Below are 114370 nucleotides of genomic sequence, written 5' to 3' on the forward strand. Positions count from 1 at the left end.
CGGTCCTTGGCCTTTTCCAGGCGCCCACCGGTGAAGGTCAGGTGGCTGATTTCTTTGGAGGTGAGCAAGCCACCTTCGAAGGTTTGCGGCAGGATGCGCCCGTCGTTGGGCTGCAGGGTCGGCAGCTCGGGGATCAGCGTGCCGATCTTCAATTCGGTCTTGGAGACTTTGACCTTGCCGGTCAGGCCGAGCTTGGAGTATTCGTCGGCGGCCTTGCCGTCGTCATGGGTCGGCAGCAGGCCGGTGTCGGTGCGGTCGGGGCTGGAGTCGAGCTTGATGCCCAGCATGCCCAGCGCATCCAGGCCAAAGCCCACGGTGCCGTCGGTGTAGCCAGACTCGAAGTTGAGCATGAAACCCTGGGCCCATTCGTCGCGCTTGGATTGCTGCGCGCTGGTGCCGTCGCGAAAGTCGCGGTTGAAGTACATGTTGCGGGTTTCGAAGGTCGCCGTGCTGTCTTCGAAGAAGGCGGCCTGGCTCATGGGCGCGACACCGGCGAGCGCAAGGGCGCTGGCGATGGCAGAAGGGCGTGCGGCAAAGGAACGGGTAGGCACGAATGCCTGCGGCTGCGATGACAGCATCGTCGATGACTCCGTTTATTGTTCTTATTCGTTGCACCTTGCTGGTGCTTTTTTCGGCGCGTGGGGCGACCGTGGTGCGATGCTAGGTAACGAACCTTTCGCTAACCTTTCAGCGTGAAAGGTTTGTCAGAAGGGGCTTCACAGGCCGGTCGACAGCGGTACACTCCGCGCCACCGCCCCACCCGAGCAGGGAGAATCCGATGCGTGTGCTGCTGGTCGAAGACCACCTGCAACTGGCCGAAAGCGTGGCCCAGGCCTTGAAAAGTCACGGCCTGACCGTGGATGTACTGCATGACGGCGTGGCTGCCGACCTGGCCCTGGCCAGTGAGGAATATGCCGTTGCCGTGCTCGATGTCGGCTTGCCGCGCATGGATGGCTTCGAAGTGCTGGCGCGTTTGCGTGGCCGCGGCAAAACCCTGCCGGTGCTGATGCTGACCGCGCGCAGTGACGTCAAGGACCGGGTCCACGGGCTGAACCTGGGGGCTGACGATTACCTGGCCAAGCCGTTCGAACTGACTGAGCTGGAAGCCCGGGTCAAGGCCTTGCTGCGCCGCAGCGTGCTAGGTGGCGAACGCCAGCAGCGTTGCGGGCCGTTGGTGTACGACCTGGATACCCGGCGCTTCAGCCTGGGCGAGGACAACCTGACCCTGACCTCGCGTGAACAGAGCGTGCTTGAAGCGCTGATCGCCCGCCCGGGCCGGGTGATGAGCAAGGAGCAACTGGCCGCCCAGGTGTTTGGCCTGGACGAAGAAGCCAGCCCCGACGCCATCGAAATCTACATCCACCGCCTGCGCAAAAAGCTCGACGGCCACCCGGTGGCGATTGTCACCTTCCGTGGCCTGGGGTATCTGCTCGAGCATCGCGATGCGTGACAACGGCAGCTTGCGCGGGCGGCTGTTGGGCAACCTGGCACTGTTGCTGGTGGTGCTGATGCTGGCCAGCGGCCTGAGCGCCTATTGGAACGGCCGCGAAGCCGCCGACACGGCCTACGACCGGACCTTGCTGGCCTCGGCACGGACCATCGCCGCGGGCTTGTCGCAACGCGACGGCTCGTTGAGTGCGGACGTGCCCTATGTGGCCCTGGATACCTTCGCCTACGACAGTGCCGGGCGTATCTACTACCAGGTGCTGGACATCAAGCAGCGCTTGATCTCGGGCTACGAGAACCTGCCAGCGCCGCCGCCTGGCACGCCGCGCACCGACGACTACCCGGCGCTGGCGCGGTTCTACAACGCGACGTACCTCGGCCAGGACGTGCGCGTGGTCAGCCTGCTCAAGCCGGTCAGCGAGCCGAACATGAACGGCATGGCGGAAATTCGCGTGGCCGAGACCGAAGAAGCGCGGGTGCGCATGGCGCGCGGGCTGATGGCCGATACCCTGCTGCGCCTTGGGATGCTGGCACTGGGCGCCTTGGTGATGGTGTGGTTTGCGGTCAGTGCCGCGCTACGCCCGCTGGAGCGCCTGCGCACCGCCGTGGAAGAGCGCCAACCCGATGACCTGCGGGCTTTGCCGGTGGTGCAGGTGCAGCGCGAACTGGGCCCACTGGTGCGGGCCTTGAACCACTTTACCGAGCGCTTGCGCGGGCAGTTCGAGCGCCAAGCCCAGTTCATCGCCGACGCCGCCCACGAGTTGCGCACGCCCTTGGCGGCGCTCAAGGCGCGGGTCGAGTTGGGCTTGCGTTCATCCGAGCCGCAGGAGTGGCGGCAGACGTTGGAATCAGCTGCCCAAGGCACGGACCGCTTGACCCACCTGGCCAACCAGCTGTTGTCATTGGCACGGGTCGAGAATGGCGCCCGGGCAATCGCCGAAGGTGGCGCGCAGCGCCTGGACCTCAGCCAGTTGGCCCGCGAACTGGGCATGGCCATGGCGCCCTTGGCGCATAACCGTGGCGTGGCATTGGCCCTGGAGGCCGAGGCGCCCGTGTGGCTCAAGGGTGAGCCGACCTTGCTCAACGAGCTGCTGAGCAACCTGGTGGATAACGCTTTGGCGCATACCCCGGCCGGTGGCAACGTGATCCTGCGGGTGCTGGCGCCGGCGGTGCTGGAGGTCGAGGATGACGGCCCGGGTATTCCCGAGGATGAGCGCGAACGGGTGTTCGAGCGCTTCTACCGCCGCAGTGCCCAAGGCAGTGGGCTGGGGTTGGCGATTGTCGGCGAGATCTGCCGCGCGCACCTGGCGCAGATCAGCCTGCACGATGGCGAGAAGGGCGGCTTGCGGGTGCGGGTGAGCTTCATCGCTGACTAGGGTTTTACTGTCCATTGGCCCGTCGGCACTGTAGGAGCAGCCTTGTGCTGCGAAAGGGCCAGTGACTGCAGCGAAGATTTGCTGTGCTGTTACCGGCCTCTTCGCAGCACAAGGCTGCTCCTACCTGAATCGCGCAGGAGGGGAGGTGCAGCGGACTTTTGGCGGCCTAGCGCAACAGGCTCCGCGCCTCGAGCAGCTCTTCGACTTCCAGTTCGGTGCCGAACGGCAGCCCCAGGTGTCGGTACGCCGGCAACGCGGCCAGTGGCCGGCTACGCCCACGTTGGCTGATGCAGCGGGCGATCTGCACGACGTCGATATAGTCGACCTTGTCGGTCTGCCGGTCGAGGTCCTGAACCTGGCTCGGCAGGTTGACCAATTGCTCGGGAAACTCCCACGCCTTGAGGATCTTGTCACCCAGCACGGGCTGTATCTGCTCGATCACGTAGTGCAGGCAGACCGGGTCGGACAGCAGCTCGTTGTGTTCTTCGGCGTAAATCAGCACCGGCAGGGCACCGATCTGGTTGACCAGCCCACCGAGGGTCGCCTGGTCGGGTTTGAGGTGGGTGAAACGGCGGCAGATTTCGTAGCTGATGCCTGCCACTTCCAGGCTGTTGACCCAGATATCGCGCAGCTTTTGCTCAACAGCCGGCGAGCGAGCATGAAAGATCTGTTCGATCACCAGGCCGATGGCCAGGTTGCAGCTGTAGTTGATGCCCAGGCGAGTGATTGCGGTATGCAGGTCGGTGACCTCGACCGCAGCGCGCAACAGTGGGCTGTTGACGACTTTGATCAGGCGCGCCGAGAGGGCCGCGTCGCGACCGATCACCTTGCTCAGGGCCGACACGCTGATCTCGCTATCCTCGGCGGCCTCGCGGATGCTCAAGGCAACCTCGGGCAGGGTCGGCAGGACCAGGTCATCCTTTTCGATGGCATCGAGCAACTGTGCTTGAACCATCTCGGCCAGCTTGTTCATGGACTTCTCTACCGCAGTGGTGGTGCGGCCCCGTCACGCGGACGGGGCAGGCTGGTCAGCGCTGGATTTCCCGGTCGCGGTCCAGTTCGTAGGGCAGGCTCAGCACGTGCAGGCGTGGCCCTTCCAGGCTGCCCAGGTGCAGATTGTCATCGGCCACCGCATCGGCGCTGAGCACCGCGAGCAACTCGCAACCGGTACCCGCACTGGCCGCGATCACCACTTCACCGACCGAGGAACCATGGGTGGGCGAGAAGATCTCGGCACCTGGCGCGGGGATGTCCTGCTGATCGAGCGAGAGCCGGTACTGACGGCGCTTGAGCTTGCCCAGGTACTGCATGCGGGCAACGATTTCCTGGCCGGTGTAGCAGCCCTTCTTGAAGCTGACCCCGTCCACGGCCTGCAGGTTGATCATCTGCGGGATGAACAGCTCGCGGGTAGGGCCCATGACTTGGCCAATACCTGCGCGGATCTGGCCCAGCAACCAGTCGTTGAGGCTGCCTTCAGGCAGGCTGGCGGCGAGTGCCGCGCCTACGTGGGCGGCCTGCTCGGCAGGTACCCACAGCTCGACACGGCCTGCGGATACGGCGATGGCGATCAGGCCCTCGTGGCGCACGGTGGCGCCCGCTTCGACCAGCGGCGTCAAGCCCAAGGCTTGCAGTGCCGCCTCGCCACCCTGCAGGCCAAAGCGCGCCCAGGCGGCGCTCTCGTCGCTGAGGGTGGCCTTGGAGAACACGGCGTACTTCTTGAGGTCGGCCAATTGGGCATCGAGCAGCTCACTGGCCATGGCCAGCAGGTAACCGTTGCCTTCGGGCACGATACGGAAACTCGACTGCATGCGCCCTTTGACCATGCAGCGGGCACCGAGGCTGGCATGTTCCTGGCTGAGGTAGTTGATGTTGCAGGTCAGCTGGCCCTGCAGGAACTTGCCTGCGTCGGAGCCGCGGACGGCGAGGATGCCCTCGTGGGACAGGGGGCTGAAGAAAGCGGAATCGGCCATGGGTCATCGCGGTGGCTAAAGACTGGCGGCCATCATAGAACGCCAGTAACAAAATAGGTAGGTGACTAGACCAACGCCCTGTGCCGCTTCGCTCGCCTGGCTGTATACTGGCGGGCCATTCGAGGAGGGCCCCATGGTCGAACAAACTGAACTCAACCGGCTTTTCTGGCACAGCCGCCGCGGCATGCTGGAACTGGACGTACTGTTGGTGCCTTTTACCCAGGAAGTCTACGCCACCCTCAACGAAGCCGACCGCGAACTCTATGTACGCCTGTTGAGCTGCGAAGATCAGGACATGTTCGGCTGGTTCATGGAGCGCACCGAGTCTGAAGACCCGGAGCTGCAGCGCATGGTCCGCATCATCCTGGACCGTGTCCAGCCCAAGTGAGTTTTTCGAAAGCCGTTGGCAAGGCTCGCGCCTGCTGCTGACGGCTTACCTGAGTTGCCAGGTGCTGGCGCTGTTCACTGTATGGGTGAGCGCGTTGCCCTGGTGGCTGTCCCTGGCGGCCACTGCCGCGTCTGTCGCCCACGCCTGCTGGGCCATCCCCCGACGCATTTTGCTCACGCATCCGCATGCGGTTACCGGGCTGCGCCGAGACCTGCTTGGTTGGCGGGTATTCAGCCGCGCCCAGGGTTGGCAGCCGGTGCGTTTGTGCCGGGACAGCGTTGCGTTGCCGGGGATGGTGGTCGTGCGGTTTGTACGGGAGGGGCGTTGGCTGGGGGAGGGGCAGTGCGTTCCCAGGGATGCCCTCGGGGCTGATGAGCATCGGCGGTTGCGGGTAAGGCTGAAGTTCAGCCGGCGCAGGTGGGCTGAGGTATCTCGGGTATAGGTCAGAACCGGGTGGGCTTCTTCGCGGGTAAACCCGCTCCCACAGGTACCGCGCCCGGCTCGAGGCCTACGCCGTCCCTGTGGGAGCGGGTTTACCCGCGAAGAAGACAGCGCCGATTCAGACCGGGCTGAGGATGGTGTCTCCCACAGGTACCGCGCCCGGCTCGAGGCCTACGCCGTCCCTGTGGGAGCGGGTTTACCCGCGAAGAAGACAGCGCCGATTCAGACCGGGCTGAGGATGGTGTCTTTAGCCTCGTCCAGCATCCCCGGATAATCCAGCGTGTAATGCAACCCGCGGCTTTCCTTGCGCTGCATCGCCGAACGAATCATCAGCTCCGCCACTTGCGCCAGGTTGCGCAGCTCGATCAGGTCGCGGCTGACCTTGTAGTTGCTGTAGAACTCGTCGATTTCGTCGAGCAGCAGGCGGATGCGGTGTTCGGCGCGCTGTAGGCGCTTGCTGGTGCGCACGATGCCGACATAGTCCCACATAAAGCGCCGCAGTTCGTCCCAGTTGTGCGCGATGATCACATCCTCGTCCGAGTCGGTGACCTGGCTGGCATCCCAGCCGGGCAGGGCTTTGGGCATGTCGACCTGTTCCAGGTGCGCCTGGATGTCGGCGGCAGCGGCGCGGCCATAGACAAAGCATTCGAGCAGCGAGTTGCTGGCCATGCGGTTGGCGCCATGCAGGCCGGTAAAGCTGGTCTCACCGATGGCATACAGCCCCGGCACGTCGGTATGCCCGCGGTCGTCCACCACTACACCGCCGCAGGTGTAGTGGGCTGCGGGTACTACCGGGATCGGCTGGCGGGTAATGTCGATGCCGAAGGCCAGGCAGCGTTCGTAAACGGTGGGGAAGTGGCCTTTGATGAAATCGGCCGGCTTGTGGGTGATGTCCAGGTACACGCAGTCCACACCCAGGCGCTTCATCTCGTGGTCGATGGCGCGGGCCACGATGTCACGCGGGGCCAGTTCTTCGCGGGGGTCGAAGCGTGGCATGAAGCGCTCGCCGTTGGGCAGGCGCAACAGGGCGCCTTCACCGCGCAGGGCCTCGGTGATCAGGAAGCTCTTGGCTTGGGGGTGGTACAGGCAGGTGGGGTGGAACTGGTTGAACTCAAGGTTGGCCACCCGGCAGCCCGCGCGCCAGGCCATGGCGATGCCGTCGCCGCAGGCACCGTCGGGGTTACTGGTATACAGGTAGACTTTGGCCGCGCCTCCGGTGGCGAGCACGGTGAAACGTGCACCGAAGGTGTCCACTTCGCCGCTATTGCGGTTCAGCACGTAGGCACCCAGGCAGCGCTCGCCGGGCAGGCCCAGGCGGCGCTCGGTGATCAGGTCGACCGCCACGCGCTGCTCCAGCAGCTGGATGTTCGGGCGCAGGCGGGCCTGGGCCAGCAGGGTGGTGAAGATCGCGGCGCCTGTGGCATCGGCGGCGTGGATGATGCGCCGGTGGCTGTGGCCACCTTCGCGGGTCAGGTGGAACTCGAAGCCCCCATCGTCGACGCCGTGCTGCTCATCCCGGGTAAAGGGCACGCCTTGCTCGATCAACCACTGGATGGCTTCGCGGCTGTGCTCGACGGTGAAGCGCACGGCATCTTCATGGCACAGGCCGCCGCCGGCATTGAGGGTGTCCTCGACATGCGACTGTACGGTGTCGGTGTCGTCCAGCACGGCGGCAACACCGCCCTGGGCCCAATAGGTCGAGCCATTGGCCAGGTCGCCTTTGCTGAGCACGGCGATACGCAGGTGGCTGGGGAGGTTCAGTGCCAGGCTGAGACCGGCGGCGCCGCTGCCGATCACCAGGACATCATGTTGGAATTGTTGGCTCATGTCGGGACACTAGTAATCTACGGAAGGGGCACGGCACAATAGTCACGCGCCGATGGCATTGTGAAACTATCGTTAAACCAGGCCGGGTTGCCTTTATAGCAGCCCCGGGTGGCCAATTTCCATGCCACTTGCCAGGAAGCAGCGACCTTGTGGGAACTTTCCGACAGCTACGGAAATCCTATGAAGGCTGCCCGCACGCCACAAATGTCGCGGCGACGCACGGCGGCAGCTCTATTCGGGCTGACACCTGCGTATTCGAAACCTGATTATTGACGTTGCCGGCCGTGACCGCGCCGCGTCTTCCGTGCGAGCCGACCAAGGGCTGCAGGAAACTTGCTTGGAGGGGAGAACTTTTGCGCAAAGCCCGAGTCTATGTTTGCAAGCCTGAACGATGGCTGTTGCAACGCTCCTTCGAGTCTACCGAGGAGTGTTCATGCTAACCCAGGAAGAGGATCAGCAGCTTGTCGAGCGCGTGCAGCGCGGTGACAGGCGAGCTTTCGATCTGTTGGTGCTGAAGTATCAGCACAAGATTCTCGGGTTGATCGTGCGGTTCGTTCACGATACCCACGAGGCCCAGGATGTAGCACAGGAAGCCTTTATCAAGGCCTACCGTGCGCTTGGCAATTTTCGCGGAGACAGTGCGTTTTATACCTGGCTGTACCGCATCGCCATCAACACGGCGAAGAACTACCTGGTGTCCCGTGGAAGACGGCCACCAGACAGTGATGTGAGCTCCGAGGATGCGGAGTTTTACGACGGCGATCATGGTCTCAAGGATCTCGAGTCCCCAGAGCGCTCGTTGTTGCGGGATGAAATCGAAGGCACGGTCCATCGCACCATCCAGCAACTGCCCGAAGACCTGCGCACGGCATTGACCCTGCGCGAGTTCGACGGATTGAGTTACGAAGACATTGCCAGTGTCATGCAATGTCCGGTGGGTACCGTGCGCTCTCGAATCTTCCGCGCTCGGGAGGCCATAGATAAAGCCCTGCAGCCGTTGTTGCAGGAAACCTGAGACAGCGGCTACAGCCAAGAGAGGAACCGCCATGAGTCGTGAAGCGTTGCAGGAATCGCTGTCCGCGGTAATGGATAACGAAGCGGACGAACTGGAATTACGTCGGGTACTGAGTGCCGTCGACGATGCCGAAACCCGTGCCACCTGGTCGCGTTACCAGGTCGCTCGCGCAGCGATGCACAAGGAACTGCTGCTGCCCAACCTCGATATCGCCTCGGCGGTGTCGGCAGCGTTGGCCGACGAAGCGGTACCGGCCAAGGTCAATAAAGGCCCATGGCGCAGCGTCGCTCGCCTGGCAGTCGCTGCCTCGGTGACGGTTGCCGTGCTGGCGGGTGTGCGCATGTACAACCAAGATGAAATCACCGGTGCAGAGCTTGCCTCCCAGCAACCGCAGCAGGGGCTGAGCGTGCCACAAACTCAAGGCCCGGCGGTATTGGCAGGCTATAGTGAAAGCAGTGAGCAACCGACCGGGCCGATGGCCAACGGTGTGCTGCAGAACCAAGCCGGCTGGGATCAGCGTCTGCCAGGCTACCTGCGCCAGCACGCCCAGGAATCTGCGCTCAAGGGCAGCGAAACCGCGTTGCCGTATGCCCGCGCCGCCAGCCTGGATAACCCCGCTAAGTAAGGAGGATCATGCGCGCGCTACCTCTCCTGTCGCTGCTGATAGGCAGCTGCATGACGGTGCCAGCGTTGGCGGCCAATTCTTCGCCCGAGGCGAATGAGTGGCTGAACAAGCTGGCACAGGCCGAGCAAAAGCAAAGCTACCAAGGCTCTTTCGTCTACGAGCGTAACGGCAGCTTTTCTTCCCACGATATCTGGCACAGGGTTGAGGACGGCAAGGTCAGCGAGCGGCTGCTGCAGCTCGATGGCACTGCCCAGGAAATCGTGCGCGTGGATGGCAAGGTTGCATGCGTCAGTGGTGCCTTGGTCAACGGCGTTACGACGCCGCCCGATGCGGCGCCGCGTGCGCTGGATCCCCTCAAATTGATGGGCTGGTACGATCTGGGTGTGGCGGGCAAGTCACGTGTCGCCGGGCGCGACGCGGTGATCGTCACCCTCACACCGCGCGACCAGCACCGTTATGCGTTCGAATTGCACCTTGACCGCCGCACCGGCTTGCCGCTGCGCTCGTTGATGCTCAACGACAAGGGGCAATTGCTTGAGCGCTTCCAGATGACCCGCCTCGATACCGATGACCTGCCTACCGCGGATGACTTGCGCCCCAGTGCCGCTTGCAAACCGGTGGAACGTGGCACCAGCACCGGCCAGGAAACCGTCGCCGGCTGGCGCTCAGACTGGCTGCCGCCGGGTTTTGAGCTGGTCAACAGCTCGGTGCGCCGCGACCCGGCCCGCAACAGCACGGTCAGCAGCCTGATGTATGACGATGGCCTGGCGCGCGTTTCGGTATTCCTCGAGCCGGTCAACGACAACTCAGGCACCGACACACGCGTGCAACTCGGGCCAACCGTGGCGGTATCGCGCCGTCTGAACACGCCGAAGGGCAAGGTCCTGGTCACTGTGGTAGGTGAAATACCCCTGGGTACTGCAGAGCGCATTGCGCTATCGATGCGGCCTCAGGATGCCCAGGCGCGGCAATGATGGCGTGCGCTTTTCAGGTGGTTTCCGGCGTGAGAGACATGCTCCTGAAATGAAATTAAAGCATTGTCATTTGCAATCTTTCCGTAAATTTTCTATAGGTCAGGCTTCTTGGAGCCTGGCCTTTCCTGCTTGTGCAGGGGCCTTACGCTAACCACGCTCGTTGTGACGGGAGCCGTATGTCTATACCACGCTTGAAATCCTACCTATCGATGTTCGCCGCCGTGCTCATGCTCGGCCAGGTGCTCACCGCCCAGGCCGAGGAAGCCCTGCCGGACTTCACCACGCTGGTCGAGCAAGCCTCGCCGGCCGTGGTCAACATCAGTACCAAGCAGAAGCTGCCGGACCGCCGCATCGCCGCTGGGCAGATGCCGGACCTCGAAGGCCTGCCGCCGATGTTCCGCGAATTCTTCGAGCGCAACATGCCGCAACAGCCCCGCTCGCCGCGCGGTGATCGTCAGCGTGAAGCCCAGTCGCTGGGTTCGGGTTTCATCATTTCCAGCGATGGCTACGTACTGACCAACAACCATGTGGTGGCCGACGCCGACGAGATCATCGTCCGCCTGTCGGACCGCAGCGAGCTGCAAGCCAAGCTGGTCGGCACCGACCCACGCACCGACGTCGCGCTGCTCAAGGTCGAAGGCAAGAACCTGCCGACCGTCAAGCTGGGCGACTCCGAGAAGCTCAAAGTGGGTGAGTGGGTGCTGGCCATCGGTTCGCCGTTCGGCTTCGACCACTCGGTGACCAAAGGTATCGTCAGTGCCAAAGGCCGTACCCTGCCTAACGACACCTACGTGCCGTTCATCCAGACTGACGTTGCCATCAACCCGGGCAACTCCGGCGGCCCGCTGTTCAACATGCAGGGCGAGGTCGTGGGTATCAACTCGCAGATCTTCACCCGCTCGGGCGGCTTCATGGGCCTGTCGTTCGCGATCCCGATCGATGTGGCGATCGACGTATCCAACCAGCTGAAAAAAGACGGCAAGGTCAGCCGTGGCTGGCTGGGCGTGGTGATTCAGGAGGTCAACAAGGACCTGGCTGAGTCCTTTGGCCTGGACAAACCGGCCGGTGCCCTGGTGGCCCAGGTGCTGGAAGATGGCCCAGCCGCCAAAGGTGGCCTGCAGGTGGGTGACGTGATCCTGAGCATGAACGGCCAGCCGATCGTCATGTCGGCCGACTTGCCGCACCTGGTCGGCAGCCTCAAGGACGGCGACAAGGCCAAGCTCGAGATCATCCGCAACGGCAAGCGCCAGAACCTGGACGTGAGCGTCGGTGCGCTGCCGGACGATGACGCTGACATTGGCACCGGGACCGGTGCAGATGGCAGTGCCGAGCGCAGCAGCAACCGTCTGGGCGTTTCGGTCGCTGACCTCAGCGCCGAGCAGAAGAAAGCCCTCGAACTCAAGGGTGGCGTGGTCATCAAGGAAGTCCAGGATGGCCCGGCCGCATTGATCGGCCTGCGCCCAGGTGATGTCATCAGCCACCTGAATAACCAGGCCATTGGCTCGGCGAAGGAATTCACCGAGATCGCCAAGGACCTGCCGAAAAACCGCTCGGTGTCCATGCGCGTACTGCGCCAGGGGCGTGCGAGCTTTATCACCTTCAAACTGGCTGAATAAGCGGGTCTTCAGGTAGGAAAAGGGGCAGCGTTGGCTGCCCTTTTTCGTGGAATCTACGGAGAAATGGGCTGGTCCGATCGCCGGCAAGCCGGCTCCCACAGGTGGGGTGGAGCTTTCAGGTACGGCGCTGCGGCGTTACGAAGCGGCTTGCCAGCGACACTGTCGGCACAGACAGCCGATCAGGAATCTCCCATATCCCTGCTGCTTGAGGTACAATTCCCGGCTATTTTTCGGCGGGCGTCCCGGCTCGCAGCCTTTTCGAGTGTTGACCCGTGAGTGATTTGAGTCATATCCGCAATTTCTCCATCATCGCCCACATCGACCATGGCAAGTCGACGCTGGCCGACCGTTTCATCCAGATGTGCGGTGGCCTGTCTGCGCGCGAAATGGAAGCCCAGGTCCTCGACTCCATGGACCTGGAGCGCGAACGCGGGATCACCATCAAGGCCCACAGCGTCACGCTTCATTACAAGGCGCAAGACGGCAAGACCTACCAGCTGAACTTCATCGACACCCCCGGCCACGTCGACTTCACCTATGAAGTCTCGCGCTCGCTGGCCGCGTGTGAAGGCGCACTGTTGGTGGTGGACGCCGGTCAAGGCGTCGAAGCCCAGTCCGTGGCCAACTGCTACACCGCCATCGAGCAAGGCCTCGAGGTCATGCCGGTGTTGAACAAGATGGACCTGCCCCAGGCTGACCCGGACCGCGTCAAGGACGAGATCGAGAAGATCATCGGCATCGACGCTACCGACGCCGTGGCGTGCAGTGCCAAGAGCGGCATGGGTGTCGACGAGGTGCTCGAGCGCCTGGTGCACACCATCCCCGCGCCGGAAGGCGAGATCGACGCGCCGCTGCAGGCGCTGATCATCGACTCCTGGTTCGACAACTACCTGGGCGTTGTCTCGCTGGTGCGCGTGCGCCAGGGTCGCGTCAAGAAAGGCGACAAGATCCTGGTCAAGTCCACCGGCAAGGTGCACCTGGTCGACAGCGTCGGCGTCTTCACCCCGAAACACACCCAGACCGTCGACCTCAAGGCCGGTGAAGTGGGCTTCATCATTGCCAGCATCAAAGACATTCACGGTGCACCGGTCGGTGACACCCTGACCCTGTCCTCGACCCCGGAAGTCGAAGTGCTGGCGGGCTTCAAGAAGATCCAGCCACAGGTCTACGCCGGCCTGTTCCCGGTCAGCTCGGACGATTTCGAGGACTTCCGCGACGCGCTGCAGAAGCTGACGCTCAACGACTCCTCGCTCCAGTACATGCCGGAAAGCTCCGACGCTCTGGGCTTCGGTTTCCGTTGCGGCTTCTTGGGCATGCTGCACATGGAGATCATCCAGGAGCGCCTGGAGCGTGAGTACGACCTGGACTTGATCACCACTGCGCCTAGCGTGATCTACGAGCTCGAACTGAAAACCGGCGAAACCATCATCGTCGACAACCCGTCGAAGCTGCCGGATGTTTCGGCCGTCACCGACTTCCGCGAGCCGATCGTCACCGCGACCATCCTGGTGCCGCAGGAGCACCTGGGTAACGTCATCACCCTGTGCATCGAGAAACGTGGCGTTCAGCGCGACATGCAGTTCCTCGGCAGCCAGGTTCAGGTGCGTTACGACATGCCGATGAACGAGGTGGTACTGGACTTCTTCGACCGCCTTAAGTCGACCAGTCGCGGTTACGCTTCGCTGGACTATCATTTCGATCGCTACCAGTCGGCCAACCTGGTCAAACTGGATGTACTGATCAACGGCGACAAGGTCGATGCCCTGGCGTTGATCGTGCACCGCGACAACGCGGCCTACAAAGGCCGTGCGTTGACCGAGAAGATGAAGGAACTGATCCCTCGGCAGATGTTCGATGTGGCGATCCAGGCAGCTATCGGCGGCCAGATCATCGCGCGGACAACCGTCAAGGCGCTCAGAAAGAACGTACTGGCCAAGTGCTACGGTGGTGACGTCAGCCGTAAGAAGAAACTGCTGGAGAAGCAGAAGGCCGGTAAGAAACGCATGAAGCAAGTGGGCAACGTGGAGATTCCACAAGAGGCCTTCCTTGCTGTGCTCAGGTTGGATAGCTAGGTCCTATGTCGCTAAATTTCCCGCTGTTGCTAGTCATCGCCGTAGCTGTCTGCGGCCTGTTGGGCTTGATCGACCTGCTGTTCCTGGCCCCGCGCCGGCGAGCGGCAATCGCCAACTATCAGGGGCGCGTCAATCCGCCCGAGATGGCGGTGGTCGAGCGCCTGAACAAGGAGCCGCTGCTGGTCGAATACGGCAAGTCGTTCTTCCCGGTGCTGTTCATCGTGCTGGTACTGCGCTCGTTTTTGGTCGAGCCGTTCCAGATCCCTTCGGGGTCGATGAAACCGACCCTGGAAGTGGGCGACTTCATCCTGGTGAACAAGTTCTCCTATGGCATTCGCCTGCCGGTGATCGACAAGAAGGTCATCGAGGTGGGTGACCCGCAACGCGGCGATGTGATGGTGTTCCGCTATCCGAGCGACCCGAACGTCAACTACATCAAGCGTGTCGTTGGCCTGCCGGGCGACCAGATCCGCTACACCAACGACAAGCGGCTGTACGTCAATGGCCAACCCATTGCCGAACAACTGGTGGGCACCGAACCGGGCACCTTGGGCAGCGCCGAGCTGTACAAAGAGAAGCTGGGCGAGGCCGAACACCTGATCCGCAAGGAGATGAGCCGTTACCGCATGCCGCCGGACCAGCAATGGACCGTACCGGCTGGCCATTACTTCATGATGGGCGACAACCGCGACAACTCCAACGATAGCCGTTACTGGGATGACCCGAACATTCCCAAGGAACTGCACGGCATGGTTCCGGACCGGAACATTGTCGGCAAGGCCTTCGCGGTCTGGATGAGCTGGCCAGAGCCCAAGCTCAGCCATATGCCCAACCTGTCGCGGGTCGGCCTGATCCATTGATACCCTTCGGCGCTGTCCAGCAGACAGCGCCGAATGCATTTCTGACATAGGCTGTGTTCTCAGGGATCGAGAGTTTCGCCGCGTACAGCGGCGGGCCACAGCCAAACAGTCTTTCAGGATGTTGATTTGAACAACGCGTTGAACAACGAACGGGTGGCCGCATGAGTGCTTCCCTCGCCGCACTGGAGCGAAAGCTCGGTTACACCTTCAAGAACCAGGACCAGATGCTTCTGGCCCTGACCCATCGCAGCTACGCCGGGCGCAATAACGAGCGCCTGGAGTTTCTGGGCGACGCCATTCTCAACTTCGTGGCCGGTGAGGCGCTGTTCGAGCGCTTCCCGCAGGCCCGTGAAGGCCAGTTGTCGCGCTTGCGTGCGCGTCTGGTCAAGGGTGAGACCCTGGCCCGCCTGGCGCGAGGCTTTGATCTGGGCGAGTACCTGCGCCTGGGTTCGGGTGAGCTGAAAAGCGGCGGTTTCCGCCGCGAATCGATCCTGGCCGATGCCCTGGAGGCGCTGATTGGCGCCATCTACCTGGACGCGGACATGCAGACCGCCCGGGAGCGTATCCTGGCCTGGCTGGCCGATGAATTCGAAAGCCTGACCCTGGTCGATACCAACAAGGACCCCAAGACCCGCCTGCAAGAGTTCTTGCAGTCGCGCAGCTGTGAGCTGCCGCGCTACGAGGTGGTGGATATCCAGGGCGAACCGCACTGCCGTACCTTCTTCGTCGAATGCGAAGTGGTGCTGCTGAACAACAAGAGCCGTGGTCAGGGTGTGAGCCGGCGTATCGCTGAGCAAGTCGCCGCTGCGGCTGCATTGATCGCCCTGGGCGTGGAGAATGGCAATGACTGATAACAACCCGACTCGCTGCGGCTACGTGGCCATTGTCGGCCGCCCCAACGTGGGCAAGTCGACCTTGCTCAACCACATCCTCGGGCAGAAGCTGGCGATCACCTCGCGCAAGCCGCAGACCACCCGCCACAACATGCTCGGCATCAAGACCGAGGGTGATGTGCAGGCGATCTACGTCGACACGCCGGGTATGCACAAGGCCAACGACAAGGCCCTGAACCGTTACATGAACCGTAACGCTTCGGCCGCCCTGAAAGACGTCGACGTGGTGATCTTCGTGGTTGACCGTACCCGCTGGACCGACGAGGACCAGTTGGTGCTCGAGCGCGTCCAGTACGTCAGCGGCCCGGTCATCCTGGCGGTCAACAAGACCGACCGCCTGGAAGAAAAAGCCGACCTGATTCCGCACCTGCAATGGCTGCAGGAGCAACTGCCGAACGCGGAAGTGGTACCGATCTCCGCGCAACAGGGGCATAACCTCGAAGCGCTGGAAGGCCTGATCGCCAAGCACTTGCCGGAGAACGAGCACTTCTTCCCGGAAGACCAGATCACCGACCGCAGCAGCCGTTTCCTGGCCGCTGAACTGGTGCGCGAGAAGATCATGCGCCAGTTGGGTGCGGAGCTGCCGTACCAGATCACCGTAGAGATCGAAGAGTTCAAGCAGCAAGGGCACGTGTTGCACATCCATGCGCTGATCCTGGTCGAACGCGATGGCCAGAAGAAGATCATCATCGGTGACAAGGGCGAGCGTATCAAACGCATTGGCTCCGACGCGCGCAAGGACATGGAAGTGCTGTTCGACGCCAAGGTCATGCTCAACCTCTGGGTCAAGGTCAAAGGCGGTTGGTCCGACGATGAGCGCGCCCTGCGCTCGCTGGGCTACGGCGACCTGTAACCCCTGCTGTATGGGCTTGGGGCTGCCTTGCAGCCCATCGCCGGCAAGCCGGCTCCCACACAACCGCAGCGCTACCGAGCCCTGTAGGAGCCGGCTTGCCGGCGATGGGCCGCATAGCGGCCCGATTGGCCTTGGGACAAGTGATTGCCATGGAACAACCTGTCGGCCAGCCGGCCTATGTGCTGCACAGTCGTGCCTACAAGGAAACCAGCGCACTGGTGGACTTCCTCACGCCGCAAGGCCGTGTGCGGGCCGTGTTGCGCCGTGCGCGGGGCAAAGGTGGCAGCCTGGTGCGGCCGTTCGTGCCGCTGGAAGTGGAGCTGCGCGGGCGCGGCGAGCTGAAGAATGTCGGCCGCCTGGAGACACTTGGCATCGCCGCCTGGTTGCACGGCGATGCGCTGTTCAGCGGGTTGTACCTCAACGAGCTGCTCATGCGTTTGCTGCCCGCCGAAGCCCCTCACCCTGCGCTGTTCGAGCACTACACCCTGACATTGCAGGCGCTTGCCGCCGGGCGCCCCCTGGAGCCGTTGTTGCGTTCTTTCGAATGGCGCCTGCTGGACGAGCTCGGTTATGCGTTTTCGTTGCAGCATGACGTGAACGACTTGCCGATCGCCGCCGATGGCCGCTACCGCTTGCGCGTGGATGCCGGGCTTGAGCGGGTCGAGTTGCTGCAGCCCGGGTTGTTCCTGGGGGGCGAGCTGTTGGCCCTGGCGCAAGCCGACTGGGAAGCCCCGGGGGCGCTGCTCGCAGCCAAGCGGTTGATGCGTCAGGCACTGGCCGTTCACCTGGGTGCCAAACCCCTGGTCAGCCGGGAACTGTTTCGCAAGCGCTGATCACGTCGTATGCTGTGGGGCTCAATCTTCAGGAGAGCCTTTCGTGACTCACAGCAACCGCATGCTTCTCGGCGTAAATATCGACCACGTGGCGACACTGCGCCAGGCCCGGGGCACGCGTTACCCTGATCCGGTCAAGGCTGCCCTGGATGCCGAAGAGGCGGGTGCCGACGGCATCACCGTGCACCTGCGCGAAGACCGCCGGCACATTCAGGAGCGTGATGTGGTGGTGCTCAAGGATGTACTGCAGACCCGCATGAACTTCGAAATGGGCGTCACCGAAGAGATGATGGCCTTCGCCGAGAAGATCCGCCCGGCGCACATCTGCCTGGTGCCCGAGACCCGTCAGGAGCTGACCACCGAAGGCGGCCTGGACGTGGCGGGGCAAGAGGCACGGATCAAGGCAGCAGTCGAGCGCCTGGCCCGCACCGGTGCCGAAGTGTCGCTGTTCATCGACGCCGACGAGCGGCAGATCGAAGCGTCGCATCGCGTAGGCGCGCCGGCCATCGAGCTGCACACCGGCCGTTACGCCGATGCACAGACGCCGACTGAAGTCGCTGAAGAGCTCAAGCGCATTGCGGACGGTGTTGCGTTCGGGGTGGGCCAAGGGCTGATCGTCAATGCCGGGCATGGCCTGCATTACCACAACGTCGAGTCAGTCGCGGCGATCAAGGGTATCAATGAGCTGAACATCGGCCACGCGTTGGTGGCCCATGCGCTGTTCGTCGGCTTCAAGGCTGCGGTGGCGGAGATGAAGGCGTTGATCGTGGCGGCTTCGCGCTGATCGCAGGTTGACGGAACTGGCCTCATCGCCGGCAAGCCAGCTCCCACAGGTACAGCGCTAGCCTTGAAGCCTACGCAGTTCATGTGGGAGCCGGCTTGCCGGCGATAAGGCCGTTACCAGCAGCCGGTCACTCGGCTCTGAACACCAGGGTAAACCGGGTCGGCCCTGCCGGGCTGCTCATCACCTCGACCCGCCCACCATGCAACTGCATGATCGACTTCACGATCGCCAGCCCCAACCCGGTGCCCCCCTCAAGCCGAGAGCGCCCGGCGCCCACGCGATAGAAACGCTCGAACAACTGCGGCTGATGCTCTGCGCCAATCCCTACGCCCTCATTTTCCACCCAGACCCTGACATCGCTTGCGTGGCGCTCGATACCGAGGTCGATGCGCGTGCCTACCGGCGCATGCCGAATGGCATTGCTCAACAGGTTCGACAACGCACGCTGGAACATCAGCCGATCACCCAAGGCCGTGCCCCAGCCCTGAAGGTGAAGCTCGATGTCCTTGAGCTCCGCGCTGATGGCAAACAGCTCCACCACCTGTGCAGCCTCATCGGCAAGCGCCAGGGGCTTGAGCGCCACCTGCGCCTGAGGCTGGCTAACCTGGGCGAGAAACAGCATGTCGTTGATGATGCGGTTGAGCCGGGTGAGCTCTTCGATGCTGTCCTCCAGCACTTCCCGGTAGTTGGCGTTGTCGCGCTCGCGGCTGAGGGTGACCTGGGCCTTGCCCATCAGGTTGCTTAGCGGCGTGCGTAACTCATGGGCAAGGTCGTCGGAAAACTGCGACAACTGTTGCACGCCTTGGTCGAGCCGGTCGAGCATCACGTTGATGGCCCTGGCCAGCTCGCCCAGCTCTTGTGGCAGGCCAGTGTCGGGCAGGCGGTGGCTGAGGTCCTGGGCCGAAACCTGGCCGGCCACCCGGCGAAAATGGCGCAAGGGTTTCAGGCTGCGTTGCACCAGCTTCCAGGCGCCGATGCCGATCAGTATCAACAGCAAGGGCAGGGCGATCAGGGTCGAGTGCAGGTAGGCCTGGAGCAGGGCGTTGTCGTCGGCGCGGTCGAGCGTCATCATCACCCGTACTGGTGTTTCGTCGCGCAAGCGCATCTGGCGTGTCGCGGTCAGCATTTGGTTACCGCGGCTGTCGTGCCATTCGTGAAACGTCAGCCGGGCGCCGGTCGCCAGCGCGCCCACGCTCGACTCCAGGGCTGGGCCTAGGCTGAGCAGGTGCGGGTGGCGGCCCTCGAGCGCGAGCACGCTGAGGCTGAGGTTGTCGTGCCCCATGACCAGGTCGAGCAGGGGGTGGGCGCGGCTGCCCAGGTCCTCGCTGCGCAGGTCGACACGCAGGTTATGTTCCACCTGCAACATCTTGCGCGCGAGGTCCTTGCGCGCGCGGCTGTCGAGCTCGTGATCGAGCGCCAACACCGCCAGGCAGGCCAGCAGCAGCACCAGCAGGGCGCCCAGCAGGGTCACGCTCAGGCCTAGGCGCAACGACAGGCTGGCAGTCTTCAATGGCGCGCCTCGAGCACATAGCCGACGCCGCGCAGGGTATGGATCAGCTTGTCTTCGAAGGGGTCGTCGATCTTCGCCCGCAGGCGCCGGATGGAAACCTCGACCACATTGGTGTCACAGTCGAAATTCATGTCCCAGACCAGCGAGATGATTTGCGTGCGCGACAGCACTTCGCCGCTCTGGCGCATTAGCAGGTGCAGCAGGGAAAACTCCTTGGCGGTCAGGTCGATGCGCTTGGCGCCGCGCCAGGCCCGATGCCGGCCTGGGTCGAGTTCGAGGTCGGCGACCCGCAGGGTGGTGGGTTGCAGCGGCTGCTCATTGCGCCGCAGCAGGCTGCGGATGCGCGCCAGCAGCTCGGGGAATTCGAACGGCTTGAGCAGGTAGTCATCGGCGCCCAAGTCGAGGCCCTTGACCCGGTCTGCCAGGCGACCGTGGGCGGTGAGCATCATGATCCGCGTGGCGGATTCGGCGCGCAGCCGCTGGAGCACGCTCCAGCCGTCCAGCTCGGGCAAATTGACGTCGAGGATCACCAGGTCGTAGGCCTGTTGACGGGCCAGGTGCAGGCCGTCGATGCCGGTGTGGGCGCAGTCGACCACGTAGCCGTTCTCACGCAGCCCCTGCTGCAGGTAATCGGCGGTGCGCAGTTCGTCCTCGATGATCAGTAGACGCATGGTAGGGCTCGGTTGAATGAAAGACGGCGATTCTCGGCCCTGTAGTGGGAACAGGGTCAAGCGCCGGAATGTTACGCCATGCGGGCCCGCGCATCGCTGGATAACAGATTTGTAATCATGTCGCCATGTGCCGGACAGCTGCCGCCCAGCTTGCAGGACTGTAATGTCCGCCTCACCTTGGTGTTAGCTGGCGTGCCCCAGGATGGCCTCATCTGAACCACTCGATGAGGTAACCCTGATGAACCTGACTCGGTATGTATTGTGGGTGCTACTGGCGCTGGGCAGCACCAGCGCGCTGGCGGAGGGCGGCGCAGAACGCTCGCGGCAGTTCTGGGAGGCGTTCCGCGAAGACCAGCAACGCCTGCATGGCCAGCCGGACCAGGCGCTGGCGGAACGCCAGCGCAAAACCCAGCAAGCCACCGAAAAACTGGTCAAAGACTAATACCAGTCAGTTAAGCGTCATCGGCTGTAATTGGGGCTGCTGTGCAGCCCATCGCAGCGGTTCGGCGCCCCGACAAGCCAGCTCCTACAGGTGAGCGAGATTCACAATAACTACGCTATTCCTGTAGGAGCTGGCTTGCCTGCGATGGACCGCGCAGCGGTCCCCTAAGCCCTAACTGACTGGCATTAGGCCAGGGACTGACTTCGACCTCCGCCTTTGCGTGCTCCCGCAACGACGGTTCGTTTGGCGCCCCAGGTGGGCGCCTGTTTTACGTGTGCCAGGCGCAACGCCCGGTGCACCGCTGCAAATGGCGGAAAAACTGCCCGCTGCTGTGCCTCCTGTCGCTGCCTTAGCGTGGTCGGACCAAGCCTTCCCAGGGCTTGACTCGAGGAGACACGACCATGAGTACACAAACGGCTGAGTACGATCAGCTACAGGCGGATGCGGCAAAGACACCGGCCAAGCTGATCCAGGCCATGGCCGAGCGCGATGGTGAGGATGAAGGCGGGCTGACCCTCAGCCGCGAGCACATCATCACCCTCAATCGGTATGTCAATTTTGTCTTCGGCCTGCCGTCGACCCCCGACAACCTGCAGCGCTGGCTGGGCTACACGCAGATCGACGAACCCGAACTGGCCCCCGCCGGCATGACCACGCTGTTCGATGCGTTGCGTGGCCATGCGCGCAGTTGGGGGCCGCTTTCCGACAGCAACAAGAAGCTCGCCAGCGAACTGGCCTCCACGGCCGCGTCGATCAACGCTGCCGGGGAAACAATCGTCGATGAGTGCCGGCAGATTCGCGCGTTGGGCTCCGACATCAAGGCGTGGGACAAGGTCGTGCTGGGTACACCGGTGAAACTGGACCGTGCCGACCAGCGGGCGGTTTCGTCGCTGGTCGATTACCTGCAGATCCTTCAGGAGGATGTGCAGCGCTACGCGGTGCGGGTCGCCACCGTGCGCGGCGAAACCGAGACGTTCCGCGATGCCGCGCGCTTCAAGCTGATCCCGGCGGTGAAACAGAAGGGGCAAGCGGTCGAGCGCACCAAGGGTGATGGTGAGGTGGAGCGCCTGCGCGTGAAGCTCAAGGAGCTGGACGACGAGATCGGTGCCTTGAGCAAAGAGTATGACCAGTACGTCAAGCAGGCGCTCAGCGGCCTGGCCGCAGGGCCGATCGGCGCGGTGATCACCGGCGGCATCTACGGGAGCAAGGCCGAGAAGGTTCGCAAGGAGCGCAAGCGTCGCCAGGCAGAGCGGCGTGCTACCAGTGAGCAACTGCGCGTACGGGTGAATTTGGAAGGCCGCATGGAAGAGATGGCGACCTTCGTCGACGAGCTCGATACCCGCTTGCAGGACGTGGTGACTGCGGCGTCCCACCTGCAGACCGCCTGGGAAATCGTCGGTGCGTACATCGACGCGTCGATCGGCAAGCTCGAACAGATCTCCGACAACCGCGCCTTGGCCAGGTTTGTCATTTATTTCCGGCAGTTCCTGGCGCAGTGGAACCAGATCGAAAAGACCTCCCTGCAACTGACCCGCATTTTCGACGACGCCGCTTCGGCCCACTAACAGGTGAATGACCATGAACGACAATATCAGTGTGCTGCATACCCGCGCCAATCCGCCTGAATTGGGCAATGTATTTGCTGCAACGCAAAGCTTCACCGAAGCCTGGCAGCGCGGCGAGTTGAAATTTCAGCCGGTGATCCACGAGTCGCTGGAGCGCCACATGAAGCTGTTCATCAACTGCGCCGAGGTGATGGCGCGCAACGCCCAGCGCGTTGTCGCGGAGATCTCCAACGATCCACTGCGCGATATCCTCGACGCCCTGGAGGATGGCGACGATGAGGAGGTGCTGGCAATTGCTGGAGAAGTCGCCAACACGGTGAAGTCTCTGCTGGACACCCAGGTGGCCCACCTGGGCAAGGAACAGCAGGCGCTGGCCACCCTGGCAGCGCTGGCGTGGGCCCGCGACGAACAGCGGCTGCTCAAGCAACAGCAGGATCAGGCCAACCTGCACACCCAGGTAAGCGCCGAGCATGATCGCGAGAAGCACAACCAGTCGGCGATCGAGCAGGCCATTGCCACCCTGGAGGCCCAGGGCTTGCAGACCCGCTTCGGCGGTGTCGTACCTTCGGCGCAAGACCTGGCCAAACTGGCCGTGCCTGGCGCTGAAGCCGCAGCGATAGCCGACGCCATGAACACGGCGGTGGAGCAGCTGCAAACCCTGCTCGGCGATGTCGTCGAAGGCATGCGCTACGCCCAGTTGCAGCAAGAACGGCGGGCTGCCCGCGAGCGGGTGGCGAACCTGGCGCGGCAAGTGCGCGAACTCGATCAGCGTCAGCAGGTGGTGAGCGCGCAACTGGCGGCACTGCTAACGATGCCGCGTTTGCACGAGCAACGCTCCGAGTGGGACGCCGGCATCAATGTCGTGCGCCAGGCCCTGGCCAACTTCGCGCCGCGAATAGGCACTGCGGCCCCCAGCAACGTTGCGCAGGTGCAAGCCCTGGACGACACCTTCAAGCAACTGCTGGCCTATCAGCGACAACTGCTCGAGCAGCACCGTCGCGGGCTGTAACGGCTTAGGCCGACCGTGCTCATCGGGCGCGGTCGGCTGCGCCATATCCAAGTGGATAAGAGTCGAAACAATGAATCCCCGGACATTGAGTTTCCAAGAGCAGCAACAAAAGGCGATTGTCCTGCCTGGCGCCTTGATTGGCGCCATGGACGACCGTGACGGACAGGGCCGGGCGGGCCTGATCCTGACCCGTGAATCACGCCAGACCCTCAGCGACTACAGCCAGCGCATGCTGGCGCTGCCGGGCGATCGCACGCAGACCTTGCGCTGGCTTGGCTACACCAGCATTGCCGAGCCAGAGTTGACGCCTGAGCGTATGCTCGCCATGTTCAAGCGGTTGCGCACGCACGGGCAAAGCTGGAGCCATCTGGAGCGCAGCACTCAGGCGGTCACCCTTCAGCTCGATGCGCACGCCAGCCAGGTCGAGGCTTGCGGTGCCGAGGTCGTGCAACTGGTCGCGCGCACACGTGCGCTGGGGCCCAATCGACCTTCGTGGGACAGCCTGCGCGAGGCGCCCGATGTAACGCTCGATGAGCATGACCGCACGTTGATCAGTTCGATGGCTGACCGGCTGATGAGCTTGCATGCGCTGATCGACGATTTCGACCTGCAGCTCGATCAAGTGCGGATAGGCTTCGAGCGCTTTCGCGACGAGGCGCGTTTCAAGCTACGCCCGGAAGTGGTGGAGAAGTGCCGAGCGGCAGCGCGCTTTTCACAGGCGCCGGATGGCGAAAACCTGGCCTGGGAGCTGGCCAGCCTGGATGAGGACATCAAGGCGGTGCGCAGTGAGTACGAGCGTTACTCCAGGCAATCCTCGCTCGGCTGGATCGGTGGCCCCTTCGGCGCGTTGATCGGCAATTCGATCTATGGCTCCAAAGCCAAGTCAGCGCGCGCCGAACTCCGCCGCCTGGAGCATCGGCGCAGCGCCGTCAGCCAGCAGTTGAGCGAGTTTCGTCGGGTGGAGGGGCGCGTACAGAAGCTGTACTCCAACATGGGCCAGCTGGAGCTCGACCTGTGGGATGTGGTGCTTGCGGCGGGTCACCTGCACACGGCCTGGCAAACCATCGAGGCGTACCTGGAAAGCGCGGCAGGCCACTTGGGCAAGATGAACACCCGCCAGCAACTGGCGGTGTTCATTTACTACTTCAGGCAGTTTCTCGCCCAGTGGGCAGGGATACGCGAACATTCCCGGGAGATGGCGAAGGTCTTCAACTAGGCGCTACTTGCGCGCCACGATCGTTGCGCGCCGTGGCGCGGGCAGGCCTTCGACGGTCAGGCTTTGGTCATTGGGGTCGAGGAAGTCGCTCAGCGACTGGTAGCGCATCCAGTCAGTGCTGCGCTGTTCTTCGATGCTGGTGACGCTGACATCGACGCAGCGTACATCGCTGAAACCGGCACGGCGCAACCAGCGCTCCAGAGCGGGTACCGAGGGCAGGTACCAGACGTTGCGCATTTGTGCGTAGCGGTCTTCTGGGACCAGCACCTGTTGCTCGTCGCCTTCGACCACCAGCGTCTCCAGCACCAGCTCGCCGCCTTTGACCAGGCAATCCTTGAGCGCCAGCAGGTGCTCTATGGGGGAGCGGCGGTGGTAGAACACGCCCATGGAGAACACCGTGTCGAAGCCTTCAAGGTTGGCCGGCAAATCTTCCAGGGCGAACGGCAAGTGCCAGGCTGGCAGCTCGGGCAAGTACTGCTGCACGGCCTGGAACTGGCAGAAGAACAGCCAGTTGGGGTCGACCCCGACCACCATATCGGCACCGGCACCGAGCATGCGCCATTGGTAATAACCGTTGCCGCAGCCGACATCGAGCACGCGCTTGCCCTTGAGGTCCAGGTGCGGGCTGACCCGCGACCACTTCCAGTCCGAGCGCCATTCGGTGTCCACGTGCACGCCGAACAGGTCGAACGGCCCTTTGCGCCAGGGCGACAAGCCCATCAGCGCCTCACGCATTTGCGCGCGGGTGGCGTCGTCGCAGTCGCAATCCAGGCGCAATCCGTTGACCAGGTCGATTTCGCTGGGTTGCAGGGCGGGAAGCGCATCCAGCGCGCCGCGCCAGCGATCGAGGTCGCCGTGGCCTTTTTCCAGCTTGGCTTCCAGTTGCGCTTGCAGGCCTTGCGACCAGGAAGCCAGGGGGGTGCCCGCCAGGCGGAGGACCAGAGGAGACAGATCGATCATGGCAGGGCTATCAACGAGGCGAAGTTGAGGCATTGGAACCACGGCACGACCTTGGAGAAACCCGCAGCGCGCAGGCGCGCCTTGTGCGCATCCAGGGTGTCGGGCTTCATCACGTTCTCGATGGCACTGCGCTTCTGGGCAATTTCCAGTTCGCTGTAGCCGTTGGCCCGTTTGAAGTCCAGGTGCAGTTCATTCAGCAGGTTTTGCTCGTCATCGTCGGCGAAACGCAGTTTTTCCGAGAGGATCAGCGCGCCGCCCGGCAGCAGGGCCTGGCGGATACGGCCGAGCAACTCAAGGCGTTGGTCGGGTGCGATGAATTGCAGGGTGAAGTTCATCGCCACTACCGAGGCCGGCTCGAAGGGCAGGGCGAGGATGTCGGCTTCCAGCACGTTGACCGGCAGCAGCTCCTGGAACATCGAGTCCTGCGCGGTGAGGTACTGGCGGCAGCGCTCGACCATCGCAGCGGAGTTGTCCACGGCGATGACTCGGCAACCGTCGCTGCGTACATGACGGCGCAACGACTGGGTGACAGCGCCCAGTGAGGCACCCAGGTCGTACAGCGTACTGTTCGGCTGGGCGAAGCGTGCGGCCAGCACGCCGAGGTTTTCGACGATGGTCGGGTAGCCTGGCACCGAACGCTTGATCATGTCCGGGAACACGCGCACCACGTCTTCGTTGAAGGCGAAGTCGGGTACCTGCTCCAGAGGTTGGGCGAAGAGGCGGTCGGGTTGTTTGCTCACTGCGGGCTCGATACGGGGTGAAACGGAGACGCATTTTAGCCAAAGGCGGAGCATCTTGCCATGGCAGTGCTTCGGGGCCATTGCACGTACCAGCAGGCAGTCAAGGTTGCCAGCGACAGGCGTTAAGCGCGGTCAGCGGACGATGACCTTGCACTCGAAGCTCTGCACCGGTGCTACTTCAGCCTCCCAAGGGCGTTGATACACCAGCACCAGTTGGGCTTCTCCAGCACTGCTGGCAAGGTAGCGCCAGGTGGAGGAGCCGGCACTGCCGACCACGTCGGTGTCATCGGGGGCACTGTAGACCTCGGGGCCGAGGCTTTTCAGGATGCTCGCGGCAGGGTTCTCAATGCGCCAGCGGTAGCCGGTTGAGGGGTTTCCTGGAAGGGTCAGGGTCAGTGCCTGGCCCACCTTCAGACGCTGGGGGCATTCGCTTTCGGCGTCCAGTTCGACGGTTTGCAGGGGGTGCTGGGCGCAGGCTGCAAGCAGGGTAAGGCTCAGAGGAACGAGCAGACGAGGGGCGGTCATGTTGGCTCCGTAGGCTGGCGATGACCTGAGGATAACCGAAGCACGTGCAAATTTGTGCCACCGGTACAGGCCTGTTCACGGCGAATGCCGCAAACAGGCCAGGACTGATCAGAACAGCACTTTGGCCACGTCGGCAAAGCGCTTGGCAAAATGCACCGTCAGCCCTTCACGCAGGTAGTCTGGCAATTCTTCGAAGTCGCCGCGGTTGGCCTCGGGCAGGATCAGCTCGAAGATCTTCTGCCGCTTGGCGGCAATCACCTTCTCACGCACCCCGCCAATGGGCAGCACCTGGCCGGTCAGGGTCAGTTCACCGGTCATGGCCACGCCCTTTTTCGGCGCCTGGTCCCGCGCCAGTGACAGCAGCGCGCTGGCCATGGTCACCCCCGCGCTTGGGCCATCCTTGGGCGTAGCACCCTCGGGCACGTGCAGGTGGATGAACGCCTCGTTGAAGTAGCCTGGGTCACCGCCAAATTGTTTGAGGTTGGAGCTGACGTAGCTATAAGCGATCTCGGCGGACTCTTTCATCACATCCCCTAGTTTGCCGGTCAGCTTGAAGCCGCGGCTGAGGGTATGAATGCGGGTGGCCTCGATCGGCAGCGTGGCGCCGCCCATGCTGGTCCAAGCCAAACCCGTTATCACGCCTTTGCCGGCCAGCACCTGCTCGCTGCGGAATACCGGCATGCCGAGCGCGGCCTCCAGGTCTTTGCTGCCAATCTTGAGCTTGGCATCCGGGTCCTCCAGCAACTTGACCACGGCTTTGCGCACCAGTTTGCCCAGTTGCTTCTCCAACTGCCGCACGCCGGCCTCACGGGCATAGCCCTCGATCACGGTGCGCAGCGCGCTGTCAGTGATGCTCAGGCTGGTCTTGGCCACGCCGGCCTTGTCCAGCTGCTTGGGCCACAGGTGGCGCTTGGCGATGGCCAGCTTTTCTTCGGTGATGTAGCCGGAGAGGCGGATCACTTCCATGCGGTCGAGCAACGGCCCGGGGATCGAGTCGAGCGTGTTGGCGGTGCAGACGAACAGCACCTTGGACAGGTCCAGGCGCAGGTCCAGGTAGTGGTCGAGGAAGTCGACGTTCTGCTCGGGGTCGAGGGTTTCCAGCAGCGCGGAAGCCGGGTCACCCTGGTAGCTCTGGCCCATCTTGTCGATTTCGTCGAGCATGATCACCGGGTTCATCACTTCGACGTCTTTCAGCGCCTGCACCAGCTTGCCCGGTTGGGCGCCGATGTAGGTGCGGCGGTGGCCCTTGATTTCCGCTTCGTCGCGCATGCCGCCGACGCTGAAGCGGTAGAACGGCCTGCCGAGCGATTCGGCAATGGACTTGCCAATACTGGTCTTGCCCACACCTGGCGGGCCCACCAGCAGCACGATCGAGCCGCTGATCTCGCCTTTCCAGGCGCCCACGGCGAGGAATTCGAGGATGCGTTCCTTGATGTCATCAAGGCCGGCGTGGTGCTGGTCGAGCACCTTGCGCGCGTGCTTGAGGTCGAGCTTGTCTTTGCCGTAAACGCCCCACGGCAGGGCGGTGGCCCAGTCGAGGTAGTTGCGGGTCACGGCGTATTCCGGCGAGCCGGTCTCGAGGATCGCCAGCTTGCCCATTTCTTCGTCGATGCGCTTCTGCGCCTGGGCGGGCAAGGTCTTGCCCTCAAGGCGCTGCTCGAACTGTTCGAGGTCGGCGCTGCGGTCGTCCTTGGTCAGGCCCAGCTCCTGCTGGATGACCTTGAGCTGCTCCTTGAGGAAGAACTCGCGCTGGTGCTCGCCGATCTGGCGGTTGACCTCGGCCGAGATCTCGTTCTGCAGGCGCGCCACCTCGACCTCTTTGCGCAGCATCGGCAGGACCTTTTCCATGCGTTTGAGCATGGGCACGCAGTCGAGCACTTCCTGCAACTGGCTGCCGGTGGCCGACGTAAGGGCCGCGGCAAAATCGGTCAGCGGTGACGGGTCGTTGGGGCTGAAGCGGTTGAGGTAGTTTTTCAGCTCTTCGCTGTACAGCGGGTTGAGCGGCAGCAGCTCTTTGATCGCATTGATCAGCGCCATGCCGTAGGCCTTGACCTCGTCGGTAGGCTCGGTGGGTTGGCGCGGGTATTCCACCTCGACCAGGTAGGGCGGGCGATGGTGCTTGAGCCAGGTCCGGATGCGCACCCGGGTCAGGCCCTGGGCCACGAACTGCAGCTTGCCGTTCTCACGGCTGGCGTGGTGCACCTTGACCAGGGTGCCGTACTCCGGCAGGGCGGAGGTGTCGAAATGGCGGTGGTCTTCGGGCGGGGTGTCCATGAAGAACAGCGCCAGGCAGTGGTCGGGTGACTTGGCGACCAGGTCGAGGGTTTCTGCCCAGGGCTCTTCGTTGACGATCACGGGCAACACTTGTGCCGGGAAGAACGGGCGGTTGTGAATCGGGATCACATAGACCTTGTCCGGCAGTTGCTGGCCGGGCAGGGCGAGGGCGTGGCCGGGTGTGGCCTGGGTATCGGCGTGCTCGACTTCGCTGTGTTCGTCGGGGTGTTCGGGGAAATCCTGCTGGTTGCTCATGGGGCACCTGCGTGAATGACTATGGTGCTTAGATGGGGCGCGGGGGGATGGGTTTCAAGCTTTGCGTTAGAAGGTGCAAGCTGCAAAAAAAAACGGGGCCCTGCAGGCCCCGCTTTCTCTTGTGGCTTGTAGCTTGCCGCTAGAAGCTTAGTCGGCGAGTTTGTAAGCGATGATGTAATCACCCATCTTGGTGCCCAGCGAGCCGTGGCCGCCAGCGGTCACCAGCACGTACTGCTTGCCGTCCTTGCCGCTGTAGGTCATCGGCGTGGCCTGGCCACCGGCCGGCAGGCGGGCTTTCCACAGCTCTTTACCGTTGTTGGTGTCGTAGGCACGCAGGTACTGGTCCAGGGTGCCGCTGAGGAAGCCGACGCCGCCTGCGGTAACAATCGAACCGCCCATGCTCGGCACGCCTACCGGCAGGCCGATTGGCACAGGTGTGCTGTCGCGGGTGGTGCCGTTCTTGTGCTTCCACACGACTTTGTTGGTGAACAGGTCGATGGCCGCCACATAGCCCCAGGCAGGCGCCTGGCACGGTACGCCCAGCGGCGACATGAACGGGTGCATGGTCACCGCGTACGGTGCGCCGGTGTTGGGCTGCACGCCGCTGGTCTCGCTTTCGCGCTTGCTGCCGGCGGCCACTTGCTCGCGCGGCACCATCTTCGACACGAAGGCCATGTAGTTGGGCGAGGTGAACAGCAACTGGCGTACCGGGTCGACCGACACGCTGCCCCAGTTGAACACGCCGACGTTACCTGGGTAGATCAGCGAACCCTGCTCGGACGGCGGGGTGTACTGGCCTTCGTAACGCAGTTCGCGGAACTGGATGCGGCACAGCATCTGGTCGAACGGTGTGGCGCCCCACATGGCCTGTTCGGTCAACTCAGGGCCGAGCAGGTTGAGGTCGGAGCGGGCCTGGGTCGGCGAGGTGTGGTCACCTTTCACGGCGCCTTGCGGGGTCGGGATTTCACGGATCGGCACGATCGGCGTGCCGTCGCGGCGGTCCAGCACATACAGGCTGCCCTGCTTGGTCGGCACGATGATCGCCGGCTTCACGCCATCGGCGGTCTTCAGGTGGACCAGGGTTGGCTGGCTGCCGACGTCCATGTCCCACAGGTCGTGGTGGGTGAACTGGTAGTTCCAGCGGGCCTTGCCGGTGGTCAGGTCGAGGGCGACAACACCTGCGCTGTACTTTTCCGCGCCGGGCGTGCGGTCGGCGCCCCATTGGTCTGGGGTCTGGTTGCCCAGCGGCAGGTAGATCATGCCGAGGTCTTCATCGACGCTGGCGATCGACCACATGTTTGCCGAGTTGCGGCTGTAGGTCTTGCCGGGTGCCAGAGGCTTGGTGTCGTCCGGGTTGTTGCTGTCCCAGTTCCACACCAGGTGGCCGTCGTGCACGTCGTAGGCGCGGATGACGCCGGAGGGCTCGTTGGTCGACTCGTTGTCGGTGACATGGCCGCCGATGATCACCAGATCACGGGTGATCGCCGCCGGCGAAGTGGAGTAGTAGCCGCCGGCGGTGAACGGGCCGATGCCGGTGGTCAGGTCGATCACGCCCTGGTTGGCGAAGCCTTCGCAGACCTTGCCGTTGTCGGCGTTGATGGCGATCAGGCGGGCGTCGGCGGTAGGCAGGTACAGGCGGCGCGGGCAGGCCTGGGCGACGGCTTGGCCTGCATCGGTGATTTTCGGTGCTGGGCTGCCATCACGGCTGACGTAGTTGTTCTCGTCATAGTACGAGACGCCGCGGCAGGTCATGTGGGCGAAGCCCTTGAAGGTCCCGACCGGGCTCTTGACCTGCGGGTCGTAGCGCCAGATTTCGGCGCCGGTGTCCGGGTCCAGGGCCAGCAGCTTGCTGTGCGCGGTGCAGGCGTAGAGCATGCCGTTGACCTTCAGCGGGGTGTTCTGGTTGGTCAGCTCCACCGGGTCGTTGTCGGTCGGCAGGTCGCCGGTACGGATGCGCCAGGCTTCTTCCAGGCGGTAGGCGTTCTGCGGGGTGATCTGGCGCAGCGGCGAATAGCGGTCACCATGCTCGGTGCGGCCGTAGGCCTGCCATTCGCCGTCGGGCATGGCTGGCGCGGCGCTGGCCATCTCACTGCTCTCGCGGCCCAGTTCGCCGAACACTTCACCCGGGTGGGTGAATTGGCTGCCCAGGGCGCAGGCACCGGAGGCGACCACAGCGACGCTGAGCAGCGCGGTATTGGCCTTGGCGGCCGGGCCGATCAGTGGGCGACGTGCCCAAGGCAGCAGCAGGACCACGCCAATGGCGAACCAGATGGCCAGGCGCGGCACCAGTTGCCACCAGTCCAGGCCCACTTCCAGCAATGCCCAGGCGGTGCTGCCGAGCAGCACCAGGCCGTACAGCCCGAGGGCGATGCGGCGCTGGGCCAGCAGCAGGATACCGGACAGGGCAAAGCCGATGCCGGCGATCAGGTAATACAGCGACCCCCCCAGCTGGCTCAGCTTGATGCCGCCAGCCAGCAGGGCCAGACCCATCAGCAACAGCAGCACGCCCAGAAGGCGCGGTAGCCAGCGGGTTCCATTCTTGGCACCGTCAGTGCTCATCGTAGGTTCTCCGTTATGTCAAAAAGTTGATTCAGAAAGTGCTTTGGATCTTCAGGCCGCCGATCAGCGCATCGTCAACCTGCGACACCCCGCCCGGGTGGCGGATGTACTGCAGGTTGGGGCGCACTGTGAGCCAGTCGGCCAAGTGAATGCCGTAGTACAGCTCGGCGCTGTACTCCGTGTCCTGCACGGGCAGGAAGCCAGGGTTGTCGTAGTCGTCGAGGCCGGCGGCCTGGTTGGCCAGGCGGGCGTTCTTGCGGTAGGCCGGGTTGACGTGCACGCGGGCGAGGGCGAAGCCGATGTCGTCCTTGGCGCGGGCATCGAAGGGCCCTTTGTATACCAGTCCTGCCTGAACATAGTTGTCGATGGCATTGGTCTTCTTGTCGTGCAAGGTGGCGTTGGCGAACAGGCTCAGGCCACGCGACTGGTCGGACGCCAGCGAGGTGACCTGCTGCTGGGCGCCGAGCCACATGCCGTGCTTGCTCGAACGGCTGCGGTAGGCGGCGCCACTGAGCGCAGCCGGCTGGCCGTTGCTGTCGTCGAGCACATCGTGTGCCTTGGCATTACTGTAGTAGTAGCCGGCGCGATATTCCCCTTTCAGGCCATTGACCTGTGGGCTCCACACCAGTTCGACCGGCAGGATGGCGCCCTGGGTGCCGCTGCCACTGAGCTTGAAACCGTTGCCCGATTCCAGGTTGGAAGGGTTTTGCTCGTACACGCCGACTTGGGCATAGAGTGCGTCGGTGAGGTTGTAGCGCACGCGCAGGGCCCATTGGCTGACGGGCCAGTTGTACCAGATGCTGCCAACCCAGTTGCCTACCTGCGAGCCGCAGAAGGCCAGGTTCTGGAAGTCGCAGGGGAAGCTGTTGAAGTCTTCGCCTTCGCCGAAACGGCCGAATTTGACGTCCAGTGCGCCGTCAAAGTACTTCTGTTTGACCCACAGTTGCGTGAGCCGCCAGGTTTCACCGCGGCCCCAGACTTCCTGGGCAGAGGTGAAGCCGCCGACACGCGGGTCGTTGATGCGGTCGTTGCTGATGTTGTCGCCGTGGCGCTCGGTGAGGGTCAGCTGAAATTCGGTGTCGTTCCAGCCAAGGATCTTTTCCAGGTCCAGGTGGCTACCGAAGGTGAACTGGTCGCTATAGCGCGCGGTACGGTCGTGGTCGAAGCCGCCGTGCAGGTTGCTGCCCATTTCGCCGGTATAGCCGAGGGTGAAGTCGTAACCTTTTGCCAGTAATTCACTGCGGGTGCCGCCCCAATCGCCCAGCATCCACGGGGAATCGCTGGCGAACATTTCGCTGGCGCTGGCAGGGGTTGCACAGGCGGTGAGGGCAAGGCCGATGAAACAGGTTTTGGGCAGCTGGAACATGAGATAGCGCTATCTTTTGATTATTGAACAAACGACAAGGGCATCGAAGGGCGGGCCCTTCAATGGAGTAGACAACAAGGTGGAGTCGATGAAGCGATTCAGCTTGCGGCGGGGAGGATATAGGGGAAGTTGTAAGAAAAAAAGACAAATTGTCGCAGTTGATTGTTGTCGATCCGGTAACAGTGCCGTTTGTAGGAGCAGCCTTGTGCTACGAAGAGGCCGGTGAAATCAGTGAAGATTTGCTGTGTTAGCTCAGGCCTCTTCGCAGCACAAGGCTGCTCCTACACGCGAATGGGGGCGCAGGGCGCCCCGATGGCAGCTCAAAACGTCGTACGCAGCCCCACTTCCACACTGCGCCCTGGCGCTGGCGCAATATCCCGCAGAATCGAACTGGCATAGCGCACCGTCTGATCCGTCAGGTTTTCACCCCGCACGAAGGCCAGCCACTCGCTTTGCCCGATGTCGAAGCGATAGCCAACACTCGCGCCCAGCGTGGTGTAGCCATCGGTGCTGGTTTCGTTGGCCGGTGTGCGATGTTGCGACGCGGCATGCTGCACATCGACCCGCGCCTGCCAGCGGTCCAGCGCCCAGACCAGACCGCTGTTCAACCGCAGCGGTGCGATTCGTGGCAATGGCTCGCCACTGTCGAGGTTCTTGGCCCGGGTGTAGTCGCCCGACAGCTCCAGCGCGAAGCTGCCATAGCGGTTCTCGACCAGTTGCCAGCGGTCTTGCGCCTCGATGCCATAGAAGCGCGCCCGCACGCCCTGATACTGGTATTCCGGGAAGCCGTCATGGTCGTGATCATGATCGTGGTCATGCTCGTCCTCGCCATGGTCGTGGTCATGGCCCTCACGCAGGTTGCCTGTGCCGATCAGGCCAATGTAGTTGCGAAAGTGGCTGTAGAAGACCCCGACGCTGCCTTTGTGGGTGCCGTTGTCGAAGCGCAGGGCCAAGTCGCCGGAAATGGCCTTTTCCTTGTTCAGGCTGGCATCGCCCACCTCGTAAGCCCCGGTGGCCACATGCGCACCGTTGGCATACAGCTCATAGAAGGTTGGGGCGCGCTCGGTGTAGCCAAGGTTGGCGGCCAGTGCCCAGACCGGGTCGAGCTGGTACACCGCCCCGGAAGACAGGCTGAAGGCATTGAAACTGCTGGCGCTGTCGGCCGCTGCAAAGGTCTCGTTGCCCTTGGCATCCGGGTCGACGCGGGTGTGCTCCAAACGCGCGCCCAGGCTCAAGTTCAGGCGCTCGGTGGCCTGCCATTGCTCAAGCATGAACAGCGCCAGGCTGTCGGTATCGGTATGCGGGACGAACGCTTCCTCCCCCAGTGCCGAGAACTCGTTACGGCTGACCTGGGCACCGATCACCCCTTCAACCGGCCCGAGTGGCTGATGGCGCGCCTCGATGCGTGCCTCGTAGCCCTTGTTCTTGAAGGTGGTGTGCACCTCGCCTTCTTCGATTTCGCTGTGCGCGTAGTCGGTATAGCCGGCATCGACCTTGACCGAGCTGAACGGGCCTTCGAGGTCACGCAGTTCAGAGGCGAATGCGTAGTGGTCTTGCTGCATGTCCAAGCGTACGCCGGGTTCGGCCACCGAGCCGTAGTTGCTGTCGTAGCGGCTGTAGGACAGGCCGGCATAGCCATGGTCCCACTGGTAAGAGCCGCCGACGGCGCCCCCGTCCTGACGCCCGTCGCTGTTCTCCAGGCGGTGTTTGCTGCCCGGCTCGTCGGCGTCACGCACCTTAGAGCTGCGCGCGTAACCAGGGATGCGCAAATCGTTGAACTGGCGGCTGTTGGCGTCCAGGTGCAGGGCGAAGGCGCCGTTGCCGGCTTCCAGTTTACCGGCGCTGCTGCGGGTGGTGTCGGCGCCGCCATAACGCAGCTCACCCGCCCCGTGGATGCCTTCGATCGGCGCATCGGGGATGCGGTTATCGAAGGTATTGACCACACCGCCAATGGCATTGCCGCCGTAGAGCAGGGCAGCGGGCCCGCGGACGATTTCGACCCGCTCCACGGTCACCGGGTCGAGCGGTACGGCGTGATCGTAGGACAGCGACGAGGCATCCAGTGCACCGACGCCGTTGCGCAGGATGCGGATGCGGTCGCCGTCCAGGCCGCGGATTACCGGGCGGCTGGCGCCAGGGCCGAACCAGGTAGAGGCGACGCCTGGCTGTTTGTTCAGGGTTTCACCGAGGCTGCCGTGTTGCTGTTGCAGCAGGTTGTCACCTTCGAGGACCGTGCTCGGGGCGGCCAGTTGGCGATTGCCCAGCGGGTTGGCAGTGATGACCTGGAGTTCGAGTTCAACGGCCTGGCTGGGTGATGAGGCCAGCCACAGCGCGACGGCGAGGGGGGAGAGGCGGAGCGGGATGTACAGCATGGGGATGGGGCGTTCCTTGGCAGAGGCTTTTGTATTGTTACTATATAACATTTCTATTTCAGCATAAGGCTTTCGCCTCTGGCCAGCGGTTTTTCAAGCGACCTGAGTCCCCTGGCCACTACACTCGTGTAAGGTGCGCACCTTTCCCACGCTGGAGCACTGGCATGAGCACGGCCCAACACAACGCGCTGCACGGCAAGACCCTGGAGCAGATCCTCACCGAACTGGTGGCTCACTACGAATGGCAGGGCCTTGCCGAGCGCGTCGATGTGCGTTGCTTCAAGAGCAACCCGACCATCAAGTCGAGCCTGACCTTCTTGCGCAAGACGCCCTGGGCGCGGGAGAAGGTCGAACAGCTGTACGTGAAGCTGCAGCGCAAGGCCTGAGGTGCGGCGCCATCCGTGGCTGAGCCTGGCCGCCGTGCTCGGTTGGTTCGGCCTAGCGGTGCAGGTCTATCTGGTGCTGTTGGCGCGCTGGCAGGAGCAGGCCAGCCTGATTGGCGGCCTGGTCAACGTCTTTGGTTATTTCACCGTGCTGACCAACACCCTGGTAGCAACGGTTTTGAGCTATGCCGCGTTTGGCCGGGAGGGCAGCGCCAGGCGCTTCTTTATGTTGCCCTCGGTCAGCTCCGCCGTGGCGGCCAGCATCGTGCTGGTGGCGTTGGCCTACAGCGTGCTGCTGCGCCACTTGTGGCAACCCGAGGGCTGGCAATGGCTGGCAGACGAGTTGCTGCATGATGTGATGCCGGCGTTGTTCGTTCTGTACTGGTGGTTCGCGGTGCCCAAGGGCCATTTGCGGCTGTGGCACCTGGCGGGCTGGGCGCTGTACCCGGCGGGGTACTTTGCCTATGCGCTGTGGCGGGGCAGTGAGATTGGCGTGTATGCCTACCCCTTCATCGATGTGGCGAGCCTCGGGTATGGGCGGGTGATGCTCAATGCCCTCGGGGTGTTGGCGGGGTTCTGGGGTATCGGGCTGGTGTTGCTGGGGTTGGACCGCTGGCGCGGCCGGCAGTTGGCCGTCAGCGTGTAGGAGCAGCCTTGTGCTGCGAAGAGGCCAGTGGCATCACTGAAGAACTGGGGTGATGCTACTGGCCTCTTCGCAGCACAAGGCTGCTCCTACAGAAAGCTGAGCTGCGCCACAGATGTTGGGCACCCGTCCATTATCTGGGGCGAAGCTCAAGCGCGTTAGGCGAGAGCGGCGCTTACTCGTCGTCCGCAGTACCGTCCGCCCGCCAGTAGGCTGCTGCTTTCAAGGCATCGTCAGGCACGCCTTTTTCCAGCAGCAACGCCTTGGCCTGGCGGGTCAGGGCTTTCTCCAGCGCCACCCAACCGTACAGCCTGCCTTCTGGCAAGGTCAGGTTCTTCAGCAGGGCGAGCAGGTCCTCTTCCTGGCGCCGGACCCAGATCACATCCACCTGCGCCTTGCTTGGCAGCGGCTGGCGTTCCTGTTCGTCTTCGATCTGGATTACCGCCAGCACGTGCCGGCCCGCGGGCAGTTCTTCAAGGCGGCGGCCGATAGCGGGGATCGCCGTCTCGTCACCGATCAGCAGGTAGCTGTCGAAGATATCCGGTACCACCAACGAGGCCCGTGGGCCGGCGATGTTCAGGTGTTGGCCTGGCGCAGCCTGGGCGGCCCAGGTGGAGGCAGGGCCATCACCGTGCAGGACGAAGTCGATGTCCAGTTCGTTGGCCACCAGGTCGATGCGCCGTGGCGTGTATTCGCGCATGGTGGGCCTTGCCCCGCCGTCGCGGCCCAGGTTACGGGCGTCGATGGCCTGCTGTTGTGCTGGCGTTTCGGCAAACAGCAGCTTCACATGATCGTCGGTACCGACGCTGGTAAAGCCTGCCAGTTCCGCACCGCCCAGGGTGATACGGCGCATACGTGGGGTCAGGTCGGTGACGCGCAGCACGTCAAGGCGGCGCTGGCGGATTTCGTGGTTGACGCGGTGAATGGTGTCACTCATGGGTGTTCTCCGTAACGGCATCGTCCGGCCCGGAGGCAATGGCCTTGGCCGTGTTGTTGAGCAGGTCGCGGACCCGTTCGATTTCTTCCGGTGTCCAGCGCCCGCTGTGCATGTGCAGCGCATGGCGCAGGTTGCCGACCGCTTCGTGGATCTCGGGTGGGCGGTCATGCCCGCGCAGGGCGCGTTTGCTGACTTCGATGCGCATACGCACGCCGTCGAGGGCGACCGCCTGCTCGGCCAGTGCGGTGCGGCCGGCATCGGTGATGGCGTACAGGCGTTTGCTGCCCTGGACCTGGCCGCTGATCAGCTCGGCCTCTTCAAGGAAGTTGAGGGTCGGGTAGATGACGCCGGGGCTTGGGCTGTAGCTGCCGTCGAACAGGTTCTCGATCTGGCGGATCAAGTCATAACCGTGGCCAGGTTGCTCAGCCAGCAGGGCCAGCATCAGCAGCTTGAGGTCGCCGGGGGCGAATACGCGGGGGCCGCGTTCGCCGCGGCCGGGGCGGCGCTCGAAAGGATCGTGGGGTGCAGGGTCGCGCATCAACATGGGCTCCGTCTTGTGCGATATATCTTAAGATATTACTCAAGATATATCTAAAGACAAGCCATGAATGCCAATGATTATCATCTAAATGTTAGATGAGTCGCTCCCGTGCATCGCAACCTGCGGCGCTTTGCATTCATTCGGGTTGCCCGGCTGCAGGTATGGCATGAGGATCGGCGCCATGCCCTTTAGCACTTGCACGGGCAATGCCGAGGTGAATTTGAACGCTTCGGCCGAGCGCCCCGGCACGAATGCGGTCAATGTGCCGAAGTGGTTATCGCCCAGGAAGAACACGAAGGTGGCGGTGCGGTTCAGCGAACGCGAGCCGATCAAGCGGCCCCCGGCACCGAAGCTTTCGATGCGGTTGTCGCCGGTACCGGTCTTGCCGCCCATCACCAGCGGTGTACCGTCCTGCAGCTTGAAGCTGCCGGAAATACGCCGCGCCGTCCCCGCGTCGACCACTTGCGACATGGCGCCTTTGAGGGCCCGCGCGACCTCCACCGGGAGGATCCGCTGGCCGCGATCGGGGTCACTCACCAGCTTGGTCTCGTAGGGGGTGTTGGCGGCGAAGTGCAAGGTGTCGATGCGCAAGGTCGGCAGGCGCACGCCGTCGTTCTGAATGATGCCGACCAGTTCGGAGAGGGCGGCCGGGCGGTCACCCGAGCTGCCGATGGCGGTGGCCAGCGACGGCACCAGGTGGTCGAACGGATAGCCCACGCGCTTCCAGCGCTGGTGGATGTCGAGGAACGCTTCAATCTCGACCATGGTGCGGATACGGCTGTCGCGTGCACCCTGATGGCGGCTCTTGAACAGCCAGCCATACACCTCCTGGCGTTCGAAGCGGCTGGCATTGACCATTTCGGTCAACGTCGAGCTAGGGTGCTTGAGCAGATAGCCGAGCAGCCACAGGTCCAGCGGGTGGACCTTGGCGATGTAACCCTGGTCGGGCAAGTCGTACTTGCCCGGGCCGTAGGCGTCGTACATTTCCGACAGGCGACCGTCGGTGAGTTTGCCCAGGGCACTCTTGTCGTCCTTGCTGTGCGCGCGTACGAAGGCGTTGAAGGTTTCCTGGCCGGCTTCGGGGAACAGGTAGCGGTGCACCGCCGCCAGGCGCTGCGGGGTCACGCGCATGCTGTCGAGGAAGGTGTCCAGGCGTTGTTGCGAGGTTTTGCGCTGGTACTTCTTCCAGAAGCGCATCAGGTAGTTGGTGCCCTCCTTGTCGGCGAAACGGGCCAGGTATTCCTGGCGGCGGGGGTCGGCGTCGTCCTTGAGCAGCGGTACCCGATTGAACGGCTGTTGATAGGTGACGTAGCGCACCAGGTCGCGCATCAGGCGGATGAACGGCAGGTTGATCGATTCGCGCAGGGCGATCTTCAGCGTTGGGTTGCGGCTGTTGTCTTCCTTGCGGAAGTTGTTGAACACGTGCATGCCACCCCCGGTGAAGAAGGCTTCGCCGGTGTTGGCCGAATACTTGCGTTCCAGGGCGGCGTCGAGCATGGCATCTAGGTTCTGGTCCTTGCTGTTCTGCATCAGCCATTCCAGTGACCACTGGGTGATGCGGTCCAGTTCGGCCACCTCGACCTTCTTCAGTTCGGCAGCGGGCTTGCCGGCATACTTGTCGTGCAGCTCGGCGATGATTTCCAGGTAGGTAGTGAGCACCCGCAGCTTGGCCGTCGAGCCCAATTCCAGCTTGCTGCCTTCGTTGATGTCGAACGGCTGGTCGGTGCTGTCGGTCTGCACCCGCACCCTCGAGCCATCGGCGGTGCGCTCGAACAGCGTGAAGCTGTAGCGCACCTGGTCGGTGGTCTTGGTGGTCAGTAGGCGTTCGCCGATCAGCCCGATCTGCGCCGCGAACTCAGGGTCCGAGAGGTTCTTCAGGTACTGGCTGACCTGCATCTGCAGGTCGGCCTGCAGGGTGCTGGTGGCCGACAGGTCGAGGCGGTCGAGGTCGTACAGCGGGCGGTTGAGCATGGCCGCCAGGCGATTGCGGGCCAGGCTGATGCCCTTGTTGGTGATGATCGGCACGATGGTCGGTTGTGCCACCCAGTCGCGATACACCGCCTTGCTGGCCAGCGCCGCATCGGCCAGCGGCTGGTCGATGACTTTGTTGGCGGCGAGCACACGCACATGGGAGTCGGTGAGTTCGGCCAGTTCGACCCGGCCTTTGGACAGGTAATGCGAGGGGCGACGCTGGGCGATCATCAGCGACAGCACCTGGCGCAGCGCAAGGCCACGCGCCGCGAGGCTTTCGGGGTCGCTGGCGGTCGACAGCAGGGCCTGGTTGACCTGGTCGAAATCGGCGCCGTACCAGACCCGCAGGCCTTCAGCCATGCCATGCACTTCACCGTGGCCGGGCACCGCCGAGAGCGGCACGCTGTTGAGGTAGTCGCGCACGATGCGCTGCCGGGCCTCGGTGGTGTCCGGGCCGCCCTGGTAGGCACGCACGCTGGCGGACACCATCTGGCGGATCTTCTCGGCGCCGGACACGGTCAGGCCGTCCGGCGAGTGGCGGTACTTCTCCAGCTGCGTCGCCAGGGTACTGCCACCGGCCGACTGGCCGGGCAAGGCAAAGTACTTGGCCACCTGGCTGTAGGCGGCCTTGGCGAAGCGCGGCCAGTCGACGGCCGGGTTGTTGCGCGGGTCGGTGGTGTCGAGCAGGTCGCGGTTTTCGATGAACAACAGGCTGTTGACCATCACCGGCGGGATCGCTGCAAAGTCCGGGTACAGGTGTTGCGGGTAGTTGTACTGGTAGAGCGTGTCGCCACGGCAGTCGGTAATCGACAGGCCAGCCTGAATTTTCTCGATATAGGGGGCGAACAGGCCGTGATCGACGTAGTCCATCAATGCGGGCGAGAACTGCACCTGTTCGCTGATCAGGTAGTCGCGTTTGAGCAGCCGCGGCAGGAATTCGCCCAGCGCGCTGTAGCCCAGGCGTTTGTCGAACGGGCCTTCACCGGGGTAGACGATGGCATCGCTGGGGCCTGGCTGCAGCGAGTAGGTCAGGGTGGTGGCGAGCTTGCTGAACTCCCGCGATTGCAGGTTGGAGGTGCGGAATTCGTCATAGGCGGCAAAGCCCAGGGCGATGAGGGCCACCAGCAGGATCAGAATGATCAGCCGCCACCAGAGCCGACGCTGACGTGGGGACTTTGCAGGTGGCGTCTCGGCCGGAGGGGTTGCGGGTGCTTCCGTTCTGGTTGGTTCCGATTGCCACAGTGCGCCCATAGTCTTCAATCCGGCCAGGTATTTTCGTCTTGCTTGTCTGAAGCTTAGACGTTGACCGGGTTGGGTGAAAAATTTGTAGGAAGGCGAGAAAAGTGACGTAGGGATATGCGGCTTTGGTGTGGGTTTCGGGGCCAGGTGATGTTGATAAGGTGTCGCCCTGAATCTGCGGCGTGTAACAGCCTCAGAACCCTATCAGCAGTGGAATAGACCCGAGATTTCTCGCCAAATTTCCCCGTTTATACAGTGAAAATCCCTACAGGTAGCTTCCTATACTGCTCGCCCCTTCGACCTGCCGGACGCTCTACTCCGGCACACGGGCCGGCCCACAAGGCCAGCCCGGCCAATCAACGCCCCGCCTATCGGCGCGGCAGTTGCGGCACGAAGGTCAAATCCAATAACAAAATGAGGTTGTATTGCTATGCCAGTCGGCAACCACCCTGCCCATGCCGAGACCGCACAAGGCGGCCCTCTCAAGCGTGAACTGGGCGAACGGCACATCCGTCTTATGGCGCTGGGCGCCTGTATCGGTGTCGGTCTCTTCCTCGGTTCGGCCAAAGCCATCGAAATGGCCGGCCCTGCCATCATGCTTTCCTACATCATCGGTGGCCTGGCCATCTTGGTCATCATGCGCGCCCTCGGTGAGATGGCCGTGCACAACCCCGTTGCCGGCTCGTTCAGCCGCTACGCCCAGGACTACCTTGGCCCATTGGCCGGTTTCCTCACCGGCTGGAACTATTGGTTCCTGTGGCTGGTGACCTGCGTGGCGGAAATCACCGCAGTGGCCATCTACATGGGCATCTGGTTCCCCGACGTACCCCGCTGGATCTGGGCCTTGGCGGCGCTGGGCAGCATGGGCGCGGTCAACCTGGTTGCGGTCAAGGCGTTCGGTGAGTTCGAGTTCTGGTTCGCCCTGATCAAGATCGTCACCATCATCGCCATGGTCCTGGGGGGCATCGGCATCATTGCCTTCGGCCTGGGCAACGACGGCGTGGCGGTGGGTATTTCCAACCTGTGGAGCAATGGCGGCTTCATGCCCAACGGCGTGACCGGTGTGCTGATGTCGCTGCAGATGGTGATGTTTGCCTACCTGGGCGTGGAAATGATCGGCCTGACCGCCGGCGAAGCGCGCAACCCGCAAAAAACCATCCCGCAGGCCATCGGTTCGGTGTTCTGGCGCATCCTGCTGTTCTACGTGGGGGCGCTGTTCGTGATCCTGTCGATCTACCCGTGGAACGAGATCGGCAGCCAGGGCAGCCCGTTCGTGATGACCTTCGAGCGCCTCGGCATCAAGACTGCGGCCGGCATCATCAACTTCGTGGTCATCACGGCGGCGCTGTCGTCGTGCAACGGCGGCATCTTCAGCACTGGGCGCATGCTCTACAGCCTGGCGCAAAATGGCCAGGCCCCGGCGACCTTTGCCCGCACCTCGAAAAACGGTGTGCCGCGCAATGCGTTGCTGCTGTCGATTGGTGCACTGTTGCTGGGCGTGCTGGCCAACTACCTGGTGCCGGAGAAAGTCTTCGTCTGGGTGACCTCAATCGCCACCTTCGGCGCGATCTGGACCTGGGTGATGATCCTGCTGGCGCAGCTCAAATTCCGCGCCGGGCTGTCGACTGCCGAGCGCAAGGCGTTGAAATACCGCATGTGGCTGTGGCCGCTGAGCTCCTACCTGGCACTGGCTTTCCTGGTGCTGGTGGTGGGGCTGATGGCGTATTTCGAGGATACCCGCGTGGCGCTGTACATCGGGCCGGCGTTCCTGGTCTTGCTGACCGCCTTGTACTACACCTTCCGCCTGGCGCCGAAGGAGGCGCAAGGGGTAGCGAGCACCGCATCCTGATGTGAACTGGCTGGGGCCGCAGAGCGGCCCCAGCCATGTCAGGCTGCCACCTCACTGTTCGGCTCGAAGCTGTCCGCCCTGGCCAGCTGCCACATCCGCGAATAAAACTGCCCATTCACCTCGCCGGTCAGCAACTCGCCCGGCTTGAGGAATACGTGCATCTGCGAGAACAGCTTGATCTCCGTGGCCGATACGCGCCGTACCAGGTGCTTGGCCTCCAGTTGTGCGGGGTGGTCCAGGCCGGCCGCTGCCAGCATTTCGGCCAGGGCGCGCAGGGTGTTGTGGTGGAAGTTCAGCACCCGTTGGGCTTTGTCCGGCACCACCAGCGCACGCTGGCGCAACGGGTCTTGCGTGGCCACGCCAGTCGGGCACTTGTTGGTGTGGCAGCTTTGCGACTGGATGCAGCCAATGGCGAACATGAAGCCACGCGCCGAGTTGGCCCAGTCGGCGCCGATGGCCAGCACGCTGGCGATATCGAACGCGCTGACGATCTTGCCGCTGGCGCCGAGCTTGATCTTGTCGCGCAGGTTCAGGCCCACCAGGGTGTTGTGCACGAACAGCAGGCCTTCGCGCAGGGGTACGCCGATGTGGTCGGTGAACTCTACCGGCGCAGCACCGGTGCCGCCTTCCTTGCCGTCGACGACGATGAAGTCGGGCAGGATGCCGGTTTCCAGCATGGCCTTGGCGATGCCCATGAACTCCCACGGGTGGCCCAGGCAGAACTTGAAGCCGACCGGCTTGCCGTCCGACAGCTCACGCAGCTGGGCGATGAACTGCATCATTTCTATTGGGGTGGAGAAGGCGCTGTGGCGTGACGGCGAGATGCAGTCCTCGCCCATGAGCACGCCGCGGGTTTCGGCAATCTCCTGGGTCACTTTGTGCTTGGGCAGGATGCCGCCGTGCCCTGGCTTGGCGCCCTGGCTCATCTTGATCTCGATCATGCGCACCTGCGGGCTGCGTGCCTGGGCGGCGAAGCGCTCGGGGTCGAAGCGCCCGTCAGGCGTGCGGCAGCCAAAGTAGCCGCTGCCCAGCTCCCAGACCAGGTCGCCACCGTGTTCCCGGTGGTAAGGGCTGATGCTGCCTTCGCCGGTGTCGTGGTGGAAGTTGCCCAGCTTGGCGCCCTGGTTGAGGGCGCGGATGGCGTTGGCGCTGAGTGAGCCGAAGCTCATGGCGGAAATGTTGAATATCGACGCCGAATACGGCTGCCGGCACTGCGGCCCGCCGACGATGACGCGGAAGCTCGCCGGGTCGGTCAGCGGTGCCGGGCGCATGGAGTGGCCGATGAATTCGAAGCCGGACTCATACACGTCGATCAGGGTACCGAAGGGTTTGTCCGAGGCTTCGTTCTTGGCCCGGGCATAGACCAGCGAGCGTTGCGCGCGGGAGAAGGGCAGGGCGTCGCTGTCGGCTTCGAGCAGGTACTGGCGAATCTCTGGGCGAATGCCCTCGACCAGGTAACGGATGTTGCCGAGGATCGGGTAGTTGCGGCGTACGGCGTGGCGTTGCTGCAGCAAGTCGAACACACCGATCAGGCTGAGCACGGCAGTGGTCAGGGTGAACGGCCACAACCATTCATGGTGGGTGAACGGCAGGCTCGCCAGGGTGAACAGTACACAGGCGGCGAAGAAGGCGTAGCGGCTGAGAAGTGACAGGCTCATACGGGGTCCTTGCGATGGCGCGGTCAGGCTCAGGGCCTGGGGCAAACCCCGACCATAGCCCGGTTGGGCGATGCTGAAAATGAAAATCGGGGTATCGAAAATCATTCGCTTCAGCGTGCATCGCTCAACAACCTGCGGCGCCAGGTGTCCTGTTCCTCCACCGAGGCCTCGATGAGGAACTGGTAACGCCCGGCGACTCGCACCGCCACCGGCACGCCATCGCGGTACAGCAAGCGGTTACCGCTCACCGCGGGTAGTTTCGCCCCTGGCAGCAATGACCCGACCACATTGAGCGGGTCGCTGGCGCTGACCATCACCAGTGCGCCCTCCGGCTCACGCCGGCGCACTTGCCGCAACAGGCCCACAGCCTCTGGCAAGGCGAACTGCTCACCGGCCAGCCCAGCAATGAAGCGCCCACCCCGGATTTCGCCGCGGGCCTCCAGGCGGTGATAGCAACGCAGCAATTCGCGCCAGGGCGGCAATACATCACTTTCCCGCTCCAGCAGCCGCCAGCAGATCACCCCATAGCGGCGCAACAGGGCGCGGGCGATGTGCTCCAGACGCTGGCTGTCGTCTATTGCAGCAGTGCCCCTGCGCAACAGCGCCCAGCGGCCGGCGTGGGCCATGCTGGTGGAGAGGGGGGCATGGCCGCGCCTGCTGGTGCGCGAGGTGCGTTTTGCCGCTGGCGTGATCAGGCTGCGCAGCCCGGTAAAGCTGTCGGCACCCACCAGGCCAAAGCCCACCAGTGCCTGCAATGCGGTTTCCAGTTCGCTGGGCAGCAGGTGGGCTTCCTGCGTCAGTTCATCGAAGAACAACGCCCCCTGCGCCTGCAACACGTCATGCACGCGTTGCGCCCGCGGGCCGAGCTCGTCTACTGCCGGTACGGGCGCCAGGCTGCGCCAGAGGCCCAGGTGTTCGCGCGGCAGCAGCACCAGCGGTGTACTGGCCAAGGTCGTGCTGGCCACCGTGGTCGCCAGCCGGCTCCAGGCAAACTGCCCGCTGCGGCAGGTGTCGTCGAGCCAGTGCGGGCTGTAGTCCTGGATGCGTGCCGGCAGCAGCTCCGCCTCCCAGGCGCCGGCCGCAGCGGGGAAGCCCTGCAACTGTGCCAGCACTTCAGCTACGGCCTGTGGCCCGCGCAGGCGCTCGTCTGCGGCCAGGTGCTGCCAGTCGAACAGAAAACGCATGAAGTCTTGCAGGCTGACCGGTTCGATCTCCCGGCGCAGGCGTTTGACCGTGTAGCGGTGGATGCGCGCCAGCAAGTGCCGTTCGCACCACTGCAGCTGTTGTTCCGCAGGCCTGAAATAGCCGCGCAACACGTAGCCCTCGGCCTCCAGGCGGGCCAGGGCCTGTTCGATGTCTGGCTGCGGCTTGCCTAGAGGGGTGGCGATCTGCGCCACGGTTTGCGGGCCGTGGCCACTTAGGCGAGCACGCAGCAGTTCGCTTAGCGCATTGTCCGCCTCGATGGCTTGCTCGAAGCCTGGCAGCACGTTTAGCGCAGGTTCGGTGGCTGAACCTGGATACACACGTTGCAGCAGGCTCAGGCGTTCACGCGCCAGCCACAGCTGTTGATCCGGCAGGCGCAAGGCGCGCCCCGCTTTGGCCAGTTGCCGAAGCAGCAAATCCCAAGGGGCGTTGGCCTGCACTTCATGGGCAGTGATGGCCCCCAGGCTCATCAACGCTTCGTGCATCTCGTCGGCGTTAGCCGCTTGCGGCCAGGCCTCGCTCTCTACGGCGGCGATGGCATCGGTGTCCAGCGCGCCCAGCTCATCCGCGCTGTGCAGTTCGTTCCAGCGCCGGTTGAGCACGGCCTGGGTGCGTCGCTCTTCCAGGGGCGCATCGTCAAGAAAGGCGTAGGGCCTGGCGTTGAGGATGGCCGAGGCCAGTGGCGACGGGGCCGGCAGGTCACGGCTGAGCAAGCGCACCTCACCGCCTTCGATGCGGCGCAGCAAGGCCAGCCAGCCTTCGCTGTCCATGGCTTCGTGCAGGCAGTCGTCGAGGGTCTGCTCGACCAGCGGATGATCCGGAATCTGCCGTTCGCCGGCGATGTTTTCCAGGCAGGCGATTTGATCGGGGAACACCGAAGCAATCAGGTCCTCGCTTTTCATCCGCTGGAGCTGCGGGGCCACCTTGCGCCCACCGACGAAGCGCGGCAAGGCCATGGCCACGGCAGCGTTCCAGCGCCAGCGCACGCCGAACAAGGGCGCATCGAGCAGGGCCTGGATCAGGAGCTGTTCGGCGCTGCGGCTGGACAGGTAGCGCCACACCTCATCCAGCGTAAAACTGTGGCTGGTGGACAGCGACAGGACGATGGCATCTTCGCTGGCCGCCGCCTGCAGTTCAAAATTGAAGGTGCGGCAAAAGCGCTTGCGCAGGGCCAGGCCCCAGGCACGGTTGATGCGGCTGCCGTAGGGCGAGTGGATGATCAGCTGGGTACCGCCGGACTCATCGAAGAAGCGCTCCATGATCAGCGTCTGTTGCGAGGGCAGGGCGCCCAGCACGTCGCGGGTGCGCCCCAGGTAATCGAGCAACTGGCTAGCGCTGTCTTCGCCCAGCTCGAAGGTGCGCTGCAGCCAGGCCAGCACGGCGGTACTGTCGGCGCCGGGCAACCCCAGTCGCTCATCGATGCGTGCCTGCAGCCGAGCGACCGCGGCGGACAATTCGTCACTGCGCCCCGGTGCTTCGCCCAGCCAGAAGGGGATGGTCGGCGGCAGGCCATGGGCGTCCTCCACCCGCACCCGGCCCGATTCGACGCGCAAAATCCGGTAGGAGGCGTTGCCCAACTGGAAAATATCGCCGGCAATGCTTTCCACGGCGAAGTCTTCATTGACGCTGCCAATGTTCAGCGCCTGCGGCTCGAGTAGCACGGCGTAGTCGGCGGTTTCGGGGATAGTCCCGCCACTGGTCAGCGCAGTCAGTTGGCTGCCGCGGCGGCCGCGCAAGGTGCCGCTGACCGCGTCGCGGTGCAGGTAGGCGCTACGGATGCCCTGGCGGCCGTTATAGCCTTCGGCGAGCATGCGCAGCAGCGCCTGGTAATGGTTGACGTCGAGTTCGGCGTAAGGCGTTGCCTGGCGCAGGCAGTCGAACAGCGCTTGTTCCTGCCAGGGCTGATTACTGGTTTCGGCGACAATCTGCTGGGCCAGCACGTCGAGGGGCGCAGTGGGAATGTGCAGTTGGTCGAGCTCCCCGTGGCGCACGCAGTCCAGCAGGGCGATGCATTCGATCAAGTCGTCGCGCGAAGTGGGGAACAGGCGCCCTTTGGGGATGCCCTCGACCTGGTGCCCGGAGCGCCCGACGCGTTGCAAGAAGGCCGCGATCGAGCCGGGTGAGGCGATCTGGCAGACCAGGTCGACATCGCCGATGTCGATGCCCAACTCCAGTGACGCGGTGGCCACCAGCATCTGCAACTGGCCGGTTTTCAGGCGCTGTTCCGCATCCAGGCGCAGTTCCTTGGCCAGGCTGCCGTGGTGGGCGGCCACCGCGTCCTTGCCCAGGCGGTCGCTGAGGTGGCGGGTCAGGCGTTCGGCCAGGCGCCGGGTGTTGACGAACACCAACGTGGTGCGGTGCTCGCGGGCGAGGGTTGCCAGGCGGTCGTAGACCAGGTTCCAAACGTCCGTGGCCATGACCGCGCCCAAGGGCACGGGCGGCACCTCGAGGGCCAGGTCGCGCTGGCGGGCGTGGCCAATGTCGACGATCGCGCAAGGGCGCTGATGGCCGACCAGAAATTGCGCCACGCGCTCCACCGGCCGCTGGGTGGCCGACAGGCCAATGCGACGCAACGGCCGCCCCGTCAGCGCCTGCAGGCGCTCCAGGGTCAGTGCCAAGTGCGCCCCCCGTTTGTTGCCGGCCAGGGCATGGATCTCATCGACGATCACCGTGTGCACGCTGGCCAGGCCCGCGCGGCCCGAGGCCGAGCCCATCAGCACATAGAGTGATTCCGGCGTGGTCACCAGGATATGCGGAGCCAGCTTGCGCATGGCTGCACGTTCTTTTTGCGGTGTATCGCCGGTGCGCACAGCGGTGCTGATGCGGGGCGGCTTGAGGCCCTGGTCTTCCAGCGCCTGGCTGATGCCTTCGAGCGGCGCTTGCAGGTTCAGGCGAATATCGTTGGACAGCGCCTTGAGCGGCGAGACATACACCACTTGGGTGCACGCGGGCAGTTCGCCGCCGTGTTCGAGGCCTTGGCAGAACAGTTCGTCGAGCACGGCCAGAAAGGCGCTCAAGGTCTTGCCGGAGCCGGTCGGTGCGGCCAGCAGCATCGACTGGCCGCCGTGAATCAATGGCCAGGCACGCGCCTGGGCGTCGGTGACCGTGGCGAAATGGCGACGGAACCAGGTGCCGACGGCGGGGTGGAACAGCGCCAGCACCGGGTGCTGTTGGGCGGGTAGGTTCATGTGTTGGTTATGGCGGGTGGGCGGCGGGTTGGCAAGGGGCCGTTCGTCTGTGAGGGCAGGCTGCACCGACCTTGTCAGGCGATCAACCCCATGGGATCCTCTCAGGCTTTTCCAGCGAGCCCGTCCCATGCCCAACACCCTTCGCATCGCCGCCGCCCTGCTGATCGCCCCCCAGGGCCGCACCTTGCTGGTGCGCAAGCGCGGCACCGTGGCCTTCATGCAGCCCGGCGGCAAGATCGATGCGGGTGAGTCGCCGGTAGAGGCGCTGGTGCGTGAGCTGCATGAGGAACTGGGCCTGCGCATCGACCCGGCCCAGGCCATCCACCTCGGCCAGTTCAGCGCGCCGGCTGCCAACGAGCCAGGCTACCAGGTGCAAGCCGAACTGTTTCGCGTCGACAGCGCCGAAGCCGTGACCCCGGCGGCGGAAATCGAAGAAGTGGTGTGGCTGGCGGCGGACCAGGCGCCTGCGTTTGAGCTGGCGCCGCTGACCCGCGACCTGATCCTGCCGTTGTACCGCCAGGCCGTCAGCGTACCGCGCTGACCCCATCGAGGGTGGCGAACGAAGTGTCCTTGGCGGTCAGCAAGAAATCGCGCATGTACGGCGCATCGAGCATGTCGGTGCGTACCGCCGCATAAAGCGTGGCGAACAGGCCCTTTTCGCCCAGGCGCTTGCCTTTCACATAGCCCCGCGAGCTGTACTCGTGCAGAGCCCAGTGCGGCATGCCGCACACGCCACGGCCGCTGGCGACCAATTGCATCATCATCACCGTCAGCTCCGAGGTACGCACGGCGGCTGGCTCAATGTCGGCCGGCTCCAGGAAGCGGGTGAAGATATCCAGGCGATCGCGTTCCACCGGGTAGGTGATCAGGGTCTGGTCGAGCAGGTCTTGCGGCACCATGTAAGGCTTACTGGCCAGCGGGTGCTGGTTGGCCACGGCGAGCATGGCTTCATAGGTGAACAGCGGCACGTAGGTGATACCGGCCAGGTCCAGAGGATCGGAGGTGACTACCAGGTCCAGGTCGCCACGGGCCAGCGCGGGCAGGGGAGCGAAGGCGAAACCCGAGGCCAGGTCCAGCTCGACTTCCGGCCAGGCATCGCGGAACTGGTCGATGGTCGGCATCAGCCATTGGAAGCAGCTGTGGCATTCGATGGCCATGTGCAAGCGCCCGGCGGTGCCACCGGCCAAGCGCGCGATGTCACGCTCGGCGCCGCGTAGCAGCGGCAGGGTGGCATCTGCCAGTTGCAGCAAGCGCAGGCCGGCACTGGTGAAGCGGATCGGTTTGCTCTTGCGCACGAACAGCGGCAAGCCCAGGCGCTCTTCCAGCTCTTTGAACTGGTGCGACAGCGCCGACTGTGTCAGGTGCAGGCGTTCGGCGGCCTCTACCAGGCTGTCGGCCTCGCGCAGGGCATGAAGGGTTTTCAGGTGGCGGATCTCCAGCACTGCTGACTCCGAGGGTTGTATGCCAAAGGGAAGGAATTGAGTTGAGTTTCTCTCATGTTGCCCAGGCTGTCGACTGGACCGTTGGCCACACCACTCAGCGGGGGTCATCAAACTGTCACTGAACTGTGGCAGCGCGCCCGACAGAAATTCATCAAACTCGCGCTCTACTGGGGATCTGTATTCTGGTGTTTCTTTCATGCGGGCTTTGCTGCTGTTTCTCTTCTTCCTTTTCAGCGTGCCGGCGAGTTTCGCCGACCAACGCTGTGACACGCAGGTAGCGGTACAACGGGCTGAACTGGGTGATTTGAGCCTGGTTTACCAAAGCGTCGGTGCGCCGCGAGACCCTGCATTGCTGCTGGTCATGGGCCTGGGCGGGCAACTGATCCATTGGCCGGACGACGTGGTCGAGGCTCTGTGCCGCCAGGGTTTTCGGGTCATACGCTACGACAACCGCGATGTCGGCCTGTCGCGCTGGAACCAACTGCCACCCTCGGCCAACCTGACGGTCGAGCTGCTGCGCTACAAGCTCGGCCTGCCGGTTTCCGCCCCCTATACGCTCACTGATATGGCGGGGGATGGGCTGCGCTTGATGGATTCATTGGGCATACGCCAGTTTCATGTGCTGGGTGTCAGCATGGGCGGGATGATTGCCCAGCACCTGGCGGCAATGGCGCCGGAGCGGGTCCGTAGCCTGACGCTGGTGATGTCCAGCTCAGGCGCCGCAGGGCTGCCGGCGCCGGACCCTGCCCTGGTGCAGCTGTTGGCCCGGCGCAGTGCGCCCAACCGTGAGGTAGCGATCGAGCAGCAGGCTGACTTGCTGGCGGCACTGGGCAGCCCGCAGGTGCGTGATGATCGGGTCGCCTTGTTGCAGCAGGCAGCGGTGGCCTATGACCGGGCATTCAACCCGGATGGTGCCAAGCGCCAGATCATGGCGATCCTGGCCGAACCGAGCCGCGTGGCGTTGCTCAACCAGCTGCGCGTGCCGACGCTGGTGGTGCATGGCACGGCCGACCCGTTGTTGCCGGTGATGCATGGGGTGCACTTGGCGGCGCATATCCAGGGCAGCCAGCTGCGCTTGATACCGGGGCTGGCGCACCGTTTTCAGGAGCCGTTCAAGGCGCCGTTGCTGGGGGCGGTGCTGCCTTACCTGCAATCGCATCGGCAGGATGTGACGCATATTGCGGGGCTGTGAGATTGGCATTGCCCGCGAAGCAGGCGCCGCCGATTTTCAGCCCAGCCCGTACTTTTTCACTTTGTCGAACAGCGTGGTCTTGGCCATGCCCAGCTCCTGGCTGGCCTGGCTGAGGTTGCCGCCGGTGCGTTGCAAGGCATCGCTGAGCAGGTTGCGTTCAAAGGCCTCGACAGCCTCGGAAAAACCCAGGCCCTGGCTGGCGCCGCCACTCGGGCCCTTCTTGAAGGCCGGTAAGCCCAAGGCATGACGCTCGGCAACGTTGCGCAATTCTCGCACGTTGCCCGGCCAGTCATGGGCCATCAACCGCGACAAGGTCTGGCTGTCCAGTGTCGGTGCTTCACGGTCGAAGCGCAGGGCCGATTGCTGCAGGAAGTGTTCGAACAACTGCAGGATGTCTTCGCGGCGCTCACGCAGGGGGGGGAGCTCCAGCGTCACCACGTTCAGCCGGTAGTACAGGTCACTGCGAAACTGCCCGTTCTGCCCCATGGCATCGAGGTCGGACTTGGTCGCGGCGATTACCCGGCAATCCACCGCGATGCTCTGGTTTGAGCCCAGCCGCTCCAGTGTGCGCTCCTGCAACACCCGCAGCAGTTTGATCTGCAGGTTGATCGGCATGCTCTCGACCTCGTCGAGGAACAGCGTGCCGCCATTGGCGTGTTCGATCTTGCCGATTCGGCGTTTACCTGCGCCGGTAAAAGCGTTGGCTTCGTGGCCGAAAATTTCGCTCTCGAAGAGGTTTTCGGGCAGGCCGCCGCAGTTCAGCGCCACGAAAGGTTGGCCCTGGCGGCGGCTGAAATCGTGCAGGCAGCGGGCGATCAGTTCTTTGCCGGTGCCGGTCTCGCCTTCGATCAGCACGTTGGCCGAGGTGTCGGCGACGTTGGCGATCAGTTCACGCAGGTGCTCCATGGCCGGCGAGCGGCCAATGATGCGGCCCTCCAGGCTGCTCTGTTCGGCCAGTTGGCGGCGCAAGGCAACCACCTCGCGGGACAGGCCGCGCTGTTCGAGGGCGCGGCGCACCACGTCGACCAGGCGCTCGGGGGAGAAGGGCTTTTCCATGAAATCGTAGGCGCCGTTGCGCATGGCGCCGACCGCCATGTCGATATCGCCATGGCCGGTGATCAGCACCACCGGCAGGCTGCGGTCGCGGGCCTTGAGGCGGTTGAGCAGCTCAAGGCCATCGATGCCGGGCAGGCGAATGTCGCTGACGACGATGCCGGCAAAGTCGTCGCCGATGCGTTCCAGGGCCTGTTCGGCGCTGCCGACCCCTTCGCAGGCGATGTCTTCCAGGGCCAATGCCTGCTGGCAGCCGAGCAGCACATGCGGGTCGTCTTCGACAATCAGGACGGTGAGAGGCGCTTGGTTCATGGGTGCTCTGCCGATTCGCTAGGGGGGGATACCAGGGGTAGGACAAGCACGAAGGCCGTGCCGCCACTGACAGGATGCTCGACGTTCAGGCTGCCTTTGGCGGCGGCGGCAAGGCTCGCCGACAAGGTCAGGCCCAGGCCCAGGCCATGTTCGCCCGGTTTGGTGGTGAAGAAGGGTTCAAACAAATGCTTGCGTGCCTCGGCGTCGATGCCATGGCCGTTGTCGCGTACCCGCAGGCGATACTTGTCACCCTGCAGTTCGCCTTCGAGCCACAGCTCTGGCAGGGGCTGGGTGGCCATGGCGTCGATGGCGTTGCCGATCAGGTTGACCAGGATCTGCTCCAGGCGGGTCTGGTCGATGGCCAGTTGATGGTCTTCGAACTGGTTGTGCAATTGCAAGTGGCAGCCACTGATGCGGTTGGCCAGTACTTGCAGGGTGGCGTCCACCGCCTTGGCCAGCGAGGCCTGGCCACCGTCGTCGCCACGGCGGGCGAATGAACGCAGGCTGGCGGTGATACGGCCCATGCGGTCGATCAGGTCGTTCATGGTACGCAGGTTGGTGCTGGCCGTTTCCAGCGCGCCGCGTTCGAGGAAGCGCACAGTGTTGCCGGACAACGTGCGCAGCGCGGCCAGCGGCTGGTTGAGTTCGTGGGCGATGCTGGTCGACATCTGCCCAATGGCAGCCAGCTTGCCCGCCTGCACCAGCTCATCCTGGGCATGGCGCAGGGTTTGCTCGGCGTGCCGGCGCTCGCGGATCTGCCCCTTCAGCCGCTCATTGCTGGCGCGCAAGTCGGCGGTGCGTTCGGTGATGCGGCGTTCGAGTTGGCTGTTGGCTTCCTGCAGCGCCTCGCGGGCGGCCAGGCGGGTGGCGATGACCTTGCGGCGTTCGTTCCAGGCGATGCCCAGGATGGCCAGCAGGGCGAATGCCACCCCGACCAGGATGCCTTGCACCATCGATTCTCGGCGCAGGTCTTGCAGCGGGGTCAGCAGGGTGAAATGCCACGGGGTGTCGACCAGGCGACGGGTCTGGGCCAGGTAGGCCACTTCATGGGCCTTGCCTTGCGCTGTTTCGCTGTTGGCCGGGAAGGTCAGCTTTTCAACACCATCGGCGAGGGTTTCCCGCGCCAGAGGTTGCAGCTCGTTCAGCGGCCACCAGTAATACTGCAGGCTACGCGCCAGGCGTTCCTTGATTTGCGGGGTCAGCGGGCGCACCGACTTCAAGCGCCGGGCCGGGTCACTGGACAGAATGATGATGCCGTTCTCATCGCTGACGAACGCTTCCAGGCGGGCACGCTGCCAACGTTCTTCGAGGGTGTCCAGGCGTACCTTGATCACCGCTACGCCTATGATCTTGCCGTGTTCTTCCAGGCCATGGGCCAAGTAGTAGCCGGCCTCGCCGGTGGTGCTGCCGATGCCATAGAAGCGCCCGGGTTCGCCGCGCACGGCAGTCTGGAAGTAGGCCCGGAACGACAGGTCTTCACCCAGAAACGAATCGGCATCGCGCCAGTTGCTGGTGGCCTGCACCCGGCCGTTGGTGTCGAGCACGAAGATTGCCCGGCTGCGGCTGCGCCGGTTCAAGCCTTCGAGGTATTCGTTGACCGCCTGGCGGGAGCCGCCATCGGGCTCGGTGAGCAGGTGCGAGACGCTGTCTTCAAGCTCCAGCAGGCTGGGCAGGTAGGTGTATTTGCTGATCTCGCTCTCGACCGTGCGCGCGTGCAGCTCCAGCTGACGCTCGCCGTTTTCGCTCAGGCTGCGGATGCCATTGCTCTCGCTGACCAGGTAACCGGCCATACCGAGGCCGACCATCAGCAGGATGATCAGGGGGGGTAACAGCAATTGACGAATCAGGCGGGAATTCACGGCAGGTCTGGCAGGGAGAAGAAGCGAAGGATCGCATTTCATCACAGTGGCCTTGTCACGACCAGCGTCCGCTGCCCGATGGGGGCGGGCAGCGGAGGCTGAGGCCGGCTTAGTGTTGCAGGATCTTGCTGAGGAAGTGCTGGGTGCGTTGGTCGCGGGCGTTCTGGTCGCCGAAGAACTCTTCTTTGGTGCAGTCTTCGATGATGCTGCCTTTGTCCATGAAGATGACCCGGTTGGCGACCTTGCGGGCAAAGCCCATCTCGTGGGTCACGCACATCATGGTCATGCCCTCGTTGGCCAGCTGAACCATCACATCGAGCACTTCACTGACCATTTCCGGGTCCAGTGCCGAGGTGGGTTCGTCGAACAGCATGACGATTGGGTCCATGGCCAGGGCGCGGGCGATCGCCACCCGTTGCTGCTGGCCGCCGGAAAGCTGGCCGGGGTGTTTCTTGGCATGCGCGCTGAGGCCGACGCGATCGAGCAGGGCCAGGCCTTTTTTGGAGGCTTCTGCCTCGCTGCGGCCGAGCACCTTGCGCTGGGCGATGGTCAGGTTTTCGGTGATGGTCAGGTGCGGGAACAGCTCGAAGTGCTGGAACACCATGCCCACCCGCGAGCGCAGTTTCGGCAGGTTGGTCTTTGGGTCGGCAATCGAGGTGCCATCGACCACGATGTCGCCCTTCTGGAACGGCTCCAGCGCGTTGACGCACTTGATCAGGGTGGACTTGCCCGAGCCCGACGGCCCGCACACCACTACCACTTCACCCTTCTTGACGTCGGTGCTGCAGTCGGTCAGTACCTGGAAGTCGCCGTACCACTTGTTGACGTTCTTGATGGAAATCATACGGTGATCCTTTTTTGCAGGCGCTTGACCAGCCACGAAGCGGAGAAGCTGATGATGAAGTAGACGACCCCGGCGAAGATCAGGAACTCATGAGAGCGCCCGATGATGTCGCCGTTGGAGCGTGCCGAGTTGAGGAAGTCGACCAGGCCCACGGTGTAGACCAGCGAGGTGTCCTGGAACAGGATGATACTTTGCTGCAGCAGCAAAGGGGTCATCTTGCGGAAGGCCTGGGGCAGGATGATCAGGCGCATGGTCTGGGCGTAGTTCATGCCCAGCGCTTGCGCGGCGCCCATCTGGCCCTTGGAGATCGACTGTACACCGGCACGGACGATTTCGCAGAAGTAGGCCGCTTCGAACATCATGAACGCGACCACGCAGGAGGTGAACGCACCGACGGGGGTGTCTTCGCCGGTGATCCAGCGCAGCACGAACGGCACCGCCAGGTAGAACCAGGTGATCACCAGCAGCAGCGGGATCGAGCGGAAGTAGTTGACGTAAGCGCCCGCCACCCGCGACAGCAGCTTGCTCGATGACAGGCGCATCAGCGCCAGGAGGGTGCCGAGTGCTATACCGCCGACCACGCCCATGACCATCAGTTGCAGGGTCATGATCATGCCTTCCCAGAGGGCGGGCAGGGCGGGGATGATTTCGCTGAAATCCATGTCCATTTACTTGCCTCCCACGGAAATCAGGCCAGGTACTGCGACTTTCTTCTCGACCAGGCGCATGAGCAGCATCAGGCCCATGTTCAGGGTGAAGTAGATCAGCGTGGCCAGGGTGAACGCCTCGAACAGGTTGGCGGAGAACTCTGCGGTCTGCTTGGTTTGTGCCAGCAGCTCCATCAGGCCGATCAGCGAGGCCACCGAGGAGTTCTTGAACACGTTCAGGAACTCGGACGTGAGCGGCGGAATGATGATCCGATAGGCTTGCGGCAGCAGCACGTTGGTGTAGATCTGCGGCAGGCTGAAGCCCATCGCGCGGGCTGCGGATTCCTGGCCGCGGGGCAGCGCTTGGATGCCGGTGCGCACTTGTTCGCAGACACGGGCCGCAGTGAACAGGCCCAGGCACACCACCACGCTGATCAGCGCCGAAGTGGTCGGGTTGAGGTCCTGCTTGAACCATTCCTGCAGGCCTTCGGGCAGCAGGTCCGGTACCAGGAAGTACCAGATGAACAGCTGCACCAGCAGCGGCACGTTGCGGAACAGTTCCACATAGACAGTGGCGATGCCCGATACCAGGCGGTTCGGCACGGTACGCATGACGCCAAGGACAGACCCCAGCAGCAGCGCGATGATCCAGGCGGTGATGGCGATGGCGATGGTCCAGCCCAGGCCGGTGATGTACCAGTCCAGATAGGTTTCGCTGCCCACGCCGGTGGACTTGAAGAACACGCCCCAGTCCCAGTTGTAATTCATCGGGATTTCCCCTCAGACGGTTGTTTCACGGGCACCTTCGAGCATCCGGGGGCGCTTGGCGCCCTCGGATGAAAGGTTAGACACTAATGAGTGGCCTGCAGAATTGATTCGTGCGCATGCGCACCAGGCCACTATCTGAGGATCAGGACTTCTTCTCGTCCGCCGCTTTGTCGGTCGGCTCGGCGATCAGTTTTTTCAGCTCGTCGCTCATCTGGAACTGCAGGTTCAGGCCCTTTGGCGGGATTGGCTGCATGAACCACTTGTCGTAGCTCTTGTTGACTTCGCCCGACTTGAAGTAAGCCACGATGGCCTCGTCGACCGCTTTCTTGAACGCAGCATCTTCCTTGCGCACCATGCAGCCGTAGATTTCGTACGACTGAGGGGTACCGGTGATAACCCAGTCGGCCGGTTTGCGAGCCTTGGCCATTTCACCGGCCAGCAGGGCGTCGTCCATCATGAAGGCCACGGCGCGGCCGCTTTCGAGCATGTTGAAGGCTTCACCGTGGTCCTTGGCGGAAATCACGTTCATCTTCATTTGCTTGTCGGCGTTCATCGCCTTGAGGATGCGCTCGGAGGTGGTGCCGGCGGTGGTCACCACGTTTTTGCCAGCCAGGTCCGGGAAGTCTTTATAGGAAGGCTGACCGTCCTTGACCTTGGTCAGCAGGCGGGTGCCGACCTCGAAGATGCCGACCGAGAAACCGACTTGCTGCTGGCGCTCGACGTTGTTGGTGGTGGAGCCGCACTCCAGGTCGACGGTGCCGTTTTGCACCAGCGGGATGCGGGTCTGGGAGGTGACGAGGTTGTATTTGACCTTGATGTCGGTGCCCAGTTGTTTTTTCAGGGCCTCGACCACGGCCAGCTGGATGTCGTGGGAGTAGCCCACGGGCTCCGGCTTGCCTGCCAGGTAGGAAAATGGAATGGAGGAGTCGCGGTGGCCCAATGTGATGGTGCCCGAGTCCTTGATCTTCTTCAGGGTGCCGGTCAGCTCCTCGGCCATGGCCGGCGAAGCGATGACTGCAGCCGCGATAGCGGCGCCCAGCAATTGACGAACGATACGCATCAAATTTTCCTCGACATGTTTGTTTTTTTTATGGAGCCGTTGGCGGACTCTTTCGTTCAACGAATACAACATGAAGCGGGTGCATTCGGCTAAAGAGTGTAGAGCATGAGTCGTGCCAAGCTTCCTTCTTGATCATAACGCCCCGAAATTACGGGGTATCGATCTTTTTTGACAGTAAATCGACAGCATGTGTTGTCCGTGATTCCGAATGGGTTGGCTTTTGGTGTTCGGAAACCCGAATGAATGGTGCCTTGATTTAGTTACCGCAGGTGACGGTTTGCAGCGTGGTCTGTTAACGGCTTTTACGGACCGCACTACCATGACCCTTTCTGCCGATGAAGCGCCTGCTTCGATAGATGCCCTGATTTCCCAACGTTTACCGGCCTGGCTTACCTCGGCCACGGTCGACCAGCAGCGTGCGCTTCACCAGGCGCTGCGTCAGCAGCAGCACAGTGCTGAGCGTGTGCGGCAGTTGTTCAGCCACATTCCGGCCCTGGACGACTTTGCCGCCGCACTGCTGGAGGACGCGTTGCGTCGGCGTTTCAAGGTAAGCACTGACGTGCGCAAAGCGACACTGCGCAAGGTGGTTCAAATCATTCTGGCAACGCCCATTCCGCCAACGCCGTCGCCGAACATTGTCCGCATCTCGACTCAGCCTCTGTTGACGACCGCGCTGCATAACTTCACCCAGGCGGAAACCAAGCCAGGGCCTTTCACCCAGGTCGCATTGCAAGATGTGGCCGGTGTCACACTGTCGGTATCGTTCGAGCGCTTCGCCAAACTGTGCCGCACGCTCGACCTGGGCGGCCGCTATCAGGCCCTTTTGCGCGCGCATCTACTGCCAGCAGATCGGCCAGGCGACGAACCCGGTCAGGCCCGTCGTGAGGTCGAGGCATTGCTGGAGGAGGCCCTGCGCTCATCGATGGAAGCGGCTGTACGCCTGGCGGCCCTCAAAGGCCAGATCAGCCACGACAACTACCTGCAGACACTGCCGATCTTTGCAAAACCTGCTGTGGTGCCTGCTTACCCTGTTGTGTTGAGGGCTCGCCAGGTTTACCTGCTGGGCAAGTGCCTGCACGGGGTGGTGGCCATCGAGATTCAAGACCGCGATCAGGCTTATTTGCGCGGGATCCTGCTCTGGATACCGGGTGACCCTCAGCAGCCCGTGCAGGTGTTCGAATCCTGGTGGGCGTTCTACCAGGCCATGGGCCTGCGCCTGCGCGACCCACACTATGCGGCGTTCATGGCGCGGTTCATCGCCGAGCGTGATCGGGTCGCCTTTTTCGGCACCTTGAAGCGTTTGCTGTCGTCGAGCGCTGAGGGGGCGGTGTTGCAGCTGGATGGTCGTGACTTTGCCATCACTCAACCGTTGTTTGCCTTCCTGCGTGCTTCGCGCATCGACAAGATGCTCGATGATGCCCGTGTGCTGGCCGTACCCACTGCCGACGAGGACAGCAAGGCGCGGGATGAGCGGCTTAGGGGGTATCAGCAAGCGGGACTGACCTTGTTGAACCTTGCTGGGCTGTTCGTGCCGGTGGTGGGCGAATTGATGCTCGCGGTCGCTGCCGTGCAGATTGCCGATGAGGTCTACGAGGGTTACCAGGATTGGCAGTTGGGCGATCGCCAAGGGGCGCTGGAGCACGTATTCAGTGTGGCTGAAAGTGTTGCGCTGGGGGCCGCGATAGGCGCTGGCACTGCAGTGGCGGGGCACGTGCTCAAGCGCATCGTGTTCGTCGATGAGCTGTCGCCGATTCGCACCGATGCCGGTCACGTCAAGCTGTGTGCCCATGACCTGTCTGCTTACCGGGTAAAGGAGCAGGGCGTGACGGTTGGCGAACTGATCCCAGAGGATGACCAGTGGCAATTGAAGTTGCACGAAGCCAGTTTTCAGTTGGCGGGCTACAAGGATGGTGAGCACCTGTTCATCCGTCATCCTCAGCGCAGCGAGGCCTTTCAGCCAATGCTCGAGCACAACGGCACTGGGGGCTGGCGGCATGCGCTGGAGCGTGCAGAGGAGTGGGCAGAGCCTGCGCGCTTGATGCGGCGGTTGAGCGCTGAACTGGCCGACGTCAGCGATGAAGACGTACGCAGGGTGCTCGACAGCACGGGCTTCGATGACGCACAGCTAAGGCGACTGCACCTGGAAAACGCGCCGCCTCCCGCACGGTTGCTCGATGCCTTGGAGCGCTACCGCTTGCATGAGCAATTCCCCACCGTACAGGGCGAGGCGTTCGAGTTTCTGGTCAGCGCAGCGCAAGGCAATGAAGAGTTGGCCAGCGTCGCGCTGCGCCGGGACTTCCCTGGCCTGTCGCACCGCGGGGCCCATGAAATTATCCAGCAGGTCGACAGCCAGCAGGTCGAGCAGATGCTGGCCAGTGATCGCGTCCCCTTGGCCTTGGCTGAACGCGCGCGCTGGTTTTTGCGCGACAGCCGCCTTGACCGTGCCTGCGCAGGTTTACGTCAGGCTTCGGCAGCCAATGCCGATACCGCGAAGCTGGCCGTTGGCCTTATCGAACACTTGGCGCCGTGGCTTGAACCCTATGCCGTCGAAGTGCGAGCCGAGAGCCGCACAGGGGCGGTATTGGCACATGCCGGCGCGGATGCTGCTGCTCAGCGGTTCAGTATCGTCAAAACGCCGACTGGATATACCGCCTACGCTGCGACGGGTGAGCTGTTGGCAGGCACTGTTCCAACCGACAGCCTGCTGCAGGCACTTTCGTTGACCTTGAGTGACGCGCAAACAGGCGCACTGGGGACCCCCACGCTGGACGCGCCAGCGTTGAGCGACCTGCTGGCCGAGCACGCCCGCACGCATCGTGACCTGGCCGCGCAGTTGATCGGCCAGGCGCCGATAGGCGGTGGCGTGCGGCCGCCCGTGCGGTGGGGAGACGGGCGCCTGGGTTACCCACTCAGTGGTCGCGGCGAAAGCCGTGGGCAGGCCAGCCGGCGAGGGCTGCGGCAGATTTTCCCGACCCTCGGCGACCGCCAGTTGCAAAACTATCTGTTGGACCTGATTGCACGCGGGGTCGACCCATGGCAGCACTACAGCGAGCTTAGCCAGCAACTGGCGAGCCTGCGCCAGGTCTTGCGGCGGTGGCGTATGGAACACGCTGGCGTGCTGGACCTGCTGCGGCGTGGCCGGGTCGCGAACAGCATCCGCCGTTGCTGGCGATGCAAGACGGGCCTGCGCAGCGATGGCACCTACGCGCTGGACATTCGCGGCGAACGTGTCGGCAGCTTGCCCACGCTGGAAGAAGGGGTCAGTTTCCCGCATGTCACGCGGCTGACCCTGCGCGACATGGACTTGTCGGAAATCGATCCTGATTTCCTCGCGCGCTTCCCTAACCTGCGCGAGCTTGACCTGCGTGCGAATCATCTTGCCGTCATCCCGCCGGGTGTAGAGCGGTTGACCGAGCTGCGGGGGCTGCAGTTGGATCACAATCGGATCATCATGGACGTTGCCGGCAACCGCCGGCTCAGTGCCTTGACCCGCTTGCAAACGCTCGAGCTCAATTACAACCCGCTCGGCTTTGCTCCCGATATACGTGGCTTGATCCACCTCAGGCCGGTGGGGCTGCGTTCGACAGGTATCACCTCATTCCCCTCGCGCCTGCAGCAGTTGCCACTGCGCGGCGTCGCCGACCTGCGCAACAACCAGATCCGTCAGGTCAATCAGGACCTCCACGGCCTGCGCCAGCGTCTGCAGCGCATGGCCCTGCACGACAATCCCTTGGATGAAGCGAGCGAGCAGTACCTGAATCAACTGTCGGGCACTTCGTCGTTCCGTCATCAGCTGGTGCAGGTAAACGAGCGCGAGCACTGGTTGCTCGGCTCGACGGGCGCACAACGTAGCGAGCGCGAGATGCAGTGGCGTAACCTGCAGTTGGAAACGACGTCCCGGCCTTTCTTCAACTTCCTCCGCGACTTCGCTCGATCGTCCGACTTTGTGCAGCGACCAAACTACTATCGGGCCCGGGTCTGGAACATCATCGAGGCCTGCGAGCAGAACACTGAACTGCGTGAACAGTTGTTCATCATGTCGGGCGGCAACGCTTCCTGCGAGGACCGCCTGTTGTGGCTGTTCAGCCAGATGGAGGTGAGGGCGTTGATCCACCGGCACACCTCGGGGATGTCCATTGCCCAGAGCGAGGTTGAGCTGATGCGCCTGAGCCGCTCACTGTTTCGCCTGGATGCGCTGGATGAGATCGCGACGCGGCGTATCCAGAGGATTCGCGATGCTGGGCACGATGTGGACGATATCGAAGTCTACCTCACCTACCGTGTTCGCTTGGCGGGCCCGCTGCGCCTGCCTGCCCAACCTGCTGCCCTGCATTTTGAAGCCTATGCCGGGTTGACCCCCGCCGACTTGAACAACGCCAGGGTCGAAGTGTTACGCGCGGAAACCCCAGAGCGTTTGACTCAGGCGCTGGCTGATCAGGCGTTTTGGGAACGTTACGTGCGAGACCGTTACGAGCGCCGCTTCACGGCGTTGGTGGACGCTTTCCGGGCACCTGAAGAGGCCTACCGGGAGCGTGCAGAAGCGGGAGAGGTCAGTGAGGAGCAATACTTGAAGTACTGCGAAGGCATCGTGCAAGCCATTCACGACGGCGAGCGCGACTTGATTGTCACGTTGGCCCGCGAAGCGTTTGACCGTTGGTTCGGGATTGATGGGGTGTTGCCGTGAGCGGGTGCCGCGCAGGCGGCACCGGCTTCAACGTCGCCTTCAGGCAGCCTTGAACGAAGTTTGGCTCAGCGGCGCTGTCACTAGGTAGTCGTGCAGCGCCTGCTGTTCCGCAGGCGATGTGAACAGGCCCAGTTTGGTACGGCGCCACAGAATGTCGGCCGCATCGACAGCCCACTCTTCGCTGCGCAGGTAATCGACTTCGCGGCTGAAGAGGCCGCCGCCAATGGCCTGGCCCAAACCTTCCGGGCCCTGAATACCATCAAGCAGGCGCCATACGCGGCTGCCGTAAGTCACTGCCCAGCGTTTGGCGATGTCCACCGGCAGCCACCCGTACTGCGCCAGAATGGCGTCGGTCAGTGCCTGCGCGGTGGTCATGTCTTCCCCGCCGGGCAGCGGCGCAGTAGCGGTCCAGCTGGCGCGCATCTGGGTGAAGAACGGTTTGAGCTCGGCCATGGCCGATTCGGCCAGCTTGCGGTACGTGGTGAGCTTGCCGCCGAACACCGACAGCAACGGCGCCTGGCCTTCACCTGCCGACAGCGCCAGGGTGTAGTCGCGGGTCACGGCCGACGGGTTGTCCGACTCGTCGTTGCACAGCGGGCGTACGCCGGAGTAGGTGTGCAGGATGTCAGCACGGCTGAGCTGATGGTTGAAGTGCGCGTTGACCACCTTGAGCAGGTAGTCGGTCTCGGCCTCGGTGATTTTCACCTGGGCCGGGTCGCCGCTGTACTCACGGTCGGTGGTGCCGATCAGGGTGAAGCGGTCCAGGTAAGGGATGCAGAACACGATGCGCTGGTCTTCGTTCTGCAGGATGTAAGCGTGTTCGCCTTCGTACAGGCGCGGGACGATCAGGTGGCTGCCCTGAATCAGGCGGATGCCGTAAGGCGCATCCAGCTTGAGGTCATCCTTGATGAAGCTGGCCACCCACGGGCCAGCAGCGTTGACCAGGGCGCGGGCACGAATGCTCTGCAGGCTGCCGTCGGCATGCTGCAGCTCGACCTGCCACACGCCATCGACACGCTCTGCACGCAGGCAGCGGGTGCGGGTGACGATGTGCGCACCTTGTTCGCGGGCTGCCATGGCATTGAGCACGACCAGGCGCGCGTCGTCCACGGCGCAGTCAGCGTATTCGAAACCCCGGGTGATGGCCGGTTTGAGCGGGTAGCCCGGGCCGAAGCGCAGGCTGCGCGAAGCGCCCAGGCGCTTGCGCTTGCCCAAGTGGTCGTAGAGGAACAGGCCGGCACGGATCATCCAGGCCGGGCGCAGGTGCGGGCGATGGGGCAGCACGAAGCGCATCGGCTTGACGATGTGCGGTGCCTTGGCCAGCAGGACTTCGCGCTCGGCCAGGGCTTCGCGCACCAGGCGGAACTCGTAGTGCTCCAGGTAGCGCAGGCCACCATGGATGAGCTTGCTGCTCGCCGACGACGTGTGCTGCGCCAGGTCGTCCTTTTCGCAAAGGAACACCTTCAGGCCGCGCCCGGCGGCGTCGGCAGCAATGCCCACACCATTGATGCCACCGCCGATCACGGCGAGGTCATAACAGTCAGCGAGGGGTGGCTGGGACGAAACGGGCTGGGACACGGGCAAGGCCTCCTGGGGCTGTTCACATCGAATATGAACATTGATGTTCGTTTCCGAAAATACTAGCGCAACAGAAGGCGGGTATCCAGTCAGTCTTTATAGAAAATACTGATCGGATGACAATAAAGTGAACATTTACGAAAATTCGGGTGTAGGGCTTGATTCATTAGGCGTTGTCGAAATCGAGCGCCGCCCGCGCGGCGCTCGATCTCGAGAGCGATAAAAATCTCAATCCATACGCTTCAGTCCCACAATCTGCTTCACACCACGTCGAGGCGAATCTTGTACTGGTTAAGCAAGTGGGCGAGGGCAGGCGTCGGCGTCTGGTCGGTCACCAAACAGTCCACCAGGCTGATCGAGCCCAGGCGGACCATGGCATTGCGCCCGAACTTGCTGGAGTCGGCGGCCAGGATAACCTGGCGTGCATTGGCGATCAGGGCCTGGGAAACCCGTACCTCCTGGTAATCGAAGTCCAGCAGGCTGCCATCTTCGTCGATGCCGCTGATGCCCACCAAGGCGAAATCGACCTTGAACTGGTTGATGAAATCGACGCTGGCCTGGCCTACCACACCGCCATCGCGGCGCACCGTGCCACCTGCCACCAGTACTTCGAAATCGTCCTTGGCCGCCAGGATCGAGGCCACGTGCAGGTTGTTGGTAATCACCTTCAGGTGGTTATGGTTGAGCAGCGCGCGGGCGATCGATTCGGTCGTTGTGCCGATGTTGATGAACAGCGAGGCATGGTCGGGAATCTGCGAGGCCACGGCTTCGGCGATGCGCTGCTTCTCGTCGCGCATCTGGTCGGCGCGCATGGCGTAGGCGGTGTTCTCTATGCTCGAGTCATACGCGGCACCCCCGTGGTAGCGGCGTAGCAGGTTGAGCTCGGCGAGCTGGTTGATGTCGCGGCGGATGGTTTGCGGGGTGACGACGAACAGCTGCGCCATTTCTTCGATGCTGACGTAGCCGCGGTCGCGGACCAGCTCGAGGATTTGTTGTTGGCGGGGGGGCAGATTCATGGGCGGTCCTTATGGGCTGCCGGACAAATTCTGCAATGATGCCGTAGGAAGCGGATGACGGCCAGTAGACGAATGTGCAGGGCGCGTGTAGGAGCAGCCTTGTGCTGCGAAGAGGCCGGTGTTAGCAGCGAATATTCACTGTGTGACCACTGGCCTCTTCGCAGCACAAGGCTGCGCCTACAGGAAGACGTCAGGCTTCGTGATCTTCCCAGTCACGGGTACGGCCGACGGCCTTCAGCCACCCGGCGTAAAGCTTCTCTTTCTGCGTCTCGTCCAATTGCGGGCTGAACTCGCGCTCAATGATCGCCTTGTCGCGCAACTCGTCCAGGCTGCTCCAGAAGCCACAGGCCAGGCCTGCCAGGTAGGCGGCGCCGAGGGCTGTGGTCTCGCGCATTTTCGGGCGCTCCACGCAGGTGCCGAGGATGTCGGCCTGGAACTGCATGAGGAAGTTGTTGGCCACCGCACCGCCATCCACGCGCAATTCGGACAGGCGATAACCGCAATCCTGTTGCATGGCGTCCAGTACGTCACGGGTCTGGTAGGCGATCGATTCCAGCGCTGCACGAATGATGTGGTCGACCTTCACCCCGCGCGTCAGGCCGAACAGGGCGCCACGGGCATAAGGGTCCCAATAGGGGGCGCCCAGGCCTGTGAAGGCGGGCACCAGGTACACGCCGTTGCTGTCTTTGACCTTGCTGGCGAAGTACTCGGTATCGAGTGCGTCGTTGACGATCTTCAGCTCGTCACGCAGCCACTGCACGGTAGAGCCACCATTGAACACGGCGCCCTCCAGTGCATAGGCCACTTCACCCCGCGGGCCGCAGGCGATGGTGGTGAGCAGGCCATGGGACGAGTTGACGGCCTTGTCACCGGTGTTCATCAGCAGGAAGCAGCCGGTGCCGTAGGTGTTCTTGGCCTGGCCGGGCTCGACGCACATCTGGCCGAACAGCGCAGACTGCTGGTCGCCAGCGATACCGGCGATGGCAATGCCGCTCTTGGTGTGGCCGTAGACTTCGGAGGAGGGGCGAACCTCGGGCAGCATCTGGCGTGGGATGCCGAGGATTTTCAGCAGCTTTTCGTCCCATTCCAGTGTGTGAATATTGAACATCAGCGTGCGCGACGCGTTGGTGTAGTCGGTGACGTGCACCTTGCCGCCGGAGAATTTCCAGATCAGCCAAGTGTCGACGGTACCGAACAACAGCTCGCCACGTTCGGCGCGCTCACGGGCGCCTTCGACATTGTCGAGGATCCACTTGAGCTTGGTGCCGGAGAAGTACGGGTCGGTGACCAGACCGGTGGACTTGCGAATGTAGTCTTCATGGCCGTCACGCTTGAGCTGCGCGCAGATTTCGGTGCTGCGGCGGCACTGCCAGACGATGGCGTTGTACACCGGGCGGCCGGTTTCCTTGTCCCACACCACCGTGGTTTCACGCTGGTTGGTGATGCCCAGCGCAGCGACCTGGGCGTGGCTGATGCCCGCCTGGGCGAGGGCCTCGACCAAGGTGGCGCTCTGGGTGGCGAAAATCTCCATCGGGTCGTGTTCGACCCAGCCCGCCTGCGGATAATGCTGGGCGAATTCGCGCTGGGAGGTGCCGACCACATTGGCGTCGCGGTCGAAAATGATGGCCCGCGAACTGGTGGTGCCCTGGTCCAGGGCGATGATGTAGTTCTTATCCAGGGTGTCTGTCATGGTCGTAGGCCTTGCAAAAATGGGAAGTCAGGGCTTGGGCGTGAGGCCACATCAGTTGACTTGAGTATCGCCCTGGCGATTGTCGTTTGTCTCAGCGCTTGCGGTTGGCGCGACTGGCAGGTTGCGGGCGATCAGGCCCCGATACGCTGCGGCGCCCAGGCATGCGCCAAGGATCGGTGCGAACACCGGTACCAGGAAATAAGGAATGTCCCGTCCGCCAGTGAAGGCGATTTCGCCCCAACCGGCCAGGAAAGTCATCAATTTTGGCCCGAAATCGCGGGCTGGGTTCATCGCAAAGCCGGTCAGCGGCCCCATGGCGCTGCCGATCACGGCAATCAGCAGGCCTATGAGCAGCGGCGCCACAGCGCCACGTGGCAGGCCATTGTTGTCGTCGGTCAGGGCCATGATCACGGCCATGAGGATGGCGGTGATGACCACTTCCACCAGGAACGCCTGGCCAGTGGACAGCGAGGGGTGCGGATAGGTGGAGAACACCGACGCCAGCTCCAGGCTTTCGCTGCTGCCTCGTAGCATGGCGTGGGCTTGTTCGAAATCGAAGAACAGGTTGCTGTACAAGGTGTAGACCAACGCTGCGCCGCAGAAGGCGCCGCAGACCTGGGCCAGCATGTAGAACGGCAGTTTGCGCTTGTCGAAGCCGGCGAACAGGGTGAGGGCGATACTCACGGCCGGGTTCAGGTGCGCGCCGGAAACACCCGCGGTGAAGTAGATCGCCATGCTCACGCCGACGCCCCAGATAATGCTGATTTCCCACAGGCCGAAGCTGGCACCCGCGACTTTGAGCGCGGCGACGCAACCGGTGCCGAAAAAGATGAGCAGGGCGGTGCCAAGAAATTCGGCCAGGCATTGGCTGGACAAGGTGGGTTCGCGTAGAGCAGTCGTCATGTATGACCTCGTTTTTTTTGTTGTGAGGCGCGTGGCGCTCGACAGCAAAGCCCGGAGTCGATCCCCATTGACCCCAGGCAGATACAGGAAATGCACCTTAAATGTGCACCATTTCTTCAGAAACGAAAAAATATAGACAAGAAACGCTTATGTCAAAGGTCGAAAGTGAACGGTCAGTCACGTTTTGGACGTAGTGTGGGGTCGCGAAACCGCACGCTAGACAGGCGCGTAGGCTCCGAACTGGCTGGGATGTGGGATATGTCCTAAAGTAGCCGCCGACTTATCCCTGACCGGAGCCTGCGCATGACCCCCGCCCTAGACCTGTTGAAAAAAGCCCGCGCCGAGCATCGTGTGCACAGTTATGAGCACGATCCTAAATCGGCCTCCTATGGTTTGGAGGCAGCGGAAAAGCTCGGGCTCGATCCGCAGCACGTGTTCAAGACCTTGCTGGCGAGCAGTGAGAAAGGTGAGTTGCTGGTGGCCGTGGTGCCGGTGGTGGGCACCTTGGACCTCAAGGCACTGGCCCATGCGGCGGGTGTGAAGAAGTGCGAGATGGCCGACCCGGCGGCGGCCCAGCGGGCTACGGGGTATCTGGTCGGTGGCATCAGCCCGTTAGGCCAGAAGAAGCGCTTGCGCACCTTTATTGATGACTCGGCGCAGAACTTTGCAACCCTCCATGTCAGCGCCGGGCGGCGTGGGCTGGAGGTGGAGTTGGCGGCGGCGGTGCTGGCTGAGCATACCCAGGGCACGTTTGCCGGTATTGGCAGGGGTTGAAATCGCAGGGGCCGCTGCGCAGCCCATCGCCGGCAAGCCAGCTCCCACCCGAACTGTGTAGCCTCCAAGTCTAGCGCCGCACCTGTGGGAGCTGGCTTGCCAGCGATGAGGCCAAACAAGCACCACAAGCCAGTTGCTGGAACGGTACCACTTTCAGGGTTAGCACTGTACCTGTGGGAGCCGGCTTGCCGGCGATGGGCCGCCAACGCGGCCCCCGTTTTCGGTCAGGTCGCCGAGCTGTAGCGGCGAACGCCATTTTCATGCCGTGGCAACTGCGCCGCGACACTGCCCGGCACCGGGAACAGCACCAGGTGATCGGCCGCCACGGCAATCCCTACCTCCTCACCGACCTGATGATCGATATGGCTTGGGAAGATCGCCTCCAGCTGGCTGCCGGTAGGCAGTTGCAGGCGATACAGGGTCGATGCCCCCAGGAAGCTCTTGCCCACGATACTGGCCCGCAGCAGGCTGTCTGGCGCATACACGATATCGTCAGGGCGCAGCAGCACATCCACCGAGCTGCCTGGCGCCATGATGTAGGCGCGGTTGCCGCGCAGTTCGCCGAGTTCGGTATTGACCGCCTCGTGGCTGCTCATCTGGCCACGGATGAAGTAGCCTTGGCCAATGAAGCTGGCCACGAACGGCGTCTGCGGCTCGTGGTAGAGGTTGTAAGGCGTATCCCACTGCTCCAGGCGACCTTCCTTGAACACACCCACCTGGTCGCTGACGGCAAACGCTTCCTCCTGGTCGTGGGTCACCAGAATGGCGCTGGTACCCCGGCTCTTGAGGATGTCGCGCACCTCATGGCTCAAGCGGCGCCGCAGTTCCACGTCGAGGTTGGAGAACGGCTCGTCGAGCAGCAGTAACTGAGGCTCTGGCGCCAGCGCGCGGGCCAGGGCGACCCGTTGCTGCTGCCCACCGGACAGCTCGTGCGGATAGCGACCGCCCAAGCCGCCCAGCTTGACCAGCTCGAGCATCTCTTCGACCACCTCACCCTGGCGCGGGTGCTTGGCGATGCCGAAGGCGATGTTCTGGGCCACGGTCAGGTGCGGGAACAGGGCGTAGTCCTGAAACACCATGCCGATGCGGCGTTTTTCCGGGGCCAGGGTGAAGCCGGCACGGGAAATGACCTCGCCCGCCAGTTGGATCTCGCCTTCATGGATAGGCTCGAAACCGGCGATGGCGCGCAGGGTGGTGGTCTTGCCACAACCGGATGAACCCAGCAGGCAACCAATGTCGCCTGCGTTCAGGTGCAGGTTGAGGTTCTGGACGATGCGCTGGTCGCCGTAGCCGCAGGCGAGGTTGCGCAGGTTGAGCAGTAGGGGTTGACTCATGCGTGGTGGTAAGCCGGTTCTACAAGGAATTCGAGAAGGGCCTTCTGTGCATGCAAGCGGTTTTCAGCCTGGTCCCAGGCGACCGAACGAGGGTCGTCGAGCAGGTCATGGCTGATTTCCTCACCACGGTGGGCGGGCAGGCAGTGCATGAACAGGGCGTCGGGTGCCGCCAGGTCGAGCAGTTCGCGGGTGACCTGGTAAGGCGCGAAATGCGCCAGGCGGCGTGCAGTTTCCTCCTCCTGGCCCATGGAAGTCCAGACATCGGTGGTCACCAGGTGCGCGCCGCGCACGGCTTCCTTCGGGTCGCGGATGATCTGCACGCGATCACTGCCCAGCGCCATGAAGCGTGGGTCCGGGTCGTAGCCTTCGGGGCAGGCGATGCGCAGCTGGAAATCGAACTGCTGGGCGGCTTCGATATAAGAATTGCACATGTTGAAGCCATCGCCGATCCACGCCACGGTCCTGCCTTGGATCGAGCCACGGTGTTCGACGAATGTCTGCATGTCGGCCAGCAGCTGGCACGGGTGCGACTCATCGGACAGGCCGTTGATCACCGGTACGCGCGAGTTGGCGGCGAATTCGGTGAGGGTGCTGTGGGCGTGGGTGCGGATCATCACCACGTCGACCATGCTCGACAGCACGATGGCGCTGTCGCTGATCGGCTCGCCACGGCCCAGTTGGGTGTCGCGAGGTGACAGGAAGATGGCCTGGCCGCCGAGCTGGATCATGCCTGCCTCGAACGACACGCGGGTCCGGGTCGAGGACTTTTCGAAGATCATGCCCAGCACGCGGTTTTTCAGCGGCTCGAACAGTACGCTTCGCTTGCGCAGGTCCTTCAGCTCGATGCCGCGGCGGATCACCCCGAGCAATTCGTCGGTGGTGAAGTCCAGCAGGGAGAGAAAGTGCCTAGCGCTCATGTTTGACTACCTTATCTGCAACGGTATGCAGGTCGACCGTATGGTTTTTTTTGACAACGGGAGTGACCTGCGGCGTAAGCCGCACGGGGCGGACGAAATAGGGAAAGGCGCAATACTATAATTAAATGTCGCCTGAAACCAAGAGGGGAAACAGCAGCTCTGTTGCAAAGGGTGTCGTTACCCCTTGAGCGTGCGCTGTTTTTTATTTGCTACAGAGGTTGTACACGGCTTGCCCGCAATTTGGCAAATGCGTGTCGCGAATCGTTTGCCTGATGTCGGGGAATTCACAGCGCAAAGCGCGCTGGCGAGGGCCGTGGGCCGGGCGCATAGTCGTGATCGGACCCATCACAACGCAGAGGCGGCCATGACCAAGACCCTGCATCACCGTGCCTGTCACTTGTGCGAAGCCATTTGCGGGCTGAACATCGAAGTCAGCCATGAAGACGATGGCCGGGCGCTGATCAGCTCGATCAAGGGCGACCCCGATGACCCGTTCAGCCGTGGCCATATCTGCCCCAAGGCAGTGGCCTTGCAAGACATCCAGAACGACCCCGACCGCCTCCGTCAGCCGCACCGTCGGGTTGGCGAACGCTGGCAGACGATCGGCTGGGACGAGGCCTTCGCCCTGGCGGCCGACAAGCTGTGGGCCATCCAGCAGGCGCATGGTCGCAACGCGGTGGCGGTGTATCAAGGCAACCCCAGCGTGCACAACTACGGGCTGATGACCCACAGCAACTATTTCCTCGGCTTGTTGAAGACCCGCAACCGGTTTTCGGCCACCTCGGTGGATCAGTTGCCCCAGCACCTGACCAGCCACCTGATGTACGGCCACGGTCTGCTGTTGCCGATCCCGGACATCGACCACACCGACTTCATGTTGATTCTGGGCGGCAACCCGTTGGCCTCCAATGGCAGCATCATGACCGTGCCAGATGTGGAGAAGCGCCTGAAGGCCCTGCGTGCCCGGGGCGGTCAACTGGTGGTGGTGGACCCGCGGCGCAGCGAAACGGCGGCCATGGCTGACCGCCACGTGTTCATCCGCCCCGGCGGCGATGCAGCATTGCTCAGTGGCCTGCTCAATACCCTGTTCGACGAAGGCCTGACCCGCACGTCGCACGTGCCGGTCAAGGGTGTTGATCAGGTGCGCAACGCAATTGCCCCGCTGACCGCTGAAGCCATGAGCCCGCTGTGCGGCATTGCCGCTACCGATATTCGCCAGCTGGCGCGTGATTTTGCGGCTGCCGACAAGGCCGTCTGCTATGGCCGCATGGGCGTATCGACCCAGGCCTTCGGCACCGTGTGCCACTGGCTCGTGCAACTGATCAACCTGGTCACCGGCAACCTGGATCGGGTGGGCGGCGCCCTGTGTACCGAGCCTGCAGTCGACTTGGTGGCGAGTACCTCGGGTGGGCATTTCAATGCCTGGCAAAGCCGGGTTTCGGGGCTGCCGGAGTACGCCGGCGAGCTGCCGGTGGCTGCACTCGCCGAAGAAATGCTCACGCCCGGTGACGGCCAGGTGCGGGCGCTGGTGACCGTGGCGGGCAACCCGGTGCTGTCCACGCCCAATGGTCGACAGCTGGACGAGGCGCTGGAGGGGCTCGAGTTCATGCTCAGCATCGACCTTTACATCAACGAGAGCACCCGCCATGCTGATTTGATCCTCCCTTCCACGTCGGCGCTGGAGAACGACCACTACGACAGCACCTTCAACTTGCTGGCGGTACGCAACGTGACGCGCTTCAACCGCGCGATCCTCGCCAAGCCAGAAGGCGCGTTGCACGATTGGGAGATCTTTGTCGGCCTGGCCAAGGCCTTTGCCGAGCGTGCGGCAATGGAGCTCAAGCCGACCCTGCCCCCGGCGCAGATGATCGACTGGGCTTTGCGCAAGGGGCGCTATGGTGATGAATCGGCCTGGAAGCTCTCGATCGAAACACTGGATCGACACCCCCACGGGCTCGACCTGGGGCCGCTAGGCGCCAATCTGCAAGCGCGCCTGCGCACCGCCAGCCAGGCCATCGAGGCGGCCCCTCAGGTGCTGCTCGACGACTTGGCCAGGCTTGCCCGGCAGGCACCGTTGGCCGCAGGGGCGCTGTTGTTGATTGGCCGCCGCCATGTGCGCAGCAACAATTCATGGATGCACAACTTCCACCGGCTGGTCAAAGGCAAGCCGCGCCATCAGCTGTTGATGCACCCTGATGACCTGCTGCAACGGCAACTGCAGGATGGCCAGCGCGTGCGCATACGTTCGCGTACCGGCACCCTTGAGGTTGAAGTGCAGGCGTGTACCGACATGATGCCGGGCGTGGTCAGCCTGCCACACGGCTACGGCCATGGTCGCCAGGGCGTGCACCTGCAGGTCGCCCAGGGGCAACCCGGGGTCAGTGCCAATGACCTTACCGATGAGCGTTTGCGCGATCAGGTGTCGGGCAATGCCGCCCTCAATGGCGTGCCTGTGCACGTCGAGGCCGCCTGAGCAACGGCAAGGCCGAGCATACCGCTCGGCTTTCCGATACAATGCGTCACCGTGCCGACCATCGAGTCGGAAAGTTCAGACGAGGTGTTCCATGGATATCATCGAAACGATCAAAGAGCAGATTGCCAACAACACCATTCTGCTTTACATGAAAGGCTCGCCGAATGCCCCGCAGTGCGGGTTCTCGGCCAAGGCATCGCAAGCTGTGATGGGTTGTGGCGAGAAGTTCGCCTACGTCGACATCCTGCAGAACCCGGAAATCCGCGCCAACCTGCCCAAGTACGCCAACTGGCCAACCTTCCCGCAACTGTGGGTAGCAGGCGAGCTGGTCGGCGGTAGCGACATCATGCTGGAAATGTTTGAAAACGGTGAGCTGCAAACCTTGATCAAGGATGCTGCTGCCAAGGCGAAGGCTTCTGAAGCCTGATCCTCGAACGTTCATAAAAAAACCCGCTCATGGCGGGTTTTTTTATGGGCGGGATTTTACTCTTCGCCCATCTGCGACTGCAGGTAGTTCTCGATGCTGATCTTGTCGATCAGGCTCAGCTGGGTTTCCAGCCAATCGATGTGCTCTTCCTCGGACTCGAGGATGTCTTCGAGCATTTCACGCGAGCCGAAGTCGCCAACGGTTTCGCAGTGAGCGATGGCGGCTTTAAGGTCGATCAGGCCTTTCTGTTCGATCTTCAGGTCGCACTCGAGCATTTCTTTGGTGTGCTCGCCGATCAGCAGCTTGCCCAGGTCCTGGACGTTCGGGATGCCTTCGAGGAAGAGAATACGCTTGATCAATTTGTCAGCGTGCTTCATCTCGTCGATGGATTCCTTGTACTCGTGCTTGCCGAGTTTGTTCAGGCCCCAATCTTCGTACATGCGTGCGTGCAGGAAGTACTGGTTGATCGCGACCAGCTCGTTTCCGAGGATCTTGTTGAGATGCTGGATGACGCTTACGTCGCCTTTCATGACGGGTTCCTGCCCTGTAGAAGTGTGCCAATACAGAGAAGTTTGAGCCTGATACTTAGGGCTGTCAAACCTAAGTTATTGAATAATAAGTGAAAATGAATAGGAATAAGAATGTTTGTGAAGCGCGTTGGAGTGCTAAGTTATTGAATTGCGGGCATAAAAAAACCGGACGCTAGGTCCGGTTCTTCAAAATAGGGGGTTTCAAGCGGCAGTAAATTCTACCGGATAGGGCAGGGCAGCCTGGCTGACCTGAAGATCGGTCAAGGTGTCGCGGACCACTTGCTTGGCAAGGCAGGCACATTTACCGCATTGGCTGGCGACGTTGGTCGCGGCTCGAACTTCCTTGTAGCTGCAGCATCCGTCATAGATCGCATCGCGGATCTGTCCGTCGGTCACGCCGACACAAAGACACACATACATAAAGTCGGACCATCGCTGGTTGAGATGGTCTGGAGCTTAATGGTAATGAGAATGCTTGTCAAAAGACTTTCTGAGAGGGGCGTGCTTGAGCGACCGGCGGTTGGATTCGGTCTGTCATGAGAAGCCGTGTATGATGGTCGGCCTTTGTTGGATGTCGGGCAAGCCCGTCTGGCCCGGCAAACGGTTTTTCACCCTCATCAGGAGATAACAATGAGCGTACTCGTTGGTAAACAAGCCCCCGACTTCACCGTTCCCGCTGTACTGGGCACTGGCGAAATCGTCGACAGCTTCAACCTGGCCTCGGCCATCAAGGGCAAGTACGGCCTGGTGTTCTTCTACCCGCTGGACTTCACCTTCGTTTGCCCGTCCGAGCTGATCGCCCTGGACAACCGCATCCCAGACTTCCAGGCTCGCAACGTTGAAGTGATCGGCGTTTCGATCGACTCGCACTTCACCCACAACGCCTGGCGTAACACCCCGGTCAACAACGGCGGCATCGGCCAGGTGAAGTACACCCTGGCTGCCGACATGACCCACGAAATCTGCAAAGCCTACGACGTTGAGTCCGAAGGTGGCGTGGCCTTCCGTGGTGCCTTCCTGATCGACACCAACGGTGTTGTCCGTTCGCAGATCATCAACGACCTGCCACTGGGCCGTAACATGGACGAGCTGCTGCGTCTGGTTGACGCCCTGCAATTCCACGAAGAGCACGGCGAAGTCTGCCCTGCCAACTGGAAGAAAGGCGACAAAGGCATGAACGCTTCGCCAGAAGGCGTTGCTGCATACCTGAGCGAGAACGCTGGCAAGCTGTAATTGCCAAGCGCATAAAAAAACCGGCCCTGGTGGCCGGTTTTTTTGTGCCTGGAATTTGAGTCTTCCAGTGTCTGTTCTGCTCTCATCGCTGGCAAGCCAGCTCCCACAGGTACCCCACAATATTCAAGCCTGTGGTAATCCTGTGGGAGCCGGCTTGCCGGCGATGAGGCATTCAACTCAGTCGTTGAAATCGCGCCAGCCGCCCATTTCCTTCCAGCGGTTGACGATGCCGCAGAACAGCTCGGCCGTCTTCTCGGTGTCGTAGCGCGCCGAATGCGCCTCACGCCCGTCAAAGTCGATGTCGGCACTCTGGCAGGCCCGCGCCAGCACGGTCTGGCCATACGCCAGGCCCGCCAGGGTGGCGGTGTCGAAGCTGGAGAACGGGTGGAAGGGGTTGCGCTTGAGGTCGTTGCGGTTGACCGCCGCATTGAGGAAGCCCAGGTCGAAGCTGCTGTTGTGGCCGACCAGGATTGCGCGCTTGCAGCCGTTGGCCTTGAGCGCTTTGCGCACGCCGCGGAAGATATCGGTCAGCGCGCTTTCTTCACTCACTGCCATGCGCAGCGGGTGGTCCAGCTTGATGCCGGTGAACTCCAGTGCGGCAGCCTCGATATTAGCCCCCTCGAACGGCTCTACCCGGTGGAAGTAGGTGTGTTCGGGGAACAGGAAGCCTTTCTCGTCCATGCCGATGGTGACGGCGGCAATTTCCAGCAAGGCATCGGTGGCGCTGTTGAAACCGCCGGTCTCGACATCCACCACCACTGGCAGGTAGCCACGGAAGCGCTCAGCCATCGGGTGGCGCGAGCCGCTGCCGGCCTGGCCGTCCTGATCGTCTTCGTAGAGGTCTTCGCTCACGCGTTTTCCTCCAGCAGGCGCCAGCGCAGCTTCTCGCCGGCACGCAGCGGTACCACGGTCTGCTCGCCAAACGGCAGGCTTTCAGGGGCAGTCCACTCTTCGCGGACCAGGGTGATGGTGTCGGTGTTCGCCGGCAGGCCATAGAAGGCCGGGCCGTGCAAGCTGGCGAAGCCTTCGAGTTTGTCCAGCGCGTTACGCTGCTCGAAAGCTTCGGCGTACATCTCGATGGCCGCGTACGCGGTGTAGCAGCCGGCGCAACCGCAGGCCGCTTCCTTGGCGTGACGGGCGTGAGGGGCCGAGTCGGTGCCGAGGAAGAACTTCGGGCTGCCACTGGTGGCAGCATCCAGCAGCGCCACCTGGTGGGTGTTGCGCTTGAGGATCGGCAGGCAATAGAAGTGCGGGCGGATGCCGCCAACCAGCATGTGGTTGCGGTTGTACAGCAGGTGCTGGGCAGTAATGGTGGCACCGACGTTGGCCGAGGCCTCGGTGACGAACTGCGCGGCATCGCTGGTGGTGATGTGTTCGAACACCACTTTGAGCGTCGGGAAGCGTTCGACCACACGGCGCATGTGCTCGTCGATGAAGCGCTTCTCGCGATCGAACACGTCGATCTCGCTGCGGGTCACTTCACCGTGCACCAGCAGCGGCATGCCAACGTCGGCCAGCGCTTCGATAGCGGGGAAGATGTTGTCGATGCTGGTCACGCCTGAATCGGAGTTTGTCGTGGCGCCGGCCGGGTACAGTTTGGCGGCGTACACGATACCGCTGGCCTTGGCCGCGCGGATGTCTTCGGGGCTGGTGCGGTCGGTGAGGTAAAGCACCATCAGCGGTTCGAAGCGGCTGCCGGCCGGGCGCGCGGCAAGGATGCGCTCACGGTAGGCGCCAGCTTCGACGGCATTGCGCACCGGCGGTACGAGGTTGGGCATGATGATGGCACGGGCGAAGGTACGCGCCACATCGCCAACGGTATGGGGCAGGACGGCACCATCGCGCAGATGGATGTGCCAGTCGTCGGGACGCAGGAGGGTCAGGCGATCGGACATTGGGGATTCCAGGCGGGTCGAACTCAAGGCCCAATGCTACCGGAAAACCCTGGGCCGAGCACGGCTATCAAGTTTTTCGGGTGGCGTCCGATACCCTGCAGGTAAGCCGTCAGAATTTGTGGAGCCGCCCGTGCGCCAGCGTTACCTAGCCCTGTTGACCCTGTTCGCCAGCCTGCCGACCGGTGCACTGACTTTCCAGACGCGCATGGAGAACATTGCCTGGCAAGTCGAGGGCGACCAGTTCGAGTGCCGCCTGATCCAGCCGATCGACGGTTTTGGCAGTGGCGAATTCGTGCGCCGGGCCGGTGAGCTGCCGGTGTTCCAGCTGCGTTCGCACAGTAACGCGCTGGGGGCTGGGTCTGCCACGTTGCTGGCCGCAGCGGCGCCTTGGCAGCCGGGGCGTGGTGATATCAACCTGGGTGTGGTGCGGATGGCACGTAGCGGCGTGCTGTTCAGCTCATCCCAAGGGCAGGCCGGCCGACTGATCAATGGTTTGCTCGATGGCCGCAGCACGGTGGTGCGCAACTACACCGGCGAGGCGGGGCGGGCAATGGAGGTGCGGGTACTGCCGGTGAGTTTCGCCAAGGCCTACAGCGACTACCAGGCCTGTGCCAGCAAGTTGCTGCCGATGAATTACGACCAGGTGAGGCAGACGCAGGTGGGCTTCCCGGGGGGCGGCATCGATCTGGACGATTCGGCTCGAGCCCGGCTGGACGTTGTGCTGGATTACATGAAGGCCGACCCGACGGTTAACCACATCGAGCTCGACGGGCACTCCGACAACAGCGGAAACCGCCTGACCAACCGTGACCTGTCGCGCCGCAGGGCAGTGGCAGTGGCGGACTACTTCAAGGCCCATGGCGTGCCCGAAGCGCAAATCACCGTGCGCTTCCATGGCGAGCGCTACCCATTGGCGAAGAACAACAATGCCGCTAACCGGGCTCACAATCGGCGGGTGAGTATAGCGCTGGGCCGGGTTGCGGAGGTTGAGAAACCGGTGGAGAAGCCGGTTGAGCAAACAGTGCCAGCTGCTGCTCCGGCGCCAGCTAGCCCTGCTGCCGTGGCGCCAGGGGCGAAGCTACCCTGAGGTCGTGGGGCATGGTAAGTGATTGCATCAGGGTCATTAGGGGTTCGCCACAACATTTTCAGCGCCTGTGAGATCGAGCGCCGCCCGCGCGGCGCTCGATCTGATAGGCGCTACACCTCTCAATCCATGCCCCCGCATGCCCAGACCGCAATACCTCCCAAGCATCCATTCAGGCAACGTCGCGCCCTCGACAATTACTGTCGCTTTGTCGTCAGAAGCTGTCGCCCCACTGTAAATTTTTCCATAACGCCGTTAGAATCGACCCCTTTCCGTACAACCCCGTGGAGTGATGGCATGGCGGACGTAAATAAGGTCGTACTGGCGTATTCCGGCGGCCTTGATACTTCGGTGATTCTCAAGTGGCTGCAGGATACCTACAACTGCGAAGTGGTGACCTTCACCGCTGACCTGGGTCAGGGCGAGGAGGTCGAGCCGGCCCGTGCCAAGGCACAGGCAATGGGTGTGAAAGAGATCTACATCGACGACCTGCGCGAAGAATTCGTGCGTGACTTCGTGTTCCCGATGTTCCGCGCCAACACCGTCTACGAAGGCGAGTACCTGCTGGGTACCTCCATCGCCCGTCCGCTGATCGCCAAGCGCCTGATCGAAATCGCCAACGAAACCGGCGCCGACGCCATTTCCCACGGCGCGACCGGCAAAGGCAACGACCAGGTACGTTTCGAGCTGGGTGCCTACGCGCTCAAGCCGGGCGTCAAGGTCATCGCCCCATGGCGTGAGTGGGACCTGCTGTCCCGCGAGAAGCTGATGGACTACGCCGAGAAGCACGGCATCCCGATCGAGCGTCATGGCAAGAAGAAATCGCCGTACTCGATGGACGCCAACCTGCTGCACATTTCCTACGAAGGCGGTGTCCTGGAAGATACCTGGACCGAGCACGAGGAAGACATGTGGCGCTGGAGCGTCTCCCCGGAGAACGCTCCGGACCAGGCTACCTACATCGAACTGACCTACCGCAACGGTGACATCGTTGCCATCGATGGTGTCGAGAAGTCTCCGGCTACCGTCCTGGCTGACCTGAACCGCATCGGTGGTGCCAACGGCATCGGCCGTCTGGACATCGTCGAGAACCGTTACGTCGGCATGAAGTCGCGTGGCTGCTACGAGACCCCTGGCGGCACCATCATGCTGCGCGCCCACCGTGCGATCGAGTCGATCACCCTGGACCGCGAAGTCGCTCACCTGAAAGATGAGCTGATGCCGAAGTATGCCAGCCTGATCTACACCGGTTACTGGTGGAGCCCGGAGCGCGTGATGCTGCAGCAGATGATCGACGCTTCGCAGGTCAACGTGAATGGCGTGGTACGCCTGAAGCTGTACAAGGGCAATGTCACCGTTGTCGGCCGCAAGTCGGACGACTCGCTGTTCGATGCCAACATCGCGACCTTCGAAGAAGACGGCGGCGCTTACAACCAGGCCGACGCTGCGGGCTTCATCAAGCTCAATGCACTGCGCATGCGCATTGCCGCCAACAAGGGCCGTTCGCTGCTCTAAGTACTGGCAAGCGTTGCACGAACCCCGGCTCAGGCCGGGGTTTTTTTTTGCGGCGTTATGCCAATGGCTTTTAAGCCTTGTGATTGACGACGTCCTCCTGAAGCGCACTGATAGACAGGCGTGCGCATTGGCGCTTGTCCAGATTAAGGAAGTGCCACGTGCGTGTTGATTCAGGCGCGTGTGCGAGTGCCACGAGGATATGCTGTTCCAGCCTTTGTTGTGCATCGGGGCCAGTAAAGATAACGGTCACAGGTTCAGGCGATTCAGCCTCTGGGTTGTCGGTTGTTACTTTTTTTAGGGCAGGGTTGTAGAACGACTTGTAATTGAAGTTCAACGTTAGAAAGAACAAGGCTGTAAGGAAAAACGGAAAGCCGACCAGAAACCAGGTATAGAGACTTTGGCTGGATTCGCTGAGAAACGGCAGTGTTGCAAGGGCGGATGCTTCGATGATCCCCGCGAAGATAGCAATGATCGTCAGCGGGGCGACAGGTTGTACGTCGGGCATGATGGCTGTCTCCTGCGGTTTTGCTCATCATTACCGTACTGTTATGCTCAACTAAAGGCTGTAGTGTTTCCCGACTGCGCATTGTCGGCACAACGGCGGGTGCCTGATTTTTTTCGCGCATTTAAAGTGGCCTATTCTTCGCGCGGAAGTGTGTTTTCAACTGGTTCATTCGATCGGGTCAGTGCTACGTTTCTTGCGAGACATGAACACTCACGATTAGCGTGCTGCAAGGTTTTGTGTAGGAAATTTCTGTAAGTGTTGTAGGGCTCGTCTATTCATGAGTTTCATTGACAAATCGTCGCGCCATTAAGCGTTCTGTCGGTTATCGTGGCGTGCCACAGCAAAAATAATGAATGAATGGATATCACATGAATAAAGTCCTTATCGTGGATGACCATCCGGTCATACGCCTGGCCGTGCGCATGCTGATGGAGCGGCATGGGTATGACGTCGTTGCGGAAACCGATAACGGCGTGGCTGCCTTGCAACTGACGCGTGAGCACCTGCCGGATATCGTGGTGCTGGATATCGGGATTCCCAAGCTCGATGGCCTTGAGGTCATCGCCCGCATGGCGGCATTCAGCCCCAGCAGCAAGGTGCTGGTGCTCACCTCCCAGGTACCTGGGAACTTCTCGATGCGTTGCATGCAGGCGGGGGCGGCGGGTTATGTGTGCAAGCAGCAGGAGCTGACCGAGCTGCTAAGCGCCATCAAGGCGGTGTTGTCAGGCTACAGCTATTTCCCTAATCAGGCCTTGCATGCCTCGCGAGGCAGGGGCAGCGGTGGCAGCGAGACGGACATGGTCAACCGTCTCTCGGCCCGGGAGATGACCGTTTTGCAACAGCTGTCGCGCGGGCGCTCGAACAAGGAAATTGCCGACAGCATGTTCCTCAGCAACAAGACTGTCAGCACCTACAAGTCCCGTTTGCTGCTCAAGCTCAACGCCCGGTCGCTGGTAGACCTGATCGAGCTGGCACAGCGCCACGGGTTGAACTGACCGCTGCGCTGCAAAGCCTCCCGGTGGGAGGCTTTGCAAGGGTCTATAAGTCGTAGTCGAAATCGGCCAGTTGCTTCTGCAGGCGTCGCTCTTCCAGCAGGTTGTCGATGGTGCGACGTTTACTGAGGTTGGTCTTTGCAGTCTCTACCTGGGGCTCCGCTTCATCATCTGCGGCAACAAAATCATCTTCGATTGACAGGTCGTCTTTATCAGCACTCATGAGTCGCTCCAAGCCAAGGGGCCGTTGGCCGTCCTTATAACCAGAAAGCTGACGCTGGTAAAAAAGATTTTTTCAATCGCCCAGGGTGGTTTTTAACTATCGGCTCAATCGTCAGACGTCTTGTGCTTGTATTCGCACAGGTCTTCGATTCGGCAGCTCCCACAGCGGGGCTTTCGCGCCTGGCATACATAGCGCCCATGAAGGATGAGCCAGTGGTGGGCATCGAGCAGGTAGGGCTTGGGCACGAACTTGATCAGCTTCTTCTCGACTTCCAGCACGGTTTTACCGGGCGCGATACCGGTGCGGTTACTGACCCGGAAAATATGCGTGTCTACCGCCATGGTCGGCTGCCGGAACGCCGTGTTGAGGACCACGTTGGCCGTTTTGCGGCCCACACCGGGCAGTGCTTCCAGCGCTTCGCGGGTTTCAGGCACCTGGCTGCCATGGCGCTCGATCAAAAGCCGGCAGGCTTCGATCACATTCTTGGCTTTGCTGTTGTAGAGCCCGATGGTCTTGATGTATTCGCTCAGCCCTTCGACGCCCAGGGCGTAGATGGCCTCCGGGGTATTGGCGACCGGGAACAGCCGGGCGGTGGCCTTGTTGACGCCTACGTCGGTGGATTGCGCTGAAAGGGTCACGGCGACAAGCAACTCAAATGGCGTGGTGTAGGCCAGTTCCGTTTTCGGGTCAGGGTTGTCTTCGTGCAGCCTGCGAAAGATCTCCAGGCGTTTTGCGGCATTCATGGACTCAGGGCTTTCCTTGAAGACGTGGGTGGGCAGGGCCCGGACGCAGGTGATTGTACAGGGCCAACAGCAGTCCGAGCAGTAGCAGTGCGCCCGGGGCGAGGTTGGCAAGTTGCACGCCCAGCCCTTGGCGACAGGCGCCGAGCACAAGGTATGCAGCCAGCAGGCCACCCAGGTGCAGTAGCAATGAGCGCCATCGACCTGCTTCCGGCAGCAGCCGGTCCATTGCCAGGCACGTCAGGCACAACAGGGCGGGGTACGGGCCCAAGAGCAGCGCCATGGGCAGCAGCCAGGCACGCAGGGCCAATTGCAGGCAACTGGCCAGGCCAGCGAGTATCAGCAGGCTTGCCAGCACGTAGGCCGCCCCATGCAGGCGGTTGCGCAATGGCATCAGCAAGGCTTGATGCAGGCCAACCATCAACACCGCGCACCCGCCCATGACAGCCGCCATGGGCAGCGTTTGCGTCGTCCCTAACAGCGGGGCGAGGGCGGCGACCAGCACGTAGTCCCTATTCATGGGGGAAGCCCTCAAGGAGTGCGTGACGATGCTCATCGAAGTAGCGCAGGGCATCTTGCAGCGCCTCGATCACTGCCCGCGAGGTGACTGTTGCGCCTGCCAATTGGTCGAAGTCGCCTTGGTCACGCTTCAGTGCCCAGTGATCACCTAGGCTGCGATTGGCAAACTGCGTCAGCCAGTGCACCTGCGGGTCGGCAAGGCGCCCGCCGAGCCCGGGGCTTTCCTGCTGCTCGACCACCTGGCTGCCCAGCAGGCGCCCGTCAGGCGTGATGGCGATGGTCAAGACGATCGGCCCAGCATAGCCCTGGACCTGGGTGATCAGGACGACCGCTGCAGGTGTGCCCGCCAGCGTTGCCCGATAGGCCGACACGATGCGGCTGTGCGCAAGTTGTGCATCGGGCGTTGGCAGGGGGGTATCCAATGGGTGATTGTCGTAACTGGCCTCGGGGAGCACTGCCAGCCGCTGGCGGCTCTGCAGCTGTTTTTCGGCTTCGCCGATAGTGGGCGTGGTCCATGTGCGCCAGATCAGCGTCGTCGACAAGGCCAACGCCGCTGTCGCCAGCAACACTGCCGCCTGCGCGAGGCGCTTCATCGGGCAGCCTCTTGGCGGCGCAAGGCCAGCCGTTCAAGGCTGGGGACCATGAGGTTCATCAGCAGGATGGCGAACGCCGTGCCATCGGGGTAGCTGCCCCAGGTGCGGATCAGGTAGATCAGCAGGCCTGTGCCAAAGCCGAACAGCAGCTTGGCCCACTCGCTTTTGGGGCTGGAGACAGGCTCGGTGGCAATGAAAAAAGCCGCCAGCATGGTCGACCCAGAGAACAGGTGCAGCAAGGGCGAACCGTTGGAATCGGAGCCTGAGCCGTTCCAGCCCAGCAGGCTGAACAACATCAGGCCAGCCAGCAAACCCACGGGCGCATGCCAGCTGAACACTTTGCGCTGAAGCAGAAACAACCCGCCCAGCAGAAACGCCAAGTTGACCCATTCGCCGCCGCGCCCACCGATGCTGCCGAACCCGGGGTGGCTGGCGAACAGTTCATCGATGGTCAGGCTGCGGTTGTGGCGCAGGCCGTCGAGTATTGTCGGTTGTGCCCAGGCATCGATGTGCTCGCCGCCGCCCACTACCTGCTGCAGGCTCTCGAGCAACCCCGGCGCGTGCCCTGGCCAATGGTTCATCTGCAACGGGAAACTCAGCAGTACGAAGGCGTAGCCCACCATGGCTGGGTTGAACAGGTTGCGGCCGACACCGCCGAAGGCCTGTTTGCCAACCCCGATCGCCACCCCAGCAGCGACCATGGGCAGCCACCAAGGGGCCAGCGCAGGAAGGGCGGCCGCCAGCAGCACCGCAGTGACCAGCGCACTGCCGTCGCTCAGCGTCGCACCTACAGGTTGGCCGCGCAGGGCCAATAGCAGCGCTTCGCAGAGCAACGCTGCACTGGCACACAGCAGCAGGTTGCACAGCAGCCCCCAGCCCTGCACCCACAGCAGTGCTAGCAAACCGGGGGCACAGGCCAGTAGCACCAGGCCCATGCTGGTACGCAGGCGTGGGTCAGGCTTTGCCTTGGTCGGGGTCATTGCGCAAAAAGTCCGTTGAAACCGGAAAATGCCAAGGCCATGATGCCCGCACCGAGCAATTCGACTGGCAGGCCACGCAGGGCAACAGGTATGTCGGCATGGGCGCTGCGCTGGCGCAGGTCCGCGAACAGGGCCAGCGCAAGCCACAAGCCCACGCCGGCCAGCAGGCCTTTGCTCAGCGTCGCGAGCCAGGCCGTGCCAGCGCTTGTCTCCTCCAGGGCCAACCCCAGCACGGCGACGTTGCTCAGCAGCACTGCAGGCAGGTCTGCCACGGGCCAGTCGGCGCGTAGCCTGCCCAGCGCCGATGGCACGCCGTAGGCCAGCAATGCCAACCAGGGCAGCAACAGGAACAGGCTCAGGTCGTGGAGCTGCCAAGGGGCGAGCACCAGCCACCTGAGCAGGTGAGCGCCGATCATGGCGAGTGCCACGGACAAGGCGCAGGCCAGGCCGAGCACATGCACGCGCAGCCACGATATTGGCTGTTGCTGCAGGCACAGGTGATTGATCAGGGTGGCGCTGATCAGGACCAGAAGGTAGTCACTCATGACATGACGATAGCCGGGAATCGTGTCGATTGTCCGGCATTCAGCGGGTGATAGAACAGCCCCGGCACAGAGGCCGGGGCTGGGGGCTTACTTGATGCGTTGGCCTGGCTTGGCGCCACTGTCCGGGCTGAGCAGGTAGATTTCTTCACCGCCAGGGCCGGCAGCCATGACCATGCCTTCCGACACGCCAAAGCGCATTTTCCGAGGCTTGAGGTTGGCGACCATCATGGTCAGGCGGCCTTCCAGCTTGGACGGGTCGGGGTAGGCCGACTTGATGCCGGAGAACACGTTGCGGCGTTCGTCACCGATGTCCAGCGTCAGTTGCAGCAGCTTGTCGGCACCGGGTACGGCCTCGGCCTTGACGATCAGGGCCACGCGCAGGTCGACGGCGGCAAAGGTATCGAATTCGATTTCCGCCGAGAGCGGGTCCTTGGCCAGTTCGCCATTGCCGGCCGGCGCCTGGGCTTCGGCGGCCAGTAGGTCTTCTTTGCTGGCAGCGACCATGGCTTCGACCTTGGCGGGTTCGATACGGCTCATCAGTGCCTTGAAGGCATTCAGGCTGTGGTTTTCCAGGCGCGACTGGTGGTCGTTCCAGGTCAGCGGCGCGACATTGAGGAAGGCCTCGGCGTCGGCAGCCAGCACCGGCAGTACCGGCTTGAGGAAGATCACCAACTGGCGGAACAGGTTGATGCCTTGGGCGCAAATGGCCTGGACTTCGTCCTGCTTGCCTTCCTGCTTGGCCAACGACCAGGGTGCTTTGTCGGCGATCCAGGCGTTGGCGCGGTCGGCCAGGGCCATGATTTCACGCATCGCGCGGGCGAAGTCACGGCTCTCATAGGCTTCGGCGATGGACGGCGCAGCTGCCAGGAAGGCTTCGGTCAGCTCGGGTGCGGCATCACCGGCTACCATCACGCCGTCGTTGCCTTTGTGAATGAAGCCTGCGCAACGGCTGGCGATGTTGACCACCTTGCCGACCAGGTCGGAGTTGACCTTCTGCACGAAGTCTTCCAGGTTCAGGTCCAGGTCATCGACGCCACGGCCCAGCTTGGCCGCGTAGTAGTAACGCAGGTATTCCGGCTGCAGGTGATCCAGGTAGGTACGGGCCTTGATGAAGGTGCCGCGCGACTTGGACATCTTGGCGCCGTTGACGGTCAGGTAGCCGTGCACGTTGACCGCAGTTGGCTTGCGGAAGCCCGCGCCTTCGAGCATCGCTGGCCAGAACAGGGCGTGGAAGTTGACGATGTCCTTGCCGATGAAGTGGTACAGCTCGGCGCTGGAGTCTTCCTTCCAGAAAGCATCGAAATCCAGCTCTGGGCGGCGCGCGCAGAGGTTCTTGAAGCTGGCCATGTAGCCGATTGGCGCGTCCAGCCAGACGTAGAAATATTTGCCCGGCTCGCCCGGGATCTCGAAGCCGAAATACGGCGCATCGCGGGAGATGTCCCACTCTTGCAGGCCCGAGTCCAGCCATTCGGCGAGCTTGTTGGCGACGGCATCCTGCAAGGTGCCGCTACGGGTCCACTGCTGCAGCATGGCCTGGAAATCAGGCAGCTTGAAGAAGAAGTGCTGGGAGTCACGCAGTACCGGGGTGGCACCGGAGATGGCCGACTTGGGGTTCTTCAGCTCGGTTGGGGCGTAGGTTGCGCCGCACTTCTCGCAGTTGTCGCCGTACTGGTCTTCGGCCGCGCACTTGGGGCAGGTGCCCTTGATGAAGCGGTCGGCCAGGAACATGCCCTTTTCGGGGTCGAAGTACTGGGTCACCGAACGGGTGGCAATGTGGCCGGCGTCACGCAGGCGCGTGTAGATCAGGCTGGACAGCTCGCGGTTTTCTTCGCTGTGGGTTGAGTGGAAGTTGTCGAAATCCACCAGGAAGTCAGCAAAGTCGCCGCTGTGCTCGGCCTGGACATTGGCAATCAACTGCTCGGGGGTGATGCCTTCCTTCTCGGCGCGCAGCATGATGGCCGAACCGTGGGCGTCATCGGCGCAGACATAAATGCACTGGTTGCCGCGTAGTTTCTGGAAGCGGACCCACATGTCTGTCTGGATGTACTCGAGCATATGGCCAAGGTGGATCGATCCATTGGCATAGGGCAGGGCGCTGGTGACGAGAATCTGACGTGGCTCGGACATGGTGGCTCGGCTACTTATCTGGCTACGGGGTAAAAATGAGGGTGATCGGCCACTATAAAGGGCTGGCGAAGATATTTCACCCCACAGACGCACCTGCTGACGATTGACGGGTTAGGATAGGCGCCTGTTTTACATTCAGTTTGCCAATGGGAGTCTCCATGAGTGCCGTCACCCGTGCCGCCGTCGAAGGCGTGCTTCGCCAGTACACCGACCCCTACCTGAACCAGGATCCGGTCAGCGCCGGCTGCGTGCGCGCCGTGGATATACAGGGCGGGCAGGTCAGTGTGCAGTTGCAACTGGGGTATGCCGCTGGGTTGTTCAAGAACGGTTGGGCCCAGGTGCTGCAGACCGCGATCGGCAACCTTGACGGCGTCAGCAGCGCCCAGGTGTCGATCGACTGCGTGGTCGCCGCGCACAAGGCCCAGGCCCAGGTGCCGGCCATGGCCAACGTCAAGAACATCATCGCCGTGGCCTCGGGCAAGGGGGGCGTCGGCAAGTCGACCACTGCTGCCAACCTGGCTTTGGCCCTGGCCCGTGAAGGCGCCCGGGTCGGCATTCTCGACGCGGATATCTATGGCCCTAGCCAGGGCGTGATGTTCGGCATCGCAGAAGGCACCCGGCCACAGATTCGCGATCAGAAGTGGTTCGTGCCGATCAAGGCGCACGGTGTAGAAGTCATGTCCATGGCGTTTCTCACCGACGACAACACGCCGATGGTGTGGCGCGGCCCGATGGTGTCGGGTGCGCTGTTGCAGTTGGTGACCCAGACCGCCTGGGATGACCTTGATTACCTGGTCATCGACATGCCGCCAGGCACCGGCGACATTCAGCTGACCCTGGCGCAGAAAGTGCCGGTGGCGGGCTCGGTGATCGTCACCACCCCGCAGGACCTCGCCCTGCTGGACGCCAAGAAGGGCGTGGAGATGTTCCGCAAGGTCAATATCCCGGTGCTGGGCGTGGTCGAGAACATGGCCGTGCACATCTGCTCCAACTGCGGCCATGCCGAGCACCTGTTCGGCGAAGGCGGCGGTGAGAAGCTGGCAGCCCAGTACGGTGTCGACCTGCTGGCCTCGCTGCCGCTGTCGATGTTGATCCGCGAACAGGCCGACAGTGGCAAGCCGACGGCGATTGCCGAGCCGGAAAGCCAGATCGCCATGGTGTACCAGGAGCTGGCCCGCCAGGTCGGTGCGCGGATCGTGCTGCAGGAAGCCGCAGCGCCGGCGATGCCGAGCATCACCATCAGCGAGGATTGACCTGAGAAACCCCCTCCTACAGGTACACCACAGGCCTGTAGGAGCGGGTTTACCCGCGAAGAAGCCAGCACCGGTTTCAGCCAGGCATAAAAAAACCCGCCAGAAGGCGGGTTTTTTTGAAAGCTAGAAAGCTGAGATCGACTTAGGCGATCTGAACTTCTTCAGCCTGCATGCCTTTCTGGCCGCGGGTAGCGACGAAAGTAACAGCCTGGCCTTCTTTCAGGGTCTTGAAGCCGTCAGCTTGGATGGCTTTGAAGTGCACGAACAGGTCGTCACCCGACTGAGGGGTGATGAAGCCGTAGCCTTTCTCGTCGTTGAACCACTTAACAACACCGTTTTGGCGATTGGACATGTTTCTGTCTCCTTGGACAAAGTTGATTACGGTCAGGAAAAACCCTGCCCGGGACTGAGTGCAAAGAGAGCAGAAAATTCAGATATGGGCCGATCAGGATCGTGCGTCAAACTAGAGATTCTCGGTGTCACGTGCAGCACAGTGGCGTCACCTTAACCCACTTTCCGCAACCTGCCAATGGCCAGAAGCCGCTTTACTGAAATTCAGATCGGTGGCAGCTGTAGCCCCCGCCTGGCGGGGATTGTAGCAAGAATGCAGGATGGAACTTTGAAGAGGGCGCTGGGACCGGTAAGATGCGCCTCACGATTTTCACCTCGCAACTCTTCAGGACACCCCCGCCATGAGCATCAAATCGGACAAGTGGATTCGCCGCATGGCGCAGGAACACGGCATGATCGAACCGTTCGTCGAGCGCCAGGTGCGCGGCGAGCACGACAGCCGAGTCATCTCTTTCGGCGTCTCCAGCTACGGCTACGACGTACGCTGCGCCGACGAATTCAAGGTGTTCACCAACATCAACTCGGCCACCGTCGACCCGAAAAACTTCGACGCCGGCAGCTTCGTCGACGTCAAGAGCGACGTCTGCATCATCCCGCCAAACTCCTTCGCCCTGGCCCGGACCGTGGAGTATTTCCGCATTCCACGCAACGTGCTGACCATTTGCCTGGGCAAAAGCACCTATGCGCGCTGCGGCATCATCGTCAACGTCACCCCGCTTGAACCCGAGTGGGAAGGCCACGTGACCCTGGAATTCTCCAACACCACCACCTTGCCGGCAAAAATCTATGCCAACGAGGGTGTGGCGCAGATGCTTTTCCTCGAGTCCGACGAAGAGTGCGAAGTGTCCTACAAGGACCGCGGCGGCAAGTACCAGGGCCAGCGCGGCGTCACCCTGCCACGCACCTGAGCCGACGAGCGCGGGGAATTCCCCGCGCATTTGGTACTCCAACGGGTAACCTGCCGATGTGCACGATGCGTGTCGGCTCTCGTCAGGAGCTGCCTATGAAACTCCATCCCGCAATCAGTGCCAAGCTGGCTGGCCTGCAGCCTAACCAGGTCGGTATGTTGCCATGGTCACTGCTGGCGCACCCGCTGCCGATGCAGGCGGGCGGCGTGCCCCACCAGCCTGATCCCGATACTCCTCAACCACCGGAACCGGGCGAAACGCAGCCCATGGAGCCCGGTGAGCCGACCTTGCCCGACGAACCACCTCCCGCGCCCGTCGCCTGAGTGGGCGCTGCTTTAGAGCGCCCATACCCGCCCGGCGCCGGCCAGAAACACGCGGTTTTCGGCGTCGGGTTGCACGCGCCAGCCACCGGTGAATTCACCGAAGGCCGGTAGCAAGCTGATCGCGTCACCCATCAGGAAGCAGGGCAGGCGCAGACGTTGTCTGGCCCGCCCTTGCAACACGAACACCGGGTGGACGTGGCCCGCCAGCACCGGGTGCTGGGGGTGAGCGACAGGCTCGTGCTGCAAGGCGAAAGGTGCCAATAGCCATGGCTCTTCGACCACCTCGATGTCCAGCGAATGCGGTGGGTCGCCCGCGTGGCGATCATGGTTGCCAAGCACCAGCACGATGCGCAGTCCGGCATGCCGTTCCCGCCATGTTTGCAGCTTGGCCAGCGTTGCCGGTGCGCGCGCGGTTTTGGCATGCAGGAAATCGCCCAAAATGATCAGCATCTGGCACTCATGGCTTGTCAGCAGTTGGTCTAGGCGCGCCAAGGTGGCCTCGGTTGTGCCCCGCGGCACGGGCTGATGCAGGGCGCGATAGCTGGCAGCTTTGCCAATATGCACATCCGCTACCAGCAGGGCTCGGCGGGCAGGCCAGTACAGCGCTTTGTCCGGCAGTAACCACAGGGTTTCGCCGCAGTGCTCGATGGCCAGGTGATCATTCATGCGTTGTTACCCGCCACTTTTTCCAGGTCTGCCACCATCCGCGCAATGCGGTCTGCGAGTTTTTCTGTGCTCAAGGTTTCGCGCATGCCTTCCACCAGCAGGGTAAAGGCCAGTGGCCCTGGGCGGCGTAATTCACGCAGGTCCAGCTGCAGTTGGCCCAGCTTCGCCAACTGCCGGTGCAACCGCTCGATTTCCAGTTCTTCGCGCAATACTTCGTCCCGTGCCTGGCCCAGCAGCAGGTTGTCGGCATCGTGCTTGCGAAACACCTCGTAGAACAGCCCGCTCGACGCCTGGATCTGCCGGGTGCTCTTTTGCGCCGCCGGGTAGCCGCCAAACACCAGGCCGGCGATCTGGGCGATCTCGCGAAAGCGCCTTAGCGCCATCTCGCCTGCATTCAGGCTGGCCAGTACATCCTCCAGCAGGTGCTCGGTCGAGAGCGCGCTGGGCAAATGCCTGGCCCAGTCCACGGCGCTTGGGCTGAGCAACTCAAAGCCATAGTCACTGACCGCAATTGAGACCGAAAGCGGTTGCACCTGGCTGACCCGCCAGGCAATAAGGTTGGCCAAGCCGAGGTTGGCCATGCGCCCGGCGAACGGGTACAGAAAAAGGTGCGAGCCTTGGCGAGATTTTAACGTTTCGGCCAGCAGCGTGCGGGTAGTCGGCAGTGCAGACCAGCTTGCCTGCAAGGCCAGCAATGGGCGCACGGCGCGCATTTCCGGGCCTTCGAAACGCTGGTGGGCGGCGGCATCGAGTTGTTCGACCAGGGCATCGGCCAGTTCGCTGGACAGCGGCATGCGCCCGCCATTCCAGCGGGCCACAGCGGCCTTGCGCGAGGTGCTGCGGCGGACGTAAGCGGTCATGTTCTCGACGCGCACCAGTTCCAGCACGCGCCCTGCGAAGACCAGGCTATCACCGGGCCGCAGGCGGGCGATGAACGCTTCCTCGACACTGCCCAGCGACTTGCCACCGCCGCCTTTGCTCCAGTACTTGAGCTGCAGGCTGGCCTCGCTGACGATGGTGCCGATGCCCATGCGGTGGCGCCGTGCCAGGCGCTCGCTGGCAACCCGCCAGACCCCGTCGGCGTGGGGTTCGACACGTTGGTAGTCAGGGTAGGCGCTGAGCGAGTTGCCGCCGTGGCAGACGAAGTCCAGCGCCCACTGCCACTGGCTGTCGCGCAACGCGCGGAAGGCCCAGGTGCTGCGTACCTCGGCCAGCAACTGCTCGGGGCGAAAGCCACTGCCCAAGGCCATGCTGACCAGGTGTTGCACCAGCACATCCATACACAGCTGTGGTGAGCGCCGGGCCTCGATCTGCCCGGCGAGCAGGGCATGCCGGGCCGCAGCGGCCTCCACCAGTTCCAGGCTGTGGGTGGGCACCAAGGTAACCCGCGAGGGGCGCCCCGGTGCGTGCCCAGAGCGACCGGCGCGCTGCATCAGGCGGGCGATGCCTTTGGCCGAGCCGATCTGCAGCACCCGCTCCACCGGCAGGAAATCCACGCCCAGGTCCAGGCTGGAGGTGCAGATGACGGCTTTAAGCGTCCCTTGCTTCAAGTTTCGCTCGACCCAGTCGCGGGTGTCGCGGGACAACGAAGCGTGGTGCAGGGCGATCAGGCCGGCCCAGTCGGGGCGTGCCTCGAGCAGCGCCTGGTACCACAGTTCGGCCTGGGCGCGGGTGTTGGTGAAGACCAGGCTGCTGGCGCTGCTGTCGAGCTCCCGGCTGACCTGATCGAGCATCTTCAAGCCCATGTGCCCTGCCCAGGGGAACCGCTCGATCGCGTCGGGCAGCAGGGTATCGACCTGCAGTTGCTTGTCTTGCCGGCCTTGCACCAGCAACCCATCGCCTGGCAACAGCACGTCGCGTGCGTGCTGCAGGTTGCCGAGGGTGGCCGAGAGGCCCCAGGTCAGCAGCGGCGGGTGCCAGTGGCGCAGGCGTGCCAGGGCCAGTTGCAGTTGCACCCCACGCTTGTTGCCCAGCAGCTCATGCCATTCATCCACCACCACCAGGCGCAGGTTGGCGAAGTCGTCATGGGCCTGTGCCCGGGTCAGCAGCAGGGTCAGGCTCTCGGGGGTAGTAATTAACACGCTGGGTAGGCGCCGGGCCTGTCGCGCGCGTTCGGCGCTGCCAGTGTCGCCGCTGCGCACGCCCACGCTCCAGTTCAGGCCCAGCTCATCGAGCGGCGCTTGCAAGGCACGCGCGGTGTCGGCGGCCAAGGCGCGCATGGGCGTCACCCACAGCACCTGCAAGGGGGCCGGCTGGCGGGCTGAGCTGGCAACGGCGAACGCGCGCAGGGCTGCCAGCCAGACGGCGTAGGTTTTGCCGGCGCCGGTACTGGCGTGCAACAGCCCGGACTCGCCGCGTTCGACGGCCGCCCAGACACGGCGCTGAAAGGCGAAGGGTTTCCAGCCGCGCAGGGCGAACCAGGCGTTGGCGAGGTCGGTGGAGGCGGCCATGGGGCGGGTGATCCTTCGAAGGCTGTGCTTCTACTGACCGCCCGCCAGGGGCATTGGTTTTACCGGATCAATTCCCCAGCAGGTAGCCGCTGCGGCACACCTGCTCGCCCGCCACATGGGCGATGACCATGCCTGCCGTCGCCATGCGGCGCACGCTACGGGCGTACAGCAGGCCGGGTTGGCTGTTGCGCACCGCAGTCACCCGGTCGTTGAGCGGGTCGATGACTTCGGCGATCAACTGGTCGGCTTGCAGGTGCTGGCCTGGGCGCGCGTGGTACACCAGCAAACCGCCAAGCGGCGTCGACACGGGCTCTACGGCCGCCAGGGGCGTGGCCGCGCGGGGCAGTGGAGGAAGGGGGGCGCAGGTGCCTTCGATGACGCCGTTGTGGGTCAGGAAGTCGAGGATCGCCTGGCAGTCCTTGCCGGCCAGGTCATGGCTCACGTCCGCCTGGCCGCGCAATTCGACAGTGACCGAGCAACAGCCCAGCGGAATCGGGAAGCGCTTGCCAAAGCGTTGCTGCAACTGCCACCAGACCAGGCTGAAGCATTCATCGAACGATTGCCCGCCTGAATCGGTGGCCAGCAGGCTCGCCTGGGCGCCCAGGTAGCGGGCCAGTGGCTCGATCTGTGGCCAGGCATCGGGCGTCGTGTACAGGTGCTCGACGGCTTCGAAGTCGCAGTGCAGGTCGAGTATCAGGTCGGCGTCGCAGGCCAGGCGCTGCAAGATCAGGCGTTGGGCCTGGAGTGGGGTGCGTGCGGGGTGGGCGTCTAGCCCGCGGCGCAGGTATTCGCGGATCAAGGCGACGTTGTGTGCGGCGTCCTGAGTCAGGTGCTCTTCGATCTGATCGCCGATGGAATCGGACAGGTCGACGAAGTTGCGATTGAAATTCTCGCCACTCTGCAGTTCGAAGCGCCCCAACGGAGCGTCCAGCAGCACCTGTTCGAGACCGACCGGGTTGGCCACCGGCACCAGGATGATTTCCCGCTGCAGACGGCCCTGTTGTTCCAGTTCGGCCAGCCTGCGCTTGAGGTGCCAGGCCACCAGCATACCGGGCAGTTCGTCGGCATGCAGCGAGGCCTGGATGTACACCTTGCCGCCACCGCGTGGGCCAAAGTGAAAGCTGTGCAGTTGGCGTGAAATGCCCGGTACGGGAGAAAGCAGGTCGTGGGTCGAATGGTGCATGGTAGTCCTGGCTACGTGGCGAATACGGTCTGCGACACGGGTCGGCACAAAGATAGAAGCATAATTTTTGCGTCTGCGCCTGTGCGAATTAGGCACTGTCAGATCAGCAGTGCCTGCAGTGTCGCGAGGTCGTCGGCTTCTTCGACCGGTTTGTCCAGGCGCCAGCGCAGCATGCGTGGAAAGCGCACGGCGATGCCGCTTTTATGGCGTTTGGACAGGGCAATGCCTTCGAAACCCAGTTCGAACACCAAGGTCGGGGTCACGCTGCGCACCGGGCCGAACGTTTCCACTGTGGTTTTGCGGATGATCGCGTCAACCTTGCGCATCTCTTCGTCGCTCAGCCCTGAATACGCCTTGGCGAAGGGCACCAATGCTCGCCCGGCCGTGCCGGGCGGCGCGTCCCAGACGGCGAAGGTGTAGTCGCTGTAGAGGCTGGCGCGGCGGCCGTGGCCACGCTGGGCGTAGATCAACACGGCATCGACGCTGAACGGGTCGATTTTCCACTTCCACCAGGTGCCCATGTCTTTGGTGCGACCCACGCCATACAAGGCCTCGCGCTGCTTGAGCATCAGGCCTTCCACGCCCAGGCTGCGCGACTGCTCGCGCTGTTCGGCCAGCTCGGCCCAGGTTTGCCCTTCGAGCAAGGGCGACAGCAGCACAGGCGCCAGCGGGTAATCCGCTACCAGGCGTTGCAACTGCTGACGACGTACGTGCTGCGCCTGGTTGCGCCAATCCTCGCCCTGCCATTCCAGCAGGTCATAGGCCTGCAGCACCACGGGCGCGTCGGCCAGCAGCTTCTTGCCCAGGGTCTTGCGGCCCAGGCGTTGTTGCAACAGGGCGAAGGGTTGCACGGCCAGGGCATCGTCCGTGGCCCCTGGTTTCCACACCAGGATCTCGCCATCGAGCACAACGCCGTCCGGCAGTGTTTGCGCCAGGCTGTGCAGCTCGGGGAAGCGATCGGTGACGAGCTCTTCGCCACGCGACCAGACCCACAGCTGGCCGTCGCGCTTGACCACCTGTGCGCGGATGCCATCCCACTTCCATTCGATCTGCCAGTCGCTCGGCGGGCCGAGTTGCGCGTCAAACTGCTCGACGGGCGCCTGCAGCGGGTGAGCCAGAAAAAAAGGATAGGGCTGACCGCCACGCTGGCGGTGTTCATCCGCCGACTCGGCAGCGATCAACTGCTGGTAACTGGCGGCGGTAGGGCGGTGGCTGATGTCGGTGTAGCCGACCAGGCGCTGGGCCACGCGCTTGGCGTCCAGGCCGGCCAGTTGCGCCAGGGCGCGAGTGACCAATAGCTTGGACACACCGACGCGAAAGCTGCCGGTGATCAGCTTCAGGCACAGCATCAGGCTTGGCCGGTCGAGCTGCGCCCAGAGCGGCGGCAGGCGCTGGTGGATCACGTCGGGCGGCAGGCCTCGAAGGGGCAGCAGGTGTGTCTCGACCCAGTGGGCCAACCCCTCGTCGCTGCCATGGCTGTTCTCGGGCAGCAGCAACGAGATCGTTTCGGCCAGGTCGCCCACGGCTTGATAGCTCTCTTCGAACAGCCATTCAGGCAGTTCTGCCAGCTCAGTCGCCAGTTCGCGCAGCACACGGGTTGGCACCAGTTGCCGCGGGCGGCCGCCGGCGAGGAAGTACACGGCCCAGGCCGCATCCTCGGCAGGCGCCTGGGCAAAGTAGTCGCGCAAGGCGTCGAGCTTGGCGTTGCTGGAGGTGGTCGCGTCCAGGCGCAGGTACAGTGCGGCGAAGGCTTTCATGCCTCGGGCTCCGAGGTCGCGGGCTCGTCTTCGTCGCCGTATTCGGTGGCGAAGGCGCGAGCATCCAGGCCCTGTTCGTTCAAGTAGCGCACCAGCACGTTAACCGAGCCATGGGTGACCATCACGCGCTCAGCGCCGGTCTGGCCAATGGCCCACAGCAGGCCCGGCCAGTCGGCGTGGTCCGACAGTACGAAGCCGCGGTCGACGCCACGCCGCCGGCGTGTGCCGCGCAACAGCATCCAGCCGCTGGCGAAGGCATCGCTGTAATCGCCGAAGCGCCGCATCCAGCTACTGCCCCCGGCAGAGGGCGGGGCCAGGACCAAGGCTTGGCGCATTAATGGGTCGTTGCGCGGGATGTCGCCGGCATAGCGGGTTTCCGGCAGGTGCACGCCAGCTTCGCGGTACACCCGGTTCAATGGCTCGACCGCGCCGTGTACCAGAATCGGCCCGATGCTCGCGTCCAGCCCGTGGAGAATGCGCTGCGCTTTGCCGAAGGCGTAGCAGAACAACACGCTGGCCTTGCCCTGTGCGCAATTGGCGCGCCACCAGGCGTTGATACCGGCGAACACCTGAGGCTGGCGGGGCCAGCGGTAGATAGGCAGGCCGAAGGTCGACTCGGTGATGAAGGTGTGGCAACGCACTGGCTCGAACGGGGCGCAGGTGCCATCGGGTTCGACTTTGTAGTCGCCCGAAGCGACCCAAACCTGGCCTTGGTATTCCAGGCGTACTTGCGCCGAGCCCAGCACATGGCCGGCGGGGTGCAAGCTTAGGGTGACACCGTGGTGGAGGATGCGCTCGCCGTAGGCCAAGGTTTGCAGGTTGATGTCCTGGCCCAGTCGGCTGCGCAGGATGCCCGCGCCGGGCGCGGCGGTCAGGTAATGGTTATTGCCGGTGCGGGCGTGGTCGCCGTGGCCGTGGGTGATGATGGCACGGTCCACCGGCCGCCAAGGGTCGATGTAGAAATCACCGGGCGGGCAGTACAGGCCTTCGGGGCGGGCGATAACGAGGTCCATGGCACGGGCGCCGGTGGTGGGTTACCAGTTAGGAGCGCGGTGGGCGATGGGAAGTTCGAGTGAGTTCGTCGTGGGGCTTGTGGCGCCTGTGATATCGGGCGCCGCCCGTGCGGCGCTTCGCAGCACAAGGCTGCTCCTACATTTTTACGGTTACGCCAAGAAAGTCGCGTGCCCTCGTCCCAGAAATAATTGGCCCGAAACAGATGTAGGAGCAGCCTTGTGCTGCGAAGCGCCGCGCGGGCGGCGCTCGATCTCATAGGCGCTGCATCTCCCAAGGCAAACACCAAGGCAAACCCCACCGGCCCCTATGCACAAATCACAACGCCATCCGCACCGCCTTGGCCATCTCCGTCGCCAATTCTCGGCTCATCCCATCCAAGGTTCGCCCACGGCGCGTAACAATCTGGATATCGGTCGCATTCATCGCCTCGCAATCGATGGCCAGGGCCTTGAAGGTGCCGTTCTTGAGCTCGTCGATGATCGGCAGTTCGGCCAGCAAGGTGGCGCCCAGCCCCGACCGAACGAAGTCCAGAATCACCGCCAGGGAGTTGGAGGTGAGGGTGGGCACGATGGCGAACGGCTGGTCCTTGCAGGCGGCATCCGCCAGCTCCCGCACGCGGAAGTTGGCGCCGGGCAGCACCAGTGATTCGCGGGCCACTTCGGCGAGGCTGACCGTGGAGCGCTCGGCCATCCGGCTGTCACGGTGAACAATCATCCGCAATGGCTGCGCCAGGCTGAACAGGCGCGTCAGGCGGGCCGACGCGTTAGGCGCAAAGACCACGCCGAGGTGCGCCTCGTCGTTCATCACCATGCGCTGCACCTCCAAGGACGGGGCGCTGATGATCTCGGCCTTGTGCGCATTGTGCGCGTGCAAAAAGCCCTGCAACGAATTGATCGCCCGGGCCCCCAGCAGGCCTTCGCCGATGGCGATCACCGTCGAGGCTTGCTGGCGGCTTCGCAATTCGTCCAGCCGGTCGACCAGCAGCGCGTGTTGGCGAATGCGTTCGATGTAGTAGTCCACGGCAGCCTCGCCCGCGGCAGTCAGGCTGATGCGGTGGGTGCCGGGGCGCACCAGTTCGATGCCCAGTTCTTCTTCCAGCCGGGCGATCTGCCGGCTGACCGATGAGGTGGCGACGCCGAGCACTTCGGCAGCGGCGCGCATGGAGCCCTTGTCATGGCTCAGGTGCAGGTAGCGCAGGCGGTGGTCCTGCAGATCGATATGGCGGGTGGGCATGACCTCGACCTCGGGGGTAATCACGGCAGGCATTGGCGTGTCCCCATCCATCCTGGTGGGGCGTTGGCTTGTTTTTTTTGTGTGCTCGGCGTGGTGGCCGGCGTTGTTGCGCTCCATGCCAGGCCATCGTACACGCGTTTTTTTCTGTCCGAAATCATGTGAAAAAGGCGCTAAAAATTTTTCGTGATATCGGCGCGGGTCGTTAGTTTTTTTAGGCGCGTTGAGACCGGTTTTTGAAGTCGTATAAATCCATTTAAATCATGTAGATAGCCAATTTTTAGAGGGTTTATCCGTTAGGTATAGGTAAATTTTTCTCCTGTTTTAGCGTGAAAATTCAATTGACAATTCACGTAAATCGCCGCAAATATTTGTCACCGGCACCTAAAACAAGAGAGACAGACCATGCCGCCCGAACCTGCCTTCGCCCCTCTGTATGGCCAGTGCTTGCCTTCCACGAGCCCAGCCAACGCCCCCCACAAGCATCAGTACAAAAACCGCGCCTGAGACGGAGAATGTCCATGGATTCGCTTTGCCTGCGTGCCGCGCCTGTGTCGGCGCTCGCCTCTGGCCCTGCTTTCGAGGCCTTGCTTGACGGTGTTCGTGATCGTGCTCGCCTCGGTGAGTTCGACCGCCAGCGCTACATATCCCGCGATGTGATCGACGCGTTCAAGGCCCATGGCGTGTACCGCGCCTTGGTGCCTAAGCGCTTTGGTGGGCTTGAGTGCTCGCCGGGGGCCTTCTGTGAAATGATCGAACGCATCTCCCATGCAGACGGCTCCGCCGGCTGGGTGGCCAGCTTCGGCATGAGCCCCGTGTACCTGGCGGCGCTGCCGCTGGAGACCATCGCCGAGATCTACGGCAACAGCCCCGACACGGTGTTTGCCGGGGGCATCTTCCCGCCACAACCGGCCGAGATCGTGCCCGGAGGCTTCAAGGTCAACGGCCGCTGGAAGTACTCCAGCGGGTCCATGGGCGCGGACATCGTGGGTGTCGGAATTGCCCCACGCAATGGCGACAAGCTCGACCTGCCGCGCCTGGCCGTGATGCCGCGCCAGCAGGCGCGCATCGAAGAAACCTGGGACACCGTCGGCCTGCTCGGCACTGGCAGCCACGACCTGGTGGTCGAGGACGTGGTGGTGGGCGAACAGTGGACCTTCGTGCGCGGCGGCAAGCCCAACCTGGACGAGCCGTTCTTCCGTTACCCGTCACTGTCGTTCGCCACCCAGGTGCTCTCGGTGGTCGGGCTGGGCATTGCCCGCGCTGCATTGGACGAACTGTCAGGCATGGCCAGTGGGCGCATCTCGGTGACCGGCGCCCCGGCACTGGCCGACCGGCCGCTGGCCCAGGTCGATGTGGCCAAGGCCGAGGCGGCGCTGCGCTCGGCGCGCGCGTTCTTCTACGAGTCCATCGAACGTGCCTGGGAGCACGTGGTGGCGGGCGACCCGGTACCGGTCGACGTCACCAACCTGTTGCGCCTGTCCTCCACCCATGCCGCCCGTGTGGCCGCTGAAGTGGCGCGCAGTGCGCAGATGCTCTCGGGCATGACCGGCATCTACAACGAAAGCCCGCTGGCCCGCTGCGTCAACGATGCGCAGGTGGTGACCCAGCACGCCTTCATGGGCGACGTCACGTACCAGAACGCCGGTGCGATGTTCTTCGGTAAACAACCCCTTCCGGGCTACCTGTAATTTTCGGGAATTTTGTCATGAGCGATAAGAAAGCGTTGCGTGTGCTGTTCTGCATGGGCATCAACCAGAACTTCTTCAATGCCCCCCGTGAGGAGCAGCTACAGGTGTGGGCCGCCTTCAGCGCGATGTGGAATGGCATTCACGACCTGGCCGGGGTGAACGTGCTGGGCAACATGGACGATGACCAAGGCATGGTCGGCCCGTCCGACGGCTTCCCCTGGACCACCTACCTGCTGGCCGACGTACCGGACATCGATACCGTGCACGCCGCCTGCAACCTGTTCCGCTGCACGGCGGTGGGCGACGGGCCTTACAAGCTGTGGCGCTACGCCAAGGTCGAGGCCCGTGTCGGCCGCGAACTGATCATCCAGCGCGCCTGAGTCGAGGACGATACCGTGAGCAACCTGATCCCCGCCGTCAACCTGACGGTCGACCCGGCCGAGCTGGTCCAGCCCGACCGTGTCCACACCTCCCTCTACACCGACCCGGCCCTGTTCGACGCCGAACTGCAGAAGATCTTCCACAGCACCTGGATCTGGGTCGCCCACGAGAGCGAAGTCCCCGAGCCCGGCAGCTACAAGACCACCTTCATCGGCAAACAGCCGGTGATCGTCGTGCGTGACCGCAAAAAGGCCATCAACGTGCTGCTCAACCGCTGCCGCCACCGCGGCGCCACGGTCTGCGAGCACAAGAAGGGCAAGACCAACAGCTTCGTCTGCCCCTACCACGGCTGGGGCTACGCCCTCGATGGCTCGCTGCGCGGCATCCCCCACCCGGAAAGCTACGGCGACTGCCTGGACAAGGCCGAGCTGCCACTGGTCAGCCTGCGCGTCGAAAGCTACGCCGGCATGGTCTTCGCCACCTTCAAGGACGACATCGAACCGCTCGAAGACTTCCTCGGCGCAGCGAAAAAGTGGATGGACTTGTTCATGAAGCAAGGCGCCGGCTACGGCATCAAGGTCCCCGGCGAGCACCGCTTCCGCTTCCCCGGCAACTGGAAGATCCAGCTGGAAAACACCAACGACCGAAGCCGAAACAGATGTAGGAGCAGCCTTGTGCTGCGAAGCGCCGCGCGGGCGGCGCTCGATCTCACAGGCGCTACAAGGCCTGCGCCATACACCCAGCCCATCACACCATCCCCTTTACCGACCCGGCACCAAGGTCAGCCGCTGGCTCCCGTAGGCCCGCCCAAAGTTCTGCGGTTGCAGCGGCAGGCTCATGAAGCGCCCCTTGAACCAGGCATCCAACCCGTCGCTGTAGTGCGGGCTTGCCGCGTTGCCGGACTGGCCACTGCTGGTCAGCACCTGCAACGGTTCGGCCTGGCCGAAATCGACGACCATGCGTGCCGATGCTGGCAGGCGGGTGTCGAAGTCACTGCCCCAGGCGTAGGGTGTGAGGGCCAGGGTACTAAAGTCGCCGCCGGCAGCCAGCGGTGAACGGCTGAGGGCATCACCCAGGCCATGGTAGGCCGGTGCCGGCCAGCGGTACTGGTGCAGCTTGCCCCACTGCCAAGCGCGGCGGTCGGCGCCGAGTTGCGCAGTGCCGGCATCCACCGCAGCGGCCAGGCTGCGGGCGAGAATCACCGGCTTGTCTTCTTTCTGCGGGGTGCTGCGGTCATCCCAGAACGGGCTGTCTTCGCGGCCCAGCAGGTGGTCGGCCTGTGCCGAGTAGGAGAGCCGCGCGTTGCTGACGAACGCCTGCCAGGCAGGGCTGGATTCTGGCCCGAGGTCGTCGAGGAAGGTTTCGCGGGCGAAGGCCTGAAGGAACAGCTCGTACAGCGCGGCATCTGCCGACACCGGGCTCAGCCGGCCATCGAATGCCTTGAGCCGGGCCAAGGCGTCGCGGGCCTTATCACGCTGTGCAGGTGGCAGGGCATCGATGGCTTGCTTGAGCGGTTGAGCCATGCCCGGTGCGTCGAACATCTGCTTGAGCTTGTCGGCTAGCAGGGTGACTTGATCGTTTTGCAGGGCCATCAGGCTGCGGCTGTCGTGACGGCCGTTGCCTGCCAACTGAGCCAGGCGCTCGGCGCGCTCGGGGTAGTACCAAGTGTTGGACAACTGCATGCCGTAGCCGCGCGGCAGGCTGCGCTGGTTGGCGTGGCCGATCCAGCCAGCCGGCGGGTCCTGATCGTATGGGTGCAGCATCGGGTCAGCGTAACCGTCCCAGTCGTAACGGCCGTCCCAGCCGGGCGAAGGCAGCAGGCCCTGGCCTTCGCGGCGGTTAGGGTAGCGCCCGCTGACTTGCCAGCCGATGTGCTCTGGCTCGGCGAAGACGAAGTTGAGCGCCGCGGCGGCGACTTCGCGGGTGCTGTCGAATGCCCGTTCGACGGTCTTGGCGCGGGTCAGGTCGAACAGCGCGTCGAGGCTGCGGTCGCCCTTGAATTGAGGCAGGTTCAGGGCCAGGCCCAGGCTGGCGCTTGCCGGCTGGGCAAGCAGGGTGCCGTGGCGCGTGTCGTACATGACCTCGCGCAGAGGGCGTTGGCCACGCACGAAGAAGGTTTCGCTGCGTGCCCGTGCTGGCAGCCATTTGCCGTCGGCCAGGTAGCTCAGTTGGTTGCCTTGGCGGCGCAGTTGCTCCAGGTACAGGTCCTGGTTGTCGGCCATCACGGCGCTGCTGCTCCAGGCGATCTTACCGTTGTAGCCGGCCAGCACGATCGGCAGGCCCGGCAGCGACAGGCCGGCGACCTGGTACTTGCCAGTGTGGATCTGCACCGGGCTTAGCGCCCAGGCGGCCTGGCTGTCGCTGGCCAGCAGGCTCTTGCCGCTGCGGCTGCGTTGGCCTGCCAAGGCCAGGTTGGCCGAGCCTGGGCTACCGAGCAGGTCGAGGTCGGCGAGCTTTTGGCTGGCTGCCGCCAGGGCGGGCAAGCCGGGTAGCTGGCTAGCGAGGTGGAGGCCCTTGAGCTTGTCCACTTCGCTGTCGGCCAACGGTTCGTCCGGTGCGCCGGGCAGCAGCCAGGCCAGCTTGTCGCTGCCGACCTTCTGCGCCAGGGTCAGGGCACTGAGTTCTTCTTGCAGGTTCACCGATTGGCTGAAGGCGTACAGGCTGAAGATCAGCGCCGAGTCTTCTGGCTTCCAGTACTCAGGGCGATGGCCGCTGCTGGCCAGGCTGGCGGGCAGCTTGTCGCGGTAGCGGAACAGGTAGGCGTTGACGCCGCGGGCGTAGACCTCGAAGAAGCGCTTGAGCCGTGGCGAGGCGTCGGCGTATTGCTGGGCGGCGCTTTGCTTGAGGTTGGCGGCGCGCATCAGGCGGTCGATGTCGAGGGCATCGCTGCCGGCAAGTTCGGCGAGGCGGCCTTGGGCGAGCAGGCGCATGGCGATCATCTGCTCGATGCGATCCCCGGCGTGTACGTAACCGAGGCTGAACAGCGCGTCATGGAAGTTGCCGCTCTCGATCAACGGCGCGCCCATGGCATTGCGCCGGACCGAGACGTTTTGTGCCAGGCCTTTGAGCGGCTGTACGCCGGTGGTCGGTGGCACGCTGTCCTGGTAGCCGCCCATCTGGCAACCGGCGAGTCCGAGCATGCCGAGCAGCGTGGCAGCGGTCGTGAACCGCAGGCGGAAGGGAGGAAAGGCGGGGGCGGCCATGACAAGGGCTCCTGCAAGGCGTGGCGGGGGTTTGGAAGGCGCTAAGGTAGTGAGCACGCAGGCGCGGTGCAAGGTGCTTAGGCGGTTTATTTACGAATGGTATGTGGGAGGGGCGATGGGCGAGGGGCGGCAGGTGTAGGGGTTGAGTGATGTGGTGTTCTCAAGATCGAGCGCCGCCCGCGCGGCGCTCGATCTTGAGAACACCACATCACTCAACCCCTACACCCAGGCCCTCAGCACAACGTGCCGATCAAGCGCCGTGGCACTTCTTGAACTTCTTCTCGCTGCCGCAAGGGCAAGGATCGTTGCGGCCAACGTCCTTCAGGGCGTTACGAACAGGTTCCTGATGGCCGTGGTTGCAGTGCGGGCCGTGCACATGGCCATGGTCGTGATCGTGGTGGTGATCATGATCGTGGTTGCAGTCAGGGCCATGAACATGAGGTTGCTGGGTCATTGCAAAGTTACTCCGGTATGAAATCACCGGGGATTATCTCACCACTGCGCGACAAGTGCAGGTCCCGGTGGAACAGCAACCCGGTGGCCAGCTCGCCCTGCAAGGTGTAATGCAGCGGTTGCTCACTTTTAAGCAGCTTGGCCAGCGGCTTGAGGTGCTGCCACAGGTTGGTCCGCGCGGTGATCTTGAAGGTGCGCCGGGCATGGCCGCCGACGCTGCGCCACACACTGGTCTCATCCTGCACCAGCAGCAGGTCGTTGAGCCGTATCGAATACGCCAGGCTGCGGATGAACAAGCGGCTGTCATTCGGGTTGTCGACGCGCAGGTGCAGCACGAACTCCTGCTCAAGTAGCCTGGCCTTGACCGTTTCGACCCTGACCAGGTGCACCTCAGGTTCGCGCCAGTCGTCGCCGCCCCAGCTGACGCAGCCCGCCAGCAGTGCCAGCAGGGCGCCGAGCAGCAGTACGCGGGCCTGGGGGATCATGCTCAGCTGGCCACGTAACTGGCACAGCATTTCTTGAACTTCTGACCGCTGGCGCAAGGGCAAGGGTCGTTGCGCCCGGCCTTCAGCCCGACCGTGGGGTCGATGAAGTACCAGCGCCCCTCATGCTGGACGAACGCCGAGCGCTCGCGGTGCTGGTGATCGCCGTCCTCATCGTGCCAGCGCGCGGTGAAGGTGACAAAACCGTGCTCGGGTTGGCCACCCAGCACCTCGGCGCTTTCCACCTCCAGCCCCAACCAGGTGCTTTGGGCGCTCCAACTGGCCATGGCGCCGCGGTCCAGCGCCGCTTGCTGGGCCGGCAGGGTGGTGCTCACCAGGTAGTCGATCAGGCCCAGCACGTAAGCGCTGTAGCGCGAGCGCATCAGCGTCTGGGCATCCGGTGCCGGGGTTCCGGCATGGTAGTGCCCGCAGCAGGCGTCGAGCAGGTTGCCACTGCCGCAAGGGCAGACCGAGACACTCATCATCACCACCAGTACTTTCCAAAATTTTCAGGGTTGGCCCAGAATCGCGCATTGAGCCAGTCCGGGACTTGCTTGTAGTCATGTAGATCATAGGTGAAGAGGCTCAACACCTGCCCTTCACGACGGAATTTTTCGCTGGCAGACAAGGCCAGGGCGAAAAAGTCGGTGTCTTGCCAACCGCAGGCCGAGAGGTCGGCCAGCACCGCAACCCGGCTGGCATTAAGGTTACGAATGCCGCCCAGCAGTTCCAGGCCGGTACGCTTGGGCAGGTGCTCCAAGCAGTCCACCAGCACCGCCAAGTCGAAGCGTTGACCGGCAAGGTCTGCCGGCAACGGGCCGGGTGCAGTCGTTGCGATGGCCACCTGCGGGTGTGCCTCGGCAAAGGCGTCCAGTGCGGGGAAGCGCGTGCCTACCAGCAACAGGCGTTGAGGGGTAAAACGCTCGAGCAGGGCCGCCAAGGCCTGCTGGGGCGTGCGCTGCGAAAAACCGTCGGTCATTGCCAATCCTCGTTCAAGTCATCCAAGACTAACGGGCCGCAGCGCCTGGGCAAAGCGGCATGTGACCGCGTCGTGGCTTATTGCTGGCAGGGATGGATTGCGCGGTCTTTACTCCCAGAGATCGGCCTTATGCCGATTCCCCTAGGAGAAGCAACGAAAATGAGCATAGTACGCACAGCGATACCCCTGGTACTGCTCACCAGTGTGTTGACTGGTTGTGCAGGTTTGCAAAAAACCGACTGGCCGAAGTGTGCTGCCGTCGGGGGCGTAGGCGGCGCCGCCTTGGGTGCCATCGAGAGTTCCAGCTGGGCTGGCTGGGGCGCGTTGTTGGGCGGTGGCCTGGCGGCGGGCTATTGCTGGGCCCATGGCGATGGCGACGAGGATGGTGACGGCGTGCCGGACAGCCGTGACAAGTGCCCCGGCACCCCACGCGGTGTTCAGGTCGATGCCAATGGCTGCCCGCCAGAACCGGTCGCGGTGGTCGAGGAAGTCGTGGTGCAGAAGGAAGAGGTCATCGTCATCCGCGATGTGCACTTCGAGTTCGACTCTGCGCGTCTGACCGCCAAGGATAAAGAGCGGCTGAACACCATCGCCACCCGCCTCAAACAGGAAGCACCGAGTGCCCGCCTGAGTGTCAGCGGCCATACCGACAGCGTGGGTTCTGACACCTACAACCAGAAACTGTCCGAGCGCCGTGCCCATTCGGTGACCGATTACCTGGTCGAGAGCGGTGTGCCGCGCAGCAGCTTCGTCTCGATAGTGGGTGCCGGTGAAACCCAGCCAGTGGCTGACAACGCCACGGCCGATGGGCGCGCCATGAACCGTCGCACCGAGATCAAGATCCAGCGGTGACGGCCAGCACCAGCGTCCGCGCCTGGAGCAGTGGCGCGGGCGCAGGCTGCTGGGCAGTTCGATCCGACAAGCGTCACTGCAGGGCCTCTGGCGCACGCCTTGGCATTACAGGTACTGTTGGTCGCACGGCTCGCTCGAACGGGCCGCTTCGACATAACAATAAATGTAGAGGGGCGGGGCTATGAAGTTCATCCTGGGCCTGGGCAAGGTCCTGACCGTTATCTTCTGGGGCGTGGCGCTGTTCAATCTGTTGATGCCGCAACCCTTGCCATTCAATCTTCTGATCAACGCGGCAGGCATTGTCTTGCTGAGCCTGCATGTGCTCGAGGTGTTGTTCTTCAACGCCAGCCTGCGTGGGCGCAGCCACCGTTGGTTCGACCGCTTGCAGATCCTGCTGACGGGGATCTTCCATGTCATGTCCATTCCTCGTGCGCAGGAGGCGCCGCGCAATGCGTAATCTGATGTTGCTGGCGGTGTTGGCCGCGCCCTTGGCCCAGGCCGAAAGCCTTGAAGTGGCTTCCAATTCCATGCTGCGCTTGCCCGACAAGTCGGCCAGCGTGCACCTTGAGTCCCTGCGCGTAGCCGACTCGGCGACGCTGCTTTTACCTGCCACGCTCACCGAGTTGAAGGTCGATCACCTGCAACTGGGGCGTGAGGCGCGTATCGCCATTGCCCCCGCTGACCACCCGCTGCGCATTGAAGCACGCAGTGCCCGGCTGGGTGAGGGCAGCGAAATCAGTGCCCCGGGTGCGCCAGGCACCTACCAGCGTGCGGCCCGTTCCGGGCGAAGCCTGGACTTGAAGCTGGATGAGTTAGAGGCCGAGCAACTGTCGATCGATGCCCGAGGCGGTGCCGGCGCGCCGGGTTATGCAGGGCTTGATGGTGCCAACGGCCAAGCCGGGGGCTGCACCTGGGGCCAAGCCAGCCGCGGCGCCAATGGCGATGATGGCGGCAACGGGCATGACGGTGCGGCGGGTGGGCGAATTCGCCTGAGTGTGCCGCAGGGCTTTGCTCAATCGCGCATTGTGGTGCGCCTGGATGGCGGTGCCCCGGGCCAGGCCGGCACAGCGGGCAAGGCAGGCAAAGGCGGGGCGAGTAAAGGGTGTTTGGTCTATCGCACCGATGCCGGTGCCAGCGGGCGGCCGGGGCAACCGGGCCAGCCAGGCCTGGCCGGTGCCTCGGGTGAGTTGATCCTGCAGCGCCTTTGACCCGCGCGGGCGGCGCGGCCCAGGGTTGCGTCGCCTACAGCACCCACCGCGAGCTGGCCACTGCCACCACCGCGATGCCCAGCAGCAGGTTGATGCCGACCATCCGTCGAATCCTGCCCAGTACCGCGGCCCCCGCCGCCCAGTCCTCGGCCTGCACGGCTGCTTTCAGCTCTGGCAGCAGCAACGCCTGGATGCGCATGAACAGGGCGAACATGGCAATGCCGCCACCGATCATCACATGCACGTATTTGGGCGCGGTCTCGAAGCCTGTGAAGCGCATGTGCAACATGCCGATACCGCTGATCGCCAAAATCGCGACCGCCAACCAGACCCATCTGAAGAAGCGTCGGAAAACTTCCACCCACAACCGCAGGCGCGCAGGCCCGTCGAGGGCTGCAACCGTTGCCGGGCGCAGCACCAGCCAGGCGAAGAACATGCCGCCGACCCAGACCAACGCGGCCAGGACATGCAGTGTGTAGGGGAGGGCAAAGGCAAGCATCCGGATCTCCATGCGGCATAAAGGGCAATAGCGGGGTATGATAGCCGCCCATGCGAAACACTGAAAATATATCCAGCCCTCCGGGCGCCTGCAGACCATGATCAGCAACGAACTCAAAGCCACCATCCAGGGCGCCTATTCGCGTTTTCTCGAAGCCAAGAGCCTCAAGCCGCGGTACGGCCAGCGCCTGATGATCGCCGAAGTGGCCAAGGTGCTCGGCGACATCGCCTGCGACGATGAAGGCCGCCGTGCCGGCGAGCCTGCCGTTGTCGCCGTCGAGGCGGGTACCGGTACCGGCAAGACGGTCGCCTATGCGCTGGCCGCGATCCCGGCCGCCAAGGCTGCCGGCAAGCGCCTGGTCATCGCCACCGCGACCGTCGCCCTGCAAGAGCAGATCGTCTTCAAGGACCTGCCCGACCTGATGCGCAGCAGCGGGCTCAATTTCAGCTTCGCCCTGGCCAAGGGGCGCGGCCGCTACCTGTGCCTGTCCAAGCTCGATGTGCTGCTGCAAGAAGGCCACGCACAATCGGCCACTGCGCAGTTGTTCGAGGAAGAAGGCTTCCACATCGAAGTCGACGAGCGCAGCCAGAAACTGTTCAACAGCATGATCGAGAAACTGGCGGGCAACCGCTGGGACGGCGACCGCGACAGCTGGTCCGAAGCCCTGGAAGACCAGGACTGGGCACGCCTGACGACCGATCACAGCCAATGCACTGGCCGCCACTGCCCGAACTTCCAGCAGTGCGTGTTCTATAAAGCGCGCGAGGGCATGGGCAAGGTCGACGTAATCGTCACCAACCATGACATGGTCCTGGCTGACCTGGCCCTGGGGGGCGGCGCGGTGTTGCCCGACCCACGCGACACCATGTACGTGTTCGACGAAGGCCACCACCTGCCAGACAAAGCCATTGGCCACTTCGCGCATTACTCGCGCCTGCGCTCCACCGCCGACTGGCTGGAGCAGACCGCCAAGAACCTCACCAAGCTGCTGGCTCAGCACCCGTTGCCGGGTGACCTGGGCAAACTGATCGAACAGGTGCCGGAGCTGGCACGTGAGATCCGCACCCAGCAGCAGTTCATGTTCACCCTGTGCGAACAGGTCGCGGACTTCCGCCCCAGTGAAGACACCGAGGGCCGTGAACGCCCGCGCTATCGCTTCGAAGGGGGCGTGGTGCCGGAGCAGATCCGCGAGGTGGGCATCGAACTGAAAAAGGGCTTCGCCCGCCTCAACGACCTGTTCACTCGCCTGGCCGACCTGCTGAAGGAAGGCATGGACGGTGAAGTCAATATCGGTATCGCCAGCCACCAGGCCGAAGAATGGTACCCGCTGTTCGGCAGCCTGGTGACCCGCGCACAGGGCAACTGGGAGCTGTGGACGGCCTTCACCGCCGAAGACCCCGAAGACAGCCCACCCATGGCACGTTGGCTGACCCTGGCCGAAAGTGGGGCGTTGTTCGACATCGAAGTCAACGCCAGCCCCATTCTCGCCGCCGAAATGCTCCGTCGCAGCCTGTGGAGTGTCGCCCACGGCGCGCTGGTGACCTCGGCCACGCTCACCGCCTTGGGCAAGTTTGACCGCTACCGCATGCGTTCGGGCCTGCCGCGTGATGCCGTTACCTGCGTGGTCCCCAGCCCGTTCGTGCATGGCGATGCCGGCCTGCTGCGGGTGCCCGACCTGGGCGCCGACCCACGTGATGCGGCGGCGCACACCGCCGCCATCATCCGCGAATTACCTAACATGCTCGACGATGCCCGCGGTGCGCTGGTGCTGTTCTCGTCGCGCAAGCAGATGCAGGATGTGTTCGACGGCCTGGACCGGGACTGGCGCAAGCTGGTGCTGATCCAGGGCAACCTGTCCAAGCAGGAGACCCTGAACAAGCACAAGGCGCGGGTCGATGATGGCCAGCACAGCGTGTTGTTCGGCCTGGCCAGCTTTGCCGAAGGTGTCGATTTGCCCGGTGCCTATTGCGAGCATGTGGTGATCGCCAAGATCCCCTTCGCCGTGCCCGACGACCCGGTCGAGGCGGCCCTGGCCGAGTGGATCGAAGCCCGCGGCGGTAACCCGTTCATGGAAATTGCCGTGCCGGATGCCTCGTTGCGGCTGATCCAGGCCTGTGGCCGGTTGCTGCGGACCGAGCAGGATCGCGGCGTCATCACCTTGCTCGATCGGCGCCTGGTCACCCAGCGCTACGGCAAGGCTATTCTCAATGCGCTGCCGCCCTTCCGGCGGGAGATTTCCTGACGGCCGGAGCACACTGCTCCGGCTTGTTGTCCATCACTCAGTCTTGGGCTCACGAGGGCCCTGAAGGAGAGCCCCAGCCCTATGGTCCGCCGTACCCTGCCTGTCGTATTCGCCCTGTTGTTCAGCTCGCCCTTGCTGGCCGGGCAGCAGACGCTGTTCAGCTTCGTGCGCCCGGCCTCGGTGGTCAACGTGGTGACCACCGAGGCCGGCATGCCGCAGTACAACGCAGAGCAGACGGCCGGGGGGGAGGTGCTGCGGCGCGTGGTGTTCAACCCAGTCGAGCGGCCGACCCTGCGCCTGAGCCCGCAAAGCGGTGCCTGGGACTGGTCGACCGGGCAGTTCCTGACCTTGCGCCTGCAAAGCGCCATGGATTGGGCGCTGACAGTGGATGTCACCGTGCTGGGCACTGATGGCCGCACGCTGACCAGCCGCATCGACCTGCCAGCCGGGCCGGCCCAGACGGTGATGGTGCCGCTCACGGCCACCTCGCCGTTGAGCCAGGGTATGCGCGCAGGCCCGCCAATGCCGTGGACGTATGCCGGCCAGCGCCTGCTGCTGACCAGTAGCGCGGGCGCTGTAGACCTCAAGCAAGTGGCCTCTGTCAGCCTGACGATCCCCAACCCCAAGGTGGCGCAGAGCCTGCTGATCGAGAAGGTGGGTATTCAGGATGACGACCAGGCCTACAAAGCTGCCTACCACGAGCTGATCGATGCTTATGGCCAGTCCACGCGTGGCCAATGGCCTGAAAAAATCGGCAGCGACGAGCAGCTCAAGGCTGCCGATGTGCGCGAACAGCAGCAACTCAAGGGCTGGCTGGCAGAGCTTGGCAAGCAGCCCCTGGACACCTATGGCGGGCTGCTGGACGGGGCGGCGTTCGAGGCCAAGGGTTTTTTCCGAACCGAGAAGCGTGATGGGCGCTGGTACCTGGTAACGCCGGATGGCCACCCGTTCTACTCGCTGGGTGTCAACGCCGTGGCCGCGGATGGCGGGCGCACCTACGTCGAAGGCCGTGACGGCATGTTCAAGGCGCTGCCCGGCGATAATGATCCGCTGGCGGCGTTCTATGGCAAGGGTAACAACGACGACGGCAATGCCTCGTCGCAAGGGCGCAACTTCAAGCAGGGGCGTTGGTTCGACTTCTATGCCGCCAATATCCAGCGCACCTATGGCAAACCTTGCCCGCCCCGCGTTGAGGGGCAGCCTGCAGTAGAGTGCCCGCCATTGGTGCTGGATGCCTCGCGCTGGCAGACGCACGCGCTCGATCGCCTGCAAGCCTGGGGTTTCAATACCCTGGGTAACTGGAGCGATTCGGCGTTGGGCCAGGCCAAGCGCATGCCCTACACCTTGCCGCTGTCGATTGTCGGTGACTACGCCAGCATCAGTACGGGCATGGACTGGTGGGGCAGCATGCCCGACCCCTTCGACCCCCGGTTCGCCATGGCCACTGAGCGCGCGGTCGCCATCGCCGCCCGGGACCACCGTGATGACCCGTGGCTGATCGGCTACTTCGCTGACAACGAGCTGGCCTGGGCTGCACCGGGCAATGACCCCAAGGCCCGCTACGGGCTGGCCTACGGCACACTGCGCCTGACCACCGACGTGCCCGCCAAGCGCGCCTTCCTCAAGCAACTGCGGGACAAATACCGCAACCAGGAGGGCCTGTCCAAGGCTTGGGGGATTGAACTGTCCGCCTGGGAGCTGATGGAAGACCCCGGTTTCGAGGCCCCCTTGCCCAACCCGGAGCACCCGGAAATCGAACGGGATTACCAGTACTTCCAGCAGGTGTTCGCCGAGACCTATTTCAAGACCATCGCCGATTCGTTGAAGTGGCACGCGCCCAATCACCTGCTGCTCGGCGGCCGCTATGCGGTGAGCACGCCAGAAGCGGTCAAGGCCTGCGCGGAGTTCTGCGACGTGCTGAGTTTCAACTTCTATACCCTCAAGCCTGAGGACGGTTACGACTTCGCCCGCCTTGCCGAGCTGGACAAGCCGGTGCTGGTGTCCGAGTTCCAGTTCGGCTCCCGCGACCGTGGGCCGTTCTGGCCGGGGCCGTTGGAGGTGGCGCGTGAAGAAGACCGTGGGCCGGCCTATGGCAACTTCCTCAAGGCCGCGTTGGCGCAGCCGATGATCGTCGGTGCGCATTGGTTCCAGTACCTGGACCAACCGGCCAGTGGGCGGCTGCTCGATGGTGAGAACGGGCACCTGGGGCTGGTGGCCATCACCGATGTGCCCTACTCAGGGTTCGTCGAGGCGGTGCGTAAAAACAACCAGCAGGCCATTGGTCAGTTGCGCGCGCAGTTGGTCAAGCCGCAGCCGTGAGCCATCGGGGCCGTCAAACGGCCCCTTTACCTGCGACCACCCAGCCTAAGCCAGTTTGCAAAACCGCCAACTACTGAAACAATGCACGCCATTTTCAGAAGGTCGTACGGAGAACAGTGGGTGCAGATCCAGGGTCACTATGAGCTGAAGTTCGAGGCGGTGCGTGAAGCCTTCGCCGAGTTGTTCGATGATCCCCAGGAGCGTGGCGCGGCGCTGTGCATCCAGGTGGGCGGCGAGACCGTGATCGACCTGTGGGCGGGCACCAGCGACAAGGACGGGCAGCAGGCCTGGCACAGCGACACCATCGCCAACCTGTTCTCCTGCACCAAGACTTTCACCGCCGTCACCGCCTTGCAACTGGTAGGCGAGGGAAAATTGGCGCTGGATGTTCCGGTCGCGCATTACTGGCCCGAATTCGCACAGGCCGGCAAGCAGTCCATCACCCTGCGCCAGTTGCTCAGCCATCGCGCTGGCCTGCCGGCCATCCGTGAGTTGCTGCCTGCCGAGGCGTTGTATGACTGGCAGGCGATGGTCGATGCCTTGGCCGCCGAAACCCCGTGGTGGGCGCCCGGCACCGAACACGGCTACGCCGCCATCACTTATGGCTGGCTGATCGGGGAGCTGATCCGCCGTGCAGACGGCCGTGGCCCAGGCGATTCGATCGTGGCCCGTACGGCCCGGCCGTTGGGGCTGGACTTCCATGTCGGCCTGGCGGATGACGAGTTTTACCGCGTGGCGCATATCGCACGCGGCAAGGGCAACCCCGGCGATGCCGCGGCCCAGCGCTTGCTGCAGGTGACCATGCGTGAGCCCGAGGCGCTGTCGACCCGTGCGTTCACCAACCCGCCAGCGATTCTCACCAGTACCAACAAGCCCGAGTGGCGGCGCATGCAGCAACCGGCGGCCAATGGCCACGGCAATGCCCGCAGCCTGGCAGGCTTCTATGCCGGGCTGCTCGATGGCAGCCTGCTCGAGTCCGAGCTGCTCGACGAACTCACTCGCGAGCACAGTATCGGCCAGGATCGCACCTTGCTGACCCAGACCCGTTTCGGCCTGGGCTGCATGCTTGACCAGCCCGAGGTGGCCAATGCCACCTTTGGCCTCGGTGCCCGTGCGTTCGGGCATCCCGGCGCGGGCGGCTCGGTAGGTTTCGCCGACCCGGAGCACGATGTGGCATTCGGTTTTGTGGTCAATACCCTTGGCCCGTATGTGCTCATGGACCCAAGAGCCCAGAAGTTAGTCCGCGTCCTTGCCAGTTGCCTTTGATCGGGTAATGCGGGTATTGGCTGACCCCTTTGACTATCCTCAATGTCTACGCGTTAAGTGCGTTGGCAAAATTTCCTTCTATTTCATGGTGTATCGCTGATGTCTTCACATAAAACCTTAGCACTCGCCCTGTGCCTGACCGCCGTCACCGGCTGCG

At 63.2% G+C, this 114370-nt stretch carries 99 protein-coding genes and 1 pseudogene (2 of these 100 cut by a window edge); 44 read left to right on the forward strand and 56 right to left on the reverse strand.

The genetic code is table 11. The annotated features are described in order from the left end of the window. Positions 1 to 578, reverse strand: the beginning of a protein-coding gene (locus D886_RS0111835) for an OprD family porin (protein ID WP_027594136.1). The gene continues 712 nt to the left of window position 1, outside the view; 578 of the gene's 1290 nt are visible here — the first part of the coding sequence; it begins with the start codon at positions 576 to 578; the stop codon falls past the left edge of the window. A 200-nt stretch (positions 579 to 778) separates the two neighbouring features. Here D886_RS0111835 and D886_RS0111840 point away from each other — a divergent pair, with 200 nt between their 5' ends. Both D886_RS0111840 and D886_RS0111845 read left to right on the forward strand, forming a co-directional pair. Then, positions 779 to 1450 (forward strand): response regulator, encoded by a 672-nt coding sequence (locus D886_RS0111840; protein ID WP_027594137.1) that lies wholly within the window; start codon positions 779 to 781, stop codon positions 1448 to 1450. Then, a complete protein-coding gene (locus tag D886_RS0111845; protein WP_027594138.1) occupies positions 1443 to 2822 on the forward strand; it encodes a sensor histidine kinase in 1380 nt (459 codons plus the stop codon). Before D886_RS0111840 ends, D886_RS0111845 begins: the two co-directional genes overlap by 8 nt. A gap of 166 nt (positions 2823 to 2988) precedes the next feature. Here D886_RS0111845 and D886_RS0111850 read toward each other — a convergent pair whose 3' ends face one another. Both D886_RS0111850 and D886_RS0111855 read right to left on the reverse strand, forming a co-directional pair. Continuing rightward, positions 2989 to 3795, reverse strand: a complete 807-nt coding sequence (locus tag D886_RS0111850; protein ID WP_027594139.1) for an HDOD domain-containing protein — start codon at positions 3793 to 3795, stop codon at positions 2989 to 2991. A gap of 55 nt (positions 3796 to 3850) precedes the next feature. Further along, the gene (locus D886_RS0111855) at positions 3851 to 4792 is read right to left on the reverse strand and encodes a folate-binding protein YgfZ (RefSeq protein WP_027594140.1); all 942 of its coding nucleotides are present in this window, start codon (positions 4790 to 4792) and stop codon (positions 3851 to 3853) included. Between the two features lie 133 nt (positions 4793 to 4925). Between D886_RS0111855 and D886_RS0111860 the strand changes: the two genes are divergently transcribed. Both D886_RS0111860 and D886_RS28460 read left to right on the forward strand, forming a co-directional pair. Beyond that, positions 4926 to 5180 (forward strand): succinate dehydrogenase assembly factor 2, encoded by a 255-nt coding sequence (locus D886_RS0111860; RefSeq protein WP_027594141.1) that lies wholly within the window; start codon positions 4926 to 4928, stop codon positions 5178 to 5180. Beyond that, positions 5164 to 5622, forward strand: coding sequence for a protein YgfX (locus D886_RS28460; protein ID WP_081717487.1), 459 nt, complete (start codon positions 5164 to 5166; stop codon positions 5620 to 5622). The genes D886_RS0111860 and D886_RS28460 overlap by 17 nt, the downstream gene beginning before the upstream one ends. 221 nt (positions 5623 to 5843) lie before the next feature. Here D886_RS28460 and nadB read toward each other — a convergent pair whose 3' ends face one another. After that, a complete protein-coding gene (gene nadB, locus D886_RS0111870) occupies positions 5844 to 7448 on the reverse strand; it encodes an L-aspartate oxidase (protein ID WP_027594142.1) in 1605 nt (534 codons plus the stop codon). A 433-nt stretch (positions 7449 to 7881) separates the two neighbouring features. Here nadB and rpoE point away from each other — a divergent pair, with 433 nt between their 5' ends. The 10 genes from rpoE to pdxJ all read left to right on the forward strand — a co-directional run bounded on the left by rpoE (position 7882) and on the right by pdxJ (position 17973). Continuing rightward, positions 7882 to 8463, forward strand: a complete 582-nt coding sequence (gene rpoE / locus D886_RS0111875; protein WP_003252049.1) for an RNA polymerase sigma factor RpoE — start codon at positions 7882 to 7884, stop codon at positions 8461 to 8463. 31 nt (positions 8464 to 8494) lie between these two features. Continuing rightward, positions 8495 to 9088 carry a sigma-E factor negative regulatory protein gene (locus D886_RS0111880; RefSeq protein WP_027594143.1) on the forward strand — a complete coding sequence of 198 codons (594 nt, stop codon included), beginning with the start codon at positions 8495 to 8497 and terminating at the stop codon, positions 9086 to 9088. Positions 9089 to 9096: 8 nt separating this feature from the next. Continuing rightward, positions 9097 to 10062 (forward strand): MucB/RseB C-terminal domain-containing protein, encoded by a 966-nt coding sequence (locus D886_RS0111885; RefSeq protein WP_027594144.1) that lies wholly within the window; start codon positions 9097 to 9099, stop codon positions 10060 to 10062. A 209-nt stretch (positions 10063 to 10271) separates the two neighbouring features. Then, positions 10272 to 11678, forward strand: coding sequence for a DegQ family serine endoprotease (locus D886_RS0111890; protein ID WP_371097684.1), 1407 nt, complete (start codon positions 10272 to 10274; stop codon positions 11676 to 11678). A 272-nt stretch (positions 11679 to 11950) separates the two neighbouring features. Beyond that, positions 11951 to 13750, forward strand: a complete 1800-nt coding sequence (lepA, locus tag D886_RS0111895) for a translation elongation factor 4 (protein WP_027594146.1) — start codon at positions 11951 to 11953, stop codon at positions 13748 to 13750. A gap of 5 nt (positions 13751 to 13755) precedes the next feature. After that, positions 13756 to 14610: a signal peptidase I gene (gene lepB, locus D886_RS0111900; RefSeq protein ID WP_027594147.1), complete on the forward strand. Its 855-nt coding sequence runs from the start codon at positions 13756 to 13758 to the stop codon at positions 14608 to 14610. Between the two features lie 161 nt (positions 14611 to 14771). Continuing rightward, complete coding sequence (gene rnc, locus D886_RS0111905; protein WP_027594148.1) at positions 14772 to 15461, forward strand: ribonuclease III; 690 nt, start codon at positions 14772 to 14774, stop codon at positions 15459 to 15461. Further along, complete coding sequence (era, locus tag D886_RS0111910; RefSeq protein WP_027594149.1) at positions 15454 to 16356, forward strand: GTPase Era; 903 nt, start codon at positions 15454 to 15456, stop codon at positions 16354 to 16356. The genes rnc and era overlap by 8 nt, the downstream gene beginning before the upstream one ends. Positions 16357 to 16505: 149 nt before the next feature. After that, positions 16506 to 17189, forward strand: a complete 684-nt coding sequence (recO, locus tag D886_RS0111915; protein WP_027594150.1) for a DNA repair protein RecO — start codon at positions 16506 to 16508, stop codon at positions 17187 to 17189. Between the two features lie 61 nt (positions 17190 to 17250). After that, positions 17251 to 17973: a pyridoxine 5'-phosphate synthase gene (pdxJ, locus tag D886_RS0111920; RefSeq protein ID WP_371097686.1), complete on the forward strand. Its 723-nt coding sequence runs from the start codon at positions 17251 to 17253 to the stop codon at positions 17971 to 17973. 127 nt (positions 17974 to 18100) lie between these two features. Here the strand turns inward: pdxJ and D886_RS0111925 are convergent, their stop codons facing one another. After that, on the reverse strand, positions 18101 to 19483 hold the full coding sequence (locus D886_RS0111925) for a heavy metal sensor histidine kinase (RefSeq protein WP_027594152.1): 1383 nt from the start codon (positions 19481 to 19483) through the stop codon (positions 18101 to 18103). Beyond that, positions 19480 to 20154, reverse strand: coding sequence for a heavy metal response regulator transcription factor (locus tag D886_RS0111930; RefSeq protein WP_027594153.1), 675 nt, complete (start codon positions 20152 to 20154; stop codon positions 19480 to 19482). Before D886_RS0111930 ends, D886_RS0111925 begins: the two co-directional genes overlap by 4 nt. A 238-nt stretch (positions 20155 to 20392) precedes the next feature. On the opposite strand from D886_RS0111930, the gene D886_RS0111935 reads away from it, so the two are divergent. The 4 genes from D886_RS0111935 to D886_RS27450 all read left to right on the forward strand — a co-directional run bounded on the left by D886_RS0111935 (position 20393) and on the right by D886_RS27450 (position 24386). Next, entirely contained in the window at positions 20393 to 20596 is a 204-nt protein-coding gene (locus tag D886_RS0111935) for a hypothetical protein (protein WP_027594154.1), read from the forward strand. Positions 20597 to 20997: 401 nt separating this feature from the next. Then, the gene (locus D886_RS0111940; RefSeq protein WP_027594155.1) at positions 20998 to 22161 is read left to right on the forward strand and encodes an alpha-xenorhabdolysin family binary toxin subunit A; all 1164 of its coding nucleotides are present in this window, start codon (positions 20998 to 21000) and stop codon (positions 22159 to 22161) included. A gap of 13 nt (positions 22162 to 22174) precedes the next feature. Beyond that, positions 22175 to 23170: an alpha-xenorhabdolysin family binary toxin subunit B gene (locus D886_RS0111945; RefSeq protein WP_027594156.1), complete on the forward strand. Its 996-nt coding sequence runs from the start codon at positions 22175 to 22177 to the stop codon at positions 23168 to 23170. Between the two features lie 70 nt (positions 23171 to 23240). Beyond that, positions 23241 to 24386 (forward strand): alpha-xenorhabdolysin family binary toxin subunit A, encoded by a 1146-nt coding sequence (locus tag D886_RS27450; RefSeq protein WP_155951418.1) that lies wholly within the window; start codon positions 23241 to 23243, stop codon positions 24384 to 24386. Between the two features lie 3 nt (positions 24387 to 24389). Here D886_RS27450 and cmoB read toward each other — a convergent pair whose 3' ends face one another. The 7 genes from cmoB to D886_RS0111990 form a co-directional block, all read right to left on the reverse strand. Then, positions 24390 to 25346 (reverse strand): tRNA 5-methoxyuridine(34)/uridine 5-oxyacetic acid(34) synthase CmoB, encoded by a 957-nt coding sequence (gene cmoB / locus D886_RS0111960; RefSeq protein WP_027594158.1) that lies wholly within the window; start codon positions 25344 to 25346, stop codon positions 24390 to 24392. Continuing rightward, positions 25343 to 26086, reverse strand: coding sequence for a carboxy-S-adenosyl-L-methionine synthase CmoA (cmoA, locus tag D886_RS0111965; protein ID WP_027594159.1), 744 nt, complete (start codon positions 26084 to 26086; stop codon positions 25343 to 25345). Before cmoA ends, cmoB begins: the two co-directional genes overlap by 4 nt. A gap of 132 nt (positions 26087 to 26218) precedes the next feature. Then, positions 26219 to 26611: a protease inhibitor I42 family protein gene (locus D886_RS0111970; protein ID WP_027594160.1), complete on the reverse strand. Its 393-nt coding sequence runs from the start codon at positions 26609 to 26611 to the stop codon at positions 26219 to 26221. Between the two features lie 108 nt (positions 26612 to 26719). Then, positions 26720 to 29140 carry an endopeptidase La gene (lon, locus tag D886_RS0111975; protein WP_027594161.1) on the reverse strand — a complete coding sequence of 807 codons (2421 nt, stop codon included), beginning with the start codon at positions 29138 to 29140 and terminating at the stop codon, positions 26720 to 26722. A 147-nt stretch (positions 29141 to 29287) separates the two neighbouring features. Beyond that, positions 29288 to 31699 carry a glucose/quinate/shikimate family membrane-bound PQQ-dependent dehydrogenase gene (locus tag D886_RS0111980; protein WP_027594162.1) on the reverse strand — a complete coding sequence of 804 codons (2412 nt, stop codon included), beginning with the start codon at positions 31697 to 31699 and terminating at the stop codon, positions 29288 to 29290. Positions 31700 to 31730: 31 nt separating this feature from the next. After that, entirely contained in the window at positions 31731 to 33065 is a 1335-nt protein-coding gene (locus D886_RS0111985) for a carbohydrate porin (RefSeq protein ID WP_027594163.1), read from the reverse strand. A gap of 320 nt (positions 33066 to 33385) precedes the next feature. Then, entirely contained in the window at positions 33386 to 35437 is a 2052-nt protein-coding gene (locus D886_RS0111990; protein WP_027594164.1) for a TonB-dependent receptor, read from the reverse strand. Between the two features lie 164 nt (positions 35438 to 35601). Between D886_RS0111990 and D886_RS0111995 the strand changes: the two genes are divergently transcribed. Continuing rightward, positions 35602 to 35823: a VF530 family DNA-binding protein gene (locus D886_RS0111995; protein ID WP_027594165.1), complete on the forward strand. Its 222-nt coding sequence runs from the start codon at positions 35602 to 35604 to the stop codon at positions 35821 to 35823. 1 nt (position 35824) lies between these two features. Beyond that, positions 35825 to 36466, forward strand: a complete 642-nt coding sequence (locus D886_RS0112000; RefSeq protein WP_027594166.1) for a Pr6Pr family membrane protein — start codon at positions 35825 to 35827, stop codon at positions 36464 to 36466. A gap of 172 nt (positions 36467 to 36638) precedes the next feature. Here the strand turns inward: D886_RS0112000 and D886_RS0112005 are convergent, their stop codons facing one another. The 3 genes from D886_RS0112005 to D886_RS0112015 all read right to left on the reverse strand — a co-directional run bounded on the left by D886_RS0112005 (position 36639) and on the right by D886_RS0112015 (position 41163). Further along, complete coding sequence (locus tag D886_RS0112005) at positions 36639 to 37400, reverse strand: siderophore-interacting protein (RefSeq protein WP_027594167.1); 762 nt, start codon at positions 37398 to 37400, stop codon at positions 36639 to 36641. Beyond that, on the reverse strand, positions 37393 to 37938 hold the full coding sequence (locus D886_RS0112010; RefSeq protein WP_027594168.1) for a PadR family transcriptional regulator: 546 nt from the start codon (positions 37936 to 37938) through the stop codon (positions 37393 to 37395). The genes D886_RS0112005 and D886_RS0112010 overlap by 8 nt, the downstream gene beginning before the upstream one ends. Positions 37939 to 38025: 87 nt before the next feature. Then, a complete protein-coding gene (locus D886_RS0112015) occupies positions 38026 to 41163 on the reverse strand; it encodes a transglycosylase domain-containing protein (protein ID WP_027594169.1) in 3138 nt (1045 codons plus the stop codon). A 418-nt stretch (positions 41164 to 41581) separates the two neighbouring features. On the opposite strand from D886_RS0112015, the gene D886_RS0112020 reads away from it, so the two are divergent. Beyond that, positions 41582 to 43000, forward strand: a complete 1419-nt coding sequence (locus D886_RS0112020; protein WP_027594170.1) for an amino acid permease — start codon at positions 41582 to 41584, stop codon at positions 42998 to 43000. A gap of 38 nt (positions 43001 to 43038) precedes the next feature. Here the strand turns inward: D886_RS0112020 and D886_RS0112025 are convergent, their stop codons facing one another. Together D886_RS0112025 and D886_RS0112030 are read right to left on the reverse strand one after the other, a co-directional pair. After that, a complete protein-coding gene (locus D886_RS0112025) occupies positions 43039 to 44658 on the reverse strand; it encodes an FMN-binding glutamate synthase family protein (protein WP_027594171.1) in 1620 nt (539 codons plus the stop codon). A 110-nt stretch (positions 44659 to 44768) separates the two neighbouring features. Further along, on the reverse strand, positions 44769 to 49049 hold the full coding sequence (locus tag D886_RS0112030; protein WP_027594172.1) for a DEAD/DEAH box helicase: 4281 nt from the start codon (positions 49047 to 49049) through the stop codon (positions 44769 to 44771). Positions 49050 to 49176: 127 nt separating this feature from the next. On the opposite strand from D886_RS0112030, the gene D886_RS0112035 reads away from it, so the two are divergent. Continuing rightward, positions 49177 to 49590 (forward strand): NUDIX domain-containing protein, encoded by a 414-nt coding sequence (locus tag D886_RS0112035; RefSeq protein WP_027594173.1) that lies wholly within the window; start codon positions 49177 to 49179, stop codon positions 49588 to 49590. On the opposite strand, the gene metR is transcribed toward D886_RS0112035, so the two are convergent. Then, on the reverse strand, positions 49574 to 50491 hold the full coding sequence (metR, locus tag D886_RS0112040; RefSeq protein WP_027594174.1) for a transcriptional regulator MetR: 918 nt from the start codon (positions 50489 to 50491) through the stop codon (positions 49574 to 49576). The two genes, D886_RS0112035 and metR, sit on opposite strands and share 17 nt — an antisense overlap. 196 nt (positions 50492 to 50687) lie before the next feature. Between metR and D886_RS0112045 the strand changes: the two genes are divergently transcribed. Further along, complete coding sequence (locus D886_RS0112045; protein ID WP_027594175.1) at positions 50688 to 51683, forward strand: alpha/beta fold hydrolase; 996 nt, start codon at positions 50688 to 50690, stop codon at positions 51681 to 51683. 36 nt (positions 51684 to 51719) lie between these two features. Here the strand turns inward: D886_RS0112045 and D886_RS0112050 are convergent, their stop codons facing one another. The 6 genes from D886_RS0112050 to D886_RS0112075 form a co-directional block, all read right to left on the reverse strand. Then, entirely contained in the window at positions 51720 to 53048 is a 1329-nt protein-coding gene (locus tag D886_RS0112050; protein WP_027594176.1) for a sigma-54 dependent transcriptional regulator, read from the reverse strand. Then, on the reverse strand, positions 53045 to 54949 hold the full coding sequence (locus D886_RS0112055) for an ATP-binding protein (protein ID WP_027594177.1): 1905 nt from the start codon (positions 54947 to 54949) through the stop codon (positions 53045 to 53047). The genes D886_RS0112050 and D886_RS0112055 overlap by 4 nt, the downstream gene beginning before the upstream one ends. Before the next feature lie 67 nt (positions 54950 to 55016). Continuing rightward, positions 55017 to 55751 carry an amino acid ABC transporter ATP-binding protein gene (locus D886_RS0112060; protein ID WP_027594178.1) on the reverse strand — a complete coding sequence of 245 codons (735 nt, stop codon included), beginning with the start codon at positions 55749 to 55751 and terminating at the stop codon, positions 55017 to 55019. Continuing rightward, complete coding sequence (locus tag D886_RS0112065) at positions 55748 to 56419, reverse strand: amino acid ABC transporter permease (protein WP_027594179.1); 672 nt, start codon at positions 56417 to 56419, stop codon at positions 55748 to 55750. Before D886_RS0112065 ends, D886_RS0112060 begins: the two co-directional genes overlap by 4 nt. Then, positions 56420 to 57166, reverse strand: coding sequence for an amino acid ABC transporter permease (locus D886_RS0112070; RefSeq protein WP_027594180.1), 747 nt, complete (start codon positions 57164 to 57166; stop codon positions 56420 to 56422). A 142-nt stretch (positions 57167 to 57308) separates the two neighbouring features. Beyond that, a complete protein-coding gene (locus tag D886_RS0112075) occupies positions 57309 to 58226 on the reverse strand; it encodes a glutamate/aspartate ABC transporter substrate-binding protein (RefSeq protein ID WP_027594181.1) in 918 nt (305 codons plus the stop codon). Between the two features lie 319 nt (positions 58227 to 58545). Between D886_RS0112075 and D886_RS0112080 the strand changes: the two genes are divergently transcribed. Then, positions 58546 to 62910 carry an NEL-type E3 ubiquitin ligase domain-containing protein gene (locus D886_RS0112080; protein WP_027594182.1) on the forward strand — a complete coding sequence of 1455 codons (4365 nt, stop codon included), beginning with the start codon at positions 58546 to 58548 and terminating at the stop codon, positions 62908 to 62910. Between the two features lie 39 nt (positions 62911 to 62949). On the opposite strand, the gene glpD is transcribed toward D886_RS0112080, so the two are convergent. The 4 genes from glpD to D886_RS0112100 form a co-directional block, all read right to left on the reverse strand. Then, positions 62950 to 64488, reverse strand: coding sequence for a glycerol-3-phosphate dehydrogenase (glpD, locus tag D886_RS0112085; RefSeq protein WP_027594183.1), 1539 nt, complete (start codon positions 64486 to 64488; stop codon positions 62950 to 62952). A 260-nt stretch (positions 64489 to 64748) separates the two neighbouring features. Beyond that, positions 64749 to 65504, reverse strand: coding sequence for a DNA-binding transcriptional repressor GlpR (gene glpR / locus D886_RS0112090; protein WP_027594184.1), 756 nt, complete (start codon positions 65502 to 65504; stop codon positions 64749 to 64751). Between the two features lie 190 nt (positions 65505 to 65694). Further along, positions 65695 to 67194, reverse strand: a complete 1500-nt coding sequence (gene glpK / locus D886_RS0112095; protein WP_027594185.1) for a glycerol kinase GlpK — start codon at positions 67192 to 67194, stop codon at positions 65695 to 65697. A 51-nt stretch (positions 67195 to 67245) separates the two neighbouring features. Further along, positions 67246 to 68097, reverse strand: coding sequence for an MIP/aquaporin family protein (locus D886_RS0112100; protein ID WP_027594186.1), 852 nt, complete (start codon positions 68095 to 68097; stop codon positions 67246 to 67248). A gap of 303 nt (positions 68098 to 68400) precedes the next feature. Here D886_RS0112100 and ybaK point away from each other — a divergent pair, with 303 nt between their 5' ends. Next, positions 68401 to 68871: a Cys-tRNA(Pro) deacylase gene (ybaK, locus tag D886_RS0112105; RefSeq protein ID WP_027594187.1), complete on the forward strand. Its 471-nt coding sequence runs from the start codon at positions 68401 to 68403 to the stop codon at positions 68869 to 68871. 224 nt (positions 68872 to 69095) lie between these two features. On the opposite strand, the gene D886_RS0112110 is transcribed toward ybaK, so the two are convergent. Together D886_RS0112110 and argF are read right to left on the reverse strand one after the other, a co-directional pair. After that, complete coding sequence (locus D886_RS0112110) at positions 69096 to 70205, reverse strand: ABC transporter ATP-binding protein (protein WP_027594188.1); 1110 nt, start codon at positions 70203 to 70205, stop codon at positions 69096 to 69098. Then, the gene (argF, locus tag D886_RS0112115; protein WP_027594189.1) at positions 70202 to 71122 is read right to left on the reverse strand and encodes an ornithine carbamoyltransferase; all 921 of its coding nucleotides are present in this window, start codon (positions 71120 to 71122) and stop codon (positions 70202 to 70204) included. Before argF ends, D886_RS0112110 begins: the two co-directional genes overlap by 4 nt. Positions 71123 to 71486: 364 nt before the next feature. On the opposite strand from argF, the gene D886_RS0112125 reads away from it, so the two are divergent. Together D886_RS0112125 and grxD are read left to right on the forward strand one after the other, a co-directional pair. After that, positions 71487 to 73595 (forward strand): molybdopterin-dependent oxidoreductase, encoded by a 2109-nt coding sequence (locus D886_RS0112125; protein ID WP_027594190.1) that lies wholly within the window; start codon positions 71487 to 71489, stop codon positions 73593 to 73595. Between the two features lie 91 nt (positions 73596 to 73686). After that, positions 73687 to 74022, forward strand: coding sequence for a Grx4 family monothiol glutaredoxin (gene grxD / locus D886_RS0112130; RefSeq protein WP_012313029.1), 336 nt, complete (start codon positions 73687 to 73689; stop codon positions 74020 to 74022). Positions 74023 to 74078: 56 nt separating this feature from the next. Here the strand turns inward: grxD and bfr are convergent, their stop codons facing one another. Further along, positions 74079 to 74552: a bacterioferritin gene (bfr, locus tag D886_RS0112135; protein WP_027594191.1), complete on the reverse strand. Its 474-nt coding sequence runs from the start codon at positions 74550 to 74552 to the stop codon at positions 74079 to 74081. A gap of 201 nt (positions 74553 to 74753) precedes the next feature. After that, positions 74754 to 74972, reverse strand: coding sequence for a bacterioferritin-associated ferredoxin (locus D886_RS27770; protein ID WP_081717488.1), 219 nt, complete (start codon positions 74970 to 74972; stop codon positions 74754 to 74756). A gap of 210 nt (positions 74973 to 75182) precedes the next feature. Here D886_RS27770 and D886_RS0112140 point away from each other — a divergent pair, with 210 nt between their 5' ends. Beyond that, a complete protein-coding gene (locus D886_RS0112140) occupies positions 75183 to 75785 on the forward strand; it encodes a peroxiredoxin (RefSeq protein ID WP_027594192.1) in 603 nt (200 codons plus the stop codon). A gap of 177 nt (positions 75786 to 75962) precedes the next feature. Here the strand turns inward: D886_RS0112140 and rnt are convergent, their stop codons facing one another. Beyond that, a complete protein-coding gene (gene rnt, locus D886_RS0112145; protein ID WP_371097688.1) occupies positions 75963 to 76574 on the reverse strand; it encodes a ribonuclease T in 612 nt (203 codons plus the stop codon). 59 nt (positions 76575 to 76633) lie between these two features. Beyond that, positions 76634 to 77680 carry a dihydroorotase gene (gene pyrC, locus D886_RS0112150; protein ID WP_027594194.1) on the reverse strand — a complete coding sequence of 349 codons (1047 nt, stop codon included), beginning with the start codon at positions 77678 to 77680 and terminating at the stop codon, positions 76634 to 76636. A gap of 130 nt (positions 77681 to 77810) precedes the next feature. Here pyrC and D886_RS0112155 point away from each other — a divergent pair, with 130 nt between their 5' ends. Together D886_RS0112155 and D886_RS0112160 are read left to right on the forward strand one after the other, a co-directional pair. Further along, the gene (locus tag D886_RS0112155; RefSeq protein ID WP_027594195.1) at positions 77811 to 78767 is read left to right on the forward strand and encodes an OmpA family protein; all 957 of its coding nucleotides are present in this window, start codon (positions 77811 to 77813) and stop codon (positions 78765 to 78767) included. A 294-nt stretch (positions 78768 to 79061) separates the two neighbouring features. Beyond that, the gene (locus D886_RS0112160) at positions 79062 to 80279 is read left to right on the forward strand and encodes an argininosuccinate synthase (RefSeq protein WP_027594196.1); all 1218 of its coding nucleotides are present in this window, start codon (positions 79062 to 79064) and stop codon (positions 80277 to 80279) included. A gap of 70 nt (positions 80280 to 80349) precedes the next feature. On the opposite strand, the gene D886_RS0112165 is transcribed toward D886_RS0112160, so the two are convergent. Next, the gene (locus tag D886_RS0112165) at positions 80350 to 80784 is read right to left on the reverse strand and encodes a hypothetical protein (protein WP_027594197.1); all 435 of its coding nucleotides are present in this window, start codon (positions 80782 to 80784) and stop codon (positions 80350 to 80352) included. A 368-nt stretch (positions 80785 to 81152) separates the two neighbouring features. Between D886_RS0112165 and D886_RS0112170 the strand changes: the two genes are divergently transcribed. After that, a complete protein-coding gene (locus D886_RS0112170; RefSeq protein ID WP_027594198.1) occupies positions 81153 to 81779 on the forward strand; it encodes a response regulator transcription factor in 627 nt (208 codons plus the stop codon). A 43-nt stretch (positions 81780 to 81822) separates the two neighbouring features. Here D886_RS0112170 and D886_RS28360 read toward each other — a convergent pair whose 3' ends face one another. From D886_RS28360 to metG, 7 genes are all read right to left on the reverse strand, one after another. Beyond that, a complete protein-coding gene (locus D886_RS28360) occupies positions 81823 to 81999 on the reverse strand; it encodes a PA3496 family putative envelope integrity protein (RefSeq protein WP_027594199.1) in 177 nt (58 codons plus the stop codon). A gap of 104 nt (positions 82000 to 82103) precedes the next feature. Beyond that, entirely contained in the window at positions 82104 to 82742 is a 639-nt protein-coding gene (gene nth / locus D886_RS0112180) for an endonuclease III (RefSeq protein ID WP_027594200.1), read from the reverse strand. A 4-nt stretch (positions 82743 to 82746) separates the two neighbouring features. Beyond that, complete coding sequence (locus D886_RS0112185; protein WP_027594201.1) at positions 82747 to 83259, reverse strand: Rnf-Nqr domain containing protein; 513 nt, start codon at positions 83257 to 83259, stop codon at positions 82747 to 82749. Then, positions 83252 to 83851 (reverse strand): RnfABCDGE type electron transport complex subunit G, encoded by a 600-nt coding sequence (locus D886_RS0112190; RefSeq protein ID WP_027594202.1) that lies wholly within the window; start codon positions 83849 to 83851, stop codon positions 83252 to 83254. The genes D886_RS0112185 and D886_RS0112190 overlap by 8 nt, the downstream gene beginning before the upstream one ends. After that, positions 83848 to 84831, reverse strand: a complete 984-nt coding sequence (locus D886_RS0112195) for an RnfABCDGE type electron transport complex subunit D (RefSeq protein ID WP_033694177.1) — start codon at positions 84829 to 84831, stop codon at positions 83848 to 83850. Before D886_RS0112195 ends, D886_RS0112190 begins: the two co-directional genes overlap by 4 nt. Continuing rightward, on the reverse strand, positions 84828 to 85376 hold the full coding sequence (locus tag D886_RS0112200) for an Rnf-Nqr domain containing protein (RefSeq protein WP_027594204.1): 549 nt from the start codon (positions 85374 to 85376) through the stop codon (positions 84828 to 84830). Before D886_RS0112200 ends, D886_RS0112195 begins: the two co-directional genes overlap by 4 nt. Positions 85377 to 85463: 87 nt before the next feature. Beyond that, on the reverse strand, positions 85464 to 87503 hold the full coding sequence (gene metG / locus D886_RS0112205; protein WP_027594205.1) for a methionine--tRNA ligase: 2040 nt from the start codon (positions 87501 to 87503) through the stop codon (positions 85464 to 85466). 158 nt (positions 87504 to 87661) lie between these two features. Here metG and apbC point away from each other — a divergent pair, with 158 nt between their 5' ends. Next, complete coding sequence (gene apbC / locus D886_RS0112210; protein WP_027594206.1) at positions 87662 to 88756, forward strand: iron-sulfur cluster carrier protein ApbC; 1095 nt, start codon at positions 87662 to 87664, stop codon at positions 88754 to 88756. A 142-nt stretch (positions 88757 to 88898) separates the two neighbouring features. Here the strand turns inward: apbC and D886_RS0112215 are convergent, their stop codons facing one another. Then, positions 88899 to 89108 carry a cold-shock protein gene (locus D886_RS0112215; RefSeq protein ID WP_027594207.1) on the reverse strand — a complete coding sequence of 70 codons (210 nt, stop codon included), beginning with the start codon at positions 89106 to 89108 and terminating at the stop codon, positions 88899 to 88901. A gap of 340 nt (positions 89109 to 89448) precedes the next feature. Here D886_RS0112215 and dcd point away from each other — a divergent pair, with 340 nt between their 5' ends. Further along, positions 89449 to 90015, forward strand: coding sequence for a dCTP deaminase (gene dcd / locus D886_RS0112220; protein WP_012313046.1), 567 nt, complete (start codon positions 89449 to 89451; stop codon positions 90013 to 90015). 95 nt (positions 90016 to 90110) lie between these two features. After that, complete coding sequence (locus D886_RS0112225) at positions 90111 to 90338, forward strand: hypothetical protein (protein WP_027594208.1); 228 nt, start codon at positions 90111 to 90113, stop codon at positions 90336 to 90338. A gap of 12 nt (positions 90339 to 90350) precedes the next feature. Here the strand turns inward: D886_RS0112225 and pdeM are convergent, their stop codons facing one another. The 6 genes from pdeM to D886_RS0112255 form a co-directional block, all read right to left on the reverse strand. Beyond that, a complete protein-coding gene (gene pdeM, locus D886_RS0112230) occupies positions 90351 to 91004 on the reverse strand; it encodes a ligase-associated DNA damage response endonuclease PdeM (RefSeq protein WP_027594209.1) in 654 nt (217 codons plus the stop codon). Next, positions 91001 to 93454 carry a ligase-associated DNA damage response DEXH box helicase gene (locus D886_RS0112235; protein ID WP_027594210.1) on the reverse strand — a complete coding sequence of 818 codons (2454 nt, stop codon included), beginning with the start codon at positions 93452 to 93454 and terminating at the stop codon, positions 91001 to 91003. The genes pdeM and D886_RS0112235 overlap by 4 nt, the downstream gene beginning before the upstream one ends. A 67-nt stretch (positions 93455 to 93521) precedes the next feature. Further along, positions 93522 to 94637 (reverse strand): succinylglutamate desuccinylase/aspartoacylase family protein, encoded by a 1116-nt coding sequence (locus D886_RS0112240; protein WP_027594211.1) that lies wholly within the window; start codon positions 94635 to 94637, stop codon positions 93522 to 93524. 98 nt (positions 94638 to 94735) lie between these two features. After that, the gene (locus tag D886_RS0112245; RefSeq protein ID WP_027594212.1) at positions 94736 to 96394 is read right to left on the reverse strand and encodes an ATP-dependent DNA ligase; all 1659 of its coding nucleotides are present in this window, start codon (positions 96392 to 96394) and stop codon (positions 94736 to 94738) included. Then, entirely contained in the window at positions 96391 to 97407 is a 1017-nt protein-coding gene (locus tag D886_RS0112250) for a ligase-associated DNA damage response exonuclease (protein WP_027594213.1), read from the reverse strand. Before D886_RS0112250 ends, D886_RS0112245 begins: the two co-directional genes overlap by 4 nt. 316 nt (positions 97408 to 97723) lie before the next feature. After that, entirely contained in the window at positions 97724 to 98674 is a 951-nt protein-coding gene (locus D886_RS0112255) for a LysR family transcriptional regulator (protein ID WP_225876706.1), read from the reverse strand. Positions 98675 to 99159: 485 nt separating this feature from the next. Here D886_RS0112255 and iacA point away from each other — a divergent pair, with 485 nt between their 5' ends. From iacA to D886_RS27775, 3 genes and pseudogenes are all read left to right on the forward strand, one after another. Further along, positions 99160 to 100329, forward strand: coding sequence for an indole-3-acetate monooxygenase (gene iacA / locus D886_RS0112260; RefSeq protein ID WP_027594215.1), 1170 nt, complete (start codon positions 99160 to 99162; stop codon positions 100327 to 100329). A gap of 17 nt (positions 100330 to 100346) precedes the next feature. Continuing rightward, positions 100347 to 100709 carry a hypothetical protein gene (locus D886_RS0112265; RefSeq protein WP_027594216.1) on the forward strand — a complete coding sequence of 121 codons (363 nt, stop codon included), beginning with the start codon at positions 100347 to 100349 and terminating at the stop codon, positions 100707 to 100709. A gap of 15 nt (positions 100710 to 100724) precedes the next feature. Next, positions 100725 to 101354, forward strand: a pseudogene (locus tag D886_RS27775) (aromatic ring-hydroxylating dioxygenase subunit alpha); the annotation flags it as partial. A gap of 117 nt (positions 101355 to 101471) precedes the next feature. Here the strand turns inward: D886_RS27775 and D886_RS0112275 are convergent. The 5 genes from D886_RS0112275 to D886_RS0112295 all read right to left on the reverse strand — a co-directional run bounded on the left by D886_RS0112275 (position 101472) and on the right by D886_RS0112295 (position 105827). Further along, complete coding sequence (locus D886_RS0112275; protein ID WP_027594218.1) at positions 101472 to 103913, reverse strand: penicillin acylase family protein; 2442 nt, start codon at positions 103911 to 103913, stop codon at positions 101472 to 101474. 250 nt (positions 103914 to 104163) lie between these two features. After that, the gene (locus D886_RS27780; RefSeq protein WP_033694179.1) at positions 104164 to 104367 is read right to left on the reverse strand and encodes an SEC-C metal-binding domain-containing protein; all 204 of its coding nucleotides are present in this window, start codon (positions 104365 to 104367) and stop codon (positions 104164 to 104166) included. Positions 104368 to 104374: 7 nt separating this feature from the next. Further along, positions 104375 to 104851 carry an LEA type 2 family protein gene (locus D886_RS0112285; RefSeq protein ID WP_027594219.1) on the reverse strand — a complete coding sequence of 159 codons (477 nt, stop codon included), beginning with the start codon at positions 104849 to 104851 and terminating at the stop codon, positions 104375 to 104377. Between the two features lie 2 nt (positions 104852 to 104853). Further along, complete coding sequence (locus D886_RS0112290; RefSeq protein WP_027594220.1) at positions 104854 to 105330, reverse strand: YchJ family protein; 477 nt, start codon at positions 105328 to 105330, stop codon at positions 104854 to 104856. A 2-nt stretch (positions 105331 to 105332) separates the two neighbouring features. Continuing rightward, entirely contained in the window at positions 105333 to 105827 is a 495-nt protein-coding gene (locus tag D886_RS0112295) for a DUF6231 family protein (RefSeq protein ID WP_027594221.1), read from the reverse strand. 159 nt (positions 105828 to 105986) lie between these two features. Here D886_RS0112295 and D886_RS0112300 point away from each other — a divergent pair, with 159 nt between their 5' ends. From D886_RS0112300 to D886_RS0112310, 3 genes are all read left to right on the forward strand, one after another. Continuing rightward, on the forward strand, positions 105987 to 106679 hold the full coding sequence (locus D886_RS0112300) for an OmpA family protein (protein WP_027594222.1): 693 nt from the start codon (positions 105987 to 105989) through the stop codon (positions 106677 to 106679). 181 nt (positions 106680 to 106860) lie between these two features. Then, on the forward strand, positions 106861 to 107136 hold the full coding sequence (locus tag D886_RS0112305; protein WP_027594223.1) for a DUF1145 domain-containing protein: 276 nt from the start codon (positions 106861 to 106863) through the stop codon (positions 107134 to 107136). Then, positions 107129 to 107887: a hypothetical protein gene (locus D886_RS0112310; protein ID WP_027594224.1), complete on the forward strand. Its 759-nt coding sequence runs from the start codon at positions 107129 to 107131 to the stop codon at positions 107885 to 107887. Before D886_RS0112305 ends, D886_RS0112310 begins: the two co-directional genes overlap by 8 nt. Positions 107888 to 107921: 34 nt before the next feature. Here the strand turns inward: D886_RS0112310 and D886_RS0112315 are convergent, their stop codons facing one another. Then, a complete protein-coding gene (locus tag D886_RS0112315) occupies positions 107922 to 108386 on the reverse strand; it encodes a CopD family protein (protein WP_027594225.1) in 465 nt (154 codons plus the stop codon). 97 nt (positions 108387 to 108483) lie between these two features. Between D886_RS0112315 and dinG the strand changes: the two genes are divergently transcribed. From dinG to D886_RS0112335, 4 genes are all read left to right on the forward strand, one after another. After that, positions 108484 to 110628: an ATP-dependent DNA helicase DinG gene (gene dinG, locus D886_RS0112320; RefSeq protein WP_027594226.1), complete on the forward strand. Its 2145-nt coding sequence runs from the start codon at positions 108484 to 108486 to the stop codon at positions 110626 to 110628. A gap of 81 nt (positions 110629 to 110709) precedes the next feature. After that, positions 110710 to 112947 (forward strand): beta-galactosidase, encoded by a 2238-nt coding sequence (locus tag D886_RS0112325; protein WP_027594227.1) that lies wholly within the window; start codon positions 110710 to 110712, stop codon positions 112945 to 112947. 120 nt (positions 112948 to 113067) lie between these two features. After that, positions 113068 to 114213, forward strand: coding sequence for an EstA family serine hydrolase (locus D886_RS0112330; protein ID WP_027594228.1), 1146 nt, complete (start codon positions 113068 to 113070; stop codon positions 114211 to 114213). Between the two features lie 99 nt (positions 114214 to 114312). Continuing rightward, a protein-coding gene (locus D886_RS0112335; protein ID WP_027594229.1) for an OmpA family protein crosses the window boundary here: on the forward strand, positions 114313 to 114370 show its 5' end (the start). The gene runs 929 nt beyond the window's last position; only the first 58 of its 987 coding nucleotides appear in the window; it begins with the start codon at positions 114313 to 114315; its stop codon lies beyond the right edge, outside the window.

Origin of the sequence: Pseudomonas sp. LAIL14HWK12:I7 (genome assembly GCF_000483465.1) — a bacterium.
Classification (GTDB): Bacteria; Pseudomonadota; Gammaproteobacteria; order Pseudomonadales; family Pseudomonadaceae; genus Aquipseudomonas; species Aquipseudomonas kermanshahensis.

Bases quoted from the DNA above. Each gene is read 5' to 3' on its own strand.
- D886_RS0111840 (WP_027594137.1), top strand. From the start codon at position 779: ATGCGTGTGCTGCTGGTCGAAGACCACCTGCAACTGGCCGAAAGCGTG.
- D886_RS0111845 (WP_027594138.1), top strand. From the start codon at position 1,443: ATGCGTGACAACGGCAGCTTGCGCGGGCGGCTGTTGGGCAACCTGGCA.
- D886_RS0111850 (WP_027594139.1), bottom strand. From the start codon at position 3,795: ATGAACAAGCTGGCCGAGATGGTTCAAGCACAGTTGCTCGATGCCATC.
- D886_RS0111855 (WP_027594140.1), bottom strand. From the start codon at position 4,792: ATGGCCGATTCCGCTTTCTTCAGCCCCCTGTCCCACGAGGGCATCCTC.
- D886_RS0111860 (WP_027594141.1), top strand. From the start codon at position 4,926: ATGGTCGAACAAACTGAACTCAACCGGCTTTTCTGGCACAGCCGCCGC.
- nadB (WP_027594142.1), bottom strand. From the start codon at position 7,448: ATGAGCCAACAATTCCAACATGATGTCCTGGTGATCGGCAGCGGCGCC.
- rpoE (WP_003252049.1), top strand. From the start codon at position 7,882: ATGCTAACCCAGGAAGAGGATCAGCAGCTTGTCGAGCGCGTGCAGCGC.
- D886_RS0111880 (WP_027594143.1), top strand. From the start codon at position 8,495: ATGAGTCGTGAAGCGTTGCAGGAATCGCTGTCCGCGGTAATGGATAAC.
- D886_RS0111885 (WP_027594144.1), top strand. From the start codon at position 9,097: ATGCGCGCGCTACCTCTCCTGTCGCTGCTGATAGGCAGCTGCATGACG.
- D886_RS0111890 (WP_371097684.1), top strand. From the start codon at position 10,272: ATGTTCGCCGCCGTGCTCATGCTCGGCCAGGTGCTCACCGCCCAGGCC.
- lepB (WP_027594147.1), top strand. From the start codon at position 13,756: ATGTCGCTAAATTTCCCGCTGTTGCTAGTCATCGCCGTAGCTGTCTGC.
- rnc (WP_027594148.1), top strand. From the start codon at position 14,772: ATGAGTGCTTCCCTCGCCGCACTGGAGCGAAAGCTCGGTTACACCTTC.
- era (WP_027594149.1), top strand. From the start codon at position 15,454: ATGACTGATAACAACCCGACTCGCTGCGGCTACGTGGCCATTGTCGGC.
- recO (WP_027594150.1), top strand. From the start codon at position 16,506: ATGGAACAACCTGTCGGCCAGCCGGCCTATGTGCTGCACAGTCGTGCC.
- pdxJ (WP_371097686.1), top strand. From the start codon at position 17,251: ATGCTTCTCGGCGTAAATATCGACCACGTGGCGACACTGCGCCAGGCC.
- D886_RS0111930 (WP_027594153.1), bottom strand. From the start codon at position 20,154: ATGCGTCTACTGATCATCGAGGACGAACTGCGCACCGCCGATTACCTG.
- D886_RS0111935 (WP_027594154.1), top strand. From the start codon at position 20,393: ATGAACCTGACTCGGTATGTATTGTGGGTGCTACTGGCGCTGGGCAGC.
- D886_RS0111940 (WP_027594155.1), top strand. From the start codon at position 20,998: ATGAGTACACAAACGGCTGAGTACGATCAGCTACAGGCGGATGCGGCA.
- D886_RS0111945 (WP_027594156.1), top strand. From the start codon at position 22,175: ATGAACGACAATATCAGTGTGCTGCATACCCGCGCCAATCCGCCTGAA.
- D886_RS27450 (WP_155951418.1), top strand. From the start codon at position 23,241: ATGAATCCCCGGACATTGAGTTTCCAAGAGCAGCAACAAAAGGCGATT.
- cmoB (WP_027594158.1), bottom strand. From the start codon at position 25,346: ATGATCGATCTGTCTCCTCTGGTCCTCCGCCTGGCGGGCACCCCCCTG.
- D886_RS0111970 (WP_027594160.1), bottom strand. From the start codon at position 26,611: ATGACCGCCCCTCGTCTGCTCGTTCCTCTGAGCCTTACCCTGCTTGCA.
- lon (WP_027594161.1), bottom strand. From the start codon at position 29,140: ATGAGCAACCAGCAGGATTTCCCCGAACACCCCGACGAACACAGCGAA.
- D886_RS0111980 (WP_027594162.1), bottom strand. From the start codon at position 31,699: ATGAGCACTGACGGTGCCAAGAATGGAACCCGCTGGCTACCGCGCCTT.
- D886_RS0111985 (WP_027594163.1), bottom strand. From the start codon at position 33,065: ATGTTCCAGCTGCCCAAAACCTGTTTCATCGGCCTTGCCCTCACCGCC.
- D886_RS0111990 (WP_027594164.1), bottom strand. From the start codon at position 35,437: ATGCTGTACATCCCGCTCCGCCTCTCCCCCCTCGCCGTCGCGCTGTGG.
- D886_RS0111995 (WP_027594165.1), top strand. From the start codon at position 35,602: ATGAGCACGGCCCAACACAACGCGCTGCACGGCAAGACCCTGGAGCAG.
- D886_RS0112005 (WP_027594167.1), bottom strand. From the start codon at position 37,400: ATGAGTGACACCATTCACCGCGTCAACCACGAAATCCGCCAGCGCCGC.
- D886_RS0112010 (WP_027594168.1), bottom strand. From the start codon at position 37,938: ATGCGCGACCCTGCACCCCACGATCCTTTCGAGCGCCGCCCCGGCCGC.
- D886_RS0112015 (WP_027594169.1), bottom strand. From the start codon at position 41,163: ATGGGCGCACTGTGGCAATCGGAACCAACCAGAACGGAAGCACCCGCA.
- D886_RS0112020 (WP_027594170.1), top strand. From the start codon at position 41,582: ATGCCAGTCGGCAACCACCCTGCCCATGCCGAGACCGCACAAGGCGGC.
- D886_RS0112025 (WP_027594171.1), bottom strand. From the start codon at position 44,658: ATGAGCCTGTCACTTCTCAGCCGCTACGCCTTCTTCGCCGCCTGTGTA.
- D886_RS0112030 (WP_027594172.1), bottom strand. From the start codon at position 49,049: ATGAACCTACCCGCCCAACAGCACCCGGTGCTGGCGCTGTTCCACCCC.
- D886_RS0112035 (WP_027594173.1), top strand. From the start codon at position 49,177: ATGCCCAACACCCTTCGCATCGCCGCCGCCCTGCTGATCGCCCCCCAG.
- D886_RS0112045 (WP_027594175.1), top strand. From the start codon at position 50,688: ATGCGGGCTTTGCTGCTGTTTCTCTTCTTCCTTTTCAGCGTGCCGGCG.
- D886_RS0112050 (WP_027594176.1), bottom strand. From the start codon at position 53,048: ATGAACCAAGCGCCTCTCACCGTCCTGATTGTCGAAGACGACCCGCAT.
- D886_RS0112055 (WP_027594177.1), bottom strand. From the start codon at position 54,949: ATGAAATGCGATCCTTCGCTTCTTCTCCCTGCCAGACCTGCCGTGAAT.
- D886_RS0112060 (WP_027594178.1), bottom strand. From the start codon at position 55,751: ATGATTTCCATCAAGAACGTCAACAAGTGGTACGGCGACTTCCAGGTA.
- D886_RS0112065 (WP_027594179.1), bottom strand. From the start codon at position 56,419: ATGGACATGGATTTCAGCGAAATCATCCCCGCCCTGCCCGCCCTCTGG.
- D886_RS0112070 (WP_027594180.1), bottom strand. From the start codon at position 57,166: ATGAATTACAACTGGGACTGGGGCGTGTTCTTCAAGTCCACCGGCGTG.
- D886_RS0112075 (WP_027594181.1), bottom strand. From the start codon at position 58,226: ATGCGTATCGTTCGTCAATTGCTGGGCGCCGCTATCGCGGCTGCAGTC.
- D886_RS0112080 (WP_027594182.1), top strand. From the start codon at position 58,546: ATGACCCTTTCTGCCGATGAAGCGCCTGCTTCGATAGATGCCCTGATT.
- glpR (WP_027594184.1), bottom strand. From the start codon at position 65,504: ATGAATCTGCCCCCCCGCCAACAACAAATCCTCGAGCTGGTCCGCGAC.
- glpK (WP_027594185.1), bottom strand. From the start codon at position 67,194: ATGACAGACACCCTGGATAAGAACTACATCATCGCCCTGGACCAGGGC.
- D886_RS0112100 (WP_027594186.1), bottom strand. From the start codon at position 68,097: ATGACGACTGCTCTACGCGAACCCACCTTGTCCAGCCAATGCCTGGCC.
- ybaK (WP_027594187.1), top strand. From the start codon at position 68,401: ATGACCCCCGCCCTAGACCTGTTGAAAAAAGCCCGCGCCGAGCATCGT.
- D886_RS0112110 (WP_027594188.1), bottom strand. From the start codon at position 70,205: ATGAGTCAACCCCTACTGCTCAACCTGCGCAACCTCGCCTGCGGCTAC.
- argF (WP_027594189.1), bottom strand. From the start codon at position 71,122: ATGAGCGCTAGGCACTTTCTCTCCCTGCTGGACTTCACCACCGACGAA.
- D886_RS0112125 (WP_027594190.1), top strand. From the start codon at position 71,487: ATGACCAAGACCCTGCATCACCGTGCCTGTCACTTGTGCGAAGCCATT.
- grxD (WP_012313029.1), top strand. From the start codon at position 73,687: ATGGATATCATCGAAACGATCAAAGAGCAGATTGCCAACAACACCATT.
- bfr (WP_027594191.1), bottom strand. From the start codon at position 74,552: ATGAAAGGCGACGTAAGCGTCATCCAGCATCTCAACAAGATCCTCGGA.
- D886_RS27770 (WP_081717488.1), bottom strand. From the start codon at position 74,972: ATGTATGTGTGTCTTTGTGTCGGCGTGACCGACGGACAGATCCGCGAT.
- D886_RS0112140 (WP_027594192.1), top strand. From the start codon at position 75,183: ATGAGCGTACTCGTTGGTAAACAAGCCCCCGACTTCACCGTTCCCGCT.
- rnt (WP_371097688.1), bottom strand. From the start codon at position 76,574: ATGGCTGAGCGCTTCCGTGGCTACCTGCCAGTGGTGGTGGATGTCGAG.
- pyrC (WP_027594194.1), bottom strand. From the start codon at position 77,680: ATGTCCGATCGCCTGACCCTCCTGCGTCCCGACGACTGGCACATCCAT.
- D886_RS0112160 (WP_027594196.1), top strand. From the start codon at position 79,062: ATGGCGGACGTAAATAAGGTCGTACTGGCGTATTCCGGCGGCCTTGAT.
- D886_RS0112165 (WP_027594197.1), bottom strand. From the start codon at position 80,784: ATGCCCGACGTACAACCTGTCGCCCCGCTGACGATCATTGCTATCTTC.
- D886_RS0112170 (WP_027594198.1), top strand. From the start codon at position 81,153: ATGAATAAAGTCCTTATCGTGGATGACCATCCGGTCATACGCCTGGCC.
- D886_RS28360 (WP_027594199.1), bottom strand. From the start codon at position 81,999: ATGAGTGCTGATAAAGACGACCTGTCAATCGAAGATGATTTTGTTGCC.
- nth (WP_027594200.1), bottom strand. From the start codon at position 82,742: ATGAATGCCGCAAAACGCCTGGAGATCTTTCGCAGGCTGCACGAAGAC.
- D886_RS0112185 (WP_027594201.1), bottom strand. From the start codon at position 83,259: ATGAATAGGGACTACGTGCTGGTCGCCGCCCTCGCCCCGCTGTTAGGG.
- D886_RS0112190 (WP_027594202.1), bottom strand. From the start codon at position 83,851: ATGAAGCGCCTCGCGCAGGCGGCAGTGTTGCTGGCGACAGCGGCGTTG.
- D886_RS0112195 (WP_033694177.1), bottom strand. From the start codon at position 84,831: ATGACCCCGACCAAGGCAAAGCCTGACCCACGCCTGCGTACCAGCATG.
- D886_RS0112200 (WP_027594204.1), bottom strand. From the start codon at position 85,376: ATGAGTGACTACCTTCTGGTCCTGATCAGCGCCACCCTGATCAATCAC.
- metG (WP_027594205.1), bottom strand. From the start codon at position 87,503: ATGTCCGAGCCACGTCAGATTCTCGTCACCAGCGCCCTGCCCTATGCC.
- apbC (WP_027594206.1), top strand. From the start codon at position 87,662: ATGAGTGCCGTCACCCGTGCCGCCGTCGAAGGCGTGCTTCGCCAGTAC.
- D886_RS0112215 (WP_027594207.1), bottom strand. From the start codon at position 89,108: ATGTCCAATCGCCAAAACGGTGTTGTTAAGTGGTTCAACGACGAGAAA.
- dcd (WP_012313046.1), top strand. From the start codon at position 89,449: ATGAGCATCAAATCGGACAAGTGGATTCGCCGCATGGCGCAGGAACAC.
- D886_RS0112225 (WP_027594208.1), top strand. From the start codon at position 90,111: ATGAAACTCCATCCCGCAATCAGTGCCAAGCTGGCTGGCCTGCAGCCT.
- pdeM (WP_027594209.1), bottom strand. From the start codon at position 91,004: ATGAATGATCACCTGGCCATCGAGCACTGCGGCGAAACCCTGTGGTTA.
- D886_RS0112235 (WP_027594210.1), bottom strand. From the start codon at position 93,454: ATGGCCGCCTCCACCGACCTCGCCAACGCCTGGTTCGCCCTGCGCGGC.
- D886_RS0112240 (WP_027594211.1), bottom strand. From the start codon at position 94,637: ATGCACCATTCGACCCACGACCTGCTTTCTCCCGTACCGGGCATTTCA.
- D886_RS0112245 (WP_027594212.1), bottom strand. From the start codon at position 96,394: ATGAAAGCCTTCGCCGCACTGTACCTGCGCCTGGACGCGACCACCTCC.
- D886_RS0112250 (WP_027594213.1), bottom strand. From the start codon at position 97,407: ATGGACCTCGTTATCGCCCGCCCCGAAGGCCTGTACTGCCCGCCCGGT.
- D886_RS0112255 (WP_225876706.1), bottom strand. From the start codon at position 98,674: ATGCCTGCCGTGATTACCCCCGAGGTCGAGGTCATGCCCACCCGCCAT.
- iacA (WP_027594215.1), top strand. From the start codon at position 99,160: ATGGATTCGCTTTGCCTGCGTGCCGCGCCTGTGTCGGCGCTCGCCTCT.
- D886_RS0112265 (WP_027594216.1), top strand. From the start codon at position 100,347: ATGAGCGATAAGAAAGCGTTGCGTGTGCTGTTCTGCATGGGCATCAAC.
- D886_RS0112275 (WP_027594218.1), bottom strand. From the start codon at position 103,913: ATGGCCGCCCCCGCCTTTCCTCCCTTCCGCCTGCGGTTCACGACCGCT.
- D886_RS27780 (WP_033694179.1), bottom strand. From the start codon at position 104,367: ATGACCCAGCAACCTCATGTTCATGGCCCTGACTGCAACCACGATCAT.
- D886_RS0112285 (WP_027594219.1), bottom strand. From the start codon at position 104,851: ATGATCCCCCAGGCCCGCGTACTGCTGCTCGGCGCCCTGCTGGCACTG.
- D886_RS0112290 (WP_027594220.1), bottom strand. From the start codon at position 105,330: ATGAGTGTCTCGGTCTGCCCTTGCGGCAGTGGCAACCTGCTCGACGCC.
- D886_RS0112295 (WP_027594221.1), bottom strand. From the start codon at position 105,827: ATGACCGACGGTTTTTCGCAGCGCACGCCCCAGCAGGCCTTGGCGGCC.
- D886_RS0112300 (WP_027594222.1), top strand. From the start codon at position 105,987: ATGAGCATAGTACGCACAGCGATACCCCTGGTACTGCTCACCAGTGTG.
- D886_RS0112305 (WP_027594223.1), top strand. From the start codon at position 106,861: ATGAAGTTCATCCTGGGCCTGGGCAAGGTCCTGACCGTTATCTTCTGG.
- D886_RS0112310 (WP_027594224.1), top strand. From the start codon at position 107,129: ATGCGTAATCTGATGTTGCTGGCGGTGTTGGCCGCGCCCTTGGCCCAG.
- D886_RS0112315 (WP_027594225.1), bottom strand. From the start codon at position 108,386: ATGCTTGCCTTTGCCCTCCCCTACACACTGCATGTCCTGGCCGCGTTG.
- dinG (WP_027594226.1), top strand. From the start codon at position 108,484: ATGATCAGCAACGAACTCAAAGCCACCATCCAGGGCGCCTATTCGCGT.
- D886_RS0112325 (WP_027594227.1), top strand. From the start codon at position 110,710: ATGGTCCGCCGTACCCTGCCTGTCGTATTCGCCCTGTTGTTCAGCTCG.